Source organism: Sediminitomix flava (genome assembly GCF_003149185.1).
Taxonomy (GTDB): domain Bacteria; phylum Bacteroidota; class Bacteroidia; order Cytophagales; family Flammeovirgaceae; genus Sediminitomix; species Sediminitomix flava.
This window is the reverse complement of record NZ_QGDO01000002.1, coordinates 1,153,428-1,260,812: the sequence shown is the minus strand read 5'-3', so window position 1 is coordinate 1,260,812 and position 107,385 is coordinate 1,153,428. Positions and strand designations below refer to the sequence as shown.

72 protein-coding genes, 3 tRNA genes, 2 rRNA genes and 1 riboswitch (1 of these 78 cut by a window edge) are annotated in these 107,385 nt (G+C 36.5%); of the genes, 40 read left to right on the top strand and 37 right to left on the bottom strand.

What is annotated here, in order from left to right; translation table 11 throughout:
* From BC781_RS12185 to BC781_RS12175, 3 genes are all read left to right on the top strand, one after another.
* Positions 1–96, top strand: a 23S ribosomal RNA gene (locus BC781_RS12185); the annotation flags it as partial.
* A gap of 153 nt (positions 97–249) precedes the next feature.
* Positions 250–361: ribosomal RNA gene (gene rrf, locus BC781_RS12180) — 5S ribosomal RNA — on the top strand.
* 279 nt (positions 362–640) lie between these two features.
* Complete coding sequence (locus BC781_RS12175) at positions 641–2,254, top strand: NAD-dependent malic enzyme (protein ID WP_109617942.1); 1,614 nt, start codon at positions 641–643, stop codon at positions 2,252–2,254.
* Positions 2,255–2,340: 86 nt separating this feature from the next.
* On the opposite strand, the gene BC781_RS12170 is transcribed toward BC781_RS12175, so the two are convergent.
* The 5 genes from BC781_RS12170 to ubiE form a co-directional block, all read right to left on the bottom strand.
* Positions 2,341–3,597 carry a DASH family cryptochrome gene (locus BC781_RS12170; protein ID WP_109617940.1) on the bottom strand — a complete coding sequence of 419 codons (1,257 nt, stop codon included), beginning with the start codon at positions 3,595–3,597 and terminating at the stop codon, positions 2,341–2,343.
* 19 nt (positions 3,598–3,616) lie between these two features.
* Positions 3,617–4,162 (bottom strand): 2'-5' RNA ligase family protein, encoded by a 546-nt coding sequence (locus BC781_RS12165; RefSeq protein WP_109617938.1) that lies wholly within the window; start codon positions 4,160–4,162, stop codon positions 3,617–3,619.
* A 61-nt stretch (positions 4,163–4,223) separates the two neighbouring features.
* Entirely contained in the window at positions 4,224–4,454 is a 231-nt protein-coding gene (locus tag BC781_RS12160) for a hypothetical protein (RefSeq protein ID WP_109617936.1), read from the bottom strand.
* Positions 4,455–4,577: 123 nt separating this feature from the next.
* Positions 4,578–5,252 carry a type IX secretion/gliding motility protein PorT/SprT gene (gene porT, locus BC781_RS12155; RefSeq protein ID WP_158281454.1) on the bottom strand — a complete coding sequence of 225 codons (675 nt, stop codon included), beginning with the start codon at positions 5,250–5,252 and terminating at the stop codon, positions 4,578–4,580.
* A 23-nt stretch (positions 5,253–5,275) separates the two neighbouring features.
* A complete protein-coding gene (gene ubiE, locus BC781_RS12150; protein ID WP_109617932.1) occupies positions 5,276–5,998 on the bottom strand; it encodes a bifunctional demethylmenaquinone methyltransferase/2-methoxy-6-polyprenyl-1,4-benzoquinol methylase UbiE in 723 nt (240 codons plus the stop codon).
* A 191-nt stretch (positions 5,999–6,189) separates the two neighbouring features.
* Here ubiE and BC781_RS12145 point away from each other — a divergent pair, with 191 nt between their 5' ends.
* Positions 6,190–8,574, top strand: coding sequence for an OmpA family protein (locus BC781_RS12145; protein WP_109617930.1), 2,385 nt, complete (start codon positions 6,190–6,192; stop codon positions 8,572–8,574).
* A 151-nt stretch (positions 8,575–8,725) separates the two neighbouring features.
* On the opposite strand, the gene BC781_RS12140 is transcribed toward BC781_RS12145, so the two are convergent.
* A complete protein-coding gene (locus BC781_RS12140; protein ID WP_109617928.1) occupies positions 8,726–9,847 on the bottom strand; it encodes a peroxiredoxin family protein in 1,122 nt (373 codons plus the stop codon).
* Between the two features lie 95 nt (positions 9,848–9,942).
* Positions 9,943–11,400, bottom strand: a complete 1,458-nt coding sequence (gatB, locus tag BC781_RS12135; protein ID WP_109617926.1) for an Asp-tRNA(Asn)/Glu-tRNA(Gln) amidotransferase subunit GatB — start codon at positions 11,398–11,400, stop codon at positions 9,943–9,945.
* 185 nt (positions 11,401–11,585) lie between these two features.
* On the opposite strand from gatB, the gene BC781_RS12130 reads away from it, so the two are divergent.
* The 5 genes from BC781_RS12130 to BC781_RS12110 all read left to right on the top strand — a co-directional run bounded on the left by BC781_RS12130 (position 11,586) and on the right by BC781_RS12110 (position 18,038).
* Positions 11,586–12,032 (top strand): deoxycytidylate deaminase, encoded by a 447-nt coding sequence (locus BC781_RS12130; protein WP_109617924.1) that lies wholly within the window; start codon positions 11,586–11,588, stop codon positions 12,030–12,032.
* Between the two features lie 191 nt (positions 12,033–12,223).
* Positions 12,224–12,916, top strand: coding sequence for an aquaporin Z (aqpZ, locus tag BC781_RS12125; RefSeq protein ID WP_109617922.1), 693 nt, complete (start codon positions 12,224–12,226; stop codon positions 12,914–12,916).
* A 234-nt stretch (positions 12,917–13,150) separates the two neighbouring features.
* Entirely contained in the window at positions 13,151–16,195 is a 3,045-nt protein-coding gene (locus BC781_RS12120) for a golvesin C-terminal-like domain-containing protein (RefSeq protein WP_109617920.1), read from the top strand.
* A gap of 103 nt (positions 16,196–16,298) precedes the next feature.
* The gene (locus BC781_RS12115; RefSeq protein ID WP_109617918.1) at positions 16,299–16,595 is read left to right on the top strand and encodes a hypothetical protein; all 297 of its coding nucleotides are present in this window, start codon (positions 16,299–16,301) and stop codon (positions 16,593–16,595) included.
* 111 nt (positions 16,596–16,706) lie between these two features.
* Positions 16,707–18,038, top strand: coding sequence for a murein hydrolase activator EnvC family protein (locus BC781_RS12110; protein WP_109617916.1), 1,332 nt, complete (start codon positions 16,707–16,709; stop codon positions 18,036–18,038).
* Positions 18,039–18,062: 24 nt separating this feature from the next.
* Here BC781_RS12110 and BC781_RS12105 read toward each other — a convergent pair whose 3' ends face one another.
* Complete coding sequence (locus tag BC781_RS12105; RefSeq protein ID WP_158281452.1) at positions 18,063–18,914, bottom strand: M48 family metalloprotease; 852 nt, start codon at positions 18,912–18,914, stop codon at positions 18,063–18,065.
* Between the two features lie 288 nt (positions 18,915–19,202).
* On the opposite strand from BC781_RS12105, the gene BC781_RS12100 reads away from it, so the two are divergent.
* Positions 19,203–19,688: a YHS domain-containing (seleno)protein gene (locus BC781_RS12100; RefSeq protein WP_109618041.1), complete on the top strand. Its 486-nt coding sequence runs from the start codon at positions 19,203–19,205 to the stop codon at positions 19,686–19,688.
* Positions 19,689–19,735: 47 nt separating this feature from the next.
* Here BC781_RS12100 and BC781_RS12095 read toward each other — a convergent pair whose 3' ends face one another.
* From BC781_RS12095 to BC781_RS12075, 5 genes are all read right to left on the bottom strand, one after another.
* On the bottom strand, positions 19,736–20,230 hold the full coding sequence (locus tag BC781_RS12095) for a YkgJ family cysteine cluster protein (RefSeq protein WP_109617912.1): 495 nt from the start codon (positions 20,228–20,230) through the stop codon (positions 19,736–19,738).
* Positions 20,214–21,011, bottom strand: coding sequence for a hypothetical protein (locus tag BC781_RS12090; protein WP_146201681.1), 798 nt, complete (start codon positions 21,009–21,011; stop codon positions 20,214–20,216). Before BC781_RS12090 ends, BC781_RS12095 begins: the two co-directional genes overlap by 17 nt.
* 511 nt (positions 21,012–21,522) lie before the next feature.
* Positions 21,523–23,217: a BamA/TamA family outer membrane protein gene (locus BC781_RS12085; RefSeq protein WP_146201680.1), complete on the bottom strand. Its 1,695-nt coding sequence runs from the start codon at positions 23,215–23,217 to the stop codon at positions 21,523–21,525.
* A gap of 83 nt (positions 23,218–23,300) precedes the next feature.
* Entirely contained in the window at positions 23,301–24,281 is a 981-nt protein-coding gene (locus BC781_RS12080; protein ID WP_109617906.1) for a radical SAM protein, read from the bottom strand.
* 87 nt (positions 24,282–24,368) lie between these two features.
* Positions 24,369–25,061 (bottom strand): tRNA1(Val) (adenine(37)-N6)-methyltransferase, encoded by a 693-nt coding sequence (locus BC781_RS12075; RefSeq protein WP_158281451.1) that lies wholly within the window; start codon positions 25,059–25,061, stop codon positions 24,369–24,371.
* 128 nt (positions 25,062–25,189) lie between these two features.
* Here BC781_RS12075 and BC781_RS12070 point away from each other — a divergent pair, with 128 nt between their 5' ends.
* The 6 genes from BC781_RS12070 to BC781_RS12045 all read left to right on the top strand — a co-directional run bounded on the left by BC781_RS12070 (position 25,190) and on the right by BC781_RS12045 (position 36,423).
* Positions 25,190–26,023: a hypothetical protein gene (locus BC781_RS12070; RefSeq protein WP_109617902.1), complete on the top strand. Its 834-nt coding sequence runs from the start codon at positions 25,190–25,192 to the stop codon at positions 26,021–26,023.
* 888 nt (positions 26,024–26,911) lie between these two features.
* Complete coding sequence (locus BC781_RS12065) at positions 26,912–31,723, top strand: T9SS type A sorting domain-containing protein (protein WP_109617900.1); 4,812 nt, start codon at positions 26,912–26,914, stop codon at positions 31,721–31,723.
* A 222-nt stretch (positions 31,724–31,945) separates the two neighbouring features.
* A complete protein-coding gene (gene queA, locus BC781_RS12060) occupies positions 31,946–32,992 on the top strand; it encodes a tRNA preQ1(34) S-adenosylmethionine ribosyltransferase-isomerase QueA (protein ID WP_109617898.1) in 1,047 nt (348 codons plus the stop codon).
* A 404-nt stretch (positions 32,993–33,396) separates the two neighbouring features.
* Positions 33,397–34,029: an LON peptidase substrate-binding domain-containing protein gene (locus tag BC781_RS12055; RefSeq protein ID WP_109617896.1), complete on the top strand. Its 633-nt coding sequence runs from the start codon at positions 33,397–33,399 to the stop codon at positions 34,027–34,029.
* 98 nt (positions 34,030–34,127) lie between these two features.
* Positions 34,128–35,225 carry a DUF2891 domain-containing protein gene (locus BC781_RS12050; RefSeq protein ID WP_109617889.1) on the top strand — a complete coding sequence of 366 codons (1,098 nt, stop codon included), beginning with the start codon at positions 34,128–34,130 and terminating at the stop codon, positions 35,223–35,225.
* 61 nt (positions 35,226–35,286) lie between these two features.
* Positions 35,287–36,423, top strand: coding sequence for a M48 family metallopeptidase (locus BC781_RS12045; RefSeq protein WP_109617886.1), 1,137 nt, complete (start codon positions 35,287–35,289; stop codon positions 36,421–36,423).
* Positions 36,424–36,487: 64 nt separating this feature from the next.
* Here the strand turns inward: BC781_RS12045 and BC781_RS12040 are convergent, their stop codons facing one another.
* On the bottom strand, positions 36,488–37,360 hold the full coding sequence (locus BC781_RS12040) for a tetratricopeptide repeat protein (RefSeq protein WP_109617884.1): 873 nt from the start codon (positions 37,358–37,360) through the stop codon (positions 36,488–36,490).
* Between the two features lie 94 nt (positions 37,361–37,454).
* Entirely contained in the window at positions 37,455–38,732 is a 1,278-nt protein-coding gene (gene metK, locus BC781_RS12035) for a methionine adenosyltransferase (protein WP_109617882.1), read from the bottom strand.
* 231 nt (positions 38,733–38,963) lie between these two features.
* Positions 38,964–39,073, bottom strand: a riboswitch (SAM riboswitch).
* A 163-nt stretch (positions 39,074–39,236) separates the two neighbouring features.
* Between metK and BC781_RS12030 the strand changes: the two genes are divergently transcribed.
* From BC781_RS12030 to BC781_RS12015, 4 genes are all read left to right on the top strand, one after another.
* Positions 39,237–39,989 (top strand): carbonic anhydrase family protein, encoded by a 753-nt coding sequence (locus tag BC781_RS12030; protein ID WP_109617880.1) that lies wholly within the window; start codon positions 39,237–39,239, stop codon positions 39,987–39,989.
* A 112-nt stretch (positions 39,990–40,101) separates the two neighbouring features.
* Positions 40,102–40,542, top strand: a complete 441-nt coding sequence (locus tag BC781_RS12025; RefSeq protein WP_109617878.1) for a BLUF domain-containing protein — start codon at positions 40,102–40,104, stop codon at positions 40,540–40,542.
* Positions 40,543–40,649: 107 nt separating this feature from the next.
* Positions 40,650–41,456: an inositol monophosphatase family protein gene (locus BC781_RS12020; protein ID WP_109617875.1), complete on the top strand. Its 807-nt coding sequence runs from the start codon at positions 40,650–40,652 to the stop codon at positions 41,454–41,456.
* A gap of 279 nt (positions 41,457–41,735) precedes the next feature.
* Positions 41,736–42,821, top strand: coding sequence for a branched-chain amino acid aminotransferase (locus BC781_RS12015; protein WP_109618039.1), 1,086 nt, complete (start codon positions 41,736–41,738; stop codon positions 42,819–42,821).
* Between the two features lie 69 nt (positions 42,822–42,890).
* On the opposite strand, the gene BC781_RS12010 is transcribed toward BC781_RS12015, so the two are convergent.
* Positions 42,891–43,520 (bottom strand): hypothetical protein, encoded by a 630-nt coding sequence (locus tag BC781_RS12010; protein WP_109617874.1) that lies wholly within the window; start codon positions 43,518–43,520, stop codon positions 42,891–42,893.
* 186 nt (positions 43,521–43,706) lie between these two features.
* Between BC781_RS12010 and rffA the strand changes: the two genes are divergently transcribed.
* On the top strand, positions 43,707–44,849 hold the full coding sequence (gene rffA, locus BC781_RS12005; RefSeq protein ID WP_109617872.1) for a dTDP-4-amino-4,6-dideoxygalactose transaminase: 1,143 nt from the start codon (positions 43,707–43,709) through the stop codon (positions 44,847–44,849).
* Between the two features lie 53 nt (positions 44,850–44,902).
* On the opposite strand, the gene BC781_RS12000 is transcribed toward rffA, so the two are convergent.
* The 5 genes from BC781_RS12000 to BC781_RS11980 all read right to left on the bottom strand — a co-directional run bounded on the left by BC781_RS12000 (position 44,903) and on the right by BC781_RS11980 (position 51,325).
* Positions 44,903–45,202 (bottom strand): hypothetical protein, encoded by a 300-nt coding sequence (locus tag BC781_RS12000; RefSeq protein WP_146201678.1) that lies wholly within the window; start codon positions 45,200–45,202, stop codon positions 44,903–44,905.
* Between the two features lie 95 nt (positions 45,203–45,297).
* Positions 45,298–45,699 (bottom strand): VOC family protein, encoded by a 402-nt coding sequence (locus BC781_RS11995; protein WP_109617868.1) that lies wholly within the window; start codon positions 45,697–45,699, stop codon positions 45,298–45,300.
* Complete coding sequence (locus BC781_RS11990) at positions 45,696–47,636, bottom strand: RecQ family ATP-dependent DNA helicase (protein WP_109617866.1); 1,941 nt, start codon at positions 47,634–47,636, stop codon at positions 45,696–45,698. The genes BC781_RS11995 and BC781_RS11990 overlap by 4 nt, the downstream gene beginning before the upstream one ends.
* A gap of 388 nt (positions 47,637–48,024) precedes the next feature.
* The gene (locus BC781_RS11985) at positions 48,025–49,785 is read right to left on the bottom strand and encodes a DEAD/DEAH box helicase (protein WP_109617864.1); all 1,761 of its coding nucleotides are present in this window, start codon (positions 49,783–49,785) and stop codon (positions 48,025–48,027) included.
* Positions 49,786–50,047: 262 nt separating this feature from the next.
* Positions 50,048–51,325 (bottom strand): sensor histidine kinase, encoded by a 1,278-nt coding sequence (locus tag BC781_RS11980; protein WP_109617862.1) that lies wholly within the window; start codon positions 51,323–51,325, stop codon positions 50,048–50,050.
* A 309-nt stretch (positions 51,326–51,634) separates the two neighbouring features.
* Here BC781_RS11980 and BC781_RS11975 point away from each other — a divergent pair, with 309 nt between their 5' ends.
* Positions 51,635–52,156 carry a rhodanese-like domain-containing protein gene (locus BC781_RS11975; protein WP_109617860.1) on the top strand — a complete coding sequence of 174 codons (522 nt, stop codon included), beginning with the start codon at positions 51,635–51,637 and terminating at the stop codon, positions 52,154–52,156.
* A gap of 170 nt (positions 52,157–52,326) precedes the next feature.
* Here the strand turns inward: BC781_RS11975 and BC781_RS11970 are convergent, their stop codons facing one another.
* On the bottom strand, positions 52,327–53,631 hold the full coding sequence (locus BC781_RS11970; protein WP_109617858.1) for a GNAT family protein: 1,305 nt from the start codon (positions 53,629–53,631) through the stop codon (positions 52,327–52,329).
* Between the two features lie 777 nt (positions 53,632–54,408).
* Here BC781_RS11970 and BC781_RS11965 point away from each other — a divergent pair.
* Entirely contained in the window at positions 54,409–66,192 is an 11,784-nt protein-coding gene (locus tag BC781_RS11965) for an Ig-like domain-containing protein (RefSeq protein ID WP_109617856.1), read from the top strand.
* Positions 66,193–66,319: 127 nt separating this feature from the next.
* Here the strand turns inward: BC781_RS11965 and era are convergent, their stop codons facing one another.
* Entirely contained in the window at positions 66,320–67,204 is an 885-nt protein-coding gene (era, locus tag BC781_RS11960; RefSeq protein ID WP_109617854.1) for a GTPase Era, read from the bottom strand.
* A gap of 184 nt (positions 67,205–67,388) precedes the next feature.
* Between era and BC781_RS11955 the strand changes: the two genes are divergently transcribed.
* From BC781_RS11955 to BC781_RS11935, 5 genes are all read left to right on the top strand, one after another.
* A tRNA-Met gene (locus tag BC781_RS11955) sits at positions 67,389–67,461 on the top strand.
* A gap of 51 nt (positions 67,462–67,512) precedes the next feature.
* A tRNA-Met gene (locus BC781_RS11950) sits at positions 67,513–67,585 on the top strand.
* Between the two features lie 51 nt (positions 67,586–67,636).
* Positions 67,637–67,709: transfer RNA gene (locus tag BC781_RS11945), tRNA-Met, on the top strand.
* 190 nt (positions 67,710–67,899) lie between these two features.
* Positions 67,900–69,171, top strand: a complete 1,272-nt coding sequence (locus BC781_RS11940; RefSeq protein ID WP_109617852.1) for a M16 family metallopeptidase — start codon at positions 67,900–67,902, stop codon at positions 69,169–69,171.
* Positions 69,172–69,201: 30 nt separating this feature from the next.
* A complete protein-coding gene (locus BC781_RS11935) occupies positions 69,202–69,936 on the top strand; it encodes a shikimate dehydrogenase family protein (protein WP_109617850.1) in 735 nt (244 codons plus the stop codon).
* A gap of 61 nt (positions 69,937–69,997) precedes the next feature.
* On the opposite strand, the gene BC781_RS11930 is transcribed toward BC781_RS11935, so the two are convergent.
* The 6 genes from BC781_RS11930 to BC781_RS11905 all read right to left on the bottom strand — a co-directional run bounded on the left by BC781_RS11930 (position 69,998) and on the right by BC781_RS11905 (position 78,747).
* Positions 69,998–70,645 carry a lipoprotein signal peptidase gene (locus BC781_RS11930; RefSeq protein ID WP_109617849.1) on the bottom strand — a complete coding sequence of 216 codons (648 nt, stop codon included), beginning with the start codon at positions 70,643–70,645 and terminating at the stop codon, positions 69,998–70,000.
* Between the two features lie 150 nt (positions 70,646–70,795).
* Positions 70,796–71,875 carry a 23S rRNA (adenine(2503)-C(2))-methyltransferase RlmN gene (gene rlmN, locus BC781_RS11925; protein ID WP_109618037.1) on the bottom strand — a complete coding sequence of 360 codons (1,080 nt, stop codon included), beginning with the start codon at positions 71,873–71,875 and terminating at the stop codon, positions 70,796–70,798.
* A gap of 270 nt (positions 71,876–72,145) precedes the next feature.
* Positions 72,146–73,669, bottom strand: a complete 1,524-nt coding sequence (locus tag BC781_RS11920; protein ID WP_109617847.1) for a tetratricopeptide repeat protein — start codon at positions 73,667–73,669, stop codon at positions 72,146–72,148.
* Between the two features lie 154 nt (positions 73,670–73,823).
* Positions 73,824–74,978, bottom strand: a complete 1,155-nt coding sequence (locus tag BC781_RS11915) for a tetratricopeptide repeat protein (RefSeq protein WP_109617845.1) — start codon at positions 74,976–74,978, stop codon at positions 73,824–73,826.
* Between the two features lie 68 nt (positions 74,979–75,046).
* A complete protein-coding gene (gene gyrA, locus BC781_RS11910; RefSeq protein WP_109617843.1) occupies positions 75,047–77,608 on the bottom strand; it encodes a DNA gyrase subunit A in 2,562 nt (853 codons plus the stop codon).
* A gap of 146 nt (positions 77,609–77,754) precedes the next feature.
* Positions 77,755–78,747 (bottom strand): hypothetical protein, encoded by a 993-nt coding sequence (locus BC781_RS11905; protein ID WP_109617840.1) that lies wholly within the window; start codon positions 78,745–78,747, stop codon positions 77,755–77,757.
* Positions 78,748–78,978: 231 nt separating this feature from the next.
* Here BC781_RS11905 and dapF point away from each other — a divergent pair, with 231 nt between their 5' ends.
* On the top strand, positions 78,979–79,755 hold the full coding sequence (dapF, locus tag BC781_RS11900; protein WP_109617838.1) for a diaminopimelate epimerase: 777 nt from the start codon (positions 78,979–78,981) through the stop codon (positions 79,753–79,755).
* 365 nt (positions 79,756–80,120) lie between these two features.
* Here the strand turns inward: dapF and BC781_RS11890 are convergent, their stop codons facing one another.
* The 4 genes from BC781_RS11890 to pth all read right to left on the bottom strand — a co-directional run bounded on the left by BC781_RS11890 (position 80,121) and on the right by pth (position 84,700).
* Positions 80,121–80,447, bottom strand: a complete 327-nt coding sequence (locus BC781_RS11890; RefSeq protein ID WP_109617834.1) for a DUF4112 domain-containing protein — start codon at positions 80,445–80,447, stop codon at positions 80,121–80,123.
* 77 nt (positions 80,448–80,524) lie between these two features.
* Positions 80,525–81,646: a low temperature requirement protein A gene (locus tag BC781_RS11885; protein ID WP_109617832.1), complete on the bottom strand. Its 1,122-nt coding sequence runs from the start codon at positions 81,644–81,646 to the stop codon at positions 80,525–80,527.
* 147 nt (positions 81,647–81,793) lie between these two features.
* Entirely contained in the window at positions 81,794–83,962 is a 2,169-nt protein-coding gene (locus BC781_RS11880; RefSeq protein ID WP_109617830.1) for a S9 family peptidase, read from the bottom strand.
* A 174-nt stretch (positions 83,963–84,136) separates the two neighbouring features.
* Positions 84,137–84,700: an aminoacyl-tRNA hydrolase gene (gene pth, locus BC781_RS11875; RefSeq protein WP_109617828.1), complete on the bottom strand. Its 564-nt coding sequence runs from the start codon at positions 84,698–84,700 to the stop codon at positions 84,137–84,139.
* Positions 84,701–84,850: 150 nt separating this feature from the next.
* On the opposite strand from pth, the gene BC781_RS11870 reads away from it, so the two are divergent.
* Positions 84,851–85,621 carry a DUF547 domain-containing protein gene (locus tag BC781_RS11870; RefSeq protein WP_109618035.1) on the top strand — a complete coding sequence of 257 codons (771 nt, stop codon included), beginning with the start codon at positions 84,851–84,853 and terminating at the stop codon, positions 85,619–85,621.
* Positions 85,622–85,795: 174 nt separating this feature from the next.
* Positions 85,796–86,620, top strand: coding sequence for a type IX secretion system ring subunit PorN/GldN (gene porN / locus BC781_RS11865; protein WP_109617826.1), 825 nt, complete (start codon positions 85,796–85,798; stop codon positions 86,618–86,620).
* Between the two features lie 334 nt (positions 86,621–86,954).
* Here porN and BC781_RS11860 read toward each other — a convergent pair whose 3' ends face one another.
* Together BC781_RS11860 and BC781_RS11855 are read right to left on the bottom strand one after the other, a co-directional pair.
* The gene (locus BC781_RS11860; protein ID WP_109617823.1) at positions 86,955–88,328 is read right to left on the bottom strand and encodes a cytochrome-c peroxidase; all 1,374 of its coding nucleotides are present in this window, start codon (positions 88,326–88,328) and stop codon (positions 86,955–86,957) included.
* 283 nt (positions 88,329–88,611) lie between these two features.
* On the bottom strand, positions 88,612–89,970 hold the full coding sequence (locus BC781_RS11855) for a cytochrome-c peroxidase (protein ID WP_245935612.1): 1,359 nt from the start codon (positions 89,968–89,970) through the stop codon (positions 88,612–88,614).
* 274 nt (positions 89,971–90,244) lie between these two features.
* Here BC781_RS11855 and tpiA point away from each other — a divergent pair, with 274 nt between their 5' ends.
* From tpiA to BC781_RS11835, 4 genes are all read left to right on the top strand, one after another.
* Positions 90,245–91,003, top strand: coding sequence for a triose-phosphate isomerase (tpiA, locus tag BC781_RS11850; protein ID WP_109617821.1), 759 nt, complete (start codon positions 90,245–90,247; stop codon positions 91,001–91,003).
* 110 nt (positions 91,004–91,113) lie between these two features.
* Complete coding sequence (gene prmA, locus BC781_RS11845) at positions 91,114–91,935, top strand: 50S ribosomal protein L11 methyltransferase (RefSeq protein WP_109617820.1); 822 nt, start codon at positions 91,114–91,116, stop codon at positions 91,933–91,935.
* A gap of 125 nt (positions 91,936–92,060) precedes the next feature.
* Positions 92,061–97,097, top strand: a complete 5,037-nt coding sequence (locus tag BC781_RS11840) for a hypothetical protein (RefSeq protein WP_109617818.1) — start codon at positions 92,061–92,063, stop codon at positions 97,095–97,097.
* A 73-nt stretch (positions 97,098–97,170) separates the two neighbouring features.
* Entirely contained in the window at positions 97,171–98,037 is an 867-nt protein-coding gene (locus BC781_RS11835; protein ID WP_109617816.1) for a toxin-antitoxin system YwqK family antitoxin, read from the top strand.
* Between the two features lie 78 nt (positions 98,038–98,115).
* Here the strand turns inward: BC781_RS11835 and BC781_RS11830 are convergent, their stop codons facing one another.
* Positions 98,116–98,619 (bottom strand): hypothetical protein, encoded by a 504-nt coding sequence (locus BC781_RS11830; RefSeq protein ID WP_109617814.1) that lies wholly within the window; start codon positions 98,617–98,619, stop codon positions 98,116–98,118.
* 190 nt (positions 98,620–98,809) lie between these two features.
* Entirely contained in the window at positions 98,810–100,801 is a 1,992-nt protein-coding gene (locus BC781_RS11825; RefSeq protein ID WP_109617812.1) for an OmpA family protein, read from the bottom strand.
* 566 nt (positions 100,802–101,367) lie between these two features.
* Between BC781_RS11825 and BC781_RS11820 the strand changes: the two genes are divergently transcribed.
* From BC781_RS11820 to BC781_RS11800, 5 genes are all read left to right on the top strand, one after another.
* Positions 101,368–102,651 (top strand): serine hydrolase domain-containing protein, encoded by a 1,284-nt coding sequence (locus tag BC781_RS11820; protein ID WP_109617810.1) that lies wholly within the window; start codon positions 101,368–101,370, stop codon positions 102,649–102,651.
* A complete protein-coding gene (locus BC781_RS11815) occupies positions 102,652–103,671 on the top strand; it encodes a dipeptide epimerase (RefSeq protein WP_317047236.1) in 1,020 nt (339 codons plus the stop codon).
* A gap of 4 nt (positions 103,672–103,675) precedes the next feature.
* Entirely contained in the window at positions 103,676–104,857 is a 1,182-nt protein-coding gene (locus BC781_RS11810) for a C40 family peptidase (RefSeq protein WP_109617808.1), read from the top strand.
* A gap of 228 nt (positions 104,858–105,085) precedes the next feature.
* On the top strand, positions 105,086–105,880 hold the full coding sequence (locus tag BC781_RS11805) for an alpha/beta hydrolase (RefSeq protein WP_211323751.1): 795 nt from the start codon (positions 105,086–105,088) through the stop codon (positions 105,878–105,880).
* Between the two features lie 362 nt (positions 105,881–106,242).
* Positions 106,243–107,385, top strand: the beginning of a protein-coding gene (locus BC781_RS11800) for a molybdopterin oxidoreductase family protein (protein WP_109617804.1). The gene runs 1,152 nt beyond the window's last position; 1,143 of the gene's 2,295 nt are visible here — the first part of the coding sequence; its start codon is at positions 106,243–106,245; its stop codon lies beyond the right edge, outside the window.

The window sequence follows — 107,385 nt, the reverse complement described above, 5'->3', positions numbered from 1 at the left end:
AAGGAGGGTTGTAGATGACGACCTTGATAGGCTGCAGGTGTACGCATTGAGAGATGTTTAGCCGAGCAGTACTAATGATCCGTAACTTTCTGATGGGAGTGAGAAAGACCGGTCGTAAGCTTAATCGAAAGATTGCTTATGGATCGGATATCGTTTTGACTTAATCTCTAATATAATCAAAATAAATACCCTTTATACCGCGGATGGAACGGAAGAGTATAAAGCAAGGGTAAAAGAACTTTAAAAGATAATGGTGATGATAGCGTAGGTGTTCACCTCTTCCCATTCCGCACAGAGCAGTTAAGCCCTACCGCGCCGATGGTACTGCCGTAACAGGTGGGAGAGTAGGTCATTGCCAACCTTATTAAGGTAGCAAATGCTTTAGCAATAGCTATAAACAAAAGCTCAGTTAGCACATGATGTTAGCTGAGCTTTTTTGTTTTATCTATGGTTTATTTTTTAGTATAATCTCAATCCTATTAGCTTATTAAGCTATTTTCTATTTTACTTCTCTTCCAATTGTATTTCTATTTTATTACTCTGTAAAGAAATATTTAGATTTGTAAACATAACGCTTATAGGAATATTATGAGCAGAGTAGTTAATTTGATTATGTGAGGTTTGAAAATGTTTCTAAATAATGAAGATAAGGAATAAGGGATTTGAAGTATTAAGTGACGGTAAGCATAATAAGTCAGTAGCATTTACGAGAGAAGAAAGAGAATTATATGGTTTAAGGGGGTTACTTCCATATTCAACAGTGAGCCAAGATGTACAGGTGAAGAGAATTATGGATGGACTTAAACGTAAATCTACAGATATTGAAAGATATATTCTTTTGTCTTTACTCCATGACCGCAATGAGAAACTTTTTTATAGAGTAGTGACGGAATATATAGAGGAGGTTATGCCTATAATCTATACACCAACAGTTGGTCAGGCCTGTAAAGAGTTTTCAAATAATTTTAAGCGAACTAGAGGATTCTATATTACGCCTGAAGACAAAGGAGAGATTAGTAAAATCTTAGATAATTGGCCTGAAGATTATGTTAAAGTTATTGTTGTGACCGACGGTGAGCGTATTCTTGGTTTAGGAGATTTAGGTGCTAATGGGATGGGTATTCCTATTGGAAAGCTAGAGCTTTATTGCGCTTGTGCAGGGATCCATCCTCATCAATGTCTACCTGTAATGTTGGATGTGGGTACAAATAATGATGAGCTTCTTGATGATATTCTTTATTTAGGTTATCCATTTAAAAGGCTGCAAGGTGAAGAATATTTTGAATTAGTAGATGAGTTTGTTCAAGCTGTTCAAGAAAAGTATCCGAAAGCTCTGATCCAATTTGAAGATTTCTTAACTCCTAATGCTTATACTTTATTGAATAAGTACAAGGATAAGGTTCTATGTTTCAATGATGACATTCAAGGAACGGCAGCAGTAGCGCTATCTGGGGTTTATGCTTCTACAAGAATTACGGGAATTCCTTTTAAGGATTTGAAGGTGATGTTCTTGGGTGCAGGTTCAGCAGCGACAGGAATAGCGGACTTGATGGTTGCTGCCTACATGAAAGAAGGACTTTCAAAAGAAGAAGCACATCGTCAATTATGGTTTGTAGATGTAAATGGATTGGTAGTAGAAGGCAGAGGTGATCTGATGGAACACAACTTGCCTTATGCTCACAGCCATGAACAACTAGGTTTTGAAGAAGCTATTAACGCCATTCAACCTCATATTCTGATAGGTGCGACAGGAGTTGGAGGAACATTTACACAAACTGTGATAGAGAAGATGACAGCATTGAATGATCGACCTGTTATTTTCGCATTGTCAAATCCAACATCAAAGGCTGAATGTACTGCAGAACAGGCTTATGAATGGAGTGATGGAAAAGCTATTTTCGCAAGTGGTAGTCCATTTGATATGGTGAATTATAAAGGCCAAGAGTTCAAGCCAGGACAGGGTAATAATGCTTATGTTTTCCCAGGTATTGGTTTAGGTGCAATTATATGTAATGCGAAAAATATTCCTGATGAGCTATTCTTAGTAGCTGCAAAGACTCTTTCTGATTTGGTAAGTGACGAAGATATTGATGCTGGTGCATTGTATCCTAAATTGAAAGAGATTAGAAATCTATCACTAGAAATAGCTGTAGCTGTTGCAGACAAAGCCTATGAATTAGGTATTGCAAAGAATCAAAAACCGCATAATTTGAGAAAATTTATTACAGATTATATGTTTAATCCGGAATACTAATCTCTCAATATTGGGTATAAATGGTGATATAAAACTCTTATTCTAAAGTTTTAGGCTTTGGGATAAGAGTTTTTTATTGAAGAACTCTAGTTTTTCGACCAAATATTGATGTATTGTCTATTTTCAAAAGCACTTTGAAATTTCTCTTTGAAAATTTCTTTATCTAATTGTTCTTTCTGAGTTCCTATTTTCATCCAATTAATCCAATTAGACGCAGGATCATAATCAATCAAATTAGCCTCAAACCAAGCTGCTCCCCAACGCCAATCTAGTTTTAGAATATGACAGAAATAGACAGCTGTTAGATGCCTGTGTAGGTAAGAAATGTAGCCAGTAAAATACAGTTCTTTCATTATGGCATTAACGATAGGGTGCTCTGTTGTACCATCTTTCCAATTTGTATAAGATTCGTAGTTAGTTTTAAACTTTATATTATTCCCATTTATGCCTTCAAGTTGGAATATTTTGTTTCCATATTTTATTGCGAGCAATTGACAGTACTCACGAGTTAGTAATTGATTTTGGAGGATTTGACTGTACTTTTTATCATTCAATAATAATATTTCTTCAAAGACTTTTCGAGGAGATAGACAACCAGAAGAAAACCATGGAGAAAACCTAGAACTATCACTTTGTTTAAATGTCTTATATTTTCTACCCCAAAATGCCTTCATTCTTTCTAAACCTTGTTTTTCTCCCCCAATGAAATCAAACTCAGCTCTAGGATCTGGAGATTGAGGAAATAATCCAAAACCTTCTAGCTCGGGAAGATCTGAATATGCGTATTGTAATGGGATTTGTGGGAGGTTTTCAGGGGCTTCTATAGCCTTCTGAATTAATATAGTATCATTATTCACTTTATCAATAAAGTCTTCTAGTGATGTAGGTAAATCGCTAAGAAGTGTATTTATAGTTGAATTGGAAAATAATGTTTTTTGATGAAGGAATTCTAGTTGTGTGTGTAGATTATCCTCCGTCATTTTATCTTTCAGGTTGTTTTCTACGATGATTTCTTCTTCGGTATATTCTTTTTGGGTGTAGATAATATCTGCTTGCCAAGTATGGAGGATTTCGGGAATAACTTCTTCGGGTTTTCCAATAGCAATGTAAAGGTCACTTCCAGCCATAAGAAGGCTTTCTTTTAGTTCCCAAACAGATTCCAAAATAAATTGTGCTCTGAATATACCAGTTTTAAGATAGCCATGAGAAGTAAGGGCGTAATGTCTTGGGTCAAAGCAATAAATTGGAAGTAATGAAGTGTCTTTAGGTAATGAATTTAATATAGGTTGGTCATGTAGTCTTAAATCATTTCTGAACCAGTAGATTATTCGTTGTTGAGGCATAAAAAGGCTTTCACTTTTTTCATTTAAAATGAAAAGTATTGATCAATTTCCACTTTCCATTTTCATGTTTTAATAAACAGAAGCTTGTCGTCAGAAAGTTAGCTTCATACTTTTGATCTTTTAGTTCTTCCCAAGCTTGATGAAATACCTCTGGTTTCAAGTCTTTGAAAAGAATAGTGATGTGAGGGTGGAAATTTTGAGTAGCAAAATGCTTATTAGAAATTTCTAAATCCTCTTTTAAGTGATCAAGAAGTTGTTTCTGTAAAACAGATAAGGAGGTATTTTCTTGAATAGCTACAAAAATAACTCTAGGCGAAAAAGTAGAAAATCCATCAAGTGAAATCTGAAAATCCTTTTGGTTTTGTGCAAAATTAGTGAGTGAATCAGTCAATTTTGAAAGCATATCGCTTTCAAAATGAAAAGGCATATAAAGCGTAATATGAGGAGGAGAGTTAAGGGCTTTATAACTTTTATATTTTTGAGCACATTCCTCTGTTAACTCTTGAAGTTGATTATAGATGGGCTGTGGTGGAACAATGGCAATAAAATATAAGTCTTTGGGCATCTTGGATTAAGAAATTAGGGTATAAAAGCCCAATAATATGAAATCATTGGGCTTATATTTACTAGTTAGGATACAACTCATTACGAATCTCATTGATTCTTTTTGTTGTTTCCAAGTCAGCAGTATTATGCTCTTTTGCCAATTGTCTTGGTTTAGCTTCTCTAGTTTCTCCGTAGATACGTTTGCTGTCCAAGTTTACTCCAGGGTTTGGTGCTTTATTATGTTGACCAAAACAAGCTGTAAGCGAAAGGAGTAATCCTGCAGCCGCTACTCTTACGATATTTTTTTTCATAAAACTTATATGGTTAAAGTCTGTCAGATCAATTGAGTTTCTGAGACAAATTTAAATAAATGTTTATAATATCTATTTAATGAGATCAAGATTAAAGCAGAAAAATTATCTGACTTTTAGTTTTTACCCTTCAAAATTGAGGATAAATGAAATTTTATGGGTATAGATACGGTCTACAAGGTCTGTAACAGGGTTTTTATCATTTTGTTTATGAATATTCAATAGACCATGAGAGATTCTTAGCTCTGGTACAAAGTTGAACATCTGCATATACATATCGACCCCTATACCATAAGTTGCTTCAAGATTGAAGGATTTATACTCGAATGATTCCGAAGGCGGATCATCGGTTTTTGTACTTACTTGGAAGTTAGGAGTTAGACCACCAATGATATAAACTCTGTGATTTCTTCTACGTTTTGACTTGTAGCGTATAAGAATAGGTAAATTTATTTCTGTGTTTTGGACACTCGATTCAATCACCTGATTTGGATAATTATAGCTAATCAAGCGTTCAAAGAGTGAAACTCCTGGTAAGAAGCGTAAATCCCATTGATCTTGAAGTTTGTAGTTCAAGATAAACCCAACAGAAAAACCAGCATTCCCTTTTCCCTGAATGCCATTCAATGAATCTTCTGTTACCAAAGTATTGGAAAGAAAATCGTCTACAAATTTCACATTGGTACTTTCATTAAAAAAGCCAACATGAAAACCATAGTGCAATTTTCTTTCATCGTACTTTGGTCTGAAAATGGTCAGTCCTGATTGTGCTAAAACGCTTTGAAAGCAAAAAGTCAAAAAAATGGTTGAGGATAAAAATATTATTTTTTTCCTACGTAAATAGAGCTTATTCCAAAAGTGAGTGTTTTGCATAGAACTGATTGGAAGCCTACTTTCGTCATAATCTTGTTGAATGCCTCACCGTAAGGGAATGCTTCTACAGATTCTGGCAAATACGTATATGCCGATTGATCTTTAGAAATTAGATTACCAACGAAAGGTAGAATATTCTTGAAATAGAAGTTATAAATCTGTTTAAATGGGAAATACTCTGGCTGAGAAAATTCTAGAACTACAGCAGTTCCACCTGGTTTCAATACTCGGTTGATGTCTGCAAGCCCTTTTTCAAGGTTTTCGAAGTTTCTAACACCAAAAGCTACAGTTACAGCGTCAAAAGTATTATCCTCGAAAGGAAGACGCTCAGAGTCACCAAGCTTAAGCTCAATTTTATTTGTTAGATTTTTCTTCTCTAGTTTTTTCTGTCCTTCAGCAAGCATTCCTTTGGAGATGTCTACTCCAATGATTTTATCTGGGTTCAAAGATAATGCCTCAATTGCAAAATCACATGTACCAGTGGCAACGTCCAATATTAACTTTGGCTGTTCTTTCTTAAGAAGCTTAACAGCCTTTTTTCTCCAGATGATGTCAATCCCTACACTCAGAAGTCTGTTTAATAGGTCGTACTTTGGAGAAATGTTGTTAAACATATCTGCAACCTGCTCTTTCTTACTCGCCTCTTTATCTTTATATGGAAGTACTGCCATTTTTTCTATGAATTAAATGCTATTTATCTGCAAAATTACACAAAATCAACTCTTAGCACTAACCTTTATCAACTTTTATGTAAATTGCTAAGAATTTTCAGGATTATAGGATATACTTTTTAAACATCTATTTTTTTCCTGTGTTCAAATTATTTCTCATATCTACATGTATAAGTAAACAAACACGAAAAATGTTACGTCGTTTTGGTTTGTACTTTTTTGTACTCTCATTATTTGCAACGTTTGCAAACGCCCAATCAAAAAAGCAACCTTCTGCAAAGAAGATTCTAGGACATGGTAAAGAGTTGATCCGAGTAGCCGAATATCATTTGGCTGTAGAGGCGCTCCGAGAAGGTGTCCAGTATTATCCAGACAATGCCATGATCCACTTCTATTTAGGAGAGGCTTATCTGCATTCTAAAGTGGAATCTAAAAGTAAAGCCCTTCCGCATCTAAAAATTGCTCAAGAAGCAAAATTAGAAAACAAAAGGCTGAATTTACTTTTAGGAAAAGCCGCACAGTATAATCATCAATTCAAAAGTGCACTCAGCTATTATAACATTTACCTGAAAAGCTTAGATGAAGATGATGATGAACTGAGAGAGGAAGTATACCGTCATATCTTACAGTGTAAGAATGGTATTTTCCTAAAAAAATCAGAGCAATCCGTGAATATTGTAAACATGGGTAGCCTCATCAACTCTCCATCGATCGAAACGACTCCTGTAATTTCTGCAGATGAGAACACGATCATTTTCACATCTAGAAGAAAAGGTTCGATGGGAGATGAAGATCCACTTTCAGGAATGGCCTATGAAGATGTTTACATCTCTCATAAAGATGAAAACGGAGAATGGGGAATGCCTGAAAATTTGGCTGATATTAATACGGAATTTCATGATGCTTGTGCTGGACTTTCACCAGATGGTAAAACAATTTTTATTTATCAGAGTGATGAGTCGATTAGTAGAGCATTGACTGGAGATATTTATATGAGTCAGTTCCAATCAGGAACTTGGTCAAAATCAGAAAAACTTCCAGAAGGAATTAATACTTCTGCGATGGAAAGTCATGCTACAATGACTGCTGATGGAAAAACACTCTTTTTTACTTCCGACAGAGATGGAGGTGAAGGGAAAATGGATATTTATGCCGCTCACCGTTTGCCAGGTGGAGGTTGGGCGACTCCTTATAACTTAGGTAAGAATATTAATACCAAGTATGAAGAAGGAAGTCCTTTTATTCACCCAAGTGGTAAAATCATTTACTTTAGCTCTAAAGGACATAGTACGATTGGAGGATATGATATTTTCTACTCAGTCTATGACGATGAGAAAAAAGAATGGGGAAAAGCAGTGAATATTGGTTTCCCGATAAATACAGCCGATGATGATCTGGATTTTTGTGTATCCAGTGATGGTATGAGAGGTTATTTCACATCGATCAGAGAAGAAAGTGAAGGTGGGCCAGACATATATAAAGTTGAGATGCCTCAAGCTGAAGAAATCAAAGTGATAGAGCTTGCCGGCCAAGTAAAAACAGAAAGTGGAAAAGGAGTTTCTACAAGTGTAGAGATTTTCAATAACCATACAAATGAACTGGTTGAAGTAGTAGCAACAGATAGCATTGGTCATTATTCTGCCTTTTTGAAGCCTGGAGTTAATTACGGATTGAGATGTGTTTATGATGGATATCTGATGGCTTCACAAAATATTTATATTGAAGAAATTCTTGAATATTTGAAGCTTGAGCAAGACTTTGAATTGAAAAAGGTCAGAGATGGAGAATTTGAAGTATTAGAGAACATTTTCTTTACAGAATATTCAGATCTTAATTCTTCTTCAAACAGAGAGTTGAAGATGTTGAGTGAGTTTAGTAAGAAACACCCAGATTACCAAATCGAAATCGTACTTCACACAAAATCTTCAGAAGATAGCCTAGTCAATGTATTTACATCAAAAGCTAAGGCAGATGCAGTCATGAAAGCTCTGAAGAAGCTAGATCCAGAAGGCTCATTATTGGGTAAAAGTTATGGATATGGTTCCAAATATGAATTACCAACAGCCGGAGGAGACGGTACAAACCGTGTAGAGTATATTGTCCGTGAGCGTAAAGAAGAAATGGAAGTCTTTGATTATGATGGTTTATTGGAAAAAAGAGAGCCAATTGTATTTGAAGATGGATTTGTATTTGAAGTACCTGAGGAAGGAGAAGAAATTAACTTGAACGCATTTATTACGTTCAAAACAGGAAGTAACGAAATGTCTGATTCAGGAAAGAAAGTACTTGATAACGTTATCCATATTCTTGAGAAATATTCTGATATCGTGATGGAAGTAGGCGGACATACCGATAATATCGGAGAGGAGGCTTACAATAAGTATTTGGGAAAAAGAAGAGCACAACAGATTGCTCAACGAATGTATATCAGAGGTATTGATAAGTCTAGATTGATTGTGAAAAGTTATGGAGAATCTTCTCCTGTAGCTTCAAACGAGACGCGAGAAGGACGAAATCAGAACCGCCGTATTTCATTTAAGATTATTTCGGTAGATACTGATAAAAAGACTTTATAAGCCTTTAAAGAATAGATATAGACTTTATGAAAAGCATCGGAGTATTATTTACTCTGATGCTTTTTTCATAGCTGAACTATTTATTAAAAAGAAACCCCCACAACTGAGTATGTTTCAGTAGTGGGGATTTTTACTTTCTATTTTTTGAGAATTACATGCCAGCTTTAGCTGCTAATAATTCTTCAATCTTAGTTTTCAATGCATCACCTCTAAGATTTTTTGCGACGATCTTTCCATCTTGATCAATCAAAATAGAAGCAGGAATTGATTGAATTCCATAAGTACGAGCCGCTTCAGAATCCCAGAATTGAAGATCAGAAACTTGTGGCCAAGTCAATTGATCTTTCTCAATAGCAGTAAGCCATTTGTCTTTGTCTTTATCTAAAGAAACACCTAAAATTTCGAAGTCTTTTCCTTTCAATTCATCGTATAAGCTAACCAATTTTGGGTTGTAAGCACGGCATGGAGCACACCAAGCAGCCCAGAAGTCAACCAATACAATTTTTCCTTTCATAGAGCTAAGCGATAACTCAGCGCCTTCTGGAGTAGGTAAAGAAATTTCAGGAGCAACAGCACCGATAGCCGTTAGTTTTTCAGCTTCTTTTTGCTTCTTAAGCATATCCATTGTCTTTTTCAGACCTTGAATATCTTTTGAATCAGGATATTTTTCTACCAAAGTTTCAGTAAGTGGCATGATGTAATCATAGTCTTTTTGCAAGTTCATACGTTGTAATGCAAAAAGGACATAGAATGCAACGCCTTTATTATCGATATATCTTTTGATATCTTGGTTTGCTTGATCTTGGAAAGTCTTTTGTTCTTCAACCATCGCTTGCTGATCGCCTTGAATCTTTTTCATGATACGACGATACTCCGTGTTGATTGTATTTTCAAGCTCCAAATATCCTTGCAATTGTGTATTTTCTGAAGAACCTTCTACTTTGAAACGTCCTTTCGGATCTTTCTCAGCATCGATCTTAAGGTCATTGTCAATGATCAACAATTGCTCTCTTTTATTTCCAATATTGATACTGAAATATGAGATCGTATCTGAATTTACTTGAAGTTCAAAATTTCCGTTAGCATCTGTAGTTGTTTTGGCAATTTCATTTTTCCCAACTCCTGCAACGAATTGATAAATAGTGATTTCTTCTCCTTCCTCTGCGTCTGAGATACGTCCCGAAACGTCTTTGATCGGATTGTTCGCGTTATTGTTGCAAGCTGCAGCAAAAAGAGCACAGAAAGCAATGGCGATATATAAAAGCTTTTTCACGATGTGTATAGATAAAAATTTGTTTTCGAAAAGATATAAAAAAAAGACAGAAGCACCTCGAAAGTACTTCTGTCTATATTGAATTTTGTATTTTATTAGGCTTCTAAAGCTTCTTGTACCAACTGTTTGGCTTTTTTCGGTTCTACTTTTCCACCACTGAGTTTCATGACCTCACCCATAAACATTCCGATCAGTCCTTTTTTCCCTTTCTTGTAAGCTTTTACCTTGTCAGGGAATTTTGCTAAGACCTCATCAATGATAGGTTTGATAAAGTCATCGCCGCTTTCTTGAATCAAGTTCATTTCTTGTGCAAGTGCTTCGGCTGAACTATCAGGTTTCTTTATGAAAGCAGGGAATAGCTCTTGTTGGGCTACAGAAGTACTCACTTTTCCATCATCAACCAATTGAATAAGTTCTGCAACTTTAGCAGGCTCCAAACCTAATTTATCAATACTTAAATCTGATTTATTCAAATACGATTTGATTGGACCCATTAACCAGTTGGAAGCAGATTTTACATTTGATGTCTTAGTGAATAGTTCTTCTGCGTAAGTTGCAATTTCTCTATTGTCAGTTAAGACAATCGCATCATATTCAGGTAAGCCATATTCTTTCGTGAACTTCTCTACGAGTTCGTAAGGAAGACTAGGCATGCTTGCTTTAATCTCAGCTACCTTTTCTTCAGTCACAATAAAAGGTGGAAGGTCTGGCTCTGGGAAATAACGATAATCGTTAAGTGTTTCTTTATTTCTCAAACTAGAAGTTGTACCTGTATCTGCATCGAAGTTTCTAGTTTCAGAATTGAAATCAATTCCTTTTTCGATAAGCTCAATCTGACGAATGAACTCATGTTCGATGGCACGTTGTACATTTCGCATCGAGTTCATGTTCTTGACTTCACACTTTTTGCCAAGTTTAGTTTCTCCTTTCAATCTGACAGAAATATTGGCATCACAACGCAAAGAACCTTCTTCCATGTTTCCATCTGAGATATCAAGGTATCGTACAATTTTACGTACCTCAGTCAGAAATGCATTGGCTTCTTCTGCATCGTGTATTTCGGGTTCTGTTACAATCTCGATAAGAGCAGTTCCTGCACGGTTCAAATCTACAGCCGTTTCAGGCTCATTTTCAAGGTGAGATGATTTACCCGCATCATCTTCCATATGAATACGGTTAAGTTTTACTCTACTCTTCTTTCCCGATTTTGTAATCACATCCAAATAACCACCTATACAGATAGGAGTCTTGTCTTGAGTAGTTTGAAAACCCTTAGGAAGGTCTGGATAAAAGTAATTTTTTCGATCAAAAATATTGTATTCTGAAATACGAGAATGACAAGCCAAGCCCATTTTGATCGCTTTTTCAGCAGCCGATTTATTCAGCTTAGGCAAAGTACCAGGGTGGCCAAGTGTAATTACAGAAATATTGGTATTTGGAGATTTCCCAAACTCATTCGCATCGCCTGCAAAGATTTTACTTGCAGTGTTGAGTTGTGCATGGACTTCAAGCCCTACAACCAATTCGTATTTATTAATGATCGATTTATCCATACTCATCTATTGCAAAATTCTTTATGAAAAAGAATTATTAATTCGAAATATTTAATGAATTAGCTCAAATTTAAATAATACAATATTGTGAAGCTAATTTTATTTAAAATCTTCATATAGGTTTTATTCTCTGATATTCTTGTATTTTTGTAACATCAACCAAATAGAAGTGAATATAATTACAAATGAATAGAGACCAACAATTTTCGGTGGCTTATATGAAATGTGCGATTTCCATTGCTGAGCTAAGCCGATGTGAGCGTGCAAAAGTAGGAGCGATTATCGTGAAAGATGGTAATATCATCTCAATGGGGTACAATGGAACGCCTAAGGGATTTGATAACTCTTGTGAACTGGAAGTAGAAGATGAGCATGGGCAACTCGTATTACAGACTAAGTCTGAAGTACTACATGCAGAAGCCAATGCAATTACAAAGGCTGCAAAGTCAACGTATTCTACTGATGGAGCTGATTTGTTTTGTACGCACTCTTGCTGTTTCCAATGTTCTAAATTGATTGTCCAAGCAGGTATTAAACGTTTTTTCTATAGCAATCAATACCGTGATACATCGGGTTTAGAGCTATTGAGAAAAGCAGGAATTGAAGTGATTCAAGTGGAGATTGAGGACTAGAAACTCAATTGGTAAATAGATATATGAGGCAATAAGATCATTCTTATTGCTTTTTTTATACCAAAAATAATACTCACTAGCCTTTCTGAAATATAAAATAGGATTACACGATGAATTAATCTGAAAAACGTATTTCAGTTCCTTTAAATTGATTTTTAAAGTGTTATGCAATCAAACAAATGGTTAAGACTATGGATACGAAGAAATTGATTGCAGAATTTATAGGAACACTTTGGCTAGTTTTAGGAGGGTGTGGTAGTGCCGTTTTAGCAGCAGGCTATCCTGAACTCGGAATCGGCTTTGTTGGTGTTTCATTTGCTTTCGGACTTACTGTGTTGAGTATGGCATATGGTGTTGGACATATTTCTGGAGCACACTTCAATCCTGCCGTAACGATTGGCTTATTTATGGGAGGAAGAATAGATAAAAAAGATGTCTTTCCTTATATCATATCTCAAGTTTTGGGAGGAATTGTTGGGGCAGCTATTCTTTATGTGATCGTGACAGGAAAGCAAGGGGCTGAAATTGGGACATTTGCGGCTAATGGTTATGGCAGTTTATCTCCGGACGGATACGGTATGACTTCGGCTTTAGTAACGGAGATCGTTATGACTTTTGCATTCTTAATCATTATTCTTGGAGCTACAGACGCAAGAGCCCCTCAAGGTTTTGCAGGGATTGCCATAGGTTTAGGGCTAACGCTTATTCACTTAATCAGTATTCCTGTGACAAATACTTCGGTAAATCCTGCCAGAAGTACAAGTCAGGCACTATTTGCTGGAGGCGATGCGTTAGTACAATTGTGGTTGTTTTGGGTCGCACCAATTGTTGGGGCAATTTTAGCAGGAGCCGTTTACAAAGCAGTTTTTGAGAAAAAACAGTAAAATATATACGCTCATAACAAAGTTGTTTGGACTTTATTCCAGATAACTTTGTTCTCCCTATTTTTTATTTAGTACTCCCGATAAACGGTGATTTTTTTCAGTTTTAAGCCATTTATTTCAAATTGTGACTTTCACTTTTTACAATTCATTGTATTTTTAGAAAGCTTAAACTAAACCAGGTTTCTTAAGCTATTTTTTACCAAAGCAAACAAATTTAAAGTAGGTCATTTCATCATGGGCGGAGAAAAAAGCATTTTAAAAAAACTATTAGTCGGGCTTTTCATCTTTTTATCAATCCAAGTTCAAGCGCAAAACTTATCGGAACGTAAAGCAATCCGAAAAGCAGTTGAAGACTATATCGAGAAGGCTTCTCAGGGGGAATATGATTGGGAGTTAAGATCATATTTGAAGCTAGATACGATGAAAGTGAATAAAGGGAAAAAACAACTGGATTTATACCTTTCACATCATTTAGAATATTCTCCTGTTCGTGAAGAAAATTTAGCGCATTTTGAACGTATCGTTTCTTCTGACCTTCCAAGTCCTCTAAATGCCTATCAAATTCGCCTTTTTATGGGGAAGAAAAAAGGGCGAAAAGTAACTCGTGATGCTCGAAGAAAAGGCTTGGTATATGCCCCAAAGCTTTCTGCTGAAGAATTGATTCCTAATTTCTACAGAGAAAAAAATAAGAAAACAGAGGAAAGAATGCCTTCAAAGCAATTTTTGAAGTGGCAAAAAGATTCTCCTCAAAATGTGAGAAACCTGTCTAAAAGTTATGAATTAGACAAAGGTTTACAAAACAGACACCTCGCACTTTGGAATAGTCACGGTTGGTATTATGAAAATGAACTTGACCGTTGGGAATGGCAACGTGCGCGTGTATTCCAAACTGTAGAAGACCTTTTCCCTACTGAGTTTGTATTGGGCTACATTGTACCGATGTTGGAAAATGCGGGAGCAAATGTTTACCTACCAAGAGAAAGAGATTGGCAAACAGAAATGGTGATTGTCGATAATGATAGTAAAGAGGAAAGATATAGTGAAGAAGGGAAAGTAACAAATGGAGCAACAGGTTTTGCTAGAGGTTCTATCCCTTATAAAAGTGGAACAAATCCTTTTGAGTTGGGAACATACCGAAAGATGACAACTTCAAAAGAAGAAAATGCTAGGGTTACTTGGACGCCTCAAATTAAAGAGCCAGGAGAATATGCAGTTTATATTTCTTACGCTACAGAATCTAAGAGTACAACAGATGCAAGATATACGGTAAATCACTCTGGAGGAAGTACAGAATTTTCTGTCAACCAAAAGATGGGTGGTGGAACTTGGATTTACTTGGGGACATTCCATTTTAATACTGGAGCGGATGCAAGTGTGGTTTTGAGTAATAAGAGTGAAGAAAAAGGAGATGTTGTTACAGCCGATGCTGTTCGTTTTGGTGGTGGAATGGGAGACATAGAACGTAATGGACAAATTTCGAATAGACCAAGATTCTTGGAAGCGGCTCGTTATTACCTCCAATTTGCGGGAGCACCTGCTGAAAGTGTTTATAACTTAAATGCTGATACACTAGATTATCAAGATGATTATAGAAGTAGAGGACATTGGGTGAATTATTTGATGGGTGCACCTTATGGTCCTTACGAAGACCCTGACAATGAAGGTCTACACATCCCAGTTGATTTGTCATTTGCTTTCCATACCGATGCAGGAACAAGTAGAAATGATACGGTGATAGGTACACTGATGATTTACAGTCAGTTGGATTTGGATAAGAAGACATTGTTCCCAGATAAAACAGATCGTATTGCGAATAGAGACCTTGCTGATATTTTACAGTCACAAATTGTAGATGATATTCGTATCAAATATGATAGTGCTTGGTCACGTCGTCCGATGTGGGATAAACGTTACTCTGAAGCTACTTACCCGAATACACCATCAGCATTATTGGAGTTATTGTCGCATCAGAACTTCTTAGATATGAAGTTTGGAAATGATCCTCAGTTCCAGTTTGACGTCAGTAGAGCAATCTATAAAGGAATGCTGAAATTCCTTTCTTCAAGATATAATGTTCCTTATGAAGTTCAGCCTTTACCAATCCAACAGTTCAGTTTAGACCTCCAACCAGGAAATAAAGTGATGCTGAAATGGCAACCGACTGATGATCCATTAGAACCTAGCGCAGTAGCTGAAAGATATGTAGTTTACAAAAGGGAAGAAGGCAATGGTTTTGATAACGGTACGGTAGTGAATGGAAACAGTATGCTGTTTACCGATCTTAAAAAGGGCGTGATTTATAGCTTTAAAGTAGCTGCTTTAAATGATGGAGGTGAAAGTATGCCATCTGAAATCTTGGCGGTTTGTAATATGGAAGATGATAAAGAGCCTGTGCTTGTCATCAACGGATTTGACAGAATTGCACCTCCAATGACTGTTGAGAAGGATAGTACACTTCTGTTCTTCGATAACCGTTTGGATGCAGGGGTTTCAAACCGATTCAGCTTAGGCTTTATCGGAGAACAGTATAATTATGATGCAACATCTGATTGGGAAGATGACGATGCTCCTGGGCATGGTGCGAGTTATGCTGACTATGAAACAGAAGTGATTGCAGGGAACACCTTTGACTATCCTTATGAACATGGAAAAGCAATCCGAAAAGCAGGACACTCTTTTGTATCGACCAGTAGAAAAGCAGTTGAAGCAGGAGATGTGAAGCTGATGTATTATGATGTTGTGGATTTAATCTTAGGAGAACAAAAGGAAACTTATCCACAGAGAGCGTACCATAAACCTAAGTTTAAAGCTTTCACAGAAGCACTTCAAACGGAATTGACAACTTACTTGAAAGGTGGTGGAAAACTTTTTGTTTCGGGAGCTTATGTAGGAACAGACCTTTTTGAAGGAAAAGGAGAGGAAGATTCAGATGTACAATTCGGACTGAATACGTTAGAGATTTTGGGAAGAACAAATCATGCAACTCGTAGAGGGCAGACAATAGTGATGAAGAAAGAGTTTGATGCTTTCCGAAATGTTTCTTTCACTACAGAACTTAATTCAGAGATTTATGCGGTTGAGGCACCCGATGGCATTGAGCCAGCCAATGAAAACGGTGTACAGTTCTTGAGATATGCAACCAATAATTTAGGAGCTGGAGTTTATGTAGAAGGAGAAAATAATAAAAAGGTTCTCGCTTTAGGTTTCCCATTTGAAACCATTATAGGAGAGAAGAAAAGAGAAGAAGTAATGAAAGCTATTTTAGAGCTTCTTCAATAAAAAATTAAAGGGTGTATGTTACAATTTGTAAAAGAAACATACATCCTTTTTTCTTTTCTTACGCAAAACGGTGTTTGTAAAATAGAATAAAACGATACAAACCATGAGTGATAAATTTCAGAATGTTCCAGTAAAAGACGGTGCAGAAGTTGTTTTCTGTGAAGAAGTACAGATTAAAGAGTTTGATGCTTTTTATGCCAAGTGGGAATGGAATGGCCTTGTGATTGAAAATATGATTTTCAAAGAAGAAGACTTGAAAGGAAAAACCGATGAAGCCATTCTTACTTTGGTGGCAAGTTCGCCAATTTCTGAACAAGGAGTAGCTCCAATTCTTACAAAAGAGCATGGCTATGTTTATGTGAGTTTTCATACAAAACCAATGGATTTGGATGAATTGTAAACTTTAAACGGCTTAAAGAGGATTTTCATCACAAGCAAATTGGAATGTCTCTTTAAGAATCAGTTTTAAGTTTGTATTTTGGGAACAGCCATTTTTTAATGCTCATAAGAAATGAAAATAAGGAGTAAGGAAAAAAAGCATTTTTATAGGTATTTAATTTTCATTCTGCTTCTGTTCCCATTACAACTCATGGGGCAACAAAGCCAGCGTAAGAAATTAGAATCTCAGCGTAAATCTCAGCAATCTAAGGTGAGAGAGATGCAGCGTATCCTTTCTCAAACACAGAAAGATGAGACTGCAAGTATTGCGAAGTTGAAAGATATTAAAGCAGTGATTACTGAGCGTAAGAAGCTGATTAATGAACTTTACTTAGAGCACAAAGCACTTGATAAAGAGATTATAGAGACTGAAAAAGCCATCACAGACTTGGAAGAGGAGATCAAGGCATATAAAGAAGAATATGCTAAAATGATCTATCTGGCGTATAAAAATAGCGATAGTTATCAACGTCTGATCTTCCTTTTTTCAAGTGAAGATTTACGTCAGTTCCTATCAAGACTAAATTACCTTCGTCAATATCAAGATGTTCGAAAGCAACAGATTCATGAGATTGAAGACTTGATTGCTCAGCGTAATCAAAAACGTAAGGATTTATCCCAACGCCAATTTGATGAATCACATTTGATTGATAATGAAGAGGACGAACTTCAGAAATTAGCTGATCTACAAGCACAGGAAGAAGCGATCAGAAAGAAGTTGTCTAAAGAGGTAAATCAGATGACAATCAAGTTGGTCAGAGAGCAAAAAGCACTCGGGCAATTAGAGAAAGAGGTCTCAAAAATGATTGCTAAATCTACAGCTGAGAAAACAGCAAAAGTAGCTAAGGCATCAAATACGACTTCATCTAAACCAAAGACAACAGTAGCTCAGCCCAAAACAAAGGCTAGTAACACAACTTCAAAGTCTTCAAGTACGAAGACGAATAAATCGAAAACAGCCAAGCCAACTCCGAAGAAAACCGTTGCAAAAACAGGCTTTGCCAGTTTGCAGTATAAAATGGATTGGCCTGTAAAGGAGGGCTTCGTTTCGTCTCCTTTCGGGCAGCAAGAACATCCAATGCTGAAAGGAGTGATCATTGATAATCCAGGGATTGATATCCGAACCAAAAGTAATGAAGCAGCTTATGCAGTTTATGGAGGTACGGTGAAGCTAGTGTCTAAAGTATCAGGGATCAATTATATGATAACAGTACAGCACGGAGAGTACTTTACGGTTTATGCTAAGTTGAAAGAAGCGAAGGTGAAGGTAGGAGATGAAATTAAAAAAGGACAGCAAATAGGAATTGTAGCTACAGACGAACAAGGAATGTCTGAACTTCTCTTCCAAATTTGGAAAGGAGGAAGGCAGAAACTTGATCCAGAAAAGTGGCTTAAAAAGAAATAAAATAAGAAGTCTTGATCCATACGGTCAAGGCTTTTTTTCTGCTTCATTTTTGGGTAACATTTGTTGAAAATTCCTCCAATCGGATTGATCTCCCAATTGTGTGTTACATCCTTCACTTTTAGCTAAGGCTGTAATATCTCTGACACGAGCTTTAGAGTCGGGGTGATCACTTAAGAACTCAGGAATATTTACGTTATCCCCTTCTTTTAGCAGTTTATTGAAAAAGCCTGCAGTTCCATCGCAAGCAAAGGGAGTTTCTTTGAGGTAGCGGACAGACCATTCATCTGCCTCAGCCTCTTGATTTCTACTGTAGTGAAGCCCTGTTAGCTCATTTAATAGTTTTAGTTTGACAGCATCACCGATGGTGGCAGGAGTGGTCAAAACTAATAAAGTAAGTAGTTTGTCTCGTCCATACTCTCGTTGGAGTCGAATGCTTGAATGACGAAGTTCGGCATGGGCAATTTCATGCCCGAGTACACCTGCTAAATGATCTTTTGCGTCTAAATACTTAATAAGACCTGTATACACATAAATATATCCGCCAGGAGAGCAGAATGCGTTTAATACATCATCATTGTTAATGATTTGTACGCTATCGTATTTGAAAATGTCTTTGTACTTCACTTCAGGGCTAGCTACCAAATCACGAACCAAAGACTGTAGATAGGCATAAGCTTCGGGGTATTCTGTCGGAGAAAGTATCGGATATTCTACAGTGTCAGCGGCAATTCCTGCAACAGTCTGTCTACCTAACTGAATATCAAACTCGGGTTCCATGAGTGCGTCATCTTCAATATAACCTACATAGAAATAGAATATACCTGTAACCGTAAGTGCAAAGAGGATGATTTTCCCAATTGATTTTAAAACTTTCATGAAGCAGAACTTGGTGATAATATTTAGAGCAGAAAGTAGAAAATATAGAAAAATGAACTGAACAGGATGGGATAAGGAAAGAACCTTCATTTCGACAAGAAATAGGTCTATTCTGACTGAGAGTTTTTCCAAATGTATTGATGAATAGCCTGTAGGAAGCTATGAAAAACTAATTCAAAGAATCTTTCGTATTTCATTACAAAGGGTAGTGTTTAATGTCGAAAGATGTTCTATTTAAATTCTTTATCCTTAGATTTAAGAACAGTAGCTCAATTTTACTTTCATACAATGAAAAACTTACCATTATTCTTAACAACTCTCTTTTTATTATTTTCAACATCTGTGTTTGCCCAAGATGAAACTGCCAAAGGTGCACTTAATTTTGAGCATTTTAACCTCAACGATGAAGGTGTATTCCTAGATGGTTATGACCCTGTATCTTATTTTATTCAGAAAGAAGCTTTGAAAGGGAAATCGGGAATCACAGCTCGTCATAAAGGAGTTGTTTATTACTTTGCTTCAGAGTCTAACAAGAGAATGTTTTTGGAACACCCTGATGATTTTATTCCTCAATATGGAGGATGGTGTGCTTATGCTATGGGGGCTAAGGGCGAAAAAGTAGAAGTAGACCCTGAAACTTTTAAGATTGTCGATCAGAAATTATACCTTTTCTATAATAGTTTTTTCACTAATACACTCACGCTTTGGAATAAAGATGAACCACATTTACTTTCAGAGGCAGATATGAATTGGGAGAAGCAAGTCGTAGAATAAAAATAAAGCTAGCTAAGAAAAGTGTCTTGGCTAGCTTTATTTTTGGTTTATTTCTGAAGTTTATCTTTCAGTGTTTCTACCACATCAAATACAACAGGGCAGTATAGTGTGTTTTTGTAATGTAGATTAGGCTTTTTGCAGAAACCTTGTTGCTGTGTATGCGGATACTCTCTACAGGCCTTCGGGCGGTGTTCATAAATACTACAGTAATTGTCAGCACCCAAAAATGGGCAGGGCTGTTGTTTCATTACATGATCACCATCGCTATCTACCAACATATAAGTTTCCACAACTTCTGTTTCTTTCATTCGAAGTGCAGACGCGATTCTTTTAATATCTGTTCGAGTGACAATTGGGCTAATGCTTTTACAGCAATTTGCACAAGCTAGACAATCCATTTTTTCAAATGCTTTCTCGTCTGCTTCATTCACAATTTCATCAATCAGTTTTCCTTGTTTTGACTTCTTGAGTCTTTTCAGAAAGTTTTGATTTTCTTTGGCTTTCGATTTGGCATTAGCTTGCCATTTATTCACTAACTCCATCTCCTGCGTTCTTCCTCAAAATGATTATTTCTGTATTACTAAAAGCATAAATCAGATCTTCTTTGCACAATACAAATCGGTAACTTGCAGAAGGAAGACTGATAATTTCTTTTTTACCAACATACAAAGGTAAGAAAATGAGTTGATTGTCGGATAGGTAATAAAGCATATCCTTTTCAAAACCAATATTGGCTGTTTTTACATTTAATGTTCTGATAAGATTACCCATTACATCAAAATGTTGAACAGCGTGATCGGAACTACTCAAGTACAAGCCGTTCTGATAAAGTTTTAAATCTCCATGTTCAGAGTCTGGGACAGTTTCTTGCAATCTGATTTCTTGTAGTATTTGCTTTGAATTTGGGTCGTACAACCACAAAGTTTGTGCAATCTGATCGAGCAACCACAATTGTGATTGGTTATTAATACAAACTTGCGTTACGAAAAAGTCTGTCGGAAGCTGGAAATTACTGATTGGACTAAGTCTATTGTTGAGCAAGTAGATTTCCTGATTACTTTCTGAAAAAGCAACAGTTCGGAATGGGTTTGAAGCATCTATTTTTCCAATACCTTGTTGAGGAAGAGAATAGTTGAATTTTTCTTCAAAATCTTCTGCAGAAATATACCGAATAACACTTCGATTGTCGAGTACGATGAGGTTTCCCATTGCATCAAGATCAGCTGTATTTACTTGCATAGAAATCCTTTTGATTTCTGTGGTTTGTCCGTAGCTGAAAGCTGAAAAAAACAGAAGTAGTATAGAAAGAAATCTCTTTTGCATAAGGTAAAGGTAATAAGGTATTGCCCCAAGTGTGGTGTTGTAGACAGGTTTCATAGCATGTTTTCTGTGAGCTATGCTTTTGTTGTAATATGTTTTCTTTAGTTTTTTATCTCTCCCCACTTTTGGCCTTTGTAAACTATATTTCAAAGTCTAAAAAGATAACATTATGATTAATGATAGTTATCGTAATACCTAATTCAGTTTTTAAATCACTTCTATACTACAGTTTATTAAAATCAATATCTTCTCTATCTTTTTCTTTCTCTGAATTAGACTTAAGAACTACCTCTATTGGAGGTTTGACATAATTACTAGGATGCTCGTATATTGAAAGTTTAGATGCAGGTTTTCTTTTTGCTTTTATTCCATTCAAAATAAGAAACAAGAGTAATGTTATACTAATTAAGATTATAATTAATGATTTCATATTGACATGATGACCAAATTGTATTCCAATTCAATAAAATGTCATTTTGTCATTTTCAATGTGTTACAACAGTAAATTAAGCTTCTAGAATCGAGCTCTATATCCGAAGTGAATTTTAGCATTTTGAAGATTGATCGGAACATCTTCTTGCCAGCCTAAGGAATATACCAATTGAAAAATCCCGATTTCAGACTGTAAACTAATCCCTGCGCCAAATCCATTGGCGAGCCAACTTTCTTTGCGTACAGCTTGGTCATGTAGCCATGCAAAGTCATTGAAAAGGAAAACATAGGAATTGTTCTGCATGAAAAATTGCGCTTCAGCAGTAGAAATTAGATAGCTAGAAACCCAAAGTGATTGTTCGTCAAAACCACGTAGCGTTTTCAGTCCTCCGATTCGGTATAAATCATTCTGCAAAATCTGATCTCCGAATAGACTTGAACTGTTGAATGCTAATTTTAGAATTGAGGTTTTCCCGAGTTTACGATAACTCTGATATTGCAAACTCATTTCACTTTGTAGCGGATTGACATTCTCAACCAAAAGCTTTTCTTCTTCAGAAAGTGAGTGTAGTTCTTTCTGTCCTAAACCCATTTTAAGAAGTAAATGACTTCCTTTTTTAGGTAGAAAAGGGTCGTCCAGATTATTGTAGGCGTATTGCACTCCAAGTTTAATCCAACGATAATCACTGTCCAATAGCTCAGTAGTTTCATCCTCTTCTCGTTCATCCAAATAAGACTGACTACTTTCCCAATCCATAAAAAGTCCGATTTTCTTTTTACCGCTTACTCTGTAATGAAGTGCTAAACCTCTGTTGGCATTGAAGAAAATCGTATCATTTTTCTGAAAGCTAAGGAAGCCTTCTAAATCCAACTTTTCCTTTTTCAAGAAAACAGGGTGTTCATAAAGGACTTCAAGTTGTTGAGAGCTTTTATCGGGTTGTTGCCAATCCAATTTGAAGTGCTTACCTGTCATCAGAGGATTGTAAATATCAAGTAAGATATGACCTGTGAGGGTGTAATCTGTACTTCCATTGGCATTTTCTGAAGGCATAAGTCCGAGCATACCATCTAGCTGATTGGCTTTTCTCTTTTTGAGCTTCAGCTCTACATAAGCTTTTTCATTTTTCAGACTTACGCTAGGTTCTTCTTCCAATTGAAGAAATGCTAATTGTTTCAAGCGGTCTTGAATCAACTCCATTTTTTCCGTAGAAAATTCATCCCCTTTTTCAATGCCAATATATTTTTGGAAGAACGATTTCTTAATATTCAATTTCCCATTGCTAATTACTTTTAGGGTATCGAACACATAATATGCTCCTTGTTCTACTCTGATCTGTAAGTCGACTTGTTGGGCAGAAGCTAGTTTTGGCGTGATTTGAAGTTGCGTGTCGGGTGCTCCGTTTGAGGCATAAAAATCTTCAATGCTCTTTTTCCAATTGGATAACTCTTCCCAACGAGCAGTTTTGTACTGTGCCTTCTGAAAAGATTTTTGAAGTACCGCTGTGCTTAAAGAGTCGGCATCAATATTTCCCCAAATGAGTTTATTGCCCGTATAAAGTTGAATGTGGTAATGTGCGTTTGATTCCCAAATAGAATCTAGCGAAGCAAAAAGATAGCCCTCATTTTTTAGGAGAGAAAGAAGCTGTTGAGCAGTGTTTTCGGCTTGAGTAATACTCTCGGCACTTTCAATACGTTTTATTTTCTTTTGGATATCAGCTGGTAATCCACTTTCGAGTTGAAGTGGTTTTTTATCTTGGGAAATCGATTTTGTAGTCAAACCAAGACAGAAAAAAAGAAGTAGATACCAAAAGTGTTTCACTAAATAAGATAAAAGATTTAGAACAGTTTATCTGAGTGGGTTTAGCTTAAATTAAGCTGTTTCCAAGTTCCTTTCAGCCAATTGTATTTGATTGTACTCGGAAGAGCCGCCCAAAAATATTTATTCATTTCTACGGCAAAAGATGGTTGCATATAGCAATTGATCACACAGCCTTCACATTCGGGGAGTTTTCCCTCTTGTTTGACGACTGCTTGCACTTCATCAGAATGGTAAAGGGTGTCCAAATTATTCTGAATTGGGAAAGATTTTGTTCCCAAGTGATAACAAGGCAATACCAATTCATTTTGAGGAGAAATGACAAGTGTTGTGCTTGCCGCTTTGCAGATGGGATCGTCAATATGATTTCCGCCGTCTTCTCTGAGTTTCAAAAATCCACCATTTAAGTAAACCCAAGGCTTTTTAGCCCATCTTCGGAGTTCTGAAAAAGCTTCTTTGTCAAAGTTATTTTCACCTACTTCATTGTAATCAAAAACAGGATTCAAAATCAGTAGCCATTTGTTGGGCAAGCAAAATTCTTCATAGACTTGCTGAATGTCCCCAATATTTTCGGGAGTGACGGTGTAAAGAATGTCAACTTTTTCACCCAAAGCTTTCGCCTTTCCTACAGACTGCTGCACCAAATCAAAGCATTTGACTCCTCTCGAAGTATCATGATCTTCAGCTGTCGCAGCATCTAATGAGAAATGAAGCATGTCAATTTTTCCTTTCAAACGCTCGGCATATTTGGGATAAAGCATGGCATTTGTAGTTACGGTAGTAATCATTCCATACTTTTTGGCTATACCCAAGAGTTTATCTAAATCCCGATGCAAGAGTGGTTCACCTCCTGTGAAGTCGACAACTTTTACACCTAGCTTTTTAAGTGCTTTCATGTTTTCCTCAACCTCTTTTTCTGTAACATAAGGAGATGGACGTTCCCATATATCGCAAAATCCACATTTGGCATTGCAGCGGTAAGTCACATAATAGTTACATAAAACAGGCTTTGTCCGAAGGCGCATAAAAAGTAAAATTGATCTTTAGAAAGTGAAATTACGCAAAAGCGAGAAAGATTACACTTCTTTAAGTTCAAATGAGTTCAGCTTGTTTTAGAAAATGGTATAAAAATCTTTCGTTAGCATCTTAAATTCTTCGGTATAAGTTCGCTTGTCCTTTTCTCTGATAATCAATTTTTCTTCCGTAATGCTGTCGGGTTGAGTGCAAGAAAATTCCATCATCCAACGAATAGGTTTTGCTTCAGATGTATTTTGAACGATACATCTGCGTTGTAGAAATAGTCCTTTTTTACTCGCTAATTCGGTAATTTGTTCTGCTTCTTGGCAAGGTAAGATAAGGCTCAGTGTGCCTTCAGTTTTTAGATGTTTTAAACTATAATTCAAAAGGTCTTCTTGTGAAAGGCTATCGGTATGTCTTGCCGTGTTTTTCTGTTCAGACTCAGATTTGAGTGCATTATTGAAGAAAGGAGGGTTACTGACAATCAGATCAAATTTTTTCGTGCAATTATATTCTTGTAGAGAGCTGTGTTCAAGTGTGAGCCTATTTTTCCAAGGAGAAATGGAAAAGTTGGACTGAGCCTGTTGGCTAGCATCTTTGTCTATTTCAATAGCTGTGAGTAGCGCTTCCTTATTTCGTTGAGCAAGCATCAAGCTGATGAGTCCTGTACCTGTACCAATATCTAGAATCTCTTTTTGATGGTTGACATTTGTCCATGCCCCAAGAATAATTCCGTCTGTTCCCACTTTCAACGCGCATTTATCTTGATGAATTTCAAATTTTTTCATCTGAAATGGCTTACTCACTTTTTTCATCTCAATTGTCAATAAAATTACTCAAGTACCAAAGATACAAGCTTTATCGAGGTTCCTCTTTTTACATTTCATAGTTTCGGTAAAAATCAAATGGTAACACTATGAAAAAACTCGCTTGGATTACACTTGCTACCTTATTCTCGGTTGGGATGATTTCTTGTGATGATGACGATGATGATAATGGTAACAGAAACAACGGATGTACACTACAAGAACTTGAAATTGTCTCAGATGGAGACACAGTAAGTTATATGATGACTTATGATTCATTGGATCGTATCGTATCTGTGGATCAGAACGATGGTATTGAAAGTAATACTTTTGATTATACCTATAATTCAGATGGTGTAGAACAAGTTACCTTGTCAGGCCCACTAGGAAATACCTTAGTGACACTTGATTACGGCTATACAGGTGGTGAATTGAGTTCTTATACTCTAAGCAATTCAATTACTGAAGATACTTTGGAAGTAGATGTAACAGTAAATAGTGATGGTACAGTAAATACATTGACTTTTGATACAGACATTGAAGGTTCTAACTTCAGTGTAGTCGCTACTTACAGTTATGATGGAAATGGAAATGTGGAGAGTGTTACTGCAACTTCAGAAGTAGCAATACTTGGAGATATTGAAGTATTTAGTACCTCATTCTCTTACGACAATAGAGATAATCCGCTACAAGGGATTTTTGTAGACCTTGACGATATCCAGTCATTGATCAACAATAACTCTCCGAATAATATCACTAGAGTAGAAGTTCGTGAAGCAGATGTATTGAATCCGCTAGATGGTTTAGCGTTGACTAGAACGGTGACTTTCGACTATGATTATAATAGCGACCGATTACCAGAAGATGCAGATGTAACAGATACAGATGAAGACTCTGGGGATTCTGAAGAAAGTGAATGGATATACAGCTATGAGTGTGAATAAAAAGTGATGCAAATGCGTATAAGCCTAGGAGAGTGCAAATTCTCTTAGGCTTTTCTATTTGAAAAGGGATTTTTCGAGGACTAAAATAAGGGCTGTTTACCCAAGAAAAGTAGAGGTTTGTCGAAGGGAAATAGGCTTTTTTTAATCTTTTAGGAGGTGAAATATGACTATTCCTAGCAAAAAGCACCTCTATTCACTTTTTTTTACATTTCATGAACTATCAAAATAATTCTAAATGTTATGTGTGTGAATTTCGAAAAAATAATAAACTAAATAATCCTTAGAATAACTTTCTGGCATTTAATTATAACTAACATGCAAGCTTTCAAAAACGGAATAATAGGTAATTTATGTCCTTTTCCCGGCAACTCGCTTCGAGTTCTAGTTATTGCATCTCACAAGGAGTTTATAGCAGATAATGACAAGGATTTGTTATTACGAAAACCATCTTAATTCTTTTTGAACATTAATTTCTTAAGTATATATCTGGCTTCAGTATGAAATAAGGCGTTCAACGGCATTCGGCTAAATAAACCCTACTTTCTACATTTAAATATCCAAAAAACAAACAAACTATCAGTTTAGCTGATACGGTATTGTACACCCTTTCTACTGATCTACAGATTGGAAGATGCATTGCCCTGCGCTTAGGGTAGCACCTGTGTCTTCATTCTAGTCTTCTGGCACCAGTTTTTGGTGAGTTTATAATTCATACACACAGAGTGTAAAGTATATGTTAGGTGAAATGTTTCATTTAGCGGTGGCTCTTTAATGCCCTTACTTTAATGCTTTTAAAACATATGAAATATTCATAACTCATTATAAGCTAGGTCTATCCCGCAAAAACAAACAACTATTAATTAACTACTTTCTATTTACTAAACTATTATGTACAAACCTTTACTTGCAAGGGGAGGTTGGTATGTGCTTGGCTGCCTCATGGCTATGCTCATGCTACCTATGTCTGGATACTCAGGTTCCCCTGAAAAGAATGGTGATGATGACTGTAGTATGGGCATCTCACTGAATTTGACACACGCAGGTTGTAATGATTATTCGGGTGTCGCGGAAGTTTTAATTTCAAATGCTGCAAGGTTCTCAGACAAGTCTTATGATTATAAGATTGACTGGTTCTTAGAAGGCGGAGACCGAATGGATGAGTTTGCAAACCAAACTATCTGTAAGGATATGCCTGCAGGAGAATACCGAGTTATCGTGAAAGATAGCGAGGGTTGTATTGCCAATGAGCTGTTCACAATTGAGGGCAATAATCTAGATCTCTACTGTAAAGTAGATTACACGGATTGTGAATACGGATACGCTAGCGTAAAAATCGGTGCTTATAACGATGGAGGGGATTATAATGATGATTCATACCCTTACTACGGAAAACACAATAAGCATTATTCTTATTACTGCTACGATGAATACGGAGTGCAACAAAAAGGTTGGTATTATGAAAACCTTGCGCCTGGTAAGTATAAGTTTGTAGTTCGTGACTATTACGGATGTGAAACTTACAAATGGATTACGATTGAGCCACCTGTGAAATTCCACATTGAGTGTGATATTGATCAGCCAGTATGTACAGGAGATCTTGGTAGCGTTTACATCAAAGTAGGATATTATGATGATTATTACTATGGTTACCACGATGACAGCCACTATGATTACTACTGTTATGACAGTTATGGTAAAGAGTATGTAGGTACTGAAATTAATGGATTGGCTCCGGGACAATATAAAGTTGTGATCAAAAACAAATACGGATGTAAAGAAGTAAAATTGATCGAAATTATTGCTCCTGAAGTATTGGACGTAGCGGTTGCAAACGTAACTCAACCTTTCTGTGAAGGTGATCTAGGTAGCGTAGACCTTAAAGTAATTGGTCTTGACGGCATCATTGAGATGGATTCTATGGACATGGGAATGGATATGGACTCAATGGACATGGATATGGGTGGCATGGATTCTATGGATATGGATACTACCGATATGGGTGGTATGGATACTATGGAGATGGACACTTCTGACATGGATACTACAATGATGGATTCAACTGCTTCAACAGCATTCTACGGTAAGAAGAAGCATTATAAGAAGAAAGTGACTCCGGGTCTATTCTGGTTCTACAATGGTTACAAGATCAAAGAACTTACAAACCAAACAAGTGTAGCAGGTCTTAAGCCAGGTAACTACTCAGTAAAAGCTGTAAATGAAAACGGATGTACTGATATTGCAGGATTTACGATCCATGAAGGTAAGAGACTTAAAGTGTTGACTGCAGTTACACAACCAGTATGTGAAGGTGATCTAGGTAGCGTGAAAATCTACTCAGGTTATGAAGGTTACTCAGACAAGTACTACTATGATTATAAGTATGACAGCAACTGGAAATTCTATTGTTATGGAAAAACTGGTTACGAGTATACAGGTCAAGAAATTGACAGTCTTGCTCCAGGTACTTACGATATCTTAGTACAAGGTCCTAAAGGATGTGAAGCTACGGCTACAATTACAATCAATGAGCCTCCAACCTTTGAACTTGCAGCTACAGGTACTGACCCACTAAGAGCTGGTGGATTGGGATCAATTAAAGTGAAAGTCCTTGATGAAGCTGATTACTATGACGATTATTACTACGATTATGATTACGGTTATGGTAATGTAGGTGGCGACAGCAATGACAAGTATCACTACTACTGTTATGACAGTTACGGAACAGAATACAAGTACACTGATAAGTATATTTTTGCAGTACCAGCAGGTACTTACCAAATCAAGGCAGTTTCTGATCTTGGTTGTGTGAAAGTAACTTCAGTTACTCTTGTAGATCCAGAGCCAATTATTGTAGATGTATTGGATGTTCAAGATCAAATCTGTGAAGATGACTACGGTTCAATTACACTAGGTATGTCAGGAGGAATTATTCCGATTGATGGTACAGAAAATGGTGTAAAAGTAGATTGGTTTAAAGAAGGTGGAAATAGAATTGCTAGATTGAATAACTCAATGGTAGCAACTGATCTTCCTCCAGGTAAATATAGAGCAATTGTAAAAGATGCATTAGGTATCATTTTCAACCAAGTAGTGAGAGTAGATGATGCAGCGAAAATCAAATTGTTCAGCCAAGTAGTTCAACCTAAATGTCCAGGTGAACTTGGTAGCGTGAAAATTGGTGGTATCCTTGAAAATGATAGTACTTACTATGGTTACGGATACAATGACTACAAGTATGGTTACCACGAAGGATGGGCATACTACTGTTACCACGAAAACGGAACTGAGTTCGAAGGACCTGAATTGACTGATCTTGAGCCAGGTAACTACAAGATCAAAGTAGTAGCTCCAAATGGTTGTGAAAGATTAGCTTTCGTAACAATTAATAAGCCTACAAACTTTGTACTTGATGTAACTGCTAATGATCCACTTTGTGCAAATACACTTGGTAGCATTGGTGTGAAAATCAAATATGAAGATGATTACTACTACGGATATGACTTCGGAGATGATTATTACCACTACTACTGTTACGACGGTTACGGTAAAGAATACTCTTACGATGGTAAGATCTTCGCAGGACTTCCAGCTGGTACTTACGAAATCAAAGTGAAAACTAGAGATGGATGTGTAGTATCGGATAGTGTAACACTAGTAGCACCAGATCCAATTGTAGCAGCAGTTGCTACTGATAGTGCAGGAGTTGCAACACTTGACATTTCAGGAGGTACTCCATTTGTGAACAAGCCATTCGAATACAAAATCAACTGGTACCATGTAAGTGGTAAGCATTATGGTAAGTACTCGAATAAATACCACTGTTACGACTTGCATTACGGATACTATAAAGTAGTAATCTCAGATGCAAACGGATGTACTGAAACATTAGACTTCGAAATGGCGAAACCATATACGCCGATTGTAAGTAAGCCAATTGTTTCTCCAGATGACGGATCGAAAGATGATCACTATTACCCAGATGTAGATCCAGTAACATTACCTGCAACCGATTGTGGTTATGAGTATGATTACTACTACAAATACAAGAATGCATCTGTTGAGGGTATTAACCAGTACCGTACAGACCTTACAATTGAGACACCAAACGGTGATGCTGAATTTGTAAACACTTACCGTCACTACGATGGATATGAGTACGGAAATGATTATTACTACCCGAACAACGGTAACTTACCTTCAGGAGCATTTGCTTCAGCGTCAGGTGACCACCGTTACAACTTCATCGTAACAACTACAGCATCTAGAATGTCTGTAAATGTAATCGACTATGGTAGCTATGACTACTCATACGCTCAACCATATGTAGCCCTTGTAGGTTACGATATCTACGGAAACGAGGTAGATAGAGATGAGTTGTACTACGATTATGACTACGGTTATTACTACCACTACGATGATTACTACAGTTATAACAATGGACCAAGCGGTGATGACTACGATAAAGGTCACTATGCATCAATCGGTTCTTATGACTTGTCAGTACACGCAGAAGGGATCAAGTTTGCAAGACTTGAGTACAGTAAGTATGATTCAAAAGCAGAATGTCACCACAAAAACATCGTAATTGGTGGAGTATGTTTTGACGAGGAAGTACGACCTACTTCAGGCGTGAATACTTTCGAAGTATCTCGTGCAGTAGGATTCAACGGAGTAAATAATCAAAATGCAGTACTCCTTGACTGGTTTGATGGTACAAATGATGATGAAGAAGCTTCTTTCAGAGAAGTATATCTAAACTGTACGCCAACTGATGCATGTTTCTTCGGTACAATCATTGACGAACAAGGTAAAGAATGGGTAGTGAAACTACTAATGCTGAAACCAGCAGGCGATCCAGTAGCCGTACGTGACGGAGCAGCAGCAGATGCTGATACTAGATTCTGGACATACTATGACTGGTTGAGACATGACAACGGTGGATTTGGTGTAATCTATCGTAAAGACAACCCAAGAGATGTTGTTAAGATTACTGAGAAGTTGATTGACAAAGGTCTACAATTGGGTAGAGGAGCAAACACATACAACGACAACCAAGGTGGTGGTGTATGGTTCACTTGGGAATATGAAGGAAATACATTCAGTGGATGTTCTAACTTCAACTTAACTCCAACAGTGAAAGCTCTAAATGTTTCAACATTAGAATGTACTCAAAAAGCAGGTTACTACCGCTACGAGTTAGACAACACTGCAGGTGAAGCAATTGAAGTAGATTACCTTGACTATGACTATAACTACGGTTATACAGTTAAGAAAATCAACCTTCTTGCAGGAGAGTCTAAACAACTTCACGTGAAAAACAAAGATGTAGACTTCTTTGCTTGTGGAGTAGACGGTAACAGACCTTACTGGGTACAAGATGCCAACTGGTTGAACAATACGCTCTTCCAACCATTATGTGATGACTCAGGTGATTACGATGGTATAAATGGAAATGGTGCCGCAACAATTAAGACGGCTGTTGAAATGTATCCGAACCCTACTAAAGGTCAGTTTAGAGTAGAAACAAATGCTATTGACGGATTGATAGAGGTGTTTGATGCAGCAGGTAACAAAATCCTGGAGCAGTTCTACAGTGGTGGTCAAGCTGATATGGATATGACAGGTCATGAAAAAGGAGTTTACTTATTAAGAGTAACTTCTGATGGCCACTCTCATACGAGCAAATTGATCATCGAATAATCAAAATGCGGTAATTCACAACTGCGAGGGGGAGTCTTCCGAGACTCTCCCTTTTTTTTCACCTTTTTTATGAGAACTTAAACAAAATGTTTTCTCGTTATACTAAAAAATAATTCTTTTTCAATAAAAAAAGTATATATTTACAGGCTATTTTAAAAGGCTGAATTTAGAGCTATTAAAAAAGGCTTTTTATAACCTCCAAATACAAACAGAATCGCTATAATGAAGCTGTCCGCATTTAAGTTTGATTTACCAGAAAAACTTGTCGCTCAGTACCCTGCTGAAACTCGTGACGAAGCACGTATGATGGTGCTTCACAAAGATACAGGAGAGATCGAGCACAAACTTTTTAAAGATATCATCCAGTACTTCGACGAAGGAGACGTTTTTGTTGTCAACGACACCAAAGTTTTCCCTGCTCGTCTGTATGGAAATAAGGAAAAAACAGGAGCTAAGATTGAGGTTTTCTTGCTTCGTGAATTGAACAAAGAGTCACATCTTTGGGATGTTCTTGTAGATCCAGCACGTAAAATCCGTGTAGGAAACAAATTATACTTCGGAGATGGTGAGTTGGTTGCAGAAGTAATTGACAACACAACTTCAAGAGGTAGAACAATTCGTTTCTTATTTGACGGTGATGATGCCGAATTCTACAAAATCATTGATGATTTAGGAGAAACACCTCTTCCAAAAGATATCGAACGTGCTGCTGAACCAGAAGATCGTGATCGTTACCAAACAATTTTCGCAGATCGTAAAGGAGCTGTAGCTGCTCCAACAGCAGGACTTCACTTCACGCCTCAAGTAATGAAGCGTTTGGAAATCTTAGGTGTAGATGTAGCTCCAATTACATTGCACGTAGGTCTTGGTGCTTTCCGTGAAGTTGATGTAGAAGACTTGACGAAGCACAAAATGGATTCTGAAAACTTTGAAGTACGTCAGCCTACAGTAGATGTAGTGAACAACGCACTGACGAACAAAAAGAAAGTGATTGCGATTGGTACAACTACCATGAGAGCACTTGAAACTTCAGTATCAGCAAATGACTTATTGAAGCCAAATGCAGGATGGACAGATAAATTTATCTTCCCTCCTTACGATTTCAAAATCACAAAAGGTCTATTGACAAACTTCCATAAGCCAATGTCTACATTGCTTATGATGTCTGCAGCTTTTGGTGGTTACGAAAATGTAATGGCAGCATACGAGGAAGCTAAGAAAGAAGAATATCGCTTCTTGACTTATGGCGACTGTATGTTGATCATCTAAGCTAGACGAGAAGAAATGGATTTAATGTACTTCATTAGGTTCATGCTTTCACTATAATAAGAAGTTTACAAAGCCTGTAAGTGTTCATAGATCACTTACAGGCTTTTTTTATACCTTCACTTCGATTATTCGATTTTAAGCCAACGAACCAAATAAAGGTCATAACTGTTTTTTGTACGTAATTTGTTTTAGTGCAAAATCGGTAGATCCATGGTGGATAATTCCTTCCGTTTACTTCATAAATAAGAGTTGGATTAGGAGCGAATTGGGAAAGAAAAGGCGAAAAAATCACATGCCTTATTTATGAGGTAAAGTAATCATATTACAAAGGATGAATCTTTAGTAAGTTGTATTGCTTTTGATTCTTTCTTTAGTTTTTCGTTTCCAAATGTTGTTGCAAGAGGATGTCTGATAAAATAGCTTTCTTTCCATTAAATTTAGTCGTTTTTCCTGGTGAAAAACTCAACTTACACATTTTTGAACCACGTTATAAACAACTGATTAAAGACTGTATTAATCAGGAGATAGAATTCGGAATTCCGACCTATCTAGACGGTAGTATCAAAAGGTTTGGTACCCTAATGCGCATTGAGAGTATCGTTAATGAATATCCTGACGGTCGGATGGATATCTCAACGATAGGTACAAGAATATTCAGAGCGCAAGAATTTATAAACCCCATTGAAAATAAACTCTATTCGGGTGGTAAAGTCATTTGGGTAGAAGACAATGATTTTGTAGATGATGCTTCTAAAAGAAAACTTGTCAAAGATGCGCGAGAGCTCTTCGAATTGATGGGGATAGAAGTAGAAGTAGATGATTCTCAACCTTACCTTTCTTATAAGTTAGGACATAAAGTCGGGCTTTCTACAAGTCAAGAATATCAACTGTTGACACTTGAAAATGAAAAATCAAGAGTCGATTTTCTACTTGACTTTATTGAAAGAGCACTCCCTTACATTAAAGAAGTAGAAAGAACAAAGTTGCGAGTGAAAATGAATGGGCATTTCAAAAACCTAGATCCACTCAAGTTTTAAATTGATTTATACTAAAATAGATCAATGTTAACTTTAAATTCTCATAAGAAAGAATGTAATTAGAAGGAAAACAATTCTAATCAGCAGCATTCTTTCTTATGAGATTTTTATTTTTTATAAGCTTCATCTTTTTAGTTGCTTGTACTTCCACTCCTCAGAAACAACAAGAAGAAGAGAAAACAGAAGTAGAAACTTTATCCAGTACCTTATCAATTGAGCAAGCCAACCGATTATCTAAGCTTCCGCTCAAATGCATGGATCAAGAATATCCGAATAAACTTAGCCAAACCTTGGCTTCAGCGGAAGATTTGAAGTCTCCGAAAGAGTTGCACCCAGCTTTTTATGGTTGTTTTGATTGGCATTCATCGGTACACGGACATTGGATGTTGGTAAAGCTATTGAAAACATTTCCAGAATTAGAAAATGCAGCAGAGGTCAGAGAAAAGTTGGCGACTAATATTTCAAAAGAGAATATTGAAAAAGAGTTGGCTTATTTCGATCACCCTTATTCAAAATCTTATGAAAGAACTTATGGTTGGGCTTGGTTACTGAAATTAGCAGCAGAACTAGAGTCATGGAATGATCCGCTAGGAAAGGAATTGAGCCAGAACTTGCAGCCTCTCACAGATTTTATAGTTGGAAAATACCTTGACTATTTACCAAAGCTGAATTACCCAATTCGTGTAGGAACACATACCAACACAGCATTCGGACTTACTTTCGCTTGGGATTATGCCATTCAGAATAATAATACTGCTCTTAAAGATATCATAGAGAAAAAAGCGAGAGTATTTTTCTTGAATGACACGAATGCACCCTTGAGTTGGGAGCCGGGAGGTTATGATTTCCTTTCGCCTTGTATGGAAGAAATTGATTTGATGCGAAGAATTTTACCTAAAGAAGAATTTACACTTTGGTTGAAAAATTTCTTACCACAGCTTTCTGATAAATATTTTGAATGGGAGCCAGGAAAAGTGTCAGATCGAAGTGACGGACATTTGGTTCACCTTGATGGTGTGAATTTTTCGAGAGCCTGGTGTTTGAGTGGTATATCGAAGACTGACCCAAAATATGCTCATCTTAAAGATTTAGCACAAAAACATATTGATTTCTCTTTACCAAATATTGTAGATGGAGATTATATGGGAGAGCATTGGTTGGCTTCTTTTGCTTTATATGCACTTTCTGAAATGTAAAAGAATAAACTATTAATTGTAATATACCGTATTAGTCAGAGGACTAAACATTTTTTATCCTATGGAAAACAAGCCAAAAAAGATTAGAGTAAACTTCCCAGGAATTACTTCTGAAGCATGGGAACACCCTGCAGATAAAGCTGCTTTGCTAGCTTTAAGAAAAGTACCTGGTATCGATAAAGTCATAAAAGCACTTTATAGTGTATTTGACGAGAAATCAATCTACTTGTATTTACTAGCCACATCGGTTCGTGTAAATGAAAAGCAGTTCGGAAGAGTACACCGAATTTATATGGAGGCATGTACTATTTTCGATATCCCAGAAGACGAGCGACCAGCTTTATTTGTGACACAAACACCATTTCTGAATGCAGGAGCAATTGGTTGGTCAAAGCCTATGATCACACTAAATTCTGGCGTGGTGGAGCAAATGAGTGATGATGAATTAATGGCCATTATTGGTCATGAGCTTGGGCATATTTTGAGTGGGCATGTGCTTTATCGTACGCTTTTATTTTTATTGCTAAAAGTAACTGATCGTGCTTTACCAATGCTTACAGGAATTGCACTCAAACCAATTATTTTGGCATTACAAGAATGGAATAGAAAAAGCGAATTGAGTTGTGACCGTGCAGGTCTTCTTGCGGTTCAAGACCCTGAAGTTGTGATTAACATGGAAATGAAGATGGCAGGGGGACGTAATATTCATGAAATGGATTTGGGAGAATTCATCAAGCAAGCTGAAGAATATGAAAGCTCAGATTCTATTTCAGACAGTTTCCACAAACTGATGAATGTCTTGTCATATGCAACAACGCATCCATTTGCCGTAACACGTTTGAATGAACTTTTGAAGTGGGTTCAAGGTGGTGAATATGATCAAATTCTGAGAGGTTTTTATAAGGATTTGGCCAATGAAAGAATTGCAGAAACTACAAAGAAGGCGGGGAAAGGTTATGCTGATGACTTCTTCAAGTTCACAGATTCGATTCTGAAAGGAGCTAAAGATGCAACAAGCTTTGCAAAAGAAAAAACAGAGGAAGCTTTTTCAAAAAAGGTAGAATCTGATGTTGAACAAGAGGAAGAGGAGGCGACTGAAGCAAGAAGCTCAGTAAAAGCTGAAGATATCTATGATTTTGTAGATGAAAAAGCGCAAGGGTTTAAAGACCTTGTCGATGATTTTCTGAGTAAGAAATAAAGAACATAAACAATAAAGCCCTCCAGTTCATAGAGGGCTTTATTATTTAATAAGATGTTCAGATTTATTCTTTTTTCAACTCGATTCCCATTTCTTTGGCTTTTTCGAGAAGCTCATCTTCAGCACCGTCATCTTTATACTTTTTATACATTAGTAAAAGTAGCTTTTTACTTTGTTTACTGTTTGCTCCAGTTAAGATGTTGATTTTATGTGCCATTAGGATATCTTCAGTGGCAGCTCTGTAATTTCCTTCTCCCAATCGGATATTTCCAGCAGATAAGTAGCCAAAAGCTTCATCTGGAAATAGCTCCTTATAACCATTGTAAATTTCTACGGCTTTATCACTTTCTTTGGTTAAAAGATAGGCTTCTGCAAGCTCAATTTGGGCAAACTTACCTTCAGGATAGAGAATTAATGATTTTTTGAAAGCTCTAATTGCTTCAGGGTAATTCTTCAGTTGCTTATAGCAAAAACCCATATTATCCCAAGCCAATACAAATTCAGGGTCAATGATTAATGCTTTATCATAAGCTTTTATCGCATTGGTATAGTCTTGTATTTCTTCGAACGTTTTTCCGTTTTCATACCATTTATTGGCCTTTTTCCATACCGAATAATAATAGGTATTTCCTTTATCTTTTGAAGAAGATTGTTGCAAGCAATTTTCAGAAACTTGTTTGGTTACATTTTCAATAAGTGCCCACATATTATCGACTTGTTCAAGGGCTTTGATTTGCACTTGTGTCATTTCTGGAGCTACTGCTTTCATTGCTTCTGAAATACAATTTTCCATTATCTCATCGTCAATTTCTTCAGGAGCATAATTTCGTAAGCAATCACATGTGTACGAACTTACTTTTTGATCTAAAGCAACTTGAGCATTTGCTTGAAAGGTGAAGTATAAAAGGCTGGTAACAAAAAAGATAATCTTCTTCATAAATATCAATCTCTACATTTACCCAAAGGGTGAAAAAGTGAAAAACCCCAACCTAACAAGTAGATTGGGGTTCAAATGTATATGATTTGGAAGATTAAAGGCTAAAATCGTCTTTAATTTTTCCTACATAATCTGTCTTTTCCCAAGTGAAGAACTCAACTTCTTTAAGTTCTTTCTTACGGATTTCTGTCTTAACACCATCAACTTCAGTGATATCAACTGTGTTGAATTCTACTTCAGCAGTGTAAGGAGAACGACCTACGTGCCCGTAAGCTGCCGTTGGAGTATAGATAGGGTTTTTCAATCCCAGACGATCGATAATTGCTTTAGGACGCATATCGAAAATTTGAGAAAGTTTAGCCGCAATTTCTACATCAGAAAGACCTACTTTAGCTGTACCATAAGTATTGATATTCAAAGATACTGGATTTGAGATACCAATTGCATAAGCAACTTGTACCAACGCTTCGTCTGCCAATCCTGCTGCAACTACGTTTTTCGCGATGTGACGAGCAGCATAAGCAGCCGAACGGTCTACTTTAGAAGGATCTTTTCCTGAAAATGCACCGCCACCGTGAGCACCTTTACCACCGTAAGTATCTACAATAATTTTACGACCAGTCAAACCTGCATCACCGTGAGGTCCACCAATCACAAATTTACCTGTAGGGTTGATGTGATAGATTGTATCTCCGTCTAATAATTCAGCAGGAATTACTCTAGCAATAACATGCTCTTTTACATCCTCAGCAATTTTTGCTAACATTTCTTCTTCTGCTGCAAAATCATCGTGTTGAGTAGAAACAACAATTGTATGAACACGCTTTGGTTTACCGTCTTCATTATACTCAATCGTTACTTGAGCTTTTGCATCAGGGCGAAGATATGGCATTACATCAGATTCATTTTTACGGATGTTAGCCAATTCCTTTACCAAACGGTGAGAGAATGCCAAAGCTGTAGGCAAATATTCTGGAGTCTCATTTGTGGCATAACCAAACATCATCCCTTGATCTCCTGCTCCTTGCTCTTTATCAACTCCTTCTCCTTCATTTACACCTTGTGCAATATCAGGTGATTGACTGTGCAGTGCCACTTGAACACCACAAGAGTCTCCAGAGAATTGATAATTATCTTTGTTATAACCTATATTATTAATTGTCTCGCGTACAATATCAGGGATTTCTACGTATGCTTTTGTTGTGATTTCTCCAGCTAATACTGCAAGCCCTGTAGTTACGAGCGTCTCACAAGCAACACGAGAGTCTGGGTCTTGAGACAACATTGCGTCTAAGACTGAGTCTGAGATTTGGTCAGCAACTTTATCAGGGTGCCCTTCAGACACCGATTCAGATGTGAATAGGTATGCCATTCTTGAGTTATTAAATTTAAATCAACTTTTATTTAGATTCTGGATATCTCGTGAACTATTGTTCCGATGCTAAACAGCTTACAATGTAGATTTGTTTGGTCAAGAACCTATATTTTTCTTAGATCAAAAATCACATTCCAATGAAAAGCACTAAATTTTATACAGAAAATGATAGTGCACGGTGCAATCCAAAACGCTATCAAAAAAGAAGAGTCCATATCGGTAGGATGAAACTTATCTTCTCCTGACTCTTGTCAGAAATGGGAATTAGCACCTGCCTATTTGGAAGGGGGTTGCTAAGACTTCATCGGGCCCAGTCCCTCGGTCTTTCTTGATAAGCTATACAAAGGTATATAAATTCTATTGTGTCACCAATTTTATTTAGAAAGATTCAATAAAAGGATTTTCACGAAGAGTTTCAGAATTGGATAAACTATTGTGATTTAGATGAATGTAGGTCTGAATTATTCAAGAAGAAAATGATGTTTATGTATTAAAAATCATATGAAAAGTATCATTCTCTTTTTGCTATGTAGCTTTTTTATAGCTTGTAAACATTCTCCCAAAGACGAAACTGTTGCCGATAATCATCTCAAACAAACACATTACCTTTCTGTAGAGAAAGGGCATGGGAAGTTACAATCACCTATAAATATAGTAACCTCCGAAGAAGACGATTCAACACATACGATTTATTATAATTATACACATATCACAGATAAACCTCACCAACTTATCAATGAAGGCAAAACGGTAAAAGTAGAATATGAACCTGGAAGTACGTTTAGTTTTGATGGAATAGAGTACAATTTTGACCAACTTCACTTTCATACTCCGTCAGAACATTTGATAGATGGTGTGACATATCCAATGGAAATGCATTTGGTACATTCAAATACTAATAAGGATGGTTCTAAAAATTACTTAGTTTTAGCTGTGCTTTTTAAAGAAGGAACAGATCCTAATTTCTTTAAAGAATTGATCGAACGAATTCCAGACAAAGTAGGGGATAGAGTTGTATTGCCTGCTAAATCTCTAGATGTTCGTTCTCTTGCCAAAGGGCTTGACAAAAGTAAGGATTTTGCATTTTTTCATTATAGAGGTTCACTTACCACACCGCCCCATACCGAACGAGTTGAGTGGATTATTTTTAAGCATATTTTTGAAGCCTCACCTCACACGATACAGCGAATTAATAAAATTGAAGGAGATAATGCGAGGCATATTCAAGAGGTTTTCAATCGAGAAATTGATTGATTCTTGTATTCAAACTGAAATCATTCTTATGTAAAAAAGTGCTCGAAATTGACTGAAAATAAAAAAGCAGATCATAGATATTGGAGTATCATTCACTTAAACAGTTTTAAAAATGATCTACTATCTATGTTATTCGAGTACTCGTTCAGAAGAACTATCAGATGATGAATTGTTTGAAATCTTGAAAAAAAGTCAAACCAACAATGCTGACAAGAAAATCTCAGGAATGCTGTTGTGTTCAGATGAGTATTTTCTTCAGGTACTTGAAGGCGATGAAGAGCAAGTGAAAGCGCTGTACAACAAGATTTCTTCAGATGAAAGACACAGGCATGTAAAAATGGTAATGGAAGGGCATGTAGAAGATCGTAACTTTTCTGCTTGGTCAATGACAGGGACAAACATTACCGAAGAAGAGTTTGAAATGTTGAAAGAAGAGCATGGAATTGAAGATATGCCTTCCAAAGATGTCTTCTACCAAAACTCCCATATTGTCTTTGAGTACATGAAAAACTTCTATTTGAATGAATCATTGGATATGAATAGTTTTTGGTAAGAAAATTGACGACATTTTGTCCTTGAGAAAATACATCTATTACGCATAGATGATATGTTCTTAATTGGAAAGTGGACAAACCTTAATTTTAAGCAATAGATTTTTTTATGGGAGATTTTCAACTTGAAGGGCTATGTAAAAAAGTAGTCGAACTTAGTGAAGAGGTAGGACAGTTTATCATGGTTGAACGCTCTCGTTTTGAGCGCGAGGATATTGAATATAAAGGGACAAATGATATGGTTTCTTATGTCGATAAAACCTCTGAAAAAATGATTGTTGAAAAATTATCTGATTTTTTACCTGAAGCAGGTTTTATAGCAGAAGAAGGAACTGGTACTAGAAATGAAGGTGGGTATAATTGGATTATAGACCCACTGGATGGTACAACCAATTTCATTCATGGTATTCCAACTTTTGCCATTAGTATTGCACTTGCGAAAGGTGAAGAATTATTGTTAGGCGTTGTTCATGAACCTAACCGAAAAGAATCATTCTATGCATGGAAAGGTGGAGGTGCTTATTTAAATGGAAATAAGATTAAAACTTCTCCAGAACCAGAATTGAGTAGAGGATTAATTGCAACTGGCTTTCCTTACCAAAACTTTCAGCTGATGGAAGGTTACATGAATGCACTTCAGCATTTGATGCAAGCTTGTCATGGTTTACGTCGAATTGGTGCTGCGGCTATTGACCTTGCCTATGTCGCCGCAGGTCGTTTTGAAGGTTTCTTTGAGTATGACCTAAAACCTTGGGATGTTGCTGCAGGAGGATTAATTGTGAAAGAGGCTGGAGGTGTAGTCACTAATTTCTATGGCGGAGATGAGTTTATTTTCAAAGGACAAATAATTGCTAGTTGCCAAGGTGTAACCGAAGAATTGACTGACTTAATCAAAAATAACTTTAAAGGAATCTAAATTTTAGAAACCAAAAATCTCATTTGCCGTATATTTTTTGGAAAATTAGCGCTATGAAAAACATTTTTTTGTTTTTCATAGGATTAAATTAGAACTTTCCATTAAATATTGGAGAAGAGTTTCCAACGAAATATAAGATAGGCCTCCATTATTGGAGAAAAGAATTTAAAGGTATCTTTGCAGAAAGATGCCTTTCTTTTGTTTCGATTAAGAAGAGGCTTGTCTTTGACTATTGCAATTTACCGTTCAAAAACATGGTTTCACCTTAAAGCACATTTTATGCAAGAACTAGCCGTAGATATTCGAATTGAAAAAACGTCTAAGTCCAGACTTTCAGAAATTGATCTTAAGAACCCTAATTTTGGTAGAGATTTTACAGATCATATGTTTATAGCTGACTATGAAAATGGCAAATGGGGTGATTTCCGAATTATTCCTTACGATGACTTCAAGTTAAGTCCGGCAACTTCAGCTATTCATTACGGACAATCTATTTTTGAAGGATTAAAAGCTTTCAGAAATGTAAAAAATGAAGAAGAGGTCTTGATTTTCCGTCCAGATGAAAATGCAAAAAGGCTAAATGCTTCTGCAGAACGTATGTGTATGCCTTCTTTCCCAGAAGAAATCTTTTTACAAGCGCTTCGTGAGTTGGTTGATTTAGATAGAGACTGGGTACCAAATGTACCAGATAGCTCATTGTATCTGAGACCATTCATGTTTGCTACAGATGCATTCTTAGGACTTCGTCCTTCGGAAAAATATACTTTTGCAATCATCATGTCTCCTGCAGGTGCTTACTATTCGGGAGCTGTAAAAGTAAAAATAGAAAAGAAATATTCACGTACTTGCCAAGGAGGAACAGGTTTCGCTAAAGTAGCAGGTAACTATGCAGCATCTATGCTTCCAGCTTTAGAAGCACAGAAGCAAGGTTATGATCAACTACTTTGGACAGATTCAAGTGAGCATGCTTACATTGAAGAGTCTGGTACAATGAACGTAATGTTCCAAATTGATGATACAATCGTCACTGCGCCTACAATGCCAGAGGAGGATACTATTTTAAGAAGTATTACTCGTCTGAGCGTATTGGAATTACTCCAAGATTGGGGTGTGAAAATAGAAGAGAGACGTATCCCTATCACTGAGATTATTGAAGCTCAGAAAAATGGTAGTTTAAAAGATGCCTTTGGAGTTGGTACAGCTGTAACAATTGCTCCAATTTCTACTATTGGCGATGAGAAAGAAGGTGATTTAGAACTTCCAAATTGGGAGGAAAGAGAGCTTTCTCAGAAAGTGAAGAAACATATGCAAGGCATTCAGAAAGGTGAAATTGAGGATACTAAGAATTGGGTATTCAAAGTTTAATGCTTTTCAGATTTATGACTTGTTCAAAAAAGGGAATCGATTCAGATTCCCTTTTTTATTTATGAATACCTAGAAATTAAATTCTACTCTGAACTCCCAAGGAGAATTATACAATGAGGTCTGTTCATCATATAACAGATTATACAATCCAATAATATTCACAGCACTTCTTTCTCCAACTCTTTGAGAATATCCTGCACCTACATAAGCTGCTTCTCTCCATTGGTTTGGATATTCAATACCAGTAGTGTTATCTCTTATTTCATATTTCAACATCTGATATTCTACTTGTGGGAAAAGTCTCACACCTTCTTTTAATTGGTAGTAATATCGTGCGAATAAACGACCTCCGTAGGTGTGTGTTGAATAATTAAAGACCTTGTTATCGTAGTAGATATAAGTAATACCAACACCTCCTGTTAAGTTTTCAGTAATCTGATAGCCAACAAGTGGAGAGACTTCAATTGCTGTTATATCACCAAATGATAAACCAACATTACCTCCGAAAAAGATACGATCTTTGAATGATGGTACAGAAGTAGGTTCGTTTGCTTCTTCTTGTGTTACTTGCTCAGCTTCGGCTAAACTTTTCTGAGCAGCTACTATCGTAAACTCTTCTTGAGCATCTTCATTGAATTGTCCATAAGAATAGTTGAAGGAGAAAAAGAAGAATATGGTAAGTATAATTAGTCTTTGCATGGTCAAGTTTTTATATCTGAAATTGTTTCAGACTACTAAAAAATATCATTTATCACAAGTATAATGCCTTATCTCAAAAATTGTTTAGTAGTTTTTATACTGTTCTTGTTTTCTCAAAATATTACTACTCATCCTTATAAATCACTTATCTTTGAGCTTTGAAATAATTAATCCATTTTCAGTTATATGAGTAATAGTCCACAAATTCCTTTCAATAAAGCATACCTGACAGGTAAAGAGGCTTTGTACATTCAAGATGTATTGAGTGGAGAGGAACGACTATCTGGAAATGGAAAATATGCCAAAGCTTGTCAGTCTTTTTTTGAACAGCGTTATGGAATCAAAAAAGCATTAATGACAACCTCATGTACACATGCACTTGAGATGTGTGCACTGCTTTTGGATATTGAAAAAGGAGATGAGGTAATCATTCCATCATATACGTTTGTTTCTACAGCCAACGCATTTGCTTTGAGAGGTGCTAAAATTCGATTTGCTGATAGCTTATCAGATCATCCTAATGTAGACCCAAAGTCAATTCACTCTTTAATAACGCCTAAAACCAAAGCTATTGTTGTCGTCCATTATGCAGGTTACCCTTGTGATATGAATGCAATAATGGAAATGGCGAATGAGCAGGAGATTTGTGTGATTGAAGATGCAGCTCAGGCAATAGAAGGAAACTATAAAGGGAAAGCACTTGGGAGCATTGGGCATTTAGCAACATTTTCTTTTCATGAGACTAAAAATATTCAATGTGGAGAAGGGGGACTGTTAGCGATAAATGATGCTGAATTTATTGAACGGGCAGAGGTGATTTGGGAAAAAGGAACAAACCGTTCTGCTTTCTTAGAGGGTAAAGTTGATCATTATGAATGGGTAGATTTAGGTTCTTCTTATTTACCATCAGAACTGAATACCGCTTTTCTTTATGGGCAATTAGAAGAAATTGATAACATTCAACTGAAGCGAAAGGAAGTTTGGAATGTATACAAAAGAGCCTTTGAGCAGTTTTCTGATGAATCTCTGAAAAGTGATAATTCCCCGATTTTAATCCAAGAAGAAATTTCGAATGCACATATGTTCTATGTGTTATTTGAGGATAAGGAAAGTAGAGATAGAGCAATCGTAAGATTGAAGTCAAAAGGTTTTCAAGCTGTCTTTCATTATCAATCTTTGCATAGAAGTTTATACTTTAAAACTAAGTATGAGGGGGAAGAACTTCAGTTTGCAGATTATTTTTCAGATTGTTTACTCAGATTACCATTTCATCATGAAATGAATGAAGATTTAGTATTTCAGTGCGTGGAGTCTTTACTTGAGATATAAAAAAAACTCTTAACCTTTACAGATTAAGAGTTTTGGGAATTTCTTTCTTTCGATTATTGAGCAAAAGTACAAATGATAGCTTTAGCTAGTTCTACTTCTTCCAACATTGCGTCAACTGAAGAGTATCCCTCATCTTCTGCCAATTGCATGAATTCGTCACACTCTTTACCTTCTTTGATGATGTCGTAAAGCTCAGTTAGCATATCACAATCGATATCTTCTTCTGGAGTTTCAATTAGCTTGTTGTATTCAGCAACAAGGCTTACACAGTTTACCTCATCCAAAAGCTCATCACATGATGAGAAAGTAAAAGCTACAAAAAGTAACGAGATTAATGTTAGTGTCTTTTTCATTTTAAAAAGTATAATAATTGTAAAAATCATGCAATTATAGTTAATATTGATAAGGTTTGAAACTTAAAAAGTGAAAAATATTAACATTTATTTAATCAACTCATAATCTCAACTCGGTTTCCTTCGGGGTCTAAAATAATGGCTTCATAAAAGCCATCACCTGTTAGGCGAGGTCTTCCTAGTATTTCATAACCATCACTTTCTAATCGGAGAATTAAGTTTTCGACATTTTCTCGGCTACCAACTTTGAGAGCAAAGTGTGTAAGTCCGATATATTCTTTTAGAATTTCATGATGAGACTCTGGAATGTCAGCTTTATACATTAACTCTAAACGACAACCCATTCCGAAGTGAACAAAATAAGATTCAAAGCCTACATTGTTCTTGCTTACATATTTATCCCTTGTCATTCCTTCAAAATACTTACAGTAAAATGCACGCATTTTTTCAAGGTCTCGTACCCAAATTGCTATATGTTCAATGTTAGCCTTAATCATGTGTTTGGAGTTTCTGTTTGAGATAGTAATCCTTCTACCCACTCTAACACTTCACGAAAACGATAGTTTGCCAATGCACCAAATCCATACATTTTCTTTACTTTCATCTTTGTAAATAGTGGCATTTGAATACCACATAGAAATCTAGCAATAATTTGTGGAGAAGGCATCTGATCAAACTTTTGAATAAACTCACTAGTCAGGTCATAAAAGGCGAACGTTCTGACAGAAGGTTGTTCTTCTGAATGCTTGAGTGCTTGAACACCATTTTTACAAGACGAACAATGTCCACATTTTTCCCAGTCCGTTTCTTCACCAAAGTAAATGGAAAGTGATTTTGCAATACAAGGTTGTGTACTTAGAAGTCTGATTAAAATATCAATACGTTTTACTTCTCCTTCCTCTTTGACTTGGAATAAATGATCGCATTTTTCAAGTATTTCTTCTACATCAAAATCAGGATTCAAGACCTTCACTACTTCGGTTTGATATTTTGTTTCTACCACAAGCCATTCTTTTTCTTGGAAATATTCTAAGGCTTTGAGTACCCGATCACGGTCTGTGTTATAGTTTGTAAGCAACTCATTAAAGTTTAGGGATGCCCAGACTTTTTTTAGAGGCGCATACTTGAAAATAGCTTTGATAAATTCCTTTCTTTCTCCTTCAAACTTGGCGATGATTTCATCTTTTGTCAGATTGAATTTCAGTCGATAGTCCGCAAAATAACTATACTGAGGTTTGATAATGCCAAACATCTCTAGGTAAACGAGAAGGGTTTTTAGCGGAAGCTGTTTGATGTTACTATCATTAGAAAGCTGATAGATGCGGTATTCCCAAGAGTCTCCAGCTTCTTTGATTTCTCTCAATACTTTTTCAATGGAAGTACGCAAAGGTGTGTCTCCATAGACAAAGTTTTCGAGGGTATGAATATCATCTAAGTTCCCTAATACATAACAGTTGGATGGACTTCCGTCACGACCTGCTCGACCAATTTCTTGAGAATAATTTTCAATTGATTTCGGTAGATCGTAATGAAAGACATTTCGGATATCTGACTTGTCGATTCCCATTCCGAATGCAATAGTCGCAACAATCGTTTTTGTTTCACCTCTCATAAAACGATTCTGAATATCAATTCGGCTTTCATTGCTCATACCTGCATGATAGGCTTCGGCTGAGAGATTGGCATGATTGAGTGTTTCTGCTACTTTTTCAGCAGTTTGTTGGAGTGTGACATAAACAATATTACACTCTTGCTTACGCTCAGAAAGCATATTGATGAGCACTTTATCTTTCTCATCAGTTTTGACAGGAAGACTATGTAAAGAAAGGTTTTCTCGATAAAAACCAGTGATAGTTACATTTTTTTTCGGCAGCTCAAATTTGCTACACATGTCTTTTACAACTTTTGGCGTAGCAGTAGCGGTCAGTAGACAAACCTGTGGAATATTAAATTCTTTTCGGTATTCGGCTAACTTTAAATAGTCTGGACGGAAATTATGTCCCCATTCTGAAATACAGTGGGCTTCATCGACTACAAGCATCGAAATATTAATCGTTGAAAGAAAATGACGAAATCGTTCGTTCTTGAATCTTTCAACAGAAATGAACAGAATTTTTACGGCTCCATTTCTTACACGATCTTGTACCGAAAACATTTCTTCTTTCGAGAGTGATGAATCTAATCGGGCAGAAGGGATTCCTTTGGCTTCTAAAAAATTCAATTGGTCTTTGATCAGCGCTAATAATGGAGAAACCACCAATGTCAGATGAGGCAAGGCTAGCGCTGGTAATTGGTAGCAAAGTGATTTTCCTGAACCCGTGGGGAAAATAGCCGCAGCAGATTGACCTGAAATCAACTGACTAACTACATTTTCTTGCCCATTTCTGAATTGATCGAATCCGAAGTGTTTTTTGAGTAATTCCTGTGCCTTCATCTATTTTATTGCTTTAAAGTCTGACCGTAGTGGCTAAAGGTACATCTTTTTTAGCAAGAGACCTTAAAAGCTAGAGGAGTTCGGTGGAAGTATTGTGGAATAAGTATTAGGATATATATAAACGAGTGTAACTATCCTTAGAATTTGCGAAGCTATCTAAGGTTTTATTGATGAGAGTTAGAGTCTTCTGACTCGAAAAATGTACATGAAATCGAGTCTGAAGACTCTATCCTTCATTTATGAGTTCTTAGAGTTACTCTAAGAACAGTAAAGGTTTATTTGGGAAGTATATGTCCTAGTACTTGAATCAGAAATGTAGGAAATGAAAAAAGGGCTTGCTTTCAAAAATAGAAAGCAAACCCTCAATATTTTAAGTAATCCCGAAAGATTAGTTGTGTCTTCTACCAGAACGTTGTCTGTGGTCACCACGATTTCCACCACGGAAGTCTCTGTTTCCACCACCGTTACGGTTTCCGCCGCCACGGTATCCACCACGTCCGCCACGATCATCACGGTTTGGTCTTCTTACCTTGCTGATACGAACTTGGCTGTTGAAGTAATCATAACCGTTAAGTGCATCCATCAAGAATTGGCTGTATGATTGATCTGCATCGAAGTATGTTTTCTTCTCAGTTACATCAATTCTACCCAATTTGATTTGCTCACCTGGAGATACTTTATTGATAAGCTCAATAACTTTACCTGCAGACAAACCTTTATCTTGACCAATGTTCATAGAGAAACGGTCTAAACGAACATAATCGCGTCTTCCTCCGCGGTCGCCACGCTCACCTCTGTCTCTACGATCAAAACGATCATTTCTACGATCCATACGAACGTTGTTCAAATCTGGAGCATCTTTGTAATAATCGAAAAGCTCTTGGAACTTCTGATTAACGATTTGCTTTACAAGCTCCTCTTTGCTCAAGTCCTCAAACTTCTCCATCATAGATGGAAGGATTTGCTCAACGTATTCATTACTCTCTTCAACAGGAGTAACCATTTTATCTAGGAAGCTTTCAATTTGTCTTTGACAAACAGCTTCTCCGTTAGGAATATCTCTTTTCTCAACCTTACAACGGATGATACGCTCAATTTGTCTAACTTTTCCGCTTTCACGAGGAGTTACCAAACTGATCGAGAATCCTTTTTGACCTGCACGACCTGTACGACCACTACGGTGCGTATAAGTTTCAGTGTCATCAGGAAGGTTGTAGTTGATTACACAAGTAAGGTTGTTTACGTCCAATCCACGAGCTGCAACATCAGTAGCCACCAACATTTGGATATTCTTGTAACGGAATCGATCCATTACAGAATCACGTTGGCTTTGCGATAAGTCACCATGCAAAGCATCTGCATTGTAACCATCTTTAATCAATTGAGCAGCTACTTCTTTTGTCTCCATACGCGTACGGCAGAATACAATTCCGTACATATCTGGGTACATATCTGCAACACGCTTAAGTGCAGCGTAACGAGAATCACGGTGTACTGCATAGTACTCGTGTGTTACGTTTTCATTTCCAGAGTTACGTTTACCAACAGTAATTTTTGTTGGTTCAAACATGTACTCAGCAGAAATTTTCTCAGCTTCTTTAGAAAGTGTAGCTGAGAACAAGATTGTTGTTCTTGTAATAGGAGTGTTTGAAAGAATGGCATTCAATTCTTCTTTGAAGCCCATATCCAACATTTCGTCAGCTTCATCCAAAACTACTCTCTCTACAGAAGAAAGATCAATTTCTTCTCTACGGATCAAATCGTGTAAACGACCTGGTGTAGCAACAACAATGTGTGCACCTCTTCTAAGTTCCTTGATTTGTCTTACGATGTCAGTACCTCCATAAAGTTCTACAATACGGAGTTGTGGCAAGTATTTAGCGTAGTCTTTGAGGTTTCTTGCAATTTGTAGACACAGTTCACGGGTAGGACTCAATATAAGGTTTTGAAGTGTTTTTCCGCTAGTATCTGTCTTTTGAATGATTGGCAATCCAAAAGCGGCGGTTTTTCCTGTACCAGTTTGTGCTAATGCGATCAAGTCGATGTCTTTTTCCAATAACATTGGGACAACTTTCTCTTGAACTGGTGTTGGCTGTTCGAACCCTAACTCTTCAATTCCCTTTACAATTTCTTCTTTTAACCCAAGCATTTTTTAGCTTTTAATTATCTTTATTCTTCCAGCTTTTACCTTTATTGTCTATTGAGCTTTCCCTAAAACTTCTGCCTTAATGCAGTAAGCCCAGCTACAATGCCAGTAAAACAAAGGCACAAAGGTAATCATATTTTTGATATAAGCAGTTGATTTTGAAGGAAAATAAGAAGAGATGGGAATTGTTAACTTTATCTTCACCTTGAAAACATGATAATTATCAACATTTTATGAGGACTGTATGAACCCTCAAAATCAAGTATTAAGCGCCTTTCTCAGCGAAAAATAAATTAGGGATTTGTACTTTTACAGTAGTCCCTTTGCGAGGCACAGAATAAAGATTAATTCTTCCATTTAGCTTTCGAACAGTTTCTCGAACGATATATAACCCAACACCTGTACCATGATTTTCGTCTGAAGCACGGAAGAAAAGGTCAAATACTTTTGCTTGATATTCGGGTAAAATGCCAATGCCATTATCGGAGACCCAAATATTGAGATATTCACGATCAACAATAGCCACTACTTTTACTAAAGGAGTTTCGGAAGTAGTAGCGGTAAATCTGAAAGCATTTGATAGTAAATTATTAAGAATGATAGCGAGTCTGGTTGGGTCAGAACAGAATGGAATTTCTTGGTAGACATCTTGTAATTGATTGACTTTCGGATAGTCAATTTCGTACGCTTGAATAAGGTTATTTATGAACTTTCCTGTCTCAATTTCCTCTTCATAAACTTCTTGATTATTATTTCTAGAGTATTCTAATATATTCAGGATAAAAGTATCTAGCTTTTTAAGGCTGGTTAATTGTAAATCAAGATAATGTCTGCGGTCTTTTTCTTTTTTTGTGTTCTTCGTCAATTCAATTAGACCTATGGAAGATAAGATTGGGGAACGTAGATCGTGAGAAACTCTATAAATAAACGTATCTAATTCATGATTTGCTTTGGCTAATTCAACATGTTTTTCATCCAATTTCTTGATGAGTTTTCCGATATGCTGGTGCAGTAGCTCGATTACAGACAATAGAATCCCGACCAAGAGTACATAAATAATAGTGGTAGATAACCAAGTTTCTGATGAAGATGAATAAGGATCTCGAAAGGCAATTAGTTTATACTTAGCTAAAATACCAAAGGCTACAAGCATACCACTAGCTAAACCCAAGCATAAAAGACCAATTCTTTGATTAAATAATATCCCTCCAAGTACAGTGAAAATTATAAGGAATAAAAGAGAAATACCTATCACTCCAACAGCGTAAAAGAGGTATAAAGACAAAAAGAAAAATAGGCAAAGAATAAAAAGTTTTCGATAAAACAGAGGGACGTGTGTTTTGAATACTGTAATAGAAACAACAGCAGTATAAATACATAGGTATGTTATAATGATTGTAGTATTTACCACAATACCAGTATGTAGAAAGATACCAAATAAACTTACTAGACCAGTAATTGAAAGTAAATTTAGACAAGCATCAGTTAGTTTCTTCTTTATGAAGAGAAATTCAAAGGTAAAATCAGATTTTGTGAGCAACATTCTATCGAACCTTCTAAAATAAGCTTTTGGGTTATTAAATTTGCATCTCAAAAAAATACAAACATAAATAGTTAAAAGACTTTGTTGTGAGTATTAGACCAATTGTAGTAGATACCTTTTATAGGGTATCATTATTATGAAAATAAGATTTTATAGTAGATTCTATTTATCTTTCTTCAATTATTTTAGTTTTCATTTAAGAAAATACCCTTAAAGGGGGATAAATGATGAAGTACTAATGACGAATATAATTTCAGTTCTTAATCGAACATTTTCAGTCACTAGTGATCTATGTTATGTTTCTAACAGATGTTTATCTTTAAAAAACAATATATCGTGTTATCGCTTGTTTGTCTTTTAAGTTTGAAGTTCTTATCCTCTTTTTTTCAAGAAAATAAGCAAGAGCTTTATCATGAGATGATTGATAGTTTTGTTCCTAAGGTTACTCCATATATTAATATGGAAGAACTAAGTGCAGATATGATTTTATTGGATTGTAGAACGGAGGAGGAGTTTGAAGTGAGTCATATAAGGTCTGCAATTTGGGTAGATGAGAAAGGAGAGAAGCTAGACAAAAGCTTGCTTCAAAATCTTGATGTTTCAGATACGGTAGTCGTTTATTGTAGTGTGGGTTACCGTAGTGCATTGGTAGGAGAGAAGCTTCAAGAACAGACGAAAGCAACAGTAGTGAATTTGTATGGAGGAATTTTTGAGTGGGCAAATGCTAAAAAAAATATTTATCGTGATGAAGAAGTAGTGAATGAAGTACACCCTTATAGCCCTGAATGGGGGATTTGGTTAGTTGCACCACACTTATATGAGCTTAAATAAATAAAAAGGTCTAGCTCAATTGTGGGCTAGACCTTTTCAACTTTCAACGCCACAAAGTATCACTAGAAAAATAGACTAGAATACTTTGATATTCTTACAACATCTTTTTTCACTAGAATAGTTGCATTGAGATAATTATTAAAATGGAAATGTACTTTATGGCGGTGAAGTTAACTTTCTAAGCCTTTTTCTAGAAGAATTTCAAATTCGTTTTCATCCCAAAATTTCCCTACAATTCCCCATTCTCCAACGAAAGGTTCATACCGTTCAAGTACATAACAACGATCAATCTCTTTACCTAAATGTTCTTGGCGAATTCCTAACCCTATTCGCCAACGTTTACTTTTTAAAGTGAATAAAATCCATGTAAAGTTGGGGAAAGCATTACCAAATAAATTGATATCAAGGCTAGAGAATCGAGATTTTACATCTTTGCGAATATATTGATAAATAGGGGTTAATTCTTGGAACTGTAAAACCTCCATCTGGTGAATCAGTTCATAATAGTTATCCGCTATATCCAGAATTTCATCAGCATCTTTGGTATACATATCCTTAGATTGTCCAATCGCTTGAAATGCGTAAGGGTAAATACGATACTGTTCTTCTTTATGGAGATACTCAATTCGTAGTTGGTGTGCCATACCTGTACGAAGTTGAATCTGAAGAGGACTTTGCATATCAGTTGGTCTGTTGTTCCAACGGTATGCAAAATAATCTTTCACTTCAATCACTTGAGGTTCATAGTCTGATCGGATAGATAACTCTTGGGCAAGGCGGTTTAACTTTCTTCTCGTTTGATGGTAAAGCGTTTCGCTAGCTTGAAAGTTTTCCCAAGGATGCCATTCATTATCCCAATTGAAGAATTCTAGATTTTTTAATCGTCCTTTATAGTCAAAAACAGATTTCGAATCTAAAAGATAGCCTGGATAATAATATTTTTTACCATGAGCGATAGCCCATTCTACTTCTACAAGCATGGAAAGAAAGCCTAGACCTAAATGCTTTTGCTCGGGATGATAGATTCCTAATAATCCACAGGTAGATTCTTTTCCTACATCAAAAAAACTAGCTGCAATCAATTCTCCATCAAGTTTGTAAGTGACTTGCCAAGTTTCGTAAGGAAGATCAAATGAGGTGAGACCATTAAAAAATTCATAGATAGACTTATCACCCATTTCAGGGAATCGCATTCGTCTGTAGGTTCTGTAAAGTTGATCAAGTTCTGAAGTGATTTCAAGTGGCTTAATTTCTCTTTTTAGGTGAGTTATTTTTTTAAGCTGTTTTCTTTGCCCCTTAGAATGCTGATAATTTTCCAAATCAACTCTTAAAGGGACCACTCCTTTCACTTGTTCATCAAAAAACATCAACTCATATCGTGCCATGATCTCGGTATGACGGAACCAACCTTCAGCTAATAATCGGTCTAAATCAGTACCTTTTAAATCATGAAAATAATTGATATCAAAAACCATCTTCTCCCTTATTAAATCTTTCTATTGTATGCTTGAGAAGTGTAATAACTTCTACAGTATTAATATTTATGACATAGAAACAACATCAAATGCTACTTGATGGTTTTGAAGTACGTATTCATTACCTGTCGTTGTAGGCATCTCAGTTTAATTTATAATATAAGGATTTGTGTTTAGAAATTTGTTCAAAGGGCATAGAGTTGAAAGAATTAGATAGTAAAGTATTTAATCTAATATTTGATTTTTGAGGGGATGTTAAATAGGCTTTTTCAAAGAATTTTATAGGTGATATAGTATTAGAGTGTATTGGTAAAGTGGTATATAAATATGGTTTAATTGTGATATTTAGACAGTGGGGCATTTATATGCCATATTCTTTAACCGAATTGTTAATATGTATTATACGAGGAGTGTGGTGTGTTTGATTGGGTTAGGTGCAATATTTTTAATTTTACTTTTTAACTATTTTAAATTGTGATATACCTATATAGTTTTGTATTAAAAATATATGTAGTTGATTATTAAATTCTTATGAAGCAACTTTGTTAGAGTGACATTATACTATCTATTCACTTAATTAATTGCTAATGAATTAAACGAATACACCTCCTTAACTACCTATTCTCATAAGCTTTCCTAAAGGGATTTTAGGATGCTTAAATTATTAATACCTAAAGAGATATTTTTTATCAGATGTTCTTTAAGAACTCAATTTTAATCTCTAGGCATATTTTTATTTTACGTATTTATTTTTTGTAAAAAACCTATCCATCTAAAATGAAGCGAAAAGCTAACATTTTTTTTGTACTCTTTATGCTGTTGTTCAGTTTTACATTACAAGCACAGTATAGAGCAGAACAAATTAATAATGTGGTGCGTGTAAAGTTTGCAGCTCAAATAGAATCGCAAATTATTGCAAGCCCAATGAAATCGAATTCATCTCAAGTATTATCAGTAGGCTTAAGAAATATTGATAGACTTGCTGCGGAATATCAAATCCGAGAGATGAAAAGAGTATTCCCTTATGCAGGGAAGTTTGAGGAAAAGCACAGAAAATATGGATTACATCTCTGGTATGATGTTTCATTCAGTGAAAATGTATCTGTAGAAACTGTGCTTAATTCTTTTGAAGGAATTACTGAGGTAACAACATGTACACCGGTTTTTAAGTATTCAACAGGTGATGCTAGTGTTGTTCAAAGTCCTAATGATCCAAGTTTTGGAGCACAATGGCACTATGACAATACAGGTCAAACAGGTGGTACAGTTGGTGCAGATATTAAATTACTTGAAGCATGGAATGTACAAACTGGAGATGATAGAGTTGTAGTATCAATTCATGATTCAGGTATTGATTATAACCATGAAGACTTATCTGGTAATATCTGGGTGAACGAAGGTGAGATTCCAAATAATGGAATTGATGATGATAACAATGGTTACATTGATGACGTATACGGTTGGGATTTCCATTATGGAACAAATGATGTATATGATTATCATAGTCACGGAACCCATGTTGCAGGTACAGTAGCAGCAGAAAATAATAATGGAATAGGTGTAGGTGGAGTAGCTGGAGGAACAGGTATTGGTGACGGTATTCGTTTAATGGCTATGAGTTTGAATGCGGATGGATCGAATGCAATTTATAACCCTGCTCCATCATTTATCTATGCTGCCGATATGGGATCTATAATTTCTCAAAATAGTTGGGGAGGAGGGTCTTATGATCAGTCACTTGTAGATGCTATCAATTATTATACAGCAGAAGCAGGTTCTGATATGATGAACGGAGGTATTGTTATTATCTCATCAGGAAACTCTGACAGTCCTTCGGTTGATTATAGATCAGAGTTGGATGGAGTAATGATGGTTTCAGCGACTACACATAATGATACTAAATCATGGTATTCAAATTATGGTGACTGGGTTGATATTTCTGCACCTGGAGGAGAAACTAGTATTTCTTCGGAAGGAGTATTGAGTACAGTTCCAAATAACGGATATGCCTTTTTCCAAGGAACGTCAATGGCGTGTCCTCATGTGTCTGGGGTGGCGGCCTTAGTAGTATCAGAATATGGAAGTCCGTCATTCTCGCCAGCAACACTTTGGGATATGTTGGTAAATACAACCGATCCTATCGATGACGTTAACCCAAGTTACCAAGGAGAACTAGGTAGTGGAAGATTGAATGCCGCAAGAGCTTTGGGTGAAGGAAATGACGATGATGATAATGGATTTGAACCAGCTCCTCGACTAGCAATTTCTCCAGACTTTATTTATAAAGAAGTAGATGAAGGAAGTTCTACTACAGCAGTTATCAAAATCATAAATGCAGGAAATGTAGATACTGACTTCTCACTTTCATTAGGAGATGTTGATTGGGCAAGTGCAGATGTTACGAGCGGAGTGATAGCGCCAGGAGAATCACAGAATGTTACCGTGACACTTGATGCTACAAATTATACTGGTGGTTTCAATCCTTATGTAGAAGCTGAAATTACAAGCTCTTTAGTAGCAACAGAATATGTAGGTGTTGAGATGTATGTATTGGGTGATGCTATTGTTGCTTCAAGTGCATTGGATTTAGAAAATACTTTTGTAGGCTACGCAATAGAAGCCTATTTAGAAGTTGAAAACAACGGGACTAACTATTACGATATAACAAATGTGACTTCAGATAATGCTGATATAGAAATCCTTGAAACTTCATTTGAAGGAATCAGATGGGGGCAGTCAGTATATATTCCTATAACATTTAACCCGAGTACAGCAGGTGATTTTACAGGGAATATTACAATTGAAGGAAATGCATCAAATTTACCGATGTCGGTTTCAGTTGTTTCACAAGTTCTATCAGGAGATCCAGCAAGTATTAGTGTAGCACCGTCTCCTTTATCTGTCCAAGCAGAAGCAAATGAAGAAGGAGAGGTAGAGGTTGTAGTGACAAATTCAGGAGATACAGATTTCTCGTATAGCTTAAACATTACAAATGTAGAACCAGAAGAAGAATTAGCTGCAAAGGTAAATCCTTATCAGTATTACAGATTAGAGAAAAAAGGTGAAAATGCATTATTAAATGCTGGTCAGGTTAATACTTCAGGGTATGCAGATGAATATTCATGGGAAGACAATTCTAATGGAAATGTTTTATACGATTGGGTTGATATTTCCACGTCAGATGTTGTAGTATCTGGATGTGATGATTGTTATGGTACATATACATTGAATAATTTTGATTTCCCATTCTATAATGAGGATTATTCGACATTGTATGTAACAAGTAATGGTTTAATTACATTTGGTACTACAGGTATTACCGCATTTGGTAATGTATCAATTCCTAATGCTGATACACCTAATAATTTTATTGCGGGTCTATGGGATGATTTAAGGGTAAATTATGCTTATGTCCAAGAACAAGAGGATCACGTTATAATTCAATGTGATGTATATCCATTTGGTGGAGGGAGTTCTTTTGAATTTCAGTACATTTTATGGGATAATGGAAATATAAAAATCCAATATAAGGATGATCCAGATACTAATGCTCAGGATGCTACGATAGGGGTAGAAAATCAAGATGGAACACTAGGATTACAAATCGCATATAATACGACATTTGCGAGTGCTGGTAAAGCAATCTTGATTAAGCCAGATGTACGAGTATTTGACCTTGGTCAAATTTCAGGTGTAGTAGCAGCTAATAGTACTGATGCTTTCGATGTTTTATATAGTACTGTTAACCTAGAAGGAGGAGAAACTTATGAGCGTCAATTAGATTTCTATGTAGATGGTTATAACTATCCTGTTCAAGAGCTTCCAATGAGCCTTACAGTAGGTGTTTATCCAACAATTAATTTTGAGGAAGAGTATGCTATTCTTGGAGATGTTTATGTAGACTCTCTTGTAACATTCCCAGTGTCGATCATAAATGAGGGTTCAACAACTCTTGAAATCAATTCGATTACAGCGACTGACGCTACAATACCTACATATACATACCCGCTAACTGTTGAAGTGGGAGACACTCTTGAAGTGATGGCTAGTATTACACCAACAGTTGCAGGTGATTTCTATGGAGTTTTAGAGATAGACTCTAATGATCCTTACAATTCTGTTACTACTTTTGAAGTATATGCTAGTGCAATAAATACGCCTGTATATTCTAGTTCAGAAACATCATTTGATTGGACGGTTAGCTTTGGTAGAGGTGACGAGGATACATTAACATTCTCCAATACTGTAGCAGAAAGCTTATTAGGGTATTCAGTTTCTATTGAGCATGATGAAGAAGAGGAACTATTACATTTGCCTGCTCTATTAAATTTAGAGGTAGACATATATAGTGAAGATCGCTCTTTACATTCAGTAGAAACAAGAACAGTAAATGCTATTGAATTGGCTATTAGTTCTGAAATTTCAGGGAAAACAGTTGCGTTACCTCCTGGGTATAGTCTATTTGATTTTTCAATCTTAGCAGAAGATGGAGCTCTTCAAGGAGTGACTTGGGTTGAGTTGAATGAGTTAACTGAAAGTAGTCTGAGTGAAGTAGACCTTCTATTGTTGTATGATAATGTGGGAGATTTCAATACCCAAACTCTTTCAGTAATTAAAGACTGGATTATGAGTGGCGGAGGTTTGATCACTATGGGTGATGATTCAGGCTCAACAACGAATATAAACTATCTTCTTGAAGGGTCTGGACTTACATACAACGCTTACGGTACTTATTATGATGAGTATATCTATGATTTTGCTCCTCATCCTATTACAAATTCATTAATAGAATTATATGCATCTTCAGCTGGAGCTTATTTTGAGGTAGAAGGAAGTGCCGAAAATATAGTTTTTACTCAAAATGGAAATGCTTTTGTAGGGGTAGCAACTTATGGCGGTGGCCGCATAATAGGTATTGGTAATGAAAGTTTGGATGACTACAATGTATCTTATTCTGAAGATCATAGATTATTTGCTAACCAAGCAATTGCATGGGCACTTGGAGGAAAAGGTAGTTGGTTAAGAGTTTCTCCATCCGGAGGTGAGCTTGAGGGAGTAGAATCTGAAGATCTTGTTTTAACTTATAATGCTAGAGGATTAGATGTAGATACGACCTATACTGCAACTTTGGTAATGAACACTTCAGACCCAAATAATACAGTTGTAGAATATCCAGTTTCTTTAACAGTTGAAAGCGCACCTTTGGTTAGTGCTTCCACTGATCAAGTTTATTTCTTTGAAGCGTATACTGGAGTAACTTCATCGGGAAGTTTCTCTTTAAGCAATGCTGGTACAGAGTCTGTAGCTATAGCTTCTCTTGATTTACCAGAGAATGTTACAGTTCTAGACCTGACATTCCCTTATGAGTTAGCTGCTGAAACTGAGCTTGAAGTTTATTTCAATTATACTCCGGCTGTTGCTGGAAGTGTTGAAGATAGTTTCATTGTTACTTTTGACGGTGATGTTCAAGAAGATATCGAGATTGAATTCTATGCAAATGTTATAGATGCAGCACTCCTTACTGTTTCTCCAGACTATATATATTTGAATATGAGAAATGGGGAAGCTATGGATACTACATTTACTCTTCATAATGAGGGAACTGTAGACTTGAATTATACCATGTCTTTAGTAGAAGCATCATCAATGGCAGAGATTGAGAAATCAGTAGCTTCTATGCAAACTCGTTGGAATGGTTTAGATATCCATACAATTGAAAGAAAAGGTATTGATGGTTCTGTAGAAGCTGTTTCAGCTGATGAACAAGCTCCTGTGTATATTCAAGAGGGAGACTCTCCTGGTTTCAATATTGCAGTTTTGTCTACACCATTAAATGGAAGTATTGCTGTAGATCAGTTTGATATTGTGGATAGTTTACTAGCATCAGATAAATTTGCTTCAGTAACTACAATTGATGTCAGTGTATTTACGCCAAACTGGAATGAACTTCAAGTTTTTGATGGTATTGTATTAGCTCGTGGTGATTATTATTTCTATGATAACTATTACCTAGGGATGGTATTGGCTGATTATGTTGATTATAGAGGTAGTGTAGTGACAATGTATCCTGAAGTAGCTAGTAATGAGATTTCTAATTATTGGAGTTCTTATAGACTAATGGGAGGGAATGCAACTTATAGTTATCAAGATGACTATATGATGGTTCAAAATACTACACATCCAATTTTTGCAGGTGTAGATACTTTAGGTTTGAGTTATGACTCATTCATGAGTAAATCTATCAGTACATACAATGACCCTGAGATTCTAGCGACTTGGGCTTCAGGAGAACCTCTAGTAGTTACAGCTCAGGTAAATGGTGTACAAAGAACTGATTTGAACTATACTTTATATTCAACGGAAACAGATATCAATGGATTTGGTAAAGGTTCTCAAGGAGGAAGTCTATTAGCGAATGCAATAGAATGGACAATCTTACAAAACATTGGATCAGAGGTTGAGTGGTTAACTGCGTCAAAATACGCAGGTTCAGCTGCGGCAGGTGGAACAGATGAAATTGCGATTAGTGTAGATGCATCTGAACTTCATGAAGGAAGTTATTTAGCTTATGCAATGATTCGTTCAAATAACATCTATCCTTTATATGGTTACCCAATTGCTGTCGATATTTATGGTGTTCCAGAATTGGAAGCATCAAATCTTGACTTTGGTACACATATTATTGGTTATGAGGTAGAGCAAGATATCGTCATTTCAAATATTGGAGATGGTTCTACTGATATCGAGCAAGTTATTGTAACAGGAGAATTTGAGTTAGTAGCTGATTATGAACTTTCAATTCCTTATCAAGATTCAGTTGAGTTAGCTATAAAATATATTCCAGAATCAGAAGGTGCTGTTACTGGTGAATTGATACTAATCAGCACTGAAGGAGAGCAGTATAGTTTTGAACTTTCAGCGATGGGTTCTTTCCCTGGTCATATATCGTTTGATCCTCAAGAGTTGGTGTATAATGTTGAATATGCTTCTTCAAGTACTGAAACATTAACGATCAACAATACAGGAGAAGGTGAATTGAAATTCCAGTTTAGTAACTTCTACCCTGAAGATTTAGAGTACGGAGACAATCCTAATAATATAAGCTATATCCAATTTGCAAAAGATCCTGTGAAAGGTGAAGTAGATTCACGTCAAGGTCATGCAGTTGTAAATGGTTATGGATTTGGTGATGGTGGATATTTCTTCATGGATAATTATGAAGAATCTCCTAGCGCGCCTATTTATAACTGGATGGATATTTCAGAAAATGAGAATGCTGTTCTTTTAGATTTAGGAGATGACGATGCCGCAGGAGTAGAGTTACCATTTGAAGTTTCACTATTTGGCCATCGTTTTACAAAAGCTTACGTTTCTTCTAATGGTTATCTGACATTTGATCCAAATGGAGCCAACTTGCCAGTGAATCAACAGATTCCTGATGTAAGAACTCCAAACTCTATTGTAGCACCATTATGGAAAGACTTGAATCCTGAAGCAGGTGGTAGTGTACATTATTTGATTGGAGAAGATGTTTTATACGTGCAGTATACAGACGTACCTTCTTTCGCTGGAGATGGAGAATATACATTCCAAGTAATGTTGACAAGAGGTGGAAACATGTTGTTCCAATACGAGAAAGTAGAAGGAAATGCATACAATGTTTCAGTTGGAGCTGAGAACTATGATGGTTCACAAGGAATTCAAGTAGCATTCAATACTTATTATATTGAAGAAGGTCTAGCGGTAGCTATCTATGCGTCATTAGAGTACATCGTGCCAAATATTACACAAGGCACTATAGATGCTGGTGGTAGTATGGATGTAGATGTTACTGTTAATTCATTAGATCTGTTAGGTGGATCTTACTATGGTGAGATTTGGGTATCTTCATTGGATCCAGAACAACCACAGTCAATCGTACCTTTATACTTGACAGTAACAGGAGAGCCTTCGATTGCTATATCTGAAGATTCATTGATCTTTGAAGATTCGGTACTAGTAGGTGATTATGCTTATGAAACTTTCGAAATCTATAATGAGGGTTCAGATACGCTTCATATTTCAGAAGTTACATCTACTTCAGAAAACTTCACTGCATTATTTGATGGATTAGTAATTCCTCCAATGCAGATGGCATACGCTGATGTGATGTTTAATCCATCTGATAGTGTATTCTTTGAAGATACCTTATCAATTGTATCGGATGTTGATACGATAGTTAGTCTTTATGTTTTTGGTCAAGGTAAATTACCAAATGTAATCTTAGCAGTATCTCCTTCAGAAATCATTGATTCTTTAGAGGTTGATACACAAGTTTCTCATACGGTTACATTGACAAATAACGGTACAGATTCTCTAATATTTGATCTAGAGTATTTAGGTGTGACTCCTGTAGAAGAGCAAATGGAAATAAATATACCGGCTGCAACTGCACCATCTGTATCTAGAAGTATAGCCAAAACTGGTAAAGTTGAGGAAAGAAGATCTTCAGTTCCTCAGAAAGGGGTGCCAACCATAAATATGGAAGAAGATTTATCGACAATCGCTTTGACTGGTATTTATGCTTATGACGTAAGTTCTAATCCTTTCCATGGAACTTTTGAATTGGGTAACCCTGAGTATATTTCATTAGAAAATGAAACTTCAGCTCCTTCTTTCACATCTTCTGCGATTACACTACCTGGAAACATGAGTTTCTTAGAGTTGCATTCAGGTGGAGAGTTGTATGAATACTCTTTAGTGGAAGGACAAGAAGGAACGTTGATCAATACTTGGTTATTAGGAATGGGTGATTGGACTGGTATTACAATTGATCCTACATCCAAAGCTATTTATGCTTCTACAGCAACAGCACTTTATGAACTTGTTGATGAGAATGGACTTTATGTAGCAGAGTATATCGGAGATTATTCTGAGACATATTTAATGATCTCTATTACAGCAACAGGAGATGGTGAGTTGTACGGTTATGATATTGTCAATGATATGCTTTATGGAATTGACAAAGCAACTGCTCAACTGACAGATATTGGTTATATCGGTTTTGATGCAAACTTTGGTCAAGGAATGGCATGGGATCCTACTACAGGTATTGTATGGATGTCTGCCTTCAACTATGATACTTTCCTACCAGAACTTAGAGTTGTTGATTTGAATACGGGTAACACAGGTTTAGTAGGTTACTTAGGTGATTCTGCACCAGGTGGATCAATGCAAGTTTCTTGGTTAGCATTCCCATCGGCAGGGCAGTCATTTGTTTCTGCTAGTATAGAAGAAGGTGTAATTGCACCAGGCGATTCACAAGATGTGACTTTAACATTAGATGCATCAGATATGCCAAATGGCACTTTTGAATCAGCTCTAGTAATTAACAGTAATGATCCTGTAAGTTCTATCTTTGAAGTGCCAGTAACGCTTACTGTAAGTGGAAACGAGCCATTCGTAGTATTGAGTGACTATGAGCTTGATTTTGGTAATCCATTTATTTTTGATTCTCCTGAAGCTACATTTAGTATTCTAAATGATGGAGATGCAGTCTTACTAATTGATTCAATTTCTACGAGTTCAAGTGTATTCTCAGTAGTGGGATACCCTATGGCTTTAGAGATCGGTGAAGAAGTAGAATTGACAGTTAGTTTAAATCCTGCAGAAGTAGGTTCATTAGATGAGACCTTAACAATATTCTCAAATGCTTCGGATGTATCAGTAAGCTTGATCGCTTCAGTTAGAACTCCTGATGTGTATGCAGTGGTACTTCCTGGAGAATTAGAATCAAAACAACCAACCAATGAAGTACGTTCTGAGGTTATTACTATTCGTAACCTAGGAGAGTCAACCTCGTTGGAGTGGGATATTGAAATTGCGGATGATTCATGGTTGTCATTGGATACATTAAACGGAAGTGTAGATGCTTTAGGTGAAGAAAGAGTTCGTGTATCATTCAACTCAGAAGGACTTCCTAAAGGTTCTTATGGTACTGAATTGTTATTGACTACCAATGATCCAAACTTGCCATCAACAATTATTCCTGTGGAGTTTGAAGTAATAAACTCTTTACCAGTAGTTGCTAATCCTTTAGATACTGTATTTGTTGATTTAGAAGAAGAGTATCACTTTGTAGACATGTCAGAAGTGTTTACTGATGCAGATTCTGAAGAAGTGATTATAGTATATGCTGAGATTGAAAATTCTTGGGCAGCTACTGTAATGGAAGTTGATTCAGGTTTCTATGTAACTCCTAATGCAGTTGATACTACATCTGTAAGAGTTGTAGCTTTAGACCCTGAAGACGGCTTAGTAGAAACAACAGTTGATCTAGTTATTGAATATACAGGTGAAAATGATGCACCAGAATTTATAGGTACATTAGATGATGTTGAACTGAATTATGAAGGTTCGCCATTCATCTCTGCATCATTGGAAGCTATGTTTGTCGATGAAGACGAATTATTCTTTGAAGTTACATCTTCGGATGAAGAAGTAGCTGAGGTAGAGATTGTCGCAGGACTACTAGTTGTGACGCCACATCATATTGGTTCTGCTGAGATTCTAGTTAGTGTGTCTGATCCATTTGGAGGAGTTGTTGAAGTCATGTTCACAACAACAGTAATTTTCGATGGAGAAAATGCAGCACCAATGGTTGCTACTTCAATTGATGACATGGATGTTGATCTTTATGAAGGTACTTACTACCTAGATATTAGCGATGTATTTACAGATGAAGATTACGATAGACTAACAGTTTCAGTAGAGTCTTCAGATGAAGCTATCGCTATGGTTTCACTTGATGGTGACGAGTTACGTATTTCACCACAAAGAATTGGTGATTCAGAAGTGACTCTTACTGCAACTGACGGTAAAGGCGGTATTGCAACAGAGGTATTTAACGTTACTGTTATCTATACTGGAGTAAATTCTTTACCAATGGTACTAGAGTATCCAGAAAATCAAGTGATCAGCCTTGCTGGAGGAGAAAATCTAATTGGAATCTTCAATGTCTTCTATGATTACGATGGTGATGAATTAGAGATGGCTCTAGAAGTAAGTGACTCAAGTAAGTTAGTTGCTGAGCTTGACTTTAATAATAATTACCTTGCTGTTAGTCCATTAGCTGGAGGTGTTTCTACGATCACTTTGATGGCAAATGACGGTAAATCAGAAGAATGGGTAGCTGTTACTTTTGATATAGAAGTTATTGATGAGTCTAACAACTTGCCAGAGTTTGTTCAACTTGAGCAATTAGAGATAATTCCTAATCAAGAAGTTGTGGTTTACGATTTAGCATCAGTATTTACGGATGCAGATGATGATGTATTGACATTTAATGTAGAATCATCAGATGAGTTAGTAATTGCAACGATTAGTAATGATTCATTATCGATAAATGCAACAGCTGCAACAGACGCTGAGGTTACATTAGTAGCTAATGATGGTAGAAGTAGAGATGTAGTCATGTCTTTTGGTGTACATGCGAATACAGCACCTTCATTTGTAGCTATAGATACAATCATTTTGAATGAAATCCCTACGTATCATGTAATTGATCTTCATGCACATATTTCAGATGCAGACGGCGATGATATGACAATGGTTATTTCAGAAGAAATGGAAGGTTTGTCAACATATTTAGATGGAGGCAACTTGATGTTAACTATAGAGGATGAAGTTAATGGTACAGTTCAAATTGACGTTGAAGATACTAGAGGTGGTACACTAAGCGCGTCTTTTGTGATCATAACAAACCACAGTCCGGAAGGTGTTGCTCAAGAGTTAATCAACCTAGTGCCAAATGTGACCACAACGGCATTTAAGTTAGAGGACTTGTTTACTGATGTAGATGCTGATGCATTAGTATTTGACGTGTCGACAACAGATTCAGTACTTGTAGCAAACATCGATGGAGATTCGTTATTTGTATCTTCGATTGCAGCAACAGATGCTGAAGTAATCGTAACAGCAAATGATGAGAAAGGTGGTGTGACAGCGTTAGAACTAAATGTTCATTCTAACACATTACCAACATCTACGAATGATCTTCCTAACATCGCAACTTCAGAAGTACCTTCAGTACATACATTTGATCTATCAATGTATTTTGAAGATATCGATGGCGATGAACTTGTTTATTTTGCCGAAACAGAAGTAAGTAGCCTGACATTAGCATTCTCAGGTGATCTATTGATGGTAATGGTAAATGAAATTGCAAGTGGTACTGTAAGTATTACAGCTGAAGATGGAAGAGGTGGTTCTGTAGAAGCATCATTCAGTCTTGATGTGATTACTAGTGTAGATGATGTATTAGAAGCATCGGTATTGAAGCAAAATGCTCCAAACCCATTCACAACATCAACTTCAATTGAATACTCAATTTCTGAGAAAACACAAGTTTCATTGAGATTGTATTCTGCACAAGGTCAATTTGTGAAAGAAGTGGTTTCAGAAGAAGCGCTACCAGGTGACTATCAAGTAGAGGTTAGTAAAGATGGATTGCAAACAGGATTATATTTCTATATACTTACTGTTGGTGATAAACAATTTGCTAAGAGAATGATAGTAGAATAATATTTGAGCCCAAAATCCCAAGGAAGCCTCACCTTTTGGTGGGGCTTTTCTTGTATGCAGGAAAAAATAAAAGTCACTAGAAGCAGATTCTAGTGACTTTTATTTTTATAGTTATTAGTATTTAAAGCTACTCTTTTCCGTATCCATATTCTCTCAACTTACGCGCATTTTCTCTCCAGTTCGGATCGACTTTAACGTAAGTAGTGATGTGCACTTTTTTACCGAAGAAAGCTTCAATATCTTTTCTAGAATCAATCCCTACGTGTTTCAGTTTAATTCCTTTGTTACCAATCAAAATACCCTTTTGAGAGTCTCTTTCAACTAAAATATCGACCATAATGCGGATGATATCATCTTCCTCTTTAAAAGATTGTACAATTACTTCTGTACTGTATGGAATCTCTTTTTTGTAAGTCATGAAGATTTTCTCTCTTACAATTTCTGAAACGAAGAAACGAGCAGGTTTATCCGTCAATTCGTCCTTAGGGAAGAAAGGTTCATGTTCAGGCATGTAGTTCAAGATCGTGTTCAACAAATCCTTTGTATTGAATTTGTGAAGTGCAGAGATCGGAATGATTTCTTTTACAGGAAGAATATCTTTCCACTCTTCAATCTTGGCTAATACTTTTTCTTGATCAGCTTGGTCAATCTTGTTGATCAATAGAACGATTGGAACGTCCATTGAACGGAGTTTTTTGATAACATCCTCTTCGTCATATTTTTCATAAATATCAGTCACAAAAAGAACCAAGTCTGCATCATCTAGTGAACTGTTCACAAAGCCCATCATCGATTCGTGCAATTTATATTTTGGCTGAATGATTCCTGGAGTATCCGAATAAACCACTTGATAATCGTCGTCATTGATGATTCCCATAATTCGATGACGAGTTGTTTGTGCTTTAGAGGTAATTATCGAAAGTTTTTCGCCAACGAGCTGATTCATCAAGGTAGATTTACCTACATTAGGTTTACCGACGATACTTACAAAACCTGCTTTGTGATTTGCCATATTCTTGAAATATTTAAAAGAGATTGAAAACTAGTCATTTAACATTGTGTTTTCAATATTCTTCACACTTTGTTCAAATTTATTTCATTTATTTTCAACAAAGGTATTGGATTATCGTATAAATACCTATACCTTTGCATTCGCAATTCGGAAAGGTATCACATTTTCTTAATGCAAATTACATCGCGGGATGGAGCAGTTGGTAGCTCGTCGGGCTCATAACCCGAAGGTCACAGGTTCGAGTCCTGTTCCCGCTACTAAAAGTCTTTTCAATTACTAGACTTTCACAAAAAGAAGTAATGCGATATCGCGGGATGGAGCAGTTGGTAGCTCGTCGGGCTCATAACCCGAAGGTCACAGGTTCGAGTCCTGTTCCCGCTACTAAAAGTCTTTTTAATTACTAGACTTTTTCAAAAAGAAGTAATGCGATATCGCGGGATGGAGCAGTTGGTAGCTCGTCGGGCTCATAACCCGAAGGTCACAGGTTCGAGTCCTGTTCCCGCTACTACAGAAGGATAAACTAGTCTTAGTTTATCCTTTTTTTATAACTATAGCTAGAAAGAAATCCTTCAGTAATTTTTTTAATAAGTCAATTTTTAGAAATTTGATAGAATGAGAAATTTCTTCGAATCAAATTAATTGTTTGACTTTGTATTTCTCTCCAATTTTGGCTTATAACTACTAATCATATATTTATGGCATTGAATAGAGCAATAGCTCCTGAAGCTTTCCCCATTTCAGATTTCGAAATCCAAAAGGCTGAGAAAATCACTTTAGATAATGGCGTACCTGTGTATTTTATCAATGCCGGGAATCAGTCTATCGCATCTATGCACCTATTATTCCGTGCAGGTCGAGCGTATGAAAAATATCAAGGGGATGCTCATTTTTGTGCTAAACTTTTAATGGAAGGTACTTCTGAGAAGTCAAGTGCAGAACTTGCTGAGGCATTTGAACAAATTGGAGCAAGTGTATATACTTCTGCTTCCTTCCAATCCTTAATTATTGAATTACATTGCCTAAATCGATTCATAAAAGAATCGACAGCTTTGGTTTCATCAATGCTGGCAGATGCAACTTTCCCTGAGGAGGAATTCCAGCATATTAGCGAAGTAAGTATTCAAGGACATCGTATTAACCTTGAGAAAAATAGCTATTTGGCAGGGCAAAAATTCAGAGAAAAGCTATTTGGAGAAGGTCATCCGATGGCTTATGAGCTTTCTGAAGAATTTATTAATAATTATCAGCTATCCTATGCCGTTAATCACTATAATGAGCAAGTGAAAGGAAGTGCGTTTGAAATTTTCTTAGCAGGAAAAGTAGATGAGAAAATTTTAGAAGACCTGAATAGTACGCTGGGGCAAATAAAGATTGAAAAAGCATTACCTGCAGAACCAGAAGTTTCTTTTGATGCGTTGGTTGGTAGCAAAGAATATATAGAAAAAGAAGAAGCTGTTCAGACTAGTATCCGAATTGGTAAACGCCTTTTTGATATTAAGCATGAGGATAAAGTTCCTTTTGAAGTTGCTAATGAGATATTGGGTGGTTATTTCGGTTCTCGCTTAATGCGTAACATCAGAGAAGAAAAAGGATTGACTTACGGAATACATTCTTCTTGCTCTTTCCCAAAGAAAACAGGCTATTGGACAATTGGGGCTGATGTGAAAAAAGATGATAGAGAATTAGCACTCCAAGAAATTTATAAGGAGATTCAGATTCTTTGTGACGAAAAAGTAGATGAAGGGGAGTTAGAGCTTGTGAAAAACTATATTGCAGGCGAGTACATCAAGTCAATCAATACACCTGTGTCATTGATGGAGTATGCGAAATTGAAGCATTTTCATCATTTGACAGATCAGCATCTAGATCAATACATTTCAGAAATACATGCGGTTACAGCTGATGATGTACAACGCATGGCTCAGAAGTATTGGAGTGATGGTATGGTAGAAATTCTAGTAGGTTAAAATATTTATAGGCTTAATTATTTTTTAGATATGAAAAAATATGGACTGATTGGGTATCCTTTGACACATTCTTTTTCAAAGAAATATTTTGCAGATAAATATGAAAGAGAAAACATTACTGATGCTCAATACGAGTTGTATGAACTTGCTCAGATTGAGGAATTCAAAGATTTGATCTCTGAAAATAATTTTTCGGGCTTGAATGTGACTATTCCTTACAAAGAACAAGTCATTCAATTTCTAGATAAGCTAGATCCTCAGACTGCGGAAAGGATTGGTGCAGTAAACGTAATAAAGTTTGAAGAAAACGGTCAGAAAGTTGGCTATAATTCAGATTATATTGGTTTTGCTCGTTCTTTAGATAAGTTTTTGCCTCATCATAATATGAAGGCGCTTATTCTTGGAACTGGAGGTGCTTCAAAAGCTATTAGAGCTGTTTTGGATGATCGAAATATTCCGCATAAATATGTGAGTAGAAATGCAGGAGAGGATATCTTGAGTTATGATCAGCTGAGTGAAGAGCTTATGGGAGAATATCATTTAATCATCAATACAACGCCATTAGGTACGTACCCGAAAGAAGATACTTTTCCGAATATTCCTTATGAGTACCTCACAGAAGATCATTACTTAATGGATTTAGTATATAACCCAGAGGTGACTTTGTTTATGCAGAAAGGCTTAGATAAAGGAGCTAAAGCTAAAAATGGTCATGAGATGTTGATCGGTCAAGCAGAAGGAGCTTGGGAGATCTGGAATCAGTAAATTTTTAGGCACAAAAAAGGGATAGTATTCAAATACTATCCCTTTTTTATATTAAATATTCTTAGTGAATTCCTTCTTTCTTTTCTGACTCAGAGGCTAGTTTCGCCATCTCTTCATCGTGTTTGGCAAACTTTCCTTGGAAGATCATAATGAATACAACCCCTAAGAAAATTGCTGAATCAGCGATGTTGAAAACAGGGCTGAAGAACAAGAATGGTTTTCCGCCGATCATTGGGAACCAAGTAGGGTAAATACCTTTTACCATAGGGAAATAAAGCATATCGATTACTTGACCGTGGAACCAAGGAGTAGGTGAGCCTGGAATTGCATTATTTTCGATAAGTACTCCATAAAACACACTATCAATAACATTACCAATTGCACCTCCCATAATCATCGCTAAACAAATCAGAAAGCCTGGATGAGTCTTCTTTTTAGCCATATAGTAGATGGCATATCCCAAACCACATGAGGCTAAAATTCTGAAACTTGTAAGGAAGAATTTACCATACTCGCTGTCAAATTCCATCCCGAAAGCCATTCCTGGGTTTAGTAGATAATGTAGTCGGAACCAGTCTCCCAATACATAGATTTCTCCTATAGTACCCATCTCCATGTAATTATGGACAAGGATTTTTGATAGTTGGTCAATGAAAATGACAAACAAACTGATAAGGAAAAATTTATGAACTTTTACTTCTTTATTCATGTCTCCTGTTTTATCTCAAAAAGTGCTTTACAAGTACATTTCTTGAAAAGCAGTATTGAACAAATTTATGGGATTTATTCTGAGTACGAAAATGAAATTTGTCAAAAACACCTTTTTTAAGAAAATATATTATTGCACTATTTTCTTAGTTTAGTCTTTGATTTCACTTTCTGCGTGGTCTTTATTTGCAAGCTGACCACATGCCGCATCAATATCTTTTCCTCTACTTCTTCTGACGTGAACATTCACCCCTTTCTTACGAAGGTATTCACTAAATTTATCTAGTCTGTCTCCTTCAGATTTCGTGAATTCAGCATCTTCAATTGGATTATACTCAATGATGTTCACTTTACAAGGAAGGTGCTTACAGAATTGATAAAGCTCTTCCGCATCTTTTAGCGAATCATTGAATTTATTGAAGGCAATATATTCGTAAGTAACAGGATTCTTTGTTTTTTGGAAGTAGTATTTTAATGCCTCTCTTAGTGCTTCTAAAGTATTCGATTCGTTGATCGGCATAATTTGATTACGCTTCACATCGTTTGCAGCATGTAAAGAAAGTGCAAGGTTGAATTTTACTTCATCATCACCCAGTTTCTTAATCATTTTCGCAATACCTGCGGTAGAAACCGTGATTCTTCTTGGAGACATTCCAAGTCCTTCTGGTGAAGTGATATATTCAATTGACTTCAAAACATTGGCATAGTTCAAGAGTGGTTCTCCCATTCCCATATACACAATGTTTGTGAGTGGATTGTCAAAGTATTTTTCCGCTTGGTTATGAATCGCTACAACTTGATCATAGATTTCTGCAGGATCAAGATTTCTGATTCTATCCATTTTACCTGTAGCACAGAAAGTACAGGTCAGAGAACAACCTACTTGAGAAGAAACACAAGCTGTCATTCTTGGCTCACTAGGTACAGGGATCAAAACGCCTTCAACAAGATGTTCGTCATGAAGTTTGAAAGTGGATTTGATCGTACCATCATTACTTTGTTGTTTGGTGTTGATCGTGATCGGAGAAAAGAAAAAGTGATCGTCTAATAATTGACGTGTTCCTTTTGAAAGGTTGGTCATATCTTCAAAAGATTGGGCAGACTTCTTCCATAGCCATTCATTGATTTGTTTGACACGGAATGCCTTCTCTCCATTTTCAACCAAAAATGCTTTGATTTCCGCAGACTTTACTTTTCGGATGTCTCGCTTTTTAATTTCTGTATCTACCACTGTTTCTGTATTTTCTATTGCTCTATTTTCTAGGGCGATCAAATTTTCGACTTGCAAAAGTAATGAATTCTATTTGTATGTTTTATACGCTTGAAGCGGATTTGATAGCAAAGGAGTAATATTCATGGATTAAATGTTTGTATTGCTCAAAATCGATCTCCTTTTCATTACTGAAAAAAATCTTATGATCTCCCCAAAAATAACAAACCCGAACTTATCGAATAAGTTCGGGTTTGTTGCTAATGATTCTAAAGTAGAATCAGCTAAGAATTATTGGTTGTTCTTGATCATACGATCAGCACGGTTGATCAATAATTCGAAGTTGTTTGAATCGCCAGCTGGTTGGTTCGATTGTGCTTGAGTAAAGTAATCCTTTGCTTTTGTAGCGTTATCGATCAAGTCAGCTTTCAATGCATCAACTTTAGCTTTATCCTTAGAGTTTTTCACTTTACCAGTGTAGTCTACCAAGTTCTCAACTTCACGGTTGAAACCGTTAGCTTTTTGGTAGTAGAAGTCACCGATGTTTACAAGTGCACCATAGTGATTAGGATTCAACTCCAATACTTTGTTGTAGCTCTCGATAGTCTTTTGCTCCAATTCAGCAGCTTCTTCAGCATTCTCAGCCTTTTTAGCTACATCCATTTTGTTAGAGTAAAGAAGACCAATGTTGAAGTAAAGCTCAGGGTTGCTAGGGTCAGCTTCCAAAGATTTTTTGTTTTCTGCAATTGCCTCATCGATTTTATCCATTTTCATGTATAAAACGATTTTAGTTTGTTGCAAGTTAGCATCTGTTGGGTGTACCTCAAGTGCATTCTCTACATAACCCAAAGTCTCAGCATATATCTTGTTAGCTTCTTCTTTCGCTGTAGCTTCTTTTGCTTCGATTCCAGCAATTTCTTCTTTTACTGGAGCAATTTTCGCTTCAGTTTCAGTAGCTAGTTTAGAGAATTTGTTGTAACGATCTTTTGCAGCTTTGCTTTTCTTCATGTAAGCTTTGTTCGCCTCAGCTTTGTCTTTGTAATCAGCCAAAGTTTCTTCTAGCGGACGAAGTTGCTCTTGCGTAGTTTGACGCTTTTGAACATCAAGCTCAGAAAGTTGAGTTTCGAATTCTTGTGCTTCACTCATTGTATAGTGAATCAACAATCTGTGTGCATCGATGTTTGTAGCACCTCTTTCGATCATTGTTTTACTCAACTCACGGATTTTTTCAGTATCAGGCTCGTCTAATTGCTGAGCACAGATCATTGCATTGAAGATAGCCGTAGTATCTGTAGAGATGATGTTACTAGCTGTCAAGAAGTCTTCCATTGCTGAGTTGAAGTCTTCCTCATTGTAAGCAGTACCACCTTTGTTCATGAAACCTTGGTATAGGTCTTGAACCTTACTGTTTTTACCTTGAATATAAGTTGAGTTTTCACCCGCAGCATAAGTTACCCATGCATCCTTATAAACAGCACTCGTTTCTTTCTCTTGTGATTTAATTGTATTGTACGCAGACAAAGCTGAGTCAATAGCTGCTTCTTGCATATCAGCAAAAATTGAGCTGTCAGACAAAGCAATTGCTGAGTATACATTACCTTTTACCAAAAGAGTTTTTCCTTTGATTGTTACAGGCTTACCTTTCTTTTGCAATTTCGCGATTTCTTTGTCAATCGCTCCTTCAATTTGAGTTTTAGCCTCGTTTAGGTCTCCTGCAACTAGAGCTGCATCAGCTTTGCTTACGCTTTGTGCATACGCACCATTTGCGGCAGCTACAGTTAAAAGAACTGCAACTGATCTTTTCACGAATTTCATTGAATATTCTGTTTGTTTATATATATAGTACAACTTATTCCTTTCCTGTTGCAAAAATAACAGAAAAATTGTTCTGAGAAAGCCCCAAATTCCGTAGTTATCCTTCAAGCTTCAAGGATATTTATCATATTTTTTATAAAAAATCACAAAAAATTCAATCTAGTTCAGCATACTCGATCAATAAATCGAGTTCTTTTTGTTTTTTATCCTTGTTGAGGAGCTGATAAACTGTGCTTCTGATACGTAGAATTTCTAGGTTTTCAGGTTGGATTTTCTGTGCTTTATCAAAAGATTTTAAGGCTTGAGTGAGGTGATAGTTGATTTCTTTTCTGAATACTTGGAAGTCTTGACGTGAAATTTTCTCTTGCTTGATAATCTTATTAAATTTTTTGTTAAGATCATCAATTTGTTCCAAAGCCAGTATATAATGAAGATGCCCTTCATTGTAATGTCCTTCAAAAAAATTAGGAAATTCTTTCGTGATTTGGGCATAAGACTTTAATGCACTTTCTTCTTGGTTGCTGTATTCTTCTATAAGCGCGTGATATAGCTTTTTATATTTTTTCCTGTCAGGAGTTGAAGGAAGTTGGTTGAGATAGGTCTGTGCTTTCTCAAATTCATCCAATCTTAATTGAAACTGAATCATGCGTAAAATGAGAATTTCAGACTCAGGAAAAGCTTTTAAGAGAGTTTTGAGTTGAGAAATTGCGAGGTTTCGATTGCCCGAGCGCCATTCTATTTCTAGCCAAATGTTATAAGTTTCTGGCGAGCCTGCTCCATCAATGTAAAGTAACTCCATGTATCTGCTAAAACGCTCTGTATCATTTACTAAAAGACTTGTGGCTAATAGTAACTGGCGTAGCCTTTTGTCTTTATGATCAATGTCCCAAGCTATTTCTAGCCATTCTAAACCTCTTCGGTACCTTTTGTTGATGATATGAAATTCTGCTCGACTGTATGCAAATGCATAGATTTCTTCGAGCTGAATAGAAGCGAATTCTTTATAAAAATCAGAGGCTAAAGAATCATTGTCTATACTTCTCAGAAAAGAAACGGCTTTGGTTGTATTTTCAATTTCAGACTTGGAGCCGCTACTCCAATAAACATTTGCCGCCATGTATTTTTCTTCTTCCAATAGATAACGATCTCCTCCTAGGTAAAGAAGTGAGTCATAGAGCTTAGATGCTTCTTCAATTTTTCCAATTTGGGCAAAATGAAGCGCCTGCTTTCTGAGTACGTCAAACTTCTCTTGTGCGTATAGCTCAAAAGGGATGAGGAAAATGAAAATTATGAATGGGCGAAAAGTCATTGGGATACAAAATAAAAAAGCCTGTATTCCGATGGAAATACAGGCTTAGATTTTATTTCTAATAGTGCTTATTCTGCAGATTCTTCCGTAGAGTTGTCTGTAGATGCTTCACTATCTGGTGTTTCTGTTGCATTTTCAGTAGAAACTTCTCCTTCAAGGTTTTCTGCTTCTTCTAGCATTTCTTCACTGATCTCAATTTTAGCAATTGAAGAGATTTCATCTTCACCGTTCAAACGGATCAATTTAACACCTTGAGTAGCACGTCCCATAACTCTCAAACCTTCTACCGCCATACGGATAGTAATACCCGACTTGGTGATAATCATAAGATCATTTGAGTCTGTTACGTTGTCGATACTGATTAACTTACCTGTTTTATCAGTGACATTAAGTGTTTTCACACCTTTACCACCACGGTTCGTTTCACGGTAATCGGCAATTGGAGAACGTTTACCGTATCCTTTTTCCGAAACTACAAGTAAAGACTCTGTTTCAGAATCAGTGATACAAGCCATACCCACTACTTTGTCATCTCCACCATCGTCAAGACGAATAGCACGAACACCTGTAGAGTTACGTCCCATAGATCTTACTGCACTTTCGTTGAAGCGGATAGCTCTACCCGAACGAACAGCAACGATGACTTCACTGCTTCCTGTAGTCATTTGTACATCTAGAAGTTTGTCTCCTTCATTGATGTTGATGGCTGCAATACCATTTTGTCTCGGACGAGAATAAGCTTCAAGCAATGTTTTCTTCACTAGACCTTGCTCTGTTACGAAGATCAAGTGATGGTTGTTGATGTAGTCTTCATCTTTCAAGTTTTTGACGTTAACTACTGCTTGTACTTCTTCCTCACTAGAGATTTGAATCAAGTTCTGTAAAGGTCTACCTTTTGCAGTTTTCGATCCTTCTGGTACTTTAAATACTTTTAGCCAGTATACTTTACCTGTGTTGGTAAAGATAAGTAGGAAGTTGTGGTTGGTAGCTACGAACATATGTTCAGTATGATCATCGGTTTTAGATTTAGCACCTCTAGAACCTACTCCACCACGGTTTTGCTGACGGAATTCTTTCAATGGCGTACGCTTGATGTAGCCTTCTTTAGAAATAGTAATTACCATTTCTTCATCGGCAATCAAGTCTTCGATTTCAAGATCGTCTGCGTTGTATTCAATTTTCGAGCGTCTTTCGTCTCCGTACTTGTCAACAACTTCTTGCAATTCCTCACGAATGATGTTCATACGTAATTCCTCACTAGCCAAAATAGCTTTCAATTGCTCAACAAGTTCAAGAACTTCTTTATGCTCGTTTAAGATTTTATCTCTTTCAAGTCCTGTCAAGCGTTGTAGACGCATGTCAAGAATTGCTTTGGCTTGTAATTCTGAAAGATCGAAATCATTCATCAAGCCTTGGCGAGCGACATCACCATCTTTTGATCCTCTGATCAAAGCGATTACATCGTCTAGGTTGTCTAGAGCGATAAGGTAACCTTCTAAGATGTGAAGTCTGCGTTCTGCCTCATCCAACTCGAACTGTGTACGACGTACCACCACTTCGTGACGGTGTTTCACGTACTCAGAAATCAAGTCTTTGATATTTAGTGTCATCGGACGTCCTTTTACCAATGCGATGTTATTTACACTAAATGTAGACTGAAGCTGTGTATGTTTGTAAAGCATGTTCAATACCACTTCTGGTACTGAATCTTTCTTTAATTCATAAACAATACGAATACCACGACGGTCAGATTCGTCACGGATATTTGAAATCCCTTCGATTTTCTTTTCGTTGACCAACTGAGCTGTCTTTTCAATCATAGACGCTTTGTTGACCATGTAAGGAATTTCAGTAACTACGATTTGCTCTCTTCCTGTTTTCGTAGTTTCAAAGCCAGCTACAGCTCTCATAACTACTCTTCCACGACCCGTTTCCAAGTAATTACGAACACCGTCATAACCATATACGATACCTCCTGTTGGGAAGTCAGGACCTTTTACAAATTCTGCAAGTTCCTTGGTCGTAATATCGTTATTGTCAATATATGCATTGATACCCGCTGCCACTTCTGTCAAGTTGTGAGGAGGCATATTTGTAGCCATACCCACAGCAATACCCGAAGCTCCGTTCACCAAAAGGTTAGGGATTTTCGCAGGTAATACACTTGGTTCTTTTAAGGAATCATCAAAGTTAGGGGTGAAATCTACTGTGTCTTTTTTCAAGTCAGCAAGCATTTCACCAGCAATTTCCTTCAAACGCGCCTCAGTATAACGCATGGCTGCAGGAGAATCACCATCAATCGACCCGAAGTTACCTTGTCCGTCTACCAATTGGTAACGTAGTGACCAAGGTTGTGCCAAACGAACCATAGTGTCATATACCGAAGAATCTCCGTGTGGGTGATATTTACCCAAAACCTCACCTACGATTCTGGCAGACTTTTTATAAGGTCTGTTGTAGCTTAAGCCCAATTCAGCCATACCGTATAACACACGGCGGTGAACAGGCTTCAATCCATCTCGAACATCAGGAAGTGCTCTTGAGACAATTACCGACATCGAATAATCGATGTAGGCACCTCTCATTTCATCCTCGATATTAATCGGGATAATATTTTCGCCTTCTGCCATCTATATTTTCAGATTAGTTATTTAAATCAACTACTCAAACTTGTTGGTAAGAAACTACCGTTATGAGTAAGAAAATTGGTTCAAACTCTTACGCAAAAAGTTGAACGGCAAGATACAAAATTTCAATGAAATTTTACTACTAAAAATCAACCTCCAACGATAATTAAACGACGTTTTCTCTGCTGATTTTTCTTTTGCATTTTTTTAGTTTTTCTGCGCTCTCTTTTTTCAGCTTTTGAAAGCTTGTCTTTGCTCTGTTTTACTTGACCTCTGTGTATGTCTCCGTACTTCTGATTTTGTCTTAGGTTATACGGATTTCCTCTCAGACGGGCTCCCCCAAGTATCGCATGACGGTGTTCTTGTTGTACTTTACAACTTTTGATTGGACAGAGTGGAAGACGTTGTTTGATGGCATAGCCTACTCTTATTTCAAATGCAGGATTTATGCCCGACATTTTTTCGGTAGAGCTCGGATTTTGACTATTCAAAGCATCGCCTAGTCCGTCAAAGGTTTTACTAGGTAAGTATTCAAACCTAAGGATAGGACTTATACTAACTCTATCTGTAACATAAAAATGATAACCAGCTGAGAGGTTGATGCCAAGCCCTGCGGCTGAAGATGTTGAGGTCTGAAAATTTGGAAACTCACCCACAGGAGGACCTGTAGGAGGTAGCTCTGGAATTCCGTGATTTAGTGTGACAGAGTGCCAAGAAAGACCAAAACCTGTGAAAAAATTCTCACGTACTTGTTCGATAAATCGGTTTTCGAAAAACTTTAGAATATAAAAGTTACCTTCAATACCTACGGCGTAACCTTTCACTTCAGCAAAAGGGTTGTTATAAAACAGGTTGTCTGGTGGTAAAAAATCTTCGAAAGAATTGGGTGAATTGATATGGAATGAAGCTGTAGAATTAAAACTATATCGAAATGATGGGGTAACCGTAATCCCGTCCATCACTAAGAAGGTCGTGTAAATACCTGCGCCCCATGCTTTGTTTTTCAATCTCAAATCATCAGCCTTACTTGTTAGTCTGAGCCCTTCGTTATGAAGAGACCCACCTACCGTCCATAAAGCATGTTGTGCTTGTAGCCCAAGTGTGATAAAAAGAAGGAAGAAAAGAAAAAAGAATCTTTTCATGTATAATCGTTCTAAAATTGCCCTGTTTTAAGTTCGCAATATACTTTAGCAAAAAGTAAACCTTAAATTTTTAATCCCCTTTTTCTTGGTGAGAGTGCAACAAGAAATATTATTTTTGTAAGAGGTTTTAGTGCTGAAATTATCAGACAAATGTAAATAATTCAGAACTTTAATTCTTTAATGTGAGTCTAAAACTAATAAAAGCAAGCATATTCTTAAAAAGAGCCAACTATGACCATAAATTTTGTAAAATATCAAGGAACGGGAAATGATTTTATCATGATCGATGATCGTGAAGAAAAGTGGGATATTGAAAATGTTACTCTAAACGCTCGTTTGTGTGATCGTCGATTTGGAATTGGAGCAGATGGCTTGATTTTATTGAGAAGTCATCCTGAGTATGACTTTGAAATGATTTATTTCAATGCAGACGGAAAAGTAGGGAGTATGTGTGGAAATGGAGGAAGATGTACCGTGAAATTTGCACATACATTAGGCGCATTCCAAGAATCTACTACTTTTTGGGCAGCAGATGGTTTACATCATGCACATTTGGATGAAGAAGGGAAAGTTCATTTGAAAATGAACCCGCCTTTAGATATTGAACAAGGAGACGATTATTTCTTTATGGATACAGGTTCTCCGCATTATGTACAATTTTCTGAGGAAGTAGCAGACCTTGATGTTTATGAACTAGGAAAAAGTATTCGTTACAACGATAGATTCAAGAAAGTAGGAACAAACGTAAACTTTGTAGAAAAGACAGATACGAATCGTTTGTTTGTCCGAACTTATGAACGAGGAGTTGAGGATGAAACATTCTCTTGTGGTACGGGAGTGACAGCTTCGGTTATTTCTGCGGCTTTACAAGGAATGAAATCTCCAGTGCCTGTAAAAGTAATGGGAGGAGAATTGGAAGTATCTTTTACTGAAAAAGAAGGTGCTTTTGAAGATCTTTATTTGATTGGTCCTGCACAAGAAGTTTTTAAAGGGCAAGTAGAAATCTAAGCCTTTTGATTTAAATTTCTTTTTATACAATAAAGACAGAACTGCGAATGTGTAGTTCTGTCTTTATTTTTTGATGAGATGTAACTTCTCTAGTTCGGTAGAGAGTTTAAGAATTTTAATTTCACGCATGATATTTTCATTTTAAAGTCTGAATTCTTCTTTGGGTGATGAGAAAATATTCTTTATCAAAATGAATAATATCGGTGAAAAGGTAACGAGATAAATTTTTGATTCGGGTTGAGCAATTTTTTCGATATAGATAATTATACCGAGTACAATCCCGATTAATACTCCAATGGAGAATATTTTTTTTAGTAGATTTTTATCAACTTTCATTGGTTAAAAAGTTTGAGAAATAGACGTTATTAATTTTCTTTTTGTTCTTTTTTCAGCAGATCTACATTTCTACGATTGGCTTTGTATAGGAAATCGATCAAGTCTCCGATGGCAGGAACAAGTCCGATGATAAAGTCAACCGTGAGATTGGTGAGCATCTTGGTAAAATAAGCTTTATGTAGGCCGTGCTTCTTTAATACTTTGTGAGTGTAAATCACTGAAATGAGATAGGAAGCAAAATCTCCGGCACCTGGGATTAGACCAATGATGACATCAAAATGATAATCATCCATCCATTTGGCTAACTTCTCCAGTTCTTTAACCGCCGATTTGATTTTTTGTTCTTTAGTAGTCATTTAATAGGTATAGTCAGTTCTTCCATCACTTCAAACGTAAAAAAATAAAACTCGTTCCAAAATTATTCCAAATAGGGTTAAAATACCGACTTTCCATATATTTTAATTTGAGATTGATAGTTTACAGCGATATATACGGCAAAAGAAAGAGCCATGCCGTATAAAATATGGTCTGCTTGTTTGAGGAACATAGAAGAAATCATAATGACAAATACAATAATTGTATTTCGAATATTATGATAACGGTATTCTGGAACATTGATGAAGTAGGCTGTTTGTTTTCCGATGTAAAGAAAAGCCATTCCTAAAAATGCCATCATTTTAAACTCATTTATATTGAGATCGTTGAAAATGGCATGTCTGATGGTATTTGCTATTAAGGCAAAAGACACGTAGGTGAAAAATTGAGAGAAAGCGATAACGACTCCATTTTTATCACGCTTACTTTCAATTAATAAAGTGAATGAATCGAAATAAATCCACCAAATCATACAGATCATTACAAAACCAATAATTGCGGCTGAAAGTGTTTGTGTATTCCAAACTACTTCTCTCAAGCTTGCAGATAATGAAATGACAGATTCTCCCAGTAAAATAATGGCAAGAAGTCCAATTCGTTCGACCAGGTGATCTCTATCCGCAGGTTTTAGATTGTTTTTTTTGCTGTAAAACAATGGTAGAATCATTTCTATGGCAATTCCTAAGAAAAAGATAAAGACCGCATATTTGAAGGGGAACAATAGTGCTGATGTTGAAATCAGTGCTCCGAGAAAGAAATATTCTGCGATTTGGCTAGCTGCTTTATCATTGTTTTTCCTTCCCTCAGCAAAGAATAAATAAGTGATAAGAAATCTTGTTGCACCATAAATAGAGATAAAAAGTCGGTATCCTCTTTCCACTTTCAAATCTAAAACACCAGACATGAGCATGAGCAAAAACATGAGTACCAAAGTGAGAAAGCGATGTCCTTTTTCGTCTCGATCATAACGGTTTGAAAAGATGGTGTGCGAAAGCCATATCCACCAATAAGGAATGAAAAGTACCAAAAACTTGATGAAACTAGCGCTCTCTAGGTGGTGATTATGTGTATGAGAAAGTAAATGTGTGATTTGTCCGAGAGAAACGGCGAAAATGAGATCAAAAAATAGCTCAAGCCATGTAGCTTGACGATACTCCCATAGATATAACTCTTTTTTCATATGCAGAACAAATATTTGTTCTGTAACAGTTTAGGAATGCGGCTCGGTTCTTTTAGGTTTTACAAAAGTGTAGCCAAACAAAAAGGTCAAGCCCCAAAGAAGCTTGACCTTTCCATCATCTTAATTATAAAAATACAGCGATTACTGTTACAGATTATTCATTACATAATCCGTCATCAATGTGTACAAGTGCAATCGTGTATTTCCACCATAAATACCGTGATTACGGTCAGGATAATAGAATGAGTCGAATTGCTTTCCTGCACCAATCAATGCGTTTTGTAACAAGAATGCGTTTTGAACATGAACATTGTCATCTCCAGTACCGTGGATTAATAAGAATTTACCTTTCAATTTATCTACGTGGTTGATTGGTGAGTTCTCATCGTAACCCGCTGCATTATCTTGAGGACGTTGCAAATAACGTTCCGTATAAATCGTATCATATAATCTCCAAGTCGTTACTGGAGCAACTGCAATTGCCATCTTGAAGGTATCTGCTCCTTGCATGATACAGTTTGATGACATGTAACCTCCGTAACTCCAACCCCAAATACCAATACGGCTAGCATCGATATAAGGCATTTCTGCAAGATATTGTGCAGAAGTGATTTGGTCTTCTACCTCCAATTTACCCAATTGGCGGTAAGTAGCATGCTTGAATGCTCTACCTTTGTTTCCTGTACCACGACCGTCAACAACCGCTACAATGTAGCCTTTTTGTGTAAGCATTTGGTGCCAAGCGAAGTTTCCTCCACCCCATTTATCTGCTACTTGCTCAGAACCTGGACCTGAGTATTGGAACATCAAAACAGGATATTTTTTAGACTCGTCAAAGTCTGCTGGCTTAAGCATATAACCATGTAGCTCCATTCCGTGAGAAGGAGTGAAAGAGAACATCTCTTTTTTCACATAGTTAAAGTCAGCTACTCTGTTTTTGAATGCTTCGTTGTTTTCTAATACCTTGATTTCAGCATTTCTTTTTACAGCAAAAAGAGAAACTGTTGGTACTTCTTCTGAGCTAGAGTGGTATGAGATGTAATATTTGAAATCACGGCTCATGTTTACGGTAGTATTACCCGCTTTTTTGCTCAGTTTTGTTTTCTTTCCACCTTTGTAGTCAATGCTGTAGAAATCTTTTTGCATTGGAGATGCTTCGGTAGAGATGTAGTAAATGCGTTTTGCATTCTCATCTACGCCTACCAATTTCTTTACTTCCCAGTTACCTTTTGTGATTTGTCTTACCAACTCACCGTTCAATTTGTAAAGGTAAATGTGCTTGAAGCCATCAGTTTCTGAGGTATATACAAAGTGCTTTCCGTCTTCTAGGTAAGTAAGTTCGTCACAGTAATCAAGGTCTACGTATGTATCAGCCTCTTCAGTCAATACTACCTCACCTTTTCCGTCTTGACCTACGTGCAAAATTTCCAACTTGTTTTGGAAACGGTTCATGCGAATAACAGACAAAGTATTGTTGTCTTTTGTCCATTGTACACGAGGAATATAAATATCTTTTTCTGTACCAAGCTCAACGTCTGTAGTTGAAGCATCTCCTAAATTGAAAATTGAAAGAGCGATATCAGAGTTTTTCTCACCTGCTTTAGGATACTTGAAACGGTAATCTGTAGGGTAAGGCATTGAGTGATTCCATTCTTGCATATTGTACTCAGGAACTTCAGTTTCGTTGAAGATCAAGTACGCAATTTTATCACCTTCTGGAGACCAGTAGAATGCTTTTGCGAAAGAAAATTCTTCTTCATAAACCCAATCAGCAGAACCGTTGATGATATGGTTGAATTTACCTGTTGTCGTCACTTGCTTTTCTTCCATAGAAGCTAGGTCTACGTAGAAAAGGTTGTTTTCACGAACAAAGGCAACTTTTGAACCATCAGGAGAGAATGTAGCATAGGACTGCTTTCCATTTGCTGATAGTTTTTTCAATTCTTTTGATTCAAGATCATAAACATAGTATTCTGCTTTGAATGATCTTCTATAGATAGATTCTCTGTCGGTAAGTAAAAGCACTTGCTTTTCGTCTGCAGAGAATTCATAACCTGCAATTTTTAATGCTGGAGAAAGAGCGTCTCCTTCTACCAATGTAGCTACTTCTTTACCTGTAGTTACGTCTGTTTTTACGATAGCATTGTTTGCCAATGCAGTGTAAAACTGTCCGTCTTTCATCCAGTTTACAGCATTTACTGATTTCGGATAAAAGAGGTATTGCGACCAAATGTTTTCTAATGTTATATTCTTTTGAGCGAAAGATGTAAACACGCTCAATACCATCAATAAAATGGTAAAGTTCAGTTTTCTCATGAGGTTTGCGTTAAAAGCTTAACTTGTACACTTTGATAAAATCTTCCTAAGATAGGATTATTTCCTTATAAAATAGACTGAACTTGGGGTTATTTTAAAATGAATCATCTTCAAAATGGGATTTTTGCAATAAAAAAAGCCTCAGTCAAATGTTAATGACTGAGGCTTTTTGAATTATTTATTGAACTGATTCATCGTTCGTGCAATCCCGATGGAGCAGAAGGAAAGAATCATATCTCCACAACGATCAAGTAAGGTATTGTCTAGCTCTATTTGTTCATCTTGAGAAAACTCTCCAAGTACAAAGTCAATCTGACGACCTTTCGGATAATCATCGCCAATTCCGAATCGGAGACGAGGGTAGTTATTTCCTCCAAGTTTCGCTTCAATGTCTTTCAAACCGTTATGTCCTGCAGCAGAACCTTTTCCTCTCATTCTCAATGCACCGAACGGAATTGCTAGATCATCGACAATGACCAAAACATTATCTCTTTCAATTTTTAGCTCTTTCATCCAGTAATTGACAGCCTTTCCACTTAAATTCATATAAGTAGTTGGCTTAATCAAATGGATTTGTCTGCCTTTATGCTTAAACTCAGCTTTAAATGCTAAACGGTCAGAATCAAAAGACACATCATTTTTTTTTGCAAGACGGTCTAATGCCATAAAACCTACGTTATGACGAGTTTCTGCATATTCAGCGCCAATATTACCTAGTCCAACAATCAAGTATTTCATTCGTATATTCTTTCTAGCTTTTGCTATACATTGCAATTTGGGTGACTTAATGATTAATTCACCTTTCAACAGCACTAAGTCAAACAAGCAAGCTGACTAAGTGTTATGCTAATGCACTCATTTACTTTAATTAATTGCAAAGATACAATCATGAACAAAAAACTAATACCACTTGTGCTTATCCCGCTCATCTTATTTGGATATTTTTCGATTTCTTCTCCAATGCCAGATGTTCAATCAGACTCAAATCCTATTTCTCACGAAAAATGGACAGCTCTTCTCAAGAAGCATGTGAATGCGAAAGGCGATGTAGATTACAAAGGTTTTAAAAATGATAGTAAAGCATTTGATGAATATTTGAAGCTGTTATCTACCAATCACCCGAATAAGTTGAATTGGTCTGAAGAAGAAAGGTTAGTTTATTGGATTAATGCCTACAATGCTTTTACTGTAAAGCTTATCATTGATAATTATCCGCTGAAAAGTATAAAAGATATTACGGCTGTAAATATTCCGTTGGTGAAATCTCCTTGGGATATCAAGTTTATTGAGATTGAAGGTGAAAAATATGACCTGAATAATATCGAACATCAGATTTTGAGAAAGAAATTTTCAGAACCTAGAATTCACTTTGCAGTAAACTGTGCGTCTGTTTCTTGCCCAATTCTCAGAAATGAAGCTTATGAAGCGGAAAGAGTGGAAGAGCAACTTCAAGAACAAGCGGAACTTTTTATCAATGATGCTAAAAGAAATAAAATTGCATCTAATGAAGTTGAGATCTCTAAAATATTCAGTTGGTTTAGCGGAGATTTTGAACAAAATGGTACTGTAATTGATTTTATTAATCGATATTCAAAAACAAAGATTGAGGATGAGGCGAAAGTTAAATATTTGGATTATAACTGGAATCTGAATGAATAAGAAAATACTTTTCTGACAATGGCATAGTATTAGCTTTCTTACTGATTGCTGATCTTCAGTCTTTTTGTAATAAATGTAAGTTACTGGCAAATAGATATTAATATTTACATAAAAACCTAGTAAATTTAAGACTGAAGAGTTTGATTAATCGGTGTAGAAGGAAAAATATAGAGTATGAAAATATTCAAAATACTATTCATAGGATTGTTTTGTTTTCCATTTATAAGTGGAGCGCAGGAAGCGTATGTAGAGAAAGAAGGTAAATACAACCCTCATTCTGTACGTCCTATTCGTGAAGATGATATTATGTGGAAAAAGTCTTTGTGGTTTACACTAAACCTCAAAACTAGAGTAAACGAGCCATTCTTCGCACAAAACAATGAAATCTCAAAGTTGCTGATCAATGCTGTAAAGGAAGATAAAATCATCCCTTACATGAATGATTCTTTGGCAACAAGAATGAGTAAAGAAGAATTTTTGAAACGCCTTCGTGTTCCTCAAACAGAAGGTTTAGATGAAGATATGATGGAAGCTTGGGGCGATGACCTTGCCGCAGGTAATGAATATAATGCGCGTCAGTTTTGGTTGCTAGAAATGAAAATTGATAGAGTATTTGATCAACGTCGTTCACGTATGTATAACGATATTCAGTCGATCACACTTATTCTTCCTCATAAAGAGAATGTTTTAGAATTGGATTTACCAATTGCTACTTTCTCTTTCAAAGAATTGAATGAAAATGTGTTCCACATGCAAGAAGGTGGAAAAACGGTAGATAATCCTGATGCCATTTGGTACAATACAGAAAACCAAGCACAGCACAGAAATTTGACAGATGCATTTAACCTAGAGTTATATCATGGAGTGTTGAGTAAATATGAAAATCCGAAAGATAATACAATTGTAGATTTTCATGGTGATGGTAAAAATGGATATTACAAATCATTAGAAGCTTTATACCAATTGATGGAGTACGAAGCGACACTTTGGTCTTACTAATTTAGAAGGCTGAATATACAAAGAGGGAATCTCAGTGATGAGGTTCCCTTTTTTATTACTTATGAGTAAATAAGGAATAGGACATAATAATATGGGCAATACTATCCTTAGAGTTAACGAAGTGATCTAAGGATTTCTCCTTTACTGTTCTTAGAGTTACTCTAAGAACTCACAAATGGAAACCAGAGTCTTCAGACTCGAAAAATCTGCTAAAATGTCGAGTCTGAAGACTCTAACTCCCATATCTTAATTCGAAGATCACTTTGTTAACTCTTCGAATAGAATATGTAGCTTTACCTATTTCCTTATGTCCTAGTATTTAATACAGTATTAATTATTGAGGATCACAGCCCAAATCAAACTTGGATTGTTCATCGTTGTTAGGAAAGCAGAATCCAGAAAGATTTGAGCTAGGGATATATCTTTCAAGTTCTTCATCCCAAAGTGAATATTCTAAGAATTTGACCAAATCATCAACCTCGTCTTCACTTAAGTTGAGTGGCTTAAACCTTGGGTCGAGGTATTTTTCGGTGACATTAGCATTTTGCGCGACTCCTCTATTTTTGTATTCAATGACTTGACGAAGAGAAGTAAAAGTACTTCCGTGCCCAAAGAATGGTGCATCTTTCAAGTTGTAAAGCTGAGGAACTTTGAAGGCATAAAGCTCATCATCATTTCCAGTAAAACCTCCTCTACCCAAACTTGATTCACTACTCCCTCCACTTCTAACTAAAGAGGCAGTTAAGTCTCCCATACCGATAGCTGCAAATTGTAATGTACTAAGCGCAGGTCCGTTGTGACAAGAAGAACATTCTCCATTTCCGAAAAAGATTAATGCTCCTCTTTTCTCGGCATCAGACATAGCTGCTTTATTACCTCTCAACCATTTTTGGAAACCAGCTCTGTTGGCTAGGAGTGTACGTTCATAACAAGCAATAGCCAAACCTGCAGTGACAGGAGTGTAACGCTCACTTTCGGGATAGTCGGGGAATGCGGCATCAAACATCTCTTTATAACCGTATTGTTCAGCCAATTCAGGAGTCATATCCATACGGTGTTCTGTAAGTCCGATGATGGCCTGTGTTTCTGGACCTAAAAAACCTAAGTGGTTTGTAAAGGAAGCAGAACCTTCAACCCATAGACCTTCGGTTCCTGCGTTGGCATCGGTGGCTCCTAGTTGTCCATTCCAAAAGACATTTCTTTGGTAGGCTACATTTAAGTTTGTTGGTACACGAATGGACTGAATGTCAAGCAAGCTGTCATCATAATTTAAATGCGGAGTTCTACCTTCACCTTTAAATCCAAAACCGAGTCCACCTTCTCCTATACCTTGTGCTCGTCCAGACTGAAAGCCTGAGCCTGCATTATGGCATGAAGCACAAGAGTAGGTGTGTTTACCTTCTTCTCGTTTTGGATTTACTGCCAAGCCAGTTTCATGGAATAGCAATTTCCCCAGTCTACATTTTTCTTCTGTAATTAAATTATTGGGGTCTTGAGGGATATTGCTATAATCGTCGCTTTCTGGAAAAATGTAAAAATTCATCCCTTCGCCTTCAGAGGCAATCATAAGGGCTTCTTCTAGTTGTTTGTCGAGTTCGGAAGAAGAAGTTGTGGCACTTACTGGGTCATCATCATCGCTACAAGACATGATCATGACAGATAGTAATGAGGAAATGAGTATTCCCCACCTCTTTTTCGATAATCTCATGATAGTTGTTCTTTGGATTCTATTAACACCTTCGTTTAAATCTGCGGATGTATAAAGAACATAAGAGGATATTGAATTTTATTAAGATGTAAGGTTTGATGAAAAAATGAAGAAATTTGAATGTAGAGATATACCTGATTTTTGTGCATAAAAAAAGAGCTACCTCAATTTGAGGCAGCTCAACCGCTTTTTGTAAATGGAAAACTAAATCTACACACCAACAATTCCTTCCGTACGCTTCTCCATCGCTCCAAATACCAAATACATCTTGCGGTATATCTTATTAGTCACAATTCATGTCAGACTTAGACTGGGCATCATTGTTTGGAAAACACATCCCAGAAGGTATTGTTTCCGGTTCATAACGTTTTAAGTTATCATCCCAAAGTGCATACTCACAGAATTTGACTAAATCATCTATTTCATCTGAAGTGAGGTTCAATGGCTTAAATCTTGAATCAAGATATTGTTCCGTGACATTTGCATTCTGAACTTCACCTTTGTTTTTATATTCAATAACTTGACGAATCGTTTTGAATGTACTTCCATGTCCGTAGAAAGGAGAATCTTTCAAGTTGTAGAGCTGAGGAACTTTAAATTTATATTTATCAGCATCATTTCCTGTAAAGCCACCTCTACCCAAGTTTGCTTTTTCATCTTCAGCACCTCTTACTAAAGCTCCTTCAAGGTCACCCATACCAATGGCAGTAAACTCCATTGTGTTGAGTGCTGGCCCATTGTGACAAGAGTAACATTCGCCTTTCCCAAAGAAAACCAAAGCGCCACGCTTTTCTGCGTCACTAAGTGCTGTTTTATCTCCTTTTAACCATTTTTGGAATCCAGATTCATTGGCCATAAGTGTTCTTTCGTAGCAAGCAATGGCCAATCCAACGTTTGTAAGGCTATATCTGTCACTTACAGGATCGTTTGGAAAAGCTGCATCAAACATCTCTCGATAGTTGTGATCATCAAGAATACTGTCATTGATACTCAATCGGTGAACGCCTAAGCCAGCAATAGCTTGAGTTTCCAATCCTTCAAAGCCTAATTTGTTGGTCGCGATCGGTGTTCCTTCTTTCCATTGAGCTTCAGTACCTATGTTCTTACCCGTAGCTCCGAACTGCCCGTTCCAAAGCATATTTTTTTGGTAAGCACCGTTCATTGCCGTAGGAGATCGTAGTGGTTGTACGTCTAGTAAGGAGTCTACATATTCTAAATGTGCAGATCTTCCTTCTCCTGCAATACCAAAACCAAGTCCACCTTCTCCAATACCTTGCATACGTCCTGCTTGAAATCCGGCAGCCGCGTGGTGACATGAAGCACATGAGTAAGTGTTTCTGCTGATTTCTTTTTTAGGAACGATAGCCAATGCGGTTTCGTGGAAAAGTAATTGTCCCAAATCACATTTGGCTCTTGTTATAGGATTGTTTGGATCTTGAGGAATGTTATTGTAGTCATCACTTTCGGGAAGAATGTAGAATGACATTCCAGCGCCGCTAGAAGAGACCATGAGTTGCTCCTCAAGTTGTTCGTCTAATTGAGAAGATGAAGTTGTGGTGTTTCCGTCGTCGTCATCACTACAACCAAACATACAAGTTAGTAGTAAGCATGTAGCAATGCTTAGTTTCATCGAAGCTTTCATATAAACATTTTTGGGTTTTTTAATTGTTACACTTCCTCCACTGCGAAAATGAATCAATGCATCGTATTCAGAACAAAATAAAGCCAAAAAGTACGTCTAGGAGTAAGGTTTAGAGGTAGAAAGCAGAAACATTAGGGAACGCTTTTCTGTTTTGTTGAATCTTAATGGAACGATTCAGTAAAGAACCTCCTTCAATTAATGACATTACTCATTTATCAGAGCAATGAGGTTATCTATATTTGAAGCGTTCAACTAATCCTAAATAAAAGTAACAATGGCAAAGAAAATTGTAGCCGGAAACTGGAAAATGAATCTCGTGAAAGACGAGGCAAAAGCATTGGCATCAGAAGTAGTAGCTCAAGCAAAAGCGGAAACTCCTTCAGATGTTACATTGATCATGGGCGTTCCTTTCGTACATATCGCAGAAGTGAAGAACATCATCGGCGATGCTGAGAATGTATTCCTTGCGGCTCAAAACTGCTACGACAAGCCTTCAGGTGCATACACTGGAGAAATCTCTGCTGCACAATTGAAGTCTTACGGTGTGGATTATGTGATTTTAGGACACAGTGAAAGACGTGAGTACTTTGGTGAGTCTAACGAAATGTTGGCTGCAAAAGTAGATGCGGTATTGGAAAACGATATGCTTCCAATTTTCTGTGTAGGTGAAGTATTAGAGGAAAGAGAAGCTGGAAAGCAAAATGAGGTAGTAAGCAAGCAATTGAGCGAGAGCTTATTCCACCTTCCTGTTGAAGATTTCAAGAAAGTTGTAATTGCATACGAACCAGTATGGGCAATTGGTACAGGTAAAACTGCTTCTGCTGAGCAAGCTCAAGACATGCACAAAGAAATTCGTGCTATGTTGACTGCAAAATATGGTGATGCTGCAAACGATATTTCTATCCTTTACGGAGGTAGCTGTAAGCCAAGCAACGCAAACGAAATTTTTGCTGGAGCAGATGTAGATGGTGGTTTGATCGGTGGAGCTTCTTTGGCTGCTGCAGATTTCGTTGCAATCTCTAAATCATACTAATTTCAGTTTATTTCGACTGATTTTTGAAAAAGCGGTAAACAATCTCATTGTTTATCGCTTTTTTTGTGTTCTAGAGTTTTTATAGGATTAAAAAATTAGATCATAAAAATATGCACTTTATCACTGTACAACTCAAATGTGGGGAAGAGCTTTCAGAAATTCTGCAGGCCTTGATCGGGAATATTGGTTTCGATTCTTTTCTTGAAGACGAAAATGGTTTCGAAGCATCAATTGAAAAAGATCAGTACGCAGAAGAAGAACTGAAAGAAGTTTTAGCACCTTTTGAAGGCCAAATCGAGTACACTGTACGTGAGGAAGAAAAAAAGAACTGGAACAAGCTTTGGGAAGAAAACTATGATATGGTTGAAATTTCTGAGGAATTGATCATCAGAGCTAGTTTTCATAAACCTGAAAAGCCATACCCATACGAAATTGTCATTAACCCTAAAATGTCTTTCGGTACAGGGCATCACCCAACAACAACATTGATGCTGAGAAATCAGTTGAAGTTAGACCATAAAGATAAAATTGTAGCTGACCTAGGTGCAGGAACTGGTATTTTAGCCATTATGGCCAAAAAGCTAGGAGCAAAGCTCGTTGATGCATGCGATATTGAGGAGTGGGCAGTTGAGAATGCAATAGAAAATGCAAAAATCAACGAAGTTGACTTCGATATGACACAGGGAACTGTACAAGAAATGACACTTCATGCGCCTTATGATATCGTAATTGCGAACATTAACCGTAATGTGCTTCTTACAGAAATGCAACTTTACGCTGAAATGCTGAAAGAAAACGGAACCTTACTTTTGAGTGGTTTTTACACAGAAGATATTGAAACCATGCAAGCGGAAGCAGAAAAACATGGATTATCTTATGAATCTCATTTGGAGTTACGTAACTGGGTAAGCATGAGACTCAAAAAAGGCTAGATTTTTGTGTATATATGATATTGACTTGAAAGGCTGTGTGCTACTAGAGCGCACAGCCTTTCTTACAGATCTATTTTTAGATTGACAAACCTATTTCGATAATTAAGGTATTCATCTGAACTTACATGCGTGACAGACTCATTAAATCGGTTTTTATTTTTAGCGGACTTTTATTAGTCCATTTCTATAGTTTTGCCCAAAAACCACTTCATAAGCCTTTTACTGAAGTAGATAGTTTTTCTGTAGATACAGATTATCTTTTACAACGTACCTCAAGTCATACTGCAGATACTGTGCGTAATGGTATCCTATTTTTATGGGATTCAGCTTCAACTTTAAGCGCTGAAAACAAAGAGACAATTGTTCGTACTTCTCGAAAAATGTTACAGAAAGGGCTAAAAGTAAATAAAGATCTTGAAAACTACTTTGCCTGTATTGTAAGTGAAAAACTTTCGGATGAACAACGTAAACGCTTTCTGCAAATCGCTGATAGTAGCGTTATGTTTTACCCTACCAAATATTCAAAAGCATTTTTTTCAAAGACCAGACTATTTCTTGAAAAAGAATTACTCTACGAACATCCTTTCAATTCACTGAAAGTAGAAGGCGGGACTTTTGAGTTTAAGCATACGCCTATAGATGCTTTTATATTGCATGATCAACCAATTTCTGAAGCTACAGCAGAGCCTACTAAAGAGGAATGGTTTGATCATTTGGATGAGGAGAAGGATTCAGAAGAGAGCAGTGAGGACAGTGAAGGTTCAGAAGATGAAATAACTGAAGCAGAAGAGGAGGAGGAAGAAGACCCTTGGGCTATGATTGACGATAGTTCTGATGATTCTTCTTCGGATGAGGAAGATCCTTGGGCATCGTTTTTAGGTAATGACGATAGCGATGAGAATGATGATTCTACAGCAGATTGGTCAGATCATTCGTCAGATTGGGGAGAAGAGTGGGAAGGAGAAGATCATTCAAATGTAGAAGAATATAAAGCTCCTGAGGCTTCAGAAGATGATAAGTTTGAAGATTTGGTCAAGCAGTTGATTCATAGAAATGAAGATGATGTAAGCCATTACATTCCAGAAGAACCGCCTTTACCATCTCCATCGGCATCTTTTTTATATATCAGACATGCCAATTTAACGATGGCATCAAAGTATGACACTACAATGCTCGAAGATATTACGGGTTCATTTGAGTTTCATAGTGATACTTTAATTGGAAATGGAGGTCGTTTTACTTGGGAAAATGCAGGCTTGAGTAAGGATTCCGTTTTCTGTGAAATTCCGCACTATGTTCTAAATGTGAAAACACCAGCTTTGGAAGGTCATCATGCCGAATTCCATTATTTAGGTCATGTAGATACCGTTTCGATTGGTTATTTTGAGTATGTTTCTCATCCACTGAACCACAATCCTGAGAAGACTAAATATCCAAGATTCAAGACCTATACGAATGATATTCTAATCCATTCGATAGATAATAATATTCAGATCAGAGGTGGTCTGAGCCTTGAGGGAAAGAATATGAGCAGTCAGTCTTTCGCACAAGGTTCATCTAGGCTACATGTTTATACTGATGATGCAGACTCACTACTTTTTACAGTAAAGACAAAAGAGACATTTACAATAGCAGATTCTATAATCTCGACACCAAAAGGACAGGCTATTTTATATCAGTTTGGGACAGATTCAATTTTTCATCCTGCTACTAAAGTGACTTACGACATTAATAATGAAGTAGCCACATTTCGTAAACCGAAAGGTTTAGATAAAATCATTCCATTCAAATTGTCATATTATGGTTTTGATGTAGATGTAGATCAGATAAAATGGGATTTGGAGGCTGATTCTTTGTCATTCGAGACTTTATATGCCCCAGAAAAGAATCCTGCATCTTTCCAGTCAATGGGATTCTTTAAGCCAGAGCTATTTAGAAGGTTGCAAGGATTACAAAAGCAACATCCACTTCTTTCTACAATCAATTATGTAGAAAAGTCTGGTGAAACGGTTTTCCTAGGCGAAGATTTGGCAAAGGCTAGAGGTTTGAAATATGAGGCTGTAAAAGGAATGCTTCAGTTGATGCACCGAGAAGGTTTAGTTTATTATAGTGAACAAACTGATGAAGCTATAATTACTCCTAAAGGTTATTTCTTTAAGGATGCTTATTTCAGACTCAATAAAATCAAGAGGTCTGATGTTGATTATGACAACATTGAGATTTTTTCAAGTATACCAAATGGACAAAATGCAGTCTATGATCCAGCCGATAGTGCAATCGTAATAAAAGGGGTTGAAAGTTTTCAAGTAAGTGACTCCCTAAAAGTTAGAATCTTACCAGATAGTGGAGAAGTCCGATTGTACCAAGGACAGAATATGCGTTTTGGAGGCGTGATGGTTGCTGGAAATATGATTGTGAGAGGGCAGCTCTTTGATTTTGATTATGACCAGTTTTCAGTAAATCTAGCTGAAGTTGATTCTATTACCTTTCTTGATGAAAATGATAAACAAGCTGAATTCCAAAATCATATCTCTGATACTGGTGGAACACTGTATATCTCATCTCCAGAAAACAAAGCAGGTTTAGTGAAAATGGATGATTATCCAACTTTTGATGCTGATGGAGGAGGTGCAGTGCAATTTGGTCACGAAAGTGTCTTGGACGGAGCTTATGACGAACGTGTACAGTTTGTCATGGACTCATTATCCTTTAATGGAAACAGTGCGATTGAAGACAAATCTTTTGCGGGTACATTTCAGTCTGATGGAATATTCCCTGATTTTGAAGAAGAACTTCGTTTGAATCAGGAAGATCAGAGTTTTGGTTTTGAAAGATCTACACCAGCGGAAGGTTATGATGTCTATAAGGGCAAAGGGCTATTCAAAGGTGATATCGTCATGGACTCTAAGGGACTTCAAGGAAAAGGACAGGTAGAGTATCTAGGAAGTACTTTCCGTTCAGAAGATTTTATCTTTTTCTCAGATTCCATGTTGACGAAGGGTACATCAGCGATGATTGAATCTGATATTCACCCTAGGGTAGAAATGGAAAGTTATCAGATGAAATGGTTGGTTGCAGATGATAGTATGATTTTCCAAACCGAACAAGGAAAACCTTTCTCTTTCTATAATGACCAATTGTATTTCAGAGGAACACTTGGTTTGGTACCCGATAATATTTCTGGGCAAGGAGAAATTGAAACGGATGATTTTTACTTAGGTTCAAAATCATTCCGATTTAATAAGAATGATTATGTGGCTAGCGATGCACTTTTCGAGATCAAATCTAATGACCCGAATTTGCCAGCCATGAGAGGTACTCATGTAAGGGTAGAAAATAATATGATCAATAAATCATCGGTGATTTATGCCGATGAAGCAAGTAATGGTAAACTGACTTTCCCTTTTACACATTACGAAACAGATATCAACAAAGCAGATTGGGATCAAGCCAATAACAAGCTTTACATGGTGGCTGAAGCGGGTAAGAAAGGACAATTCTTATCGACATTTCAAGGGCAAGATTCTTTGTATTTTGAAGGTGGAAGAGCTGAGTATGATTTAAAAGAACACGCTCTGAAAGTTTCTGAGATTAGCGATGTGATTGTAGATCGGACCGAAATAATACCTTCAGATAGTACTGTTACTATTCGTCAAAATGCCAAAATTGATGAAATTGAAGATGCCGTTATCTTAATGAATGTAGATAATAAGTATCACAGGTTCTATAATGCGAAAGTAAATATCTATTCTAAAAACTACTTTGAGGCTTCTGGGAAATACAATTATACTTATGTGCTATATACAGAGTCTGAATTATTCTTAAATAGACTCAAAATAGTAAAGACTGATGAAGATTTAGAAGCAAGGGCATACGGAAAAATTGATGAAAGTAAACCTTTCGAGTTTTTGCCAGGAGTAATGTACTCGGGAGATGTGAAGCTTTCTGAAAACCATCCGTATATGTTCTTCAAAGGAAAAGCAAGATTGAAGTTGAATAGAACTAATAATCCTTGGTTCAACTATATCTGTCAAGATGGTGATACCATAAATCCAATTATGGTCAATGAACAACTGGTTGAAACAAACTTCAATAAGCCTTTGCAAACAGGAATTTGGGTGAGTGGAAAAAAAGATTTGCAGGTTCCTTTCTTAGAATTTGATAATGCTTTATCTAAAATAGACCCTGTATTTACAGTGACAGGACAACTTCAGTATGATCATAAGGCAGAATCTTACGAGATAAAACCTGTAGAAGATTTTCCTGAGGAAGAGATAAGTGATGATATCTACGATTCAAATAACTTATTGAAAAAATATAAATTCGGTCAATACGAAAAATATTTGAGTAAGGAAGAAAGGCTTGAATTTAATGGTGTGATTAACCTTATTCCTCCATCTAAATTGCGAAAGAAAGAAGCGGTTTATAATCTCAAAACAGTAGCCTCTGGTCATCACTATTATGCTGAAGATAGTTTGAGTTTCAGAATGTTCTTAGGCTTAAATATTCGCTTAGATCGTAAGGTTATCAATGAGATGATCAAAGATTTTGGAGTGCAAACAGATATTGAAGCTGATAAACTGATTGATCACAAAACAGATTATTTAAAGAATATAAGACAAGTAGTAGGAGATGATGAATTCCTTTCGATTGCAGAAGATGGGATGAAACTCTATGAATTATTGTCTGATCAACTGCTGATTTCTGAGGCTGAAATGATTTGGTCTGCAGAATACAGCGCATTCCATAACATAGGAAATGTAACGCTTGATGGCTTCTTTTCTAATCCCGTACAACAAAAAGTGATCTCATTTATTGAGATGCCAAAGCGTGAAAAGAATGATATTGCCCATATTTTCTTAAAATCTTACAAGGGGAACTGGTATTACTTCGAAATTGTAAAGGATAAGATCTCGATGTATTCTTCAAATGCACTTGTGAGAGAGTTGATAAAAGGAGATAAAAAAGGAACGGTTAGCCTTGCTAATGTTGATAATGTAAGTGCTTTTGTCAATAATTTCCAAACGCTTTACCAAGAAGAGGATGATGAGATCGATATGATTACAGTTGAAGATTCAGCAATTGATAATCTGGGTGAAGATACCGAAGATCCTATTGATGATCTTCCTGAAGATATGGAAGATGATGGTGATGGATTTTAAGTTATCAACGAATTTTGATATTCGTTTAACTTTGTTTTTAGTAATTTAGGGGATTGAAAATCCTATTAATCATATGAATAGAGTACTGTTCAATCTAGTGACTTTTGGTCTTTTTAGCTTTTTATTATCCAATACAGGATTCGCACAAGATAAGAACGAGACCGTTGAAGAAGATTCTTTAGTTTCTCTTGAACTTGAAGATCAATATTTCAAGCCAACGATTAAGGCAAACCCTGGACTGACCAAAAAGGTTGAAAGGGAAAAAAAGAGAAAGAAGAAGAGAGTATTCTGGGGTATTAAAACCAAGAAAAGATTCACAGCAAACCGATCTGGGGGGAAGGAAACCTTCGAAATTTTTTATGTGCTTCCTTCGTATGAACCACCGAATAAGTATGCTACGAATAAGTTTTACTATAATCATGATAAAAGAGAGATTACCAAAAGTGAATGGACAGATCACAAGTTTGGGATGCCTCTGCACGGACCTTATACTAAAACAGTAGACGGCGATACGGTAGTAACAGGACAATATTATAAAGGAACACGTACTGGACGTTGGATGGTGTACAACTCTGCCCAAGTGGTCTCAGATAAAAAGTATTACTTCAGAGGTTTTCCGAAAGATGCCAAGATAACTTATTATGATACAGAGCTGACAAAGGTTAAGGAGGTGATTCCTTATCAGCATGGAGAGTTGAATGGTGTCTATTTAAAGTACTACAAGACGGGAAGAATACAAGAACGTGGAAAGTACTTAGACGGTAAGAAGGTAGATCGTTGGACAGAATATTACGATCGTTCAGATAAGAAAAGAAGAAAGAAAGAAATCCAGTACACAAAGAGTAATCGCTTGTATCGTGATGGTGAAGTAGAACCTTTTGTGAGGCGAGAGTGGGATGAAAAAGGGAAGTTGATCATCAATAATATTGGAAAAAAGTAGTATTGATTATTATAAATGAAAAAAGATCTAGGTTCAGATATAGAACCTAGATCTTTTTTTTGTAGAAGAAGGGTACAATTATTTTTGGTTAGATGAAATAGGTGTTTGTACCAAAAATCCTGATTTCAATTGTGCTGAAACAAATTCGTCTAATTCAAAGAATCTAACAGCAAGTTTTGGATCAATCTTTTTGATTTTTTTGTAGTATTTTTTTCTGAGTTTAGCTTGTTTAGTTTCAGCAGAAAGAATCCCATAGACCAGTTCATCATTATCTTTTTCGGTCAATGCTTTATCTCCTCGATTCACTAAGGTTTTTAATATTTTCCCTTCAGAACCAATTATGGTAGCTCTATCCTTATCATATTGACTGTAAAGTGCCCAAAACTGATCTGCTTTTTCAACATCTTGGATATTCATATTCTGCTCAAAGAAATCTCTTTTCTCCATTTTCAAAATTTCCTTAAGCATTTTTAGGTCTTCCTTTACGCTCTCTGGCATAGGTTCATTCTGAGCAAAAGTAGGAGTATAGAAAAAGCCTAAAAAGACGAAAGTTAAAGCGATTAGCGTAGTTTGTTTGTTCATTATAAATATATTTTAATGTTTATTGTTTGTATATAAGACTCTATTTAGTTCCAAAAGATAAGAGTTGTAAACACTCATTATAGCTCATTGGGAGTTGTTTGAATATTGTAATACCCCAAAAAATCGAACGAGTGTACTAAAAAAGGAGTTCGATTTCTCAAACTCCTTCATTATCATAGGCTACTTAAGATTAGAATTCTTCAAATTCTTCTTCGTCCGATAATTGTACTGTGGTTCTACGATTCAACTGATGTTCCTCTTCAGTTTGAGCATCATAGATGTAAGGATAGTCTTCACCGTATCCTTTAGCTTTCAGTCTCTTATCGCTTACCCCTCTACTCACAATGTATTCAACGGCTGCTTTCGCTCTATTTTCTGCCAATTTTTGGTTGTGCCTTCTCGAACCTCGTGTATCGGTATGTGAACCTAAAATGATCGTAATATCTGTGTGCTGATTCATGAAAGAAACAAGTTTGTCTAGTTCTTTAGCCGCATCTGGTCGGATACGATAATCATCAAAGTCGTATAAAATATTATTTAAGGTTACTTCTCCTTCAGAAATCAATTCTTCATAGATATCGATAATCATTGGAACCTCAGTATCGAGTGTTATATCAATGATTTTTTCGGGTCTGTCTTTTACTGTTTCTTGTTCTATTTCTTTTTCGGCGGTAGTGTATAAAAGTGAATCGGCAAGGTAACGTTGTTTGATGGCCACTATCGTATATTCAGGTCCCATTTCAAGTTCCTTGTCAAATTTAAAGTAGCCTTTTTCATCAGACTCAGTGAAAGCTACTGCTTCTCCTTTTTCATTGACAAGTTCTAGTGCTACTTCTGGAACGACTAGGGTATCGCCATCGGCATTCTCATTGAAAGTGAAACCTTGTAGGTAATATTTTAGCACTTTGTAATTAGGTGTAGTGTCTGTGAAAAGGTAAATGTCATCATCACCTTTAGCATCACCATCATTTCTATTGGAAGAAAATGCACCATTTTTCTTATCAAAAAAGCAGATTGAAAAGTCGTCAGCTGGAGAGTTGAAGGGTTTTCCCATGTTTTCAACCACAATCTTTTTATCTTTTCTTACTGCCACAAAAAGGTCAAGCCCTCCTAAACCGGGAAGTCCATCTGAAGCAAAATAGAGTTTGCCATCTTTAGCCACATACGGAAACATTTCATTCCCTCTTGAATTAATCTTTTTACCAAGGTTAGTTACTTTTGTCCATTCACCTTTGATGCTTTTACTCGCTTTGAAAATATCTAAACCTCCTAAAGTTCCAGGTCTGTTAGATACAAAGTAAAGTGTTTTTCCATTGGCAGAAAGTGCGGGGCAGCCATTCCAAAACTTAGGATGATTAATAGAAAGCAGTTTTGGCTCACTCCAGTCGTTTCCATCGTAAACAGATTCGTAGAGGTTTACTTCTTTCAAATCATCTTTCTTTTTGCCACTGTTACTTCTCGCAAAAATAACTGTTTTTCCATCCTTACTAAAAGTAGCAGAAGCTTCATGAAATCCTGGAGTATTGATAAGGTCGGATAGTTTTTGAATTTCTCCTTCACACTTTTGTACTTCCTCTAAATCGTGTACGAAAAGGTCCGTATAACCAGCACCATTACCTTCATAAATCATGTCATTATCTCTGGACGCCGTAAATACAACCTTATCATTCCAAAGTGTTGGGGAGAATTCAGCGGCATCTGTATTGATTCCCGAACAATTCGTGATTTCAATAAATGGATCTTCTTTTATGATAGAATGGATCGACTCTGAAAGAAGCTTAATCTCTTTCTTAGTTCTGTAAATTAGCTTGAAATCTTCCCCATCCTTTTTATAAGCTTTAAAGTATTTGACTGCTTTTTCATATTCACCTATTTTCTTGAGACCGTAAGCATAATAAAAGAGGATGTCTTCATCTTGAAAACCATTTTGTATTGCTTTCTTATAATAAGGTACAGCTTGTTCCACTCGGTTAGACAAACGGTAGCATTCTCCGATCTTAAAATTAATCTCCGCTTGTTCTGTGGCTCCCATTTTGGCTGAAGACAGCTTTTTTTCATAAAGAGGAATCGCAGAGTTGTATTCTCCTAACTGAAATTTCTTTTCGGCTATATTTTTACTACCTCCGCAAGCTTGGGCAAGGAACAGCAGAAGTAGACAACATCTGAATAATGGGGTATTCATATTTTAGGTTTTAGTTGTGTTTGGGCTGATTAGGTAAAAGGATTAAGGTCTTTCACTTTGGTATATCTGACTGATATTTGATTAGTTCAAGAATACAAAGATTTATCCTTTCTCTATTCAAAGTAATGAATAACCTTTTTTTAAACTAAAAAAGAGGGCAGCAACCTTTAGGTAAAGAGTAATTACATTTTAATTCCTAAATCTGTTATCAGAATTGTACAATGTTACCTGTGCTTTTTTGCGTGATGAATCCTTCTTTTTCAGTCTCCAAAATATTCATGGATTTCCATATATCCCCGAAAACCGTTACAACACATTTTTAGAGATGTATTACTTTGCTTCTTAAATAGATCAGTAGGTTTTGCGCGTTAGTTAAATAGTGGATAAGTAAATGCATTACTGATAGATCTTAATCAGAATTGAATTTCTATTATGGGGAGGATATTCTCCCCTTTTCTTTTTTTGTTTAGCGTCTATACTTAAGTTGGTATATTCATTTAGTTATGGAAAAGCCTGTAGTGAGTACATGTATTTAACTGCAGGCTCTATTTTTAAATAAAGAGATTATGAGATATATTTTTTTAAGCATGTTAGTTGCCTTCGCAATGTCATGTACTGTTAATCAATCTGAAGAATCCTTGGACCAAACTGAAGCAACATTGAATCCTGCCGAAGAATCATTAAGCCCGCTAGATAAAGAATTAAAACTACAACAAAAGAAATTCGACATTCTTGGAATGAGTGTGGTAGCCATTAAAAATGGAGAAGAGATTTACTCTTTCTATAATGGTTTGGCAGATGAGGAAAGAAAAAAAGCAATCACAGCTGAAACGAAATATCGTGTAGCTTCTATCTCGAAGTACATCGTGACTACAGCTCTGATGAAACTTTATGAGGAAGGAAAGTTTACCTTGGATGAGGATGTGAGTAAATACCTTGGTTTCACTTTGAGAAACCCAAATTTCCCAGAAGAGAAAATCACAATGAAGCATTTGTTGACACATTCTTCTAGTTTGACAGATAGTGATCAATATTTTGATTTCTTAATAGATACTTACCATCAAAAGAATCCTGCAATCACAGAATTATTTGATGGGAAGTCACAGTATTCGAGTGAAGATACTTGGCAAAAAGTGAAGCCGGGAACACATTTCGAGTACTGTAATTTGGCTTTTGGTATCATTGGTAATGTGATAGAAAAGCTTTCAGGAGAGCGTTTTGATGTGTATGTGAAGAAGACGTTGTTAGAACCAATCGGGGTAACAGGAAGCTTTAATGTTGAGGATTTAGAGAATATCGATGAATTGTCTGTTTTATACAGAAGAGAAGATTTAGACCCTAGTAAGAAATGGGTTCCTCAAACTGATAATCACAAAGGTGTACGTCCTGAACCACGTACAGATTTAGAAAATTACGAAATAGGTCATAATGGTGTCGCTTTCGGTCCTCAAGGAAGCTTTAGAGGTAGCGCAGAAGATTTAGCGAAGGTTATGAAGCTTCATTTGCAACAAGGTGAGTGGGAAGGAAAACAGATTTTGAAGCCAGAAACGGTGAGCCTAATGAATGAGTTGCAATGGAAAACAGACGATAAATTGTTTAAAGAAATAGGACTTTGTACACATATTACTGAAGAACTAGTAAAAGGCGAGCGTTTGTACGGACATACAGGCGATGCATACGGTTTGCATAGTATGTTGTTCTTTGATCCTGTTGAACAATATGGCGTAGTTGTGATTGTGAATTCATCTTTAGTAGAAGAAGCACCTTCTAAGTTCTATACAGTAGAAGAAGCTTTAATGAATAGCATAATGGCACATTTGAAAGAAGAGTTGAAAGCAGTTGGTTCTTAGATGATGAAGTTGAAAATATACCCTTATGATCTGCAATTGAAACATACCTTTAAAATTGCCCATGACCAAAGAGATGTGCAAAAATCGGTGATTGTTGCACTCTCTGATGGGACTTATACAGGTTATGGCGAAGCTACAGCCAATAAGTTTTATGGCGTGAGTCAGGAGCAGATCATAAACTCTATAGAAAACATAGAAGAAAAGCTGGCAAAAGTAGAAGACCTTTCGCCAGCTCTTTTTCATCAGCAAATATCGCAGTGGTTAGATGGGCAAAGCTTTCCAATTTGTGCCCTAGACGAAGCCTATCTTGACTTTTACGGAAAGAAGCATCAGAAAAAAACCTATCAACTGTGGGGACTAGAATTGAATCAATTGCCATTGTCGAATTACACAATCGGGATTGGTTCAATTGACGAAATGGTCTCAAAAATGAAAGAAGTGCCTAATCCGATTTATAAAATTAAATTAGGTACGAAAGAAGACATCGAAATTGTAAGAGCCTTGCGTGAGCATACCGATGCCATCTTCAGGGTAGATGCAAACTGTGCGTGGAGTGTTGAAGAAAGCATTGAAAACTCAAAAGTTTTGAAAGACTTAGGAGTGGAGTTGATCGAACAACCGATGCATCCTTCAAATGTAGAAGGAATGAGAGAAGTTTATCAACATTCTCACCTTCCATTGTTGGCAGATGAGTCTTGTATCGTGGAGTCTGATGTAGAAAAATGTGTTGGACAATTTCATGCTATAAATATCAAACTAACCAAATGTGGAGGACCGACAGTTGCGCTTCGAATGATTGAAAAAGCGAGGCAACTTGGTCTAAAAGTAATGGTGGGTTGTATGACAGAATCTTCTGTAGGAATTTCGGCTATAGCCCAACTTTTACCTTTGTTGGATTATGTGGATATGGATGGCGCTTTACTTTTGAAAAATGATCCTGCTAAAGGAGTTTCGGTAATGGATGGGAAAGTACACTTCCCAGAAGTTTTTGGAAATGGTGTTGAACTCGAATTGAATTAATAAAATGAAGAAGCTATTATTTTTTTCTCTACTAATTGCAACACTCTTAGGTTGTCAGCAAACTGAAAAAGAGAAAGAGGAGCTTGCTACTGCTCTCAAGAATATCAAAAGTACCTATGTTCCAGATAGTCGTCTAGGTGTGTTTGACATCAGAGCCGAGAAAATAGAAGGCAAATGGGAAATTGAAGGAAGTACGACTGAGGCAGAAGCACTTGTGGCTTTGGATGAATATTTGTCTGTTTTCTCAAAAGATGTAGCCTTATCGGTTAAGGTATTACCCGATACCGCACTTGGAGAAGAACTTTACGGAGTGATCAATAATTCTGTAATCAATATGCGTGTTCGTCCAGGCTTTTCATCAGGAATGGCAAAGCAAGGTTTGTTAGGTGAAGAAATTGAATTGTTAGAAAAGCAAGGAGGTTGGTATCGTGCAAAAACAACTGATGGTTATATTTCTTGGATTCAGTCAGGAGCATTTACCCGTATGAATGCCGACTCTTTAGCCAAATGGAAAGCAGCTCCAAAGGTAATTTATACCAAAGATTACGGAAACAGTATTTCGGTAGAAAAACCAACGAAACAAGTGAGTGACTTGGTGTATGGAAATATTGTGGCATTGAAGAAAGAAACAGCTTCAGCATATACCATTTCATATCCTGATGGCCGCGAGGCGATCATTTCAAAGAAGGAAGCTGTTCAGTTAGATCAATGGTTAGCTAGTCGAAATTTGAATAAAGAAAACCTGTTGGAAACGGCTAAAACGTTTATGGGAGTTCCTTATCATTGGGGTGGTAATTCTTATAAAGGTGTCGATTGTAGTGGTTTTACACGTTCAGTTTATTGGATGAACGGATTGGAATTGCCTCGTGATGCTTCATTGCAAGTATTTGAAGGCGTTGAAATCGATACAGCGAATAACTACGTGGATTTAGAAGTAGGTGATTTGTTGTTCTTCGGTAGAAGAAAAACAGAAGAGCAGAAGGAAAAAGTAGTGCATGTAGGGATGTGGATTGGCGATGGAAAATTTATCCATTCTCAAGGGCAGGTACGCATTAGTAGTTTTATAGAGGATGATAAAGAATTTGATGAATATAACTTAGGACGTTTTTTAAAGGTAAAACGAATCTTGGGTAATGATCAGAAGAAACTAAGTAAAGAAGTTGTCGCACAACTCTCAGCAAAATAGATCGCACGTTTTTTGGTTACAAGGTAAAACACCTCTTATAGCTGTTCATACAGTTTAGAGGTGTTTTTTATTTTTTATTGGTTACTAGATGTTTAATTGAATATTAAAAGATTATATTAAAACTATATTTCTTTCTAAAATTCAATTTTAACCATGAAAACATTTTTTAAAATATTCAAGTGGACCTTTTTTGTACTAGGTTTTCTGTTTATCTCCTCCATCATTTTTATGCGAACATCGAGAGTGATGGACAAGCAGTTTTTTACAGTTCGTAAAGATTATAGCTATGAAAAAATTCAAAGTGATTTATCTCATCAAGAGTTTTACTTTGAAATGGAAGATGGAGTAAAGCTTCATGGAGCTTTATTTAAACCTGATTCGCTTGAAGCAATTGCGACAATTTTTCATCACCCTGGAAATGGAATGAACATCAACAGAGCCGCAGTTCAGTACAGCTTTCTAATCGAAAGAGGCTATCAAGTTTTTACTTATGAGCGTAGAGGTTTTGCCAATTCTACGGGAGTAGCAGACAACGCACTAGAATTAAAGGACGATGCTTTAAATGTGTTTGACCAATTGATAAAAGAGGAAACTGTAAAAGGTAAGCCTGTCATTCTTTGGGGGCAATCTTTGGGAGGTGCATTTGCGACCATGAATATGGCAGAAAGACATGATTTTGCTGATGGACTCATCGTAGAAGGAACCTTTAATTCATTTAATGCTATAGGGCAACATTATGCAGGAATGGTCAATATGGAAAAGATTAAATGGATGATACCACTTCTTTCTCCGAATGATTATCCAGCAGAAGAAAACATCCAAAAAATTCATAAGCCTGTCGTGGTCATTCACAGTAAAGAAGACAAACAAGTACCTTATGAACTTGGTAGAGCTTTGTACCAAGCCAGTAATAAGGAATCTACTCAGTTTTGGGAAATAGATGGACTTCATATTAATGGAATGAATCAGCGTAGGCAAAAGTATTTGGCACTTTTTGATGAGATGCTACAACCTCACTCTTAATGAATTGAAAGCTTTTAGCATGTAGATTATCTCCAATTCTAGGTGGGATTTAAAGGCAGAAGCAGTTTTTACCCGAATAGATATGCCCACTTACTTTATCAGGTATTCGAGCCTTAACAACTACTTCTGCTTATTTTTCTCAATCAACTCTAAAACTAATAGTGCCTTTAAGTTTGAGTTTGGCACTTTTCCCTTTCTTATTTATATGAATATGTTTAGCCTAAGTAGAAGTCTATAAATTAATTCACTTATTAGGAGCCTTTGTACGAATTCACATCAAAAAAAACGACTTACATTATGAGACCTCACCGATGAGTGTGAGAAGTATTAGCTAATTAGTAATTACGAAAGAGGATCATAATATGTCCGAAGAAAACGACAAAGAAATACACAAACTAGGCCGAAGAGATTTTATGAAACTTGCTGGTGGGGCTGTAGCGATTGGAGGCTTAGCCACTGGAGGTTGGTTTGTGACCGAATTGATTGTTGATGAAGGAGATGTGGACAAATGGCATAAGTCCGTTTGCAGATATTGTGGAACAGGCTGTGGTGTGATGTTGGGAATGAGTAAGGAGAATCAGCTCGTACGTGTGAGAGGAGACCAAGAAGCACATAACAAAGGGGTGATTTGTATTAAAGGTTCAACCCTTAGCAATTTGATGAAGCAAGAAGATCGTAGGATTAAATATCCGATGATCCGAAAAAATGGTAAGCTTGAACGTGCAACATGGGATGAAGCGTTGAGTTTGATGGCTGATAAGTTTAAAGAAGCTTTAGCTGAAAATGGTCCTGAAAGTGTTGGCTATTATGGTTCTGGACAATTATTAATTGAAGAGTCTTATACGGCGAATAAGTTATTTAAGGCAGGGTTTAAGTCTAATAATGTAGATGGAAACCCAAGGCTATGTATGGCTTCAGCTGCTGTAGGTTATACACAAACCTTTGGGAAAGATGAGCCTCCCGGTTGTTATGAAGATATGGATCATGCCGATTGCTTCTTCTTGATCGGTTCAAATACCTATGAAGGACACCCGCCTTTGTGGGAGCGAATTATGATTCGTAAAAAATCCCACCCGAATACAAAGATCATAGTAGTAGACCCTAGGTATACAAAAACGGCTGAAAAAGCTGATATACACTTGCCTGTTGTGCCAGGTACGGACATGCTGTTATTGAATTCTATGATGTATTGTTTCATCGAGCAAGATTTGTGCGATACAGACTTTATATCAAAAAATGTGACATTCAATGATGGGAAATCTGCCGTAGATTTTGAGAAATTCAAGCTCTTCCTAGAAGATTATAAACCCGAAAAAGTAGCTGATGAATTAGGGCTAACCCCTCGTCAGATTCGTACGGCCGCTTATTGGTTTGGAGCTTCAAAAGCAACTATGTCCATGTGGACAATGGGGATCAACCAAAGAGCGCAAGGTGTATTCTTAAATAATAATTTGAATAGTATGCACTTGCTTACAGGGCAGATCAATAGACCTGGAGCAACGCCT

Coding starts and splice junctions, on each gene's coding strand:
- BC781_RS12045 (WP_109617886.1), top strand. CDS start 35,287: ATGGAAAACAAGCCAAAAAAGATTAGAGTAAACTTCCCAGGAATTACT.
- BC781_RS11935 (WP_109617850.1), top strand. CDS start 69,202: ATGAAAAAATATGGACTGATTGGGTATCCTTTGACACATTCTTTTTCA.
- BC781_RS11940 (WP_109617852.1), top strand. CDS start 67,900: ATGGCATTGAATAGAGCAATAGCTCCTGAAGCTTTCCCCATTTCAGAT.
- BC781_RS12050 (WP_109617889.1), top strand. CDS start 34,128: ATGAGATTTTTATTTTTTATAAGCTTCATCTTTTTAGTTGCTTGTACT.
- BC781_RS11810 (WP_109617808.1), top strand. CDS start 103,676: ATGAAGAAGCTATTATTTTTTTCTCTACTAATTGCAACACTCTTAGGT.
- BC781_RS11995 (WP_109617868.1), bottom strand. CDS start 45,699: ATGATTAAGGCTAACATTGAACATATAGCAATTTGGGTACGAGACCTT.
- dapF (WP_109617838.1), top strand. CDS start 78,979: ATGACCATAAATTTTGTAAAATATCAAGGAACGGGAAATGATTTTATC.
- BC781_RS12105 (WP_158281452.1), bottom strand. CDS start 18,914: ATGAAAGTTTTAAAATCAATTGGGAAAATCATCCTCTTTGCACTTACG.
- queA (WP_109617898.1), top strand. CDS start 31,946: ATGAAGCTGTCCGCATTTAAGTTTGATTTACCAGAAAAACTTGTCGCT.
- BC781_RS11885 (WP_109617832.1), bottom strand. CDS start 81,646: ATGAAAAAAGAGTTATATCTATGGGAGTATCGTCAAGCTACATGGCTT.
- BC781_RS11840 (WP_109617818.1), top strand. CDS start 92,061: ATGCGTGACAGACTCATTAAATCGGTTTTTATTTTTAGCGGACTTTTA.
- BC781_RS11860 (WP_109617823.1), bottom strand. CDS start 88,328: ATGAGATTATCGAAAAAGAGGTGGGGAATACTCATTTCCTCATTACTA.
- metK (WP_109617882.1), bottom strand. CDS start 38,732: ATGGCATACCTATTCACATCTGAATCGGTGTCTGAAGGGCACCCTGAT.
- BC781_RS12110 (WP_109617916.1), top strand. CDS start 16,707: ATGAAAATAAGGAGTAAGGAAAAAAAGCATTTTTATAGGTATTTAATT.
- BC781_RS11805 (WP_211323751.1), top strand. CDS start 105,086: ATGCGAACATCGAGAGTGATGGACAAGCAGTTTTTTACAGTTCGTAAA.
- BC781_RS11880 (WP_109617830.1), bottom strand. CDS start 83,962: ATGAGAAAACTGAACTTTACCATTTTATTGATGGTATTGAGCGTGTTT.
- gyrA (WP_109617843.1), bottom strand. CDS start 77,608: ATGGCAGAAGGCGAAAATATTATCCCGATTAATATCGAGGATGAAATG.
- gatB (WP_109617926.1), bottom strand. CDS start 11,400: ATGGATAAATCGATCATTAATAAATACGAATTGGTTGTAGGGCTTGAA.
- BC781_RS12015 (WP_109618039.1), top strand. CDS start 41,736: ATGCAAGAACTAGCCGTAGATATTCGAATTGAAAAAACGTCTAAGTCC.
- BC781_RS12160 (WP_109617936.1), bottom strand. CDS start 4,454: ATGAAAAAAAATATCGTAAGAGTAGCGGCTGCAGGATTACTCCTTTCG.
- BC781_RS12055 (WP_109617896.1), top strand. CDS start 33,397: ATGTCTGATAAAATAGCTTTCTTTCCATTAAATTTAGTCGTTTTTCCT.
- BC781_RS12025 (WP_109617878.1), top strand. CDS start 40,102: ATGATCTACTATCTATGTTATTCGAGTACTCGTTCAGAAGAACTATCA.
- BC781_RS12065 (WP_109617900.1), top strand. CDS start 26,912: ATGTACAAACCTTTACTTGCAAGGGGAGGTTGGTATGTGCTTGGCTGC.
- BC781_RS11830 (WP_109617814.1), bottom strand. CDS start 98,619: ATGAACAAACAAACTACGCTAATCGCTTTAACTTTCGTCTTTTTAGGC.
- BC781_RS12100 (WP_109618041.1), top strand. CDS start 19,203: ATGAAAAACTTACCATTATTCTTAACAACTCTCTTTTTATTATTTTCA.
- BC781_RS12120 (WP_109617920.1), top strand. CDS start 13,151: ATGGGCGGAGAAAAAAGCATTTTAAAAAAACTATTAGTCGGGCTTTTC.
- BC781_RS11930 (WP_109617849.1), bottom strand. CDS start 70,645: ATGAATAAAGAAGTAAAAGTTCATAAATTTTTCCTTATCAGTTTGTTT.
- BC781_RS11890 (WP_109617834.1), bottom strand. CDS start 80,447: ATGACTACTAAAGAACAAAAAATCAAATCGGCGGTTAAAGAACTGGAG.
- BC781_RS12020 (WP_109617875.1), top strand. CDS start 40,650: ATGGGAGATTTTCAACTTGAAGGGCTATGTAAAAAAGTAGTCGAACTT.
- BC781_RS11870 (WP_109618035.1), top strand. CDS start 84,851: ATGAACAAAAAACTAATACCACTTGTGCTTATCCCGCTCATCTTATTT.
- BC781_RS11980 (WP_109617862.1), bottom strand. CDS start 51,325: ATGTTGCTCACAAAATCTGATTTTACCTTTGAATTTCTCTTCATAAAG.
- BC781_RS12170 (WP_109617940.1), bottom strand. CDS start 3,597: ATGCCTCAACAACGAATAATCTACTGGTTCAGAAATGATTTAAGACTA.
- BC781_RS11815 (WP_317047236.1), top strand. CDS start 102,652: ATGATGAAGTTGAAAATATACCCTTATGATCTGCAATTGAAACATACC.
- BC781_RS12175 (WP_109617942.1), top strand. CDS start 641: ATGAAGATAAGGAATAAGGGATTTGAAGTATTAAGTGACGGTAAGCAT.
- BC781_RS12075 (WP_158281451.1), bottom strand. CDS start 25,061: ATGAAAAAATTTGAAATTCATCAAGATAAATGCGCGTTGAAAGTGGGA.
- BC781_RS12165 (WP_109617938.1), bottom strand. CDS start 4,162: ATGCCCAAAGACTTATATTTTATTGCCATTGTTCCACCACAGCCCATC.
- BC781_RS11970 (WP_109617858.1), bottom strand. CDS start 53,631: ATGGTTTTTGATATCAATTATTTTCATGATTTAAAAGGTACTGATTTA.
- porN (WP_109617826.1), top strand. CDS start 85,796: ATGAAAATATTCAAAATACTATTCATAGGATTGTTTTGTTTTCCATTT.
- BC781_RS12115 (WP_109617918.1), top strand. CDS start 16,299: ATGAGTGATAAATTTCAGAATGTTCCAGTAAAAGACGGTGCAGAAGTT.
- BC781_RS11825 (WP_109617812.1), bottom strand. CDS start 100,801: ATGAATACCCCATTATTCAGATGTTGTCTACTTCTGCTGTTCCTTGCC.
- BC781_RS11990 (WP_109617866.1), bottom strand. CDS start 47,636: ATGAAGGCACAGGAATTACTCAAAAAACACTTCGGATTCGATCAATTC.
- prmA (WP_109617820.1), top strand. CDS start 91,114: ATGCACTTTATCACTGTACAACTCAAATGTGGGGAAGAGCTTTCAGAA.
- BC781_RS11835 (WP_109617816.1), top strand. CDS start 97,171: ATGAATAGAGTACTGTTCAATCTAGTGACTTTTGGTCTTTTTAGCTTT.
- BC781_RS12095 (WP_109617912.1), bottom strand. CDS start 20,230: ATGGAGTTAGTGAATAAATGGCAAGCTAATGCCAAATCGAAAGCCAAA.
- BC781_RS11820 (WP_109617810.1), top strand. CDS start 101,368: ATGAGATATATTTTTTTAAGCATGTTAGTTGCCTTCGCAATGTCATGT.
- BC781_RS12040 (WP_109617884.1), bottom strand. CDS start 37,360: ATGAAGAAGATTATCTTTTTTGTTACCAGCCTTTTATACTTCACCTTT.
- aqpZ (WP_109617922.1), top strand. CDS start 12,224: ATGGATACGAAGAAATTGATTGCAGAATTTATAGGAACACTTTGGCTA.
- BC781_RS11920 (WP_109617847.1), bottom strand. CDS start 73,669: ATGAAATTCGTGAAAAGATCAGTTGCAGTTCTTTTAACTGTAGCTGCC.
- BC781_RS12000 (WP_146201678.1), bottom strand. CDS start 45,202: ATGAAAAAGACACTAACATTAATCTCGTTACTTTTTGTAGCTTTTACT.
- BC781_RS12070 (WP_109617902.1), top strand. CDS start 25,190: ATGAAAAAACTCGCTTGGATTACACTTGCTACCTTATTCTCGGTTGGG.
- BC781_RS12090 (WP_146201681.1), bottom strand. CDS start 21,011: ATGCAAAAGAGATTTCTTTCTATACTACTTCTGTTTTTTTCAGCTTTC.
- BC781_RS12030 (WP_109617880.1), top strand. CDS start 39,237: ATGAAAAGTATCATTCTCTTTTTGCTATGTAGCTTTTTTATAGCTTGT.
- pth (WP_109617828.1), bottom strand. CDS start 84,700: ATGAAATACTTGATTGTTGGACTAGGTAATATTGGCGCTGAATATGCA.
- BC781_RS11855 (WP_245935612.1), bottom strand. CDS start 89,970: ATGAAAGCTTCGATGAAACTAAGCATTGCTACATGCTTACTACTAACT.
- era (WP_109617854.1), bottom strand. CDS start 67,204: ATGGCAAATCACAAAGCAGGTTTTGTAAGTATCGTCGGTAAACCTAAT.
- BC781_RS12145 (WP_109617930.1), top strand. CDS start 6,190: ATGTTACGTCGTTTTGGTTTGTACTTTTTTGTACTCTCATTATTTGCA.
- rffA (WP_109617872.1), top strand. CDS start 43,707: ATGAGTAATAGTCCACAAATTCCTTTCAATAAAGCATACCTGACAGGT.
- BC781_RS11915 (WP_109617845.1), bottom strand. CDS start 74,978: ATGACTTTTCGCCCATTCATAATTTTCATTTTCCTCATCCCTTTTGAG.
- BC781_RS11965 (WP_109617856.1), top strand. CDS start 54,409: ATGAAGCGAAAAGCTAACATTTTTTTTGTACTCTTTATGCTGTTGTTC.
- ubiE (WP_109617932.1), bottom strand. CDS start 5,998: ATGGCAGTACTTCCATATAAAGATAAAGAGGCGAGTAAGAAAGAGCAG.
- BC781_RS11985 (WP_109617864.1), bottom strand. CDS start 49,785: ATGCTTGGGTTAAAAGAAGAAATTGTAAAGGGAATTGAAGAGTTAGGG.
- BC781_RS12010 (WP_109617874.1), bottom strand. CDS start 43,520: ATGCAAAGACTAATTATACTTACCATATTCTTCTTTTTCTCCTTCAAC.
- BC781_RS12080 (WP_109617906.1), bottom strand. CDS start 24,281: ATGCGCCTTCGGACAAAGCCTGTTTTATGTAACTATTATGTGACTTAC.
- BC781_RS11975 (WP_109617860.1), top strand. CDS start 51,635: ATGTTTATCTTTAAAAAACAATATATCGTGTTATCGCTTGTTTGTCTT.
- tpiA (WP_109617821.1), top strand. CDS start 90,245: ATGGCAAAGAAAATTGTAGCCGGAAACTGGAAAATGAATCTCGTGAAA.
- BC781_RS11905 (WP_109617840.1), bottom strand. CDS start 78,747: ATGAAAAGATTCTTTTTTCTTTTCTTCCTTCTTTTTATCACACTTGGG.
- BC781_RS12130 (WP_109617924.1), top strand. CDS start 11,586: ATGAATAGAGACCAACAATTTTCGGTGGCTTATATGAAATGTGCGATT.